The sequence below is a fragment of the Oceanicaulis sp. genome, assembly GCF_965249665.1.
Lineage (GTDB): Bacteria > Pseudomonadota > Alphaproteobacteria > Caulobacterales > Maricaulaceae > Oceanicaulis.
In genome coordinates this window covers 1,367,089-1,480,343 of sequence record NZ_OZ252247.1, presented here as the reverse complement: position 1 = coordinate 1,480,343, position 113,255 = coordinate 1,367,089, and the positions used below count along the sequence as shown (strand labels likewise).

Annotated in this window: 109 protein-coding genes (2 of these 109 only partly in view); 49 read left to right on the top strand and 60 right to left on the bottom strand. The window is 62.9% G+C overall.

Going from position 1 to position 113,255, the window contains the following annotated elements:
• Together mnmD and motA are read right to left on the bottom strand one after the other, a co-directional pair.
• Positions 1–1,376, bottom strand: partial view of a tRNA (5-methylaminomethyl-2-thiouridine)(34)-methyltransferase MnmD gene (gene mnmD, locus ACP154_RS07105; protein WP_421860464.1) — the 5' portion only. It extends 526 nt beyond the left edge of the window; only the first 1,376 of its 1,902 coding nucleotides appear in the window; the start codon lies at positions 1,374–1,376; its stop codon lies off the left edge, out of view.
• A 70-nt stretch (positions 1,377–1,446) separates the two neighbouring features.
• Positions 1,447–2,313 (bottom strand): flagellar motor stator protein MotA, encoded by an 867-nt coding sequence (gene motA / locus ACP154_RS07100; protein WP_107712312.1) that lies wholly within the window; start codon positions 2,311–2,313, stop codon positions 1,447–1,449.
• A 217-nt stretch (positions 2,314–2,530) separates the two neighbouring features.
• On the opposite strand from motA, the gene ACP154_RS07095 reads away from it, so the two are divergent.
• On the top strand, positions 2,531–3,817 hold the full coding sequence (locus ACP154_RS07095; protein ID WP_421860467.1) for an MFS transporter: 1,287 nt from the start codon (positions 2,531–2,533) through the stop codon (positions 3,815–3,817).
• A gap of 3 nt (positions 3,818–3,820) precedes the next feature.
• On the opposite strand, the gene ACP154_RS07090 is transcribed toward ACP154_RS07095, so the two are convergent.
• Positions 3,821–5,029 carry a lytic murein transglycosylase gene (locus ACP154_RS07090; RefSeq protein ID WP_421860470.1) on the bottom strand — a complete coding sequence of 403 codons (1,209 nt, stop codon included), beginning with the start codon at positions 5,027–5,029 and terminating at the stop codon, positions 3,821–3,823.
• Between the two features lie 177 nt (positions 5,030–5,206).
• Here ACP154_RS07090 and ykgO point away from each other — a divergent pair, with 177 nt between their 5' ends.
• The 4 genes from ykgO (at position 5,207) to ACP154_RS07070 (ending at position 7,468) form a co-directional block, all read left to right on the top strand.
• Positions 5,207–5,332, top strand: a complete 126-nt coding sequence (gene ykgO / locus ACP154_RS07085; RefSeq protein ID WP_009801967.1) for a type B 50S ribosomal protein L36 — start codon at positions 5,207–5,209, stop codon at positions 5,330–5,332.
• A 6-nt stretch (positions 5,333–5,338) separates the two neighbouring features.
• The gene (locus ACP154_RS07080) at positions 5,339–5,944 is read left to right on the top strand and encodes an HAD family hydrolase (protein ID WP_421860473.1); all 606 of its coding nucleotides are present in this window, start codon (positions 5,339–5,341) and stop codon (positions 5,942–5,944) included.
• A 68-nt stretch (positions 5,945–6,012) separates the two neighbouring features.
• Positions 6,013–6,591 (top strand): hypothetical protein, encoded by a 579-nt coding sequence (locus tag ACP154_RS07075; RefSeq protein ID WP_421860474.1) that lies wholly within the window; start codon positions 6,013–6,015, stop codon positions 6,589–6,591.
• Between the two features lie 37 nt (positions 6,592–6,628).
• The gene (locus ACP154_RS07070) at positions 6,629–7,468 is read left to right on the top strand and encodes an alpha/beta fold hydrolase (RefSeq protein ID WP_421860477.1); all 840 of its coding nucleotides are present in this window, start codon (positions 6,629–6,631) and stop codon (positions 7,466–7,468) included.
• Between the two features lie 124 nt (positions 7,469–7,592).
• Here ACP154_RS07070 and ACP154_RS07065 read toward each other — a convergent pair whose 3' ends face one another.
• Both ACP154_RS07065 and ACP154_RS07060 read right to left on the bottom strand, forming a co-directional pair.
• The gene (locus tag ACP154_RS07065) at positions 7,593–8,153 is read right to left on the bottom strand and encodes a hypothetical protein (protein ID WP_421860480.1); all 561 of its coding nucleotides are present in this window, start codon (positions 8,151–8,153) and stop codon (positions 7,593–7,595) included.
• Positions 8,153–9,988 (bottom strand): aminopeptidase P family protein, encoded by a 1,836-nt coding sequence (locus ACP154_RS07060; protein WP_421860483.1) that lies wholly within the window; start codon positions 9,986–9,988, stop codon positions 8,153–8,155. The genes ACP154_RS07065 and ACP154_RS07060 overlap by 1 nt, the downstream gene beginning before the upstream one ends.
• On the opposite strand from ACP154_RS07060, the gene ACP154_RS07055 reads away from it, so the two are divergent.
• Complete coding sequence (locus tag ACP154_RS07055) at positions 9,962–10,321, top strand: hypothetical protein (RefSeq protein ID WP_421860486.1); 360 nt, start codon at positions 9,962–9,964, stop codon at positions 10,319–10,321. The two genes, ACP154_RS07060 and ACP154_RS07055, sit on opposite strands and share 27 nt — an antisense overlap.
• Before the next feature lie 80 nt (positions 10,322–10,401).
• On the opposite strand, the gene ACP154_RS07050 is transcribed toward ACP154_RS07055, so the two are convergent.
• Positions 10,402–11,271 carry a 50S ribosomal protein L11 methyltransferase gene (locus tag ACP154_RS07050; RefSeq protein WP_421860489.1) on the bottom strand — a complete coding sequence of 290 codons (870 nt, stop codon included), beginning with the start codon at positions 11,269–11,271 and terminating at the stop codon, positions 10,402–10,404.
• 173 nt (positions 11,272–11,444) lie between these two features.
• Here ACP154_RS07050 and ACP154_RS07045 point away from each other — a divergent pair, with 173 nt between their 5' ends.
• The 3 genes from ACP154_RS07045 to ACP154_RS07035 are packed head-to-tail and all read left to right on the top strand — an operon-like array spanning position 11,445 to position 12,841.
• A complete protein-coding gene (locus ACP154_RS07045) occupies positions 11,445–11,729 on the top strand; it encodes a DUF2312 domain-containing protein (RefSeq protein ID WP_009801976.1) in 285 nt (94 codons plus the stop codon).
• A gap of 8 nt (positions 11,730–11,737) precedes the next feature.
• Positions 11,738–12,370 (top strand): hypothetical protein, encoded by a 633-nt coding sequence (locus ACP154_RS07040; protein WP_421860492.1) that lies wholly within the window; start codon positions 11,738–11,740, stop codon positions 12,368–12,370.
• A 3-nt stretch (positions 12,371–12,373) separates the two neighbouring features.
• A complete protein-coding gene (locus tag ACP154_RS07035; protein WP_421860494.1) occupies positions 12,374–12,841 on the top strand; it encodes an ASCH domain-containing protein in 468 nt (155 codons plus the stop codon).
• Positions 12,842–12,899: 58 nt separating this feature from the next.
• Here ACP154_RS07035 and ACP154_RS07030 read toward each other — a convergent pair whose 3' ends face one another.
• On the bottom strand, positions 12,900–14,396 hold the full coding sequence (locus ACP154_RS07030; RefSeq protein WP_421860497.1) for a sigma 54-interacting transcriptional regulator: 1,497 nt from the start codon (positions 14,394–14,396) through the stop codon (positions 12,900–12,902).
• A 279-nt stretch (positions 14,397–14,675) separates the two neighbouring features.
• On the opposite strand from ACP154_RS07030, the gene ACP154_RS07025 reads away from it, so the two are divergent.
• From ACP154_RS07025 to ACP154_RS06990, 8 genes are all read left to right on the top strand, one after another.
• Positions 14,676–15,611, top strand: coding sequence for an alpha/beta fold hydrolase (locus tag ACP154_RS07025; RefSeq protein WP_421860500.1), 936 nt, complete (start codon positions 14,676–14,678; stop codon positions 15,609–15,611).
• A 79-nt stretch (positions 15,612–15,690) separates the two neighbouring features.
• A complete protein-coding gene (locus ACP154_RS07020; protein ID WP_133724689.1) occupies positions 15,691–15,981 on the top strand; it encodes an aa3-type cytochrome c oxidase subunit IV in 291 nt (96 codons plus the stop codon).
• A gap of 138 nt (positions 15,982–16,119) precedes the next feature.
• The gene (locus ACP154_RS07015) at positions 16,120–17,250 is read left to right on the top strand and encodes a Re/Si-specific NAD(P)(+) transhydrogenase subunit alpha (protein ID WP_421860503.1); all 1,131 of its coding nucleotides are present in this window, start codon (positions 16,120–16,122) and stop codon (positions 17,248–17,250) included.
• 63 nt (positions 17,251–17,313) lie between these two features.
• Complete coding sequence (locus ACP154_RS07010) at positions 17,314–17,646, top strand: NAD(P) transhydrogenase subunit alpha (protein ID WP_421860506.1); 333 nt, start codon at positions 17,314–17,316, stop codon at positions 17,644–17,646.
• Between the two features lie 3 nt (positions 17,647–17,649).
• Positions 17,650–19,056, top strand: coding sequence for an NAD(P)(+) transhydrogenase (Re/Si-specific) subunit beta (locus ACP154_RS07005; RefSeq protein WP_107712297.1), 1,407 nt, complete (start codon positions 17,650–17,652; stop codon positions 19,054–19,056).
• Positions 19,057–19,244: 188 nt separating this feature from the next.
• The gene (locus tag ACP154_RS07000; protein WP_421860508.1) at positions 19,245–20,237 is read left to right on the top strand and encodes an alpha/beta hydrolase; all 993 of its coding nucleotides are present in this window, start codon (positions 19,245–19,247) and stop codon (positions 20,235–20,237) included.
• A 10-nt stretch (positions 20,238–20,247) separates the two neighbouring features.
• Complete coding sequence (locus ACP154_RS06995) at positions 20,248–20,868, top strand: class I SAM-dependent methyltransferase (RefSeq protein WP_421860511.1); 621 nt, start codon at positions 20,248–20,250, stop codon at positions 20,866–20,868.
• A gap of 173 nt (positions 20,869–21,041) precedes the next feature.
• Positions 21,042–21,542, top strand: a complete 501-nt coding sequence (locus ACP154_RS06990; protein ID WP_424993775.1) for a DinB family protein — start codon at positions 21,042–21,044, stop codon at positions 21,540–21,542.
• Here ACP154_RS06990 and ACP154_RS06985 read toward each other — a convergent pair.
• Positions 21,539–21,940 carry a DUF1499 domain-containing protein gene (locus tag ACP154_RS06985; protein WP_421860517.1) on the bottom strand — a complete coding sequence of 134 codons (402 nt, stop codon included), beginning with the start codon at positions 21,938–21,940 and terminating at the stop codon, positions 21,539–21,541. The two genes, ACP154_RS06990 and ACP154_RS06985, sit on opposite strands and share 4 nt — an antisense overlap.
• A 119-nt stretch (positions 21,941–22,059) precedes the next feature.
• Here ACP154_RS06985 and ACP154_RS06980 point away from each other — a divergent pair, with 119 nt between their 5' ends.
• Both ACP154_RS06980 and ACP154_RS06975 read left to right on the top strand, forming a co-directional pair.
• Positions 22,060–23,007 carry an ABC transporter ATP-binding protein gene (locus ACP154_RS06980; protein WP_421860520.1) on the top strand — a complete coding sequence of 316 codons (948 nt, stop codon included), beginning with the start codon at positions 22,060–22,062 and terminating at the stop codon, positions 23,005–23,007.
• A gap of 2 nt (positions 23,008–23,009) precedes the next feature.
• Entirely contained in the window at positions 23,010–24,479 is a 1,470-nt protein-coding gene (locus ACP154_RS06975; protein WP_107712291.1) for an ABC transporter permease, read from the top strand.
• Between the two features lie 120 nt (positions 24,480–24,599).
• Here the strand turns inward: ACP154_RS06975 and rpsU are convergent, their stop codons facing one another.
• A complete protein-coding gene (rpsU, locus tag ACP154_RS06970; RefSeq protein ID WP_107712290.1) occupies positions 24,600–24,866 on the bottom strand; it encodes a 30S ribosomal protein S21 in 267 nt (88 codons plus the stop codon).
• A gap of 184 nt (positions 24,867–25,050) precedes the next feature.
• Between rpsU and ACP154_RS06965 the strand changes: the two genes are divergently transcribed.
• On the top strand, positions 25,051–25,725 hold the full coding sequence (locus ACP154_RS06965; RefSeq protein ID WP_421860523.1) for a COQ9 family protein: 675 nt from the start codon (positions 25,051–25,053) through the stop codon (positions 25,723–25,725).
• A gap of 41 nt (positions 25,726–25,766) precedes the next feature.
• On the opposite strand, the gene ACP154_RS06960 is transcribed toward ACP154_RS06965, so the two are convergent.
• The 3 genes from ACP154_RS06960 to arsH form a co-directional block, all read right to left on the bottom strand.
• On the bottom strand, positions 25,767–26,840 hold the full coding sequence (locus tag ACP154_RS06960) for a 5-(carboxyamino)imidazole ribonucleotide synthase (RefSeq protein ID WP_421860525.1): 1,074 nt from the start codon (positions 26,838–26,840) through the stop codon (positions 25,767–25,769).
• Between the two features lie 2 nt (positions 26,841–26,842).
• The gene (gene purE, locus ACP154_RS06955) at positions 26,843–27,352 is read right to left on the bottom strand and encodes a 5-(carboxyamino)imidazole ribonucleotide mutase (protein ID WP_421860528.1); all 510 of its coding nucleotides are present in this window, start codon (positions 27,350–27,352) and stop codon (positions 26,843–26,845) included.
• Between the two features lie 88 nt (positions 27,353–27,440).
• Positions 27,441–28,166: an arsenical resistance protein ArsH gene (gene arsH, locus ACP154_RS06950; protein ID WP_421860530.1), complete on the bottom strand. Its 726-nt coding sequence runs from the start codon at positions 28,164–28,166 to the stop codon at positions 27,441–27,443.
• A gap of 266 nt (positions 28,167–28,432) precedes the next feature.
• Between arsH and ACP154_RS06945 the strand changes: the two genes are divergently transcribed.
• Entirely contained in the window at positions 28,433–29,164 is a 732-nt protein-coding gene (locus ACP154_RS06945; protein WP_421860533.1) for a GGDEF domain-containing protein, read from the top strand.
• 18 nt (positions 29,165–29,182) lie between these two features.
• Here the strand turns inward: ACP154_RS06945 and ACP154_RS06940 are convergent, their stop codons facing one another.
• The 3 genes from ACP154_RS06940 to ACP154_RS06930 all read right to left on the bottom strand — a co-directional run bounded on the left by ACP154_RS06940 (position 29,183) and on the right by ACP154_RS06930 (position 30,611).
• Entirely contained in the window at positions 29,183–29,392 is a 210-nt protein-coding gene (locus ACP154_RS06940) for a YdcH family protein (protein WP_199235504.1), read from the bottom strand.
• Between the two features lie 122 nt (positions 29,393–29,514).
• The gene (locus ACP154_RS06935) at positions 29,515–30,000 is read right to left on the bottom strand and encodes a TIGR02444 family protein (RefSeq protein WP_421860535.1); all 486 of its coding nucleotides are present in this window, start codon (positions 29,998–30,000) and stop codon (positions 29,515–29,517) included.
• Positions 29,997–30,611, bottom strand: a complete 615-nt coding sequence (locus tag ACP154_RS06930) for a UbiX family flavin prenyltransferase (protein WP_421860538.1) — start codon at positions 30,609–30,611, stop codon at positions 29,997–29,999. Before ACP154_RS06930 ends, ACP154_RS06935 begins: the two co-directional genes overlap by 4 nt.
• A gap of 106 nt (positions 30,612–30,717) precedes the next feature.
• Between ACP154_RS06930 and ACP154_RS06925 the strand changes: the two genes are divergently transcribed.
• The 3 genes from ACP154_RS06925 (at position 30,718) to ACP154_RS06915 (ending at position 32,750) form a co-directional block, all read left to right on the top strand.
• Entirely contained in the window at positions 30,718–30,888 is a 171-nt protein-coding gene (locus ACP154_RS06925) for a DUF465 domain-containing protein (RefSeq protein WP_107712284.1), read from the top strand.
• Between the two features lie 83 nt (positions 30,889–30,971).
• A complete protein-coding gene (locus ACP154_RS06920; RefSeq protein WP_421860541.1) occupies positions 30,972–31,841 on the top strand; it encodes a tetratricopeptide repeat protein in 870 nt (289 codons plus the stop codon).
• Positions 31,842–31,931: 90 nt separating this feature from the next.
• Complete coding sequence (locus ACP154_RS06915) at positions 31,932–32,750, top strand: SDR family oxidoreductase (RefSeq protein WP_107712282.1); 819 nt, start codon at positions 31,932–31,934, stop codon at positions 32,748–32,750.
• Between the two features lie 72 nt (positions 32,751–32,822).
• Here ACP154_RS06915 and ACP154_RS06910 read toward each other — a convergent pair whose 3' ends face one another.
• On the bottom strand, positions 32,823–33,482 hold the full coding sequence (locus tag ACP154_RS06910) for a cell cycle transcriptional regulator TrcR (protein WP_107712281.1): 660 nt from the start codon (positions 33,480–33,482) through the stop codon (positions 32,823–32,825).
• 166 nt (positions 33,483–33,648) lie between these two features.
• On the bottom strand, positions 33,649–34,632 hold the full coding sequence (locus tag ACP154_RS06905; RefSeq protein ID WP_421860544.1) for an NAD(P)H-quinone oxidoreductase: 984 nt from the start codon (positions 34,630–34,632) through the stop codon (positions 33,649–33,651).
• A 66-nt stretch (positions 34,633–34,698) separates the two neighbouring features.
• Between ACP154_RS06905 and ACP154_RS06900 the strand changes: the two genes are divergently transcribed.
• Together ACP154_RS06900 and ACP154_RS06895 are read left to right on the top strand one after the other, a co-directional pair.
• A complete protein-coding gene (locus ACP154_RS06900) occupies positions 34,699–34,899 on the top strand; it encodes a DUF1192 domain-containing protein (RefSeq protein ID WP_107712279.1) in 201 nt (66 codons plus the stop codon).
• Positions 34,900–34,979: 80 nt separating this feature from the next.
• Positions 34,980–35,489 (top strand): DUF1465 family protein, encoded by a 510-nt coding sequence (locus tag ACP154_RS06895; protein ID WP_421860546.1) that lies wholly within the window; start codon positions 34,980–34,982, stop codon positions 35,487–35,489.
• 65 nt (positions 35,490–35,554) lie between these two features.
• On the opposite strand, the gene ACP154_RS06890 is transcribed toward ACP154_RS06895, so the two are convergent.
• The 4 genes from ACP154_RS06890 to ACP154_RS06875 all read right to left on the bottom strand — a co-directional run bounded on the left by ACP154_RS06890 (position 35,555) and on the right by ACP154_RS06875 (position 38,628).
• Positions 35,555–35,782: a hypothetical protein gene (locus ACP154_RS06890; protein WP_424993774.1), complete on the bottom strand. Its 228-nt coding sequence runs from the start codon at positions 35,780–35,782 to the stop codon at positions 35,555–35,557.
• A 398-nt stretch (positions 35,783–36,180) separates the two neighbouring features.
• Positions 36,181–36,402, bottom strand: a complete 222-nt coding sequence (gene rpmE / locus ACP154_RS06885; RefSeq protein WP_107712276.1) for a 50S ribosomal protein L31 — start codon at positions 36,400–36,402, stop codon at positions 36,181–36,183.
• A 193-nt stretch (positions 36,403–36,595) separates the two neighbouring features.
• Positions 36,596–37,612 carry a peptidoglycan -binding protein gene (locus tag ACP154_RS06880; RefSeq protein ID WP_421860551.1) on the bottom strand — a complete coding sequence of 339 codons (1,017 nt, stop codon included), beginning with the start codon at positions 37,610–37,612 and terminating at the stop codon, positions 36,596–36,598.
• A 2-nt stretch (positions 37,613–37,614) separates the two neighbouring features.
• Complete coding sequence (locus tag ACP154_RS06875) at positions 37,615–38,628, bottom strand: hypothetical protein (RefSeq protein ID WP_133724671.1); 1,014 nt, start codon at positions 38,626–38,628, stop codon at positions 37,615–37,617.
• A 222-nt stretch (positions 38,629–38,850) separates the two neighbouring features.
• Between ACP154_RS06875 and ACP154_RS06870 the strand changes: the two genes are divergently transcribed.
• Positions 38,851–39,216: a hypothetical protein gene (locus ACP154_RS06870; protein WP_421860554.1), complete on the top strand. Its 366-nt coding sequence runs from the start codon at positions 38,851–38,853 to the stop codon at positions 39,214–39,216.
• Here ACP154_RS06870 and ACP154_RS06865 read toward each other — a convergent pair.
• From ACP154_RS06865 to gap, 9 genes are all read right to left on the bottom strand, one after another.
• Positions 39,213–39,989 carry an inositol monophosphatase family protein gene (locus ACP154_RS06865; protein ID WP_107712272.1) on the bottom strand — a complete coding sequence of 259 codons (777 nt, stop codon included), beginning with the start codon at positions 39,987–39,989 and terminating at the stop codon, positions 39,213–39,215. The two genes, ACP154_RS06870 and ACP154_RS06865, sit on opposite strands and share 4 nt — an antisense overlap.
• A 24-nt stretch (positions 39,990–40,013) precedes the next feature.
• The gene (efp, locus tag ACP154_RS06860) at positions 40,014–40,580 is read right to left on the bottom strand and encodes an elongation factor P (RefSeq protein ID WP_107713644.1); all 567 of its coding nucleotides are present in this window, start codon (positions 40,578–40,580) and stop codon (positions 40,014–40,016) included.
• Positions 40,581–40,722: 142 nt separating this feature from the next.
• Positions 40,723–41,895 carry a tetratricopeptide repeat protein gene (locus ACP154_RS06855; RefSeq protein WP_421860556.1) on the bottom strand — a complete coding sequence of 391 codons (1,173 nt, stop codon included), beginning with the start codon at positions 41,893–41,895 and terminating at the stop codon, positions 40,723–40,725.
• A complete protein-coding gene (gene thiE / locus ACP154_RS06850) occupies positions 41,865–42,476 on the bottom strand; it encodes a thiamine phosphate synthase (protein WP_421860558.1) in 612 nt (203 codons plus the stop codon). Before thiE ends, ACP154_RS06855 begins: the two co-directional genes overlap by 31 nt.
• A 54-nt stretch (positions 42,477–42,530) precedes the next feature.
• Complete coding sequence (locus ACP154_RS06845) at positions 42,531–42,971, bottom strand: CHAP domain-containing protein (protein ID WP_421860559.1); 441 nt, start codon at positions 42,969–42,971, stop codon at positions 42,531–42,533.
• Positions 42,972–43,028: 57 nt separating this feature from the next.
• Entirely contained in the window at positions 43,029–43,778 is a 750-nt protein-coding gene (locus ACP154_RS06840) for a class I SAM-dependent methyltransferase (protein WP_421860561.1), read from the bottom strand.
• Between the two features lie 69 nt (positions 43,779–43,847).
• Positions 43,848–44,867 (bottom strand): class I fructose-bisphosphate aldolase, encoded by a 1,020-nt coding sequence (locus tag ACP154_RS06835; RefSeq protein WP_107712267.1) that lies wholly within the window; start codon positions 44,865–44,867, stop codon positions 43,848–43,850.
• Positions 44,868–44,952: 85 nt separating this feature from the next.
• Positions 44,953–46,140 (bottom strand): phosphoglycerate kinase, encoded by a 1,188-nt coding sequence (locus tag ACP154_RS06830; RefSeq protein ID WP_421860564.1) that lies wholly within the window; start codon positions 46,138–46,140, stop codon positions 44,953–44,955.
• Between the two features lie 27 nt (positions 46,141–46,167).
• Positions 46,168–47,178, bottom strand: coding sequence for a type I glyceraldehyde-3-phosphate dehydrogenase (gap, locus tag ACP154_RS06825; RefSeq protein ID WP_133724662.1), 1,011 nt, complete (start codon positions 47,176–47,178; stop codon positions 46,168–46,170).
• 205 nt (positions 47,179–47,383) lie between these two features.
• On the opposite strand from gap, the gene ACP154_RS06820 reads away from it, so the two are divergent.
• The gene (locus tag ACP154_RS06820; protein ID WP_133724661.1) at positions 47,384–48,574 is read left to right on the top strand and encodes an NAD-dependent epimerase/dehydratase family protein; all 1,191 of its coding nucleotides are present in this window, start codon (positions 47,384–47,386) and stop codon (positions 48,572–48,574) included.
• Positions 48,575–48,707: 133 nt separating this feature from the next.
• Positions 48,708–49,454, top strand: coding sequence for a phosphoadenylyl-sulfate reductase (locus tag ACP154_RS06815; RefSeq protein ID WP_421860566.1), 747 nt, complete (start codon positions 48,708–48,710; stop codon positions 49,452–49,454).
• Between the two features lie 6 nt (positions 49,455–49,460).
• Here ACP154_RS06815 and argE read toward each other — a convergent pair whose 3' ends face one another.
• From argE to ACP154_RS06785, 6 genes are all read right to left on the bottom strand, one after another.
• The gene (argE, locus tag ACP154_RS06810; protein ID WP_421860569.1) at positions 49,461–50,609 is read right to left on the bottom strand and encodes an acetylornithine deacetylase; all 1,149 of its coding nucleotides are present in this window, start codon (positions 50,607–50,609) and stop codon (positions 49,461–49,463) included.
• Positions 50,610–50,614: 5 nt separating this feature from the next.
• Positions 50,615–51,307, bottom strand: a complete 693-nt coding sequence (locus tag ACP154_RS06805) for an FKBP-type peptidyl-prolyl cis-trans isomerase (protein ID WP_107712259.1) — start codon at positions 51,305–51,307, stop codon at positions 50,615–50,617.
• Between the two features lie 115 nt (positions 51,308–51,422).
• Positions 51,423–53,345 (bottom strand): S9 family peptidase, encoded by a 1,923-nt coding sequence (locus ACP154_RS06800; protein ID WP_421860571.1) that lies wholly within the window; start codon positions 53,343–53,345, stop codon positions 51,423–51,425.
• 95 nt (positions 53,346–53,440) lie between these two features.
• On the bottom strand, positions 53,441–56,383 hold the full coding sequence (locus tag ACP154_RS06795) for a M16 family metallopeptidase (protein ID WP_421860574.1): 2,943 nt from the start codon (positions 56,381–56,383) through the stop codon (positions 53,441–53,443).
• A 110-nt stretch (positions 56,384–56,493) separates the two neighbouring features.
• Positions 56,494–58,323, bottom strand: a complete 1,830-nt coding sequence (locus ACP154_RS06790; protein WP_107712256.1) for a dipeptide ABC transporter ATP-binding protein — start codon at positions 58,321–58,323, stop codon at positions 56,494–56,496.
• 123 nt (positions 58,324–58,446) lie between these two features.
• On the bottom strand, positions 58,447–61,050 hold the full coding sequence (locus tag ACP154_RS06785) for a valine--tRNA ligase (protein ID WP_421860576.1): 2,604 nt from the start codon (positions 61,048–61,050) through the stop codon (positions 58,447–58,449).
• Between the two features lie 157 nt (positions 61,051–61,207).
• On the opposite strand from ACP154_RS06785, the gene ACP154_RS06780 reads away from it, so the two are divergent.
• A complete protein-coding gene (locus ACP154_RS06780) occupies positions 61,208–61,975 on the top strand; it encodes an enoyl-CoA hydratase/isomerase family protein (RefSeq protein ID WP_421860579.1) in 768 nt (255 codons plus the stop codon).
• A gap of 463 nt (positions 61,976–62,438) precedes the next feature.
• Here ACP154_RS06780 and ACP154_RS06775 read toward each other — a convergent pair whose 3' ends face one another.
• Positions 62,439–63,638 (bottom strand): methionine gamma-lyase, encoded by a 1,200-nt coding sequence (locus tag ACP154_RS06775; protein WP_421860581.1) that lies wholly within the window; start codon positions 63,636–63,638, stop codon positions 62,439–62,441.
• Between the two features lie 114 nt (positions 63,639–63,752).
• On the opposite strand from ACP154_RS06775, the gene ACP154_RS06770 reads away from it, so the two are divergent.
• Positions 63,753–64,208 carry an Lrp/AsnC family transcriptional regulator gene (locus ACP154_RS06770; protein WP_421860583.1) on the top strand — a complete coding sequence of 152 codons (456 nt, stop codon included), beginning with the start codon at positions 63,753–63,755 and terminating at the stop codon, positions 64,206–64,208.
• A gap of 4 nt (positions 64,209–64,212) precedes the next feature.
• On the opposite strand, the gene ACP154_RS06765 is transcribed toward ACP154_RS06770, so the two are convergent.
• Entirely contained in the window at positions 64,213–64,830 is a 618-nt protein-coding gene (locus ACP154_RS06765; RefSeq protein ID WP_421860586.1) for a class I SAM-dependent DNA methyltransferase, read from the bottom strand.
• Positions 64,831–65,069: 239 nt separating this feature from the next.
• Between ACP154_RS06765 and ACP154_RS06760 the strand changes: the two genes are divergently transcribed.
• A complete protein-coding gene (locus ACP154_RS06760; RefSeq protein ID WP_424993773.1) occupies positions 65,070–66,878 on the top strand; it encodes an ABC-F family ATP-binding cassette domain-containing protein in 1,809 nt (602 codons plus the stop codon).
• Positions 66,879–67,148: 270 nt separating this feature from the next.
• On the opposite strand, the gene ACP154_RS06755 is transcribed toward ACP154_RS06760, so the two are convergent.
• From ACP154_RS06755 to ACP154_RS06735, 5 genes are all read right to left on the bottom strand, one after another.
• Positions 67,149–68,228: a DUF2855 family protein gene (locus tag ACP154_RS06755; protein WP_421860591.1), complete on the bottom strand. Its 1,080-nt coding sequence runs from the start codon at positions 68,226–68,228 to the stop codon at positions 67,149–67,151.
• A gap of 57 nt (positions 68,229–68,285) precedes the next feature.
• Positions 68,286–69,041, bottom strand: coding sequence for a polyphosphate kinase 2 (ppk2, locus tag ACP154_RS06750; RefSeq protein ID WP_421860594.1), 756 nt, complete (start codon positions 69,039–69,041; stop codon positions 68,286–68,288).
• Between the two features lie 37 nt (positions 69,042–69,078).
• On the bottom strand, positions 69,079–70,602 hold the full coding sequence (locus ACP154_RS06745; protein ID WP_421860597.1) for a flavin-containing monooxygenase: 1,524 nt from the start codon (positions 70,600–70,602) through the stop codon (positions 69,079–69,081).
• 80 nt (positions 70,603–70,682) lie between these two features.
• The gene (locus ACP154_RS06740; RefSeq protein ID WP_421860599.1) at positions 70,683–72,356 is read right to left on the bottom strand and encodes a carboxylesterase/lipase family protein; all 1,674 of its coding nucleotides are present in this window, start codon (positions 72,354–72,356) and stop codon (positions 70,683–70,685) included.
• Positions 72,357–72,482: 126 nt separating this feature from the next.
• On the bottom strand, positions 72,483–74,591 hold the full coding sequence (locus ACP154_RS06735) for a TonB-dependent receptor domain-containing protein (RefSeq protein WP_421860601.1): 2,109 nt from the start codon (positions 74,589–74,591) through the stop codon (positions 72,483–72,485).
• A gap of 166 nt (positions 74,592–74,757) precedes the next feature.
• Between ACP154_RS06735 and ACP154_RS06730 the strand changes: the two genes are divergently transcribed.
• Complete coding sequence (locus ACP154_RS06730) at positions 74,758–75,792, top strand: DUF6607 family protein (protein ID WP_421860603.1); 1,035 nt, start codon at positions 74,758–74,760, stop codon at positions 75,790–75,792.
• Between the two features lie 153 nt (positions 75,793–75,945).
• Here ACP154_RS06730 and leuS read toward each other — a convergent pair whose 3' ends face one another.
• The 6 genes from leuS to ACP154_RS06700 form a co-directional block, all read right to left on the bottom strand.
• A complete protein-coding gene (gene leuS, locus ACP154_RS06725) occupies positions 75,946–78,636 on the bottom strand; it encodes a leucine--tRNA ligase (protein ID WP_421860606.1) in 2,691 nt (896 codons plus the stop codon).
• A gap of 20 nt (positions 78,637–78,656) precedes the next feature.
• Complete coding sequence (gene ileS / locus ACP154_RS06720) at positions 78,657–81,827, bottom strand: isoleucine--tRNA ligase (RefSeq protein WP_421860610.1); 3,171 nt, start codon at positions 81,825–81,827, stop codon at positions 78,657–78,659.
• Positions 81,828–81,984: 157 nt separating this feature from the next.
• Positions 81,985–83,130, bottom strand: a complete 1,146-nt coding sequence (locus ACP154_RS06715) for a trans-sulfuration enzyme family protein (protein WP_421860612.1) — start codon at positions 83,128–83,130, stop codon at positions 81,985–81,987.
• Positions 83,123–84,070, bottom strand: coding sequence for an alpha/beta fold hydrolase (locus ACP154_RS06710; protein WP_424993772.1), 948 nt, complete (start codon positions 84,068–84,070; stop codon positions 83,123–83,125). Before ACP154_RS06710 ends, ACP154_RS06715 begins: the two co-directional genes overlap by 8 nt.
• On the bottom strand, positions 84,067–85,047 hold the full coding sequence (locus ACP154_RS06705) for a homoserine dehydrogenase (protein ID WP_421860618.1): 981 nt from the start codon (positions 85,045–85,047) through the stop codon (positions 84,067–84,069). The genes ACP154_RS06710 and ACP154_RS06705 overlap by 4 nt, the downstream gene beginning before the upstream one ends.
• Positions 85,048–85,265: 218 nt before the next feature.
• Positions 85,266–85,985, bottom strand: a complete 720-nt coding sequence (locus ACP154_RS06700; protein WP_421860620.1) for a sulfite exporter TauE/SafE family protein — start codon at positions 85,983–85,985, stop codon at positions 85,266–85,268.
• A 372-nt stretch (positions 85,986–86,357) separates the two neighbouring features.
• Between ACP154_RS06700 and ccoN the strand changes: the two genes are divergently transcribed.
• The 8 genes from ccoN (at position 86,358) to ccoS (ending at position 94,230) form a co-directional block, all read left to right on the top strand.
• Complete coding sequence (gene ccoN / locus ACP154_RS06695; protein WP_421861385.1) at positions 86,358–87,839, top strand: cytochrome-c oxidase, cbb3-type subunit I; 1,482 nt, start codon at positions 86,358–86,360, stop codon at positions 87,837–87,839.
• Positions 87,840–87,849: 10 nt separating this feature from the next.
• Positions 87,850–88,608 carry a cytochrome-c oxidase, cbb3-type subunit II gene (ccoO, locus tag ACP154_RS06690; RefSeq protein ID WP_107712238.1) on the top strand — a complete coding sequence of 253 codons (759 nt, stop codon included), beginning with the start codon at positions 87,850–87,852 and terminating at the stop codon, positions 88,606–88,608.
• A 6-nt stretch (positions 88,609–88,614) separates the two neighbouring features.
• Entirely contained in the window at positions 88,615–88,803 is a 189-nt protein-coding gene (locus tag ACP154_RS06685; protein WP_107712237.1) for a cbb3-type cytochrome c oxidase subunit 3, read from the top strand.
• On the top strand, positions 88,796–89,764 hold the full coding sequence (gene ccoP / locus ACP154_RS06680) for a cytochrome-c oxidase, cbb3-type subunit III (protein WP_421860624.1): 969 nt from the start codon (positions 88,796–88,798) through the stop codon (positions 89,762–89,764). Before ACP154_RS06685 ends, ccoP begins: the two co-directional genes overlap by 8 nt.
• A gap of 107 nt (positions 89,765–89,871) precedes the next feature.
• Complete coding sequence (ccoG, locus tag ACP154_RS06675) at positions 89,872–91,365, top strand: cytochrome c oxidase accessory protein CcoG (RefSeq protein WP_133724635.1); 1,494 nt, start codon at positions 89,872–89,874, stop codon at positions 91,363–91,365.
• Positions 91,362–91,856 (top strand): FixH family protein, encoded by a 495-nt coding sequence (locus tag ACP154_RS06670; RefSeq protein WP_107712234.1) that lies wholly within the window; start codon positions 91,362–91,364, stop codon positions 91,854–91,856. Before ccoG ends, ACP154_RS06670 begins: the two co-directional genes overlap by 4 nt.
• The gene (locus tag ACP154_RS06665) at positions 91,844–94,066 is read left to right on the top strand and encodes a heavy metal translocating P-type ATPase (protein ID WP_421860627.1); all 2,223 of its coding nucleotides are present in this window, start codon (positions 91,844–91,846) and stop codon (positions 94,064–94,066) included. Before ACP154_RS06670 ends, ACP154_RS06665 begins: the two co-directional genes overlap by 13 nt.
• Positions 94,063–94,230 (top strand): cbb3-type cytochrome oxidase assembly protein CcoS, encoded by a 168-nt coding sequence (gene ccoS, locus ACP154_RS06660; protein ID WP_107712232.1) that lies wholly within the window; start codon positions 94,063–94,065, stop codon positions 94,228–94,230. The genes ACP154_RS06665 and ccoS overlap by 4 nt, the downstream gene beginning before the upstream one ends.
• 130 nt (positions 94,231–94,360) lie before the next feature.
• On the opposite strand, the gene ACP154_RS06655 is transcribed toward ccoS, so the two are convergent.
• Positions 94,361–95,158 (bottom strand): DUF2189 domain-containing protein, encoded by a 798-nt coding sequence (locus ACP154_RS06655; RefSeq protein WP_421860630.1) that lies wholly within the window; start codon positions 95,156–95,158, stop codon positions 94,361–94,363.
• Positions 95,159–95,349: 191 nt separating this feature from the next.
• Between ACP154_RS06655 and ACP154_RS06650 the strand changes: the two genes are divergently transcribed.
• Positions 95,350–96,183, top strand: coding sequence for an SDR family NAD(P)-dependent oxidoreductase (locus ACP154_RS06650; RefSeq protein WP_421860632.1), 834 nt, complete (start codon positions 95,350–95,352; stop codon positions 96,181–96,183).
• A gap of 12 nt (positions 96,184–96,195) precedes the next feature.
• Here the strand turns inward: ACP154_RS06650 and leuB are convergent, their stop codons facing one another.
• The 9 genes from leuB to ACP154_RS06605 form a co-directional block, all read right to left on the bottom strand.
• On the bottom strand, positions 96,196–97,260 hold the full coding sequence (gene leuB, locus ACP154_RS06645; protein WP_421860635.1) for a 3-isopropylmalate dehydrogenase: 1,065 nt from the start codon (positions 97,258–97,260) through the stop codon (positions 96,196–96,198).
• Complete coding sequence (leuD, locus tag ACP154_RS06640) at positions 97,257–97,835, bottom strand: 3-isopropylmalate dehydratase small subunit (RefSeq protein ID WP_421860639.1); 579 nt, start codon at positions 97,833–97,835, stop codon at positions 97,257–97,259. Before leuD ends, leuB begins: the two co-directional genes overlap by 4 nt.
• Positions 97,825–99,264 carry a 3-isopropylmalate dehydratase large subunit gene (leuC, locus tag ACP154_RS06635; protein WP_421860641.1) on the bottom strand — a complete coding sequence of 480 codons (1,440 nt, stop codon included), beginning with the start codon at positions 99,262–99,264 and terminating at the stop codon, positions 97,825–97,827. The genes leuD and leuC overlap by 11 nt, the downstream gene beginning before the upstream one ends.
• Positions 99,242–100,210, bottom strand: a complete 969-nt coding sequence (locus tag ACP154_RS06630; protein WP_421860643.1) for a branched-chain amino acid transaminase — start codon at positions 100,208–100,210, stop codon at positions 99,242–99,244. The genes leuC and ACP154_RS06630 overlap by 23 nt, the downstream gene beginning before the upstream one ends.
• Before the next feature lie 14 nt (positions 100,211–100,224).
• A complete protein-coding gene (locus tag ACP154_RS06625; RefSeq protein WP_421860645.1) occupies positions 100,225–101,805 on the bottom strand; it encodes a 2-isopropylmalate synthase in 1,581 nt (526 codons plus the stop codon).
• Entirely contained in the window at positions 101,802–102,068 is a 267-nt protein-coding gene (locus ACP154_RS06620; protein WP_421860647.1) for an ACT domain-containing protein, read from the bottom strand. Before ACP154_RS06620 ends, ACP154_RS06625 begins: the two co-directional genes overlap by 4 nt.
• 3 nt (positions 102,069–102,071) lie before the next feature.
• Positions 102,072–103,766 (bottom strand): acetolactate synthase 2 catalytic subunit, encoded by a 1,695-nt coding sequence (gene ilvG / locus ACP154_RS06615; protein ID WP_421860650.1) that lies wholly within the window; start codon positions 103,764–103,766, stop codon positions 102,072–102,074.
• A gap of 22 nt (positions 103,767–103,788) precedes the next feature.
• On the bottom strand, positions 103,789–104,802 hold the full coding sequence (gene ilvC, locus ACP154_RS06610) for a ketol-acid reductoisomerase (protein WP_107712222.1): 1,014 nt from the start codon (positions 104,800–104,802) through the stop codon (positions 103,789–103,791).
• Between the two features lie 123 nt (positions 104,803–104,925).
• On the bottom strand, positions 104,926–105,054 hold the full coding sequence (locus ACP154_RS06605) for a hypothetical protein (protein WP_421860653.1): 129 nt from the start codon (positions 105,052–105,054) through the stop codon (positions 104,926–104,928).
• 329 nt (positions 105,055–105,383) lie between these two features.
• Here ACP154_RS06605 and ACP154_RS06600 point away from each other — a divergent pair, with 329 nt between their 5' ends.
• The 5 genes from ACP154_RS06600 (at position 105,384) to ilvD (ending at position 111,398) form a co-directional block, all read left to right on the top strand.
• Positions 105,384–105,536: a hypothetical protein gene (locus ACP154_RS06600; RefSeq protein WP_421860657.1), complete on the top strand. Its 153-nt coding sequence runs from the start codon at positions 105,384–105,386 to the stop codon at positions 105,534–105,536.
• 118 nt (positions 105,537–105,654) lie between these two features.
• Entirely contained in the window at positions 105,655–107,439 is a 1,785-nt protein-coding gene (locus ACP154_RS06595; RefSeq protein WP_421860660.1) for a homoserine dehydrogenase, read from the top strand.
• Positions 107,440–107,460: 21 nt separating this feature from the next.
• Positions 107,461–108,414, top strand: a complete 954-nt coding sequence (locus ACP154_RS06590; RefSeq protein ID WP_421860662.1) for a homoserine kinase — start codon at positions 107,461–107,463, stop codon at positions 108,412–108,414.
• Positions 108,405–109,706, top strand: coding sequence for a threonine synthase (gene thrC / locus ACP154_RS06585; protein ID WP_421860664.1), 1,302 nt, complete (start codon positions 108,405–108,407; stop codon positions 109,704–109,706). Before ACP154_RS06590 ends, thrC begins: the two co-directional genes overlap by 10 nt.
• A 6-nt stretch (positions 109,707–109,712) precedes the next feature.
• The gene (ilvD, locus tag ACP154_RS06580; protein WP_421860666.1) at positions 109,713–111,398 is read left to right on the top strand and encodes a dihydroxy-acid dehydratase; all 1,686 of its coding nucleotides are present in this window, start codon (positions 109,713–109,715) and stop codon (positions 111,396–111,398) included.
• 5 nt (positions 111,399–111,403) lie between these two features.
• Here the strand turns inward: ilvD and ACP154_RS06575 are convergent, their stop codons facing one another.
• Positions 111,404–111,982, bottom strand: coding sequence for a WHG domain-containing protein (locus tag ACP154_RS06575; RefSeq protein WP_107712218.1), 579 nt, complete (start codon positions 111,980–111,982; stop codon positions 111,404–111,406).
• 282 nt (positions 111,983–112,264) lie between these two features.
• Here ACP154_RS06575 and ACP154_RS06570 point away from each other — a divergent pair, with 282 nt between their 5' ends.
• Positions 112,265–112,750 carry a YHS domain-containing (seleno)protein gene (locus tag ACP154_RS06570; protein WP_107712217.1) on the top strand — a complete coding sequence of 162 codons (486 nt, stop codon included), beginning with the start codon at positions 112,265–112,267 and terminating at the stop codon, positions 112,748–112,750.
• Between the two features lie 164 nt (positions 112,751–112,914).
• A protein-coding gene (locus ACP154_RS06565; RefSeq protein WP_421860669.1) for a zinc-dependent metalloprotease crosses the window boundary here: on the top strand, positions 112,915–113,255 show its 5' portion. It continues 2,149 nt past the right edge of the window; only the first 341 of its 2,490 coding nucleotides appear in the window; its start codon is at positions 112,915–112,917; the stop codon falls past the right edge of the window.

Genomic DNA, 113,255 nt, shown 5'->3' with positions numbered 1-113,255 from the left:
TCCAACCCCAGTCCCATCGCGCTCAACAAGGCGTGTTGATCCCAACCGCCCGCCAGAATGACGCCGCTATAGGGGCCGAACGCCTGACCGCTTTCACTCTGCAAACGCCAACCGCCCGCCACAGGTTCAAGTCCGGTGATCCGCTGATCGTGTATCTCGGCATCCCTCGCCAGCGCCGGAACCAGACTCTCAGGCCGGATCTGACCGGCGCCGTCCATCCACAGCGCCCCCGTCCGCCCCCCAAGTCCGCACCGCGCTTGGGCGGCGTCGGCATCCAGGAATGAAAAGTCGTCATCCAGCGCCTCCGCCAGCTGGGCCAGACGCGCCGCGCCGGCCTCGTCCTTGGCCAGTCGCGCCACGCCTGTTGCTTCAAAGCCTTCAAACGCTCCAAACATGACGCGCGCATAGTCAAAAGCGGCCAGAAGGGCGCGGTTATGGGGCCGGTCAGACAGCTCCAGACGCGGCGTCAGAAGGCCGCGTGGCGCGCCCGATGCGCCAGACGCCCAGCCGCCTTTCGCGAACACGTCCACTGAGCGCCCTCGCAACCCGAACGCCCTGACCAGGCTCGCGGCCGCCACGCCGCCGCCAATGATGGCGATCGGGCCAGGGATGGGCGCGGGATCGGGAAACGGCGTCGGCGCAATCGCGGGATGGTCCCCTGTGAAGATCGCTTCCAAGCGTTCGCGCTTGCGACCGAAGCCCGGTTTTTTCTCAACGCTGAACCCTGCCGCCGCCAACCCGCGGCGCACCGCGCCCGCCACGGTGAAGGTGACCGCGGGCGCATCTTTCGCGCTCAACCGCGCCAGCTCTGAGAACAGATTTTCGGACCACATGTCCGGGTTCTTGGCGGGCGCAAATCCGTCCAGAAACCAGGCGTCCGCTTCAAACGCCATGTTCGGCAAGGCCGTCTCAGCCAGATCATGAAACACGGTCAGCATGACGCGTCCGTTTTCAAAGACCCGCCGGTGGGCGCCTTTGTGCGGACTGGGCCAGACTTGGGTGAGCTGATTACTCAAGGTTTGCAATTCGGGGAAAGCCGAGAGCGCCCGCTCGGCGTCGGACTGGCGCAGGGGGAAGCCTTCAACGCTGATGAAGTGAAGTCGCGCGCGCGCTGGCGCGGTCTTCACAAACAGATCCCAGAGCGCCAGAAAATTGAGGCCGGTGCCAAACCCGAGCTCCGCCACGACCGTCGGTCGGTCAGCCCGGAACCGCTCAGGAAACCCCGCCGCTTGCAAGAAGACCGAGCGGGTTTCCGCCAGCCCGTCTTCAGCGGAGAAATAGACATCGCCCGCATCCACAGCCACCGGGCCGGTTTCGGCCCAGTTGAGCGCGGCATGGGGGCGCTTGAGCGGATAAGGATCGTTCGCTTCAGTCATGACAACGCCCGCCATGGCCAAAGACCAGGGCGGGCGCAAGGGGAAATGTCTCTATGCACGCCTTGAGGCGTTAGATCGTCGGTGCGTTAGAGCTCGCCTCTTCAAGCTCTGCAAAGCTCGGCTGGAAGCTGCTCGGCACATTCCCGCGCCCGATCTCAACGGAGATCTGGGCTGCGTTGCCGTGCAGGTGCGCCACCAGCACCGCCTGAATGATCTTGTAGAACGCGCCCTCTTCTTCATAAATCTCGTTGAGGCGCGCCGCGAAGGGACCGACCAGGCCATAGGCCAGGAACACGCCCAGGAAGGTGCCCACCAGGGCCGAGCCGATTTTGGCGCCCAGCACGGTCGGCGGCGAGTCGATCGCGCCCATGGTCTTGATGATGCCCAGCACCGCCGCCACGATCCCCAGCGCCGGCAGGCCGTCAGCCATGGTTTGCAGCGCATGGGCCGGCGTCGCGGCCTCGTGGTGATGCTTCTCGAGCTGTTTTTCCATCGCGTCTTCAACCTGGTGCGGGTCTTCCAGGTTCATCGTCATCATCCGCAGCGTGTCGCAGATGAAATCGATGGCGAAATGGTCTTTCATGATTTTCGGATAGGCGGAGAAGATCGAGCTGTCGTGCGGGTTCTCGATATGAGATTCCAGCGCGATCACGCCTTTTGTCTTCATGGTCTTGGTCAGCTGAAACAGCAGCGTCAGCAGGTCCATATAGTCCTGCTTGCCCCATTTGGGCCCAGAAATCAGCTTGGCGAAGTCGCCGCCCGTCTTCGTCACTGTTCCGAATGAATTGCCGATCAGGAAGGCGCCGACCGCCGCGCCGCCGATCATCATCAACTCGAACGGCAGCGCCTTGATGATGATGTCGAAGCTGCCGCCCGCAAGCGTAAAGCCGCCAAACACCATGCCGAACACGACAACAATGCCGATAATCTGAAACATACCCACCACCCGTTCTAGGTTCGTTGAGGACCCGGCGGCTCCTGCCGCTCTGTCGCCTTCAACGTCCGATTTCGGGACGGTTATACGCGCTGATGCTTAAAGCTCGGTTTGCGTGCTGTTAGGAGCTGGGAAAGACTCTTCTCCTGAACCCACGCATAACGGCCCTGCTTGCATGGTGATGGACCTTGTGAGGGGGCAGGCGTATGTCTGTAGCCACATGACCCCTTTCTATGATCCCGCCAATCCCTCGAGTGAGCAGACGCGCAGGCGCGCCTTTCGGCTGTTGTTTTTATGCCTGATCGCGACCTCCATCGGCAATTCCATGCTGTTCGCCATCCTGCCGCCGCTGGCGCGGGACCTTCAGGTGGACGAGGTATTCGTCGGCGCGATCTACACGGTGTCCGCACTTCTTTTTCTGATCATGAGCCCGGTCTGGGGCGCCTTGTCGGACCGCCACGGTCGACGCCCGCTGATTGTGTTTGGATTATCCGCCTTCGCCAGCTCCTGCCTCGTCTTTGCCGGGGGCGCCTGGGCGGGTCAGGTGGGGCTGTTGCCGCCCATGGCGGCGATCATCGCCATGGCCATGGCGCGCTCGATCTTCGGCGGGCTGGGATCGGCGACGAACCCGGCGGCGCAAGCCTATGTGGCCGACCGCACCGATCCCTCCCAGCGCACCCGCGCCTTGGCGAGCCTGACGGCGGCGTTTGGCCTGGGGACCGTGATCGGGCCGGCGCTGGCGGGCTTTTTCTCCCACCGCATCGGCATTTCCACCTTCATGGTGCTGGTGGCGATCATGGTGGGGATTGCGGCGGTGTGTGTGCGCCTGTTCCTGCCGGAACAAACCCCGCCCAAGAAAAAAGGGCGTCCGATCAATCCGCTGGTCCAGTTCAAATTCGCAGCTGACCCGCGCCTGACCGCCTTCATGATCTATGGCTGCGCCATGTGGATGGCTCAGGCGGCGAGCCTGCAATCGCTGAGCTTTTACATCATGGACCGGCTGGATATGGACGCGGCGGGCGGGCTGCAGCTGGGCTCCATTGCTCTGACGGCAGGCGCGGCGGGGCTGATTTTCGCCCAGCTGGTGGTGATCCCGCTGCTGAACACCAGCCCGCGCGTTCTGATGGCGATCGGCGCGGTGATGGTGGTCTTGGGCAATGTCACCATGGTCTTTGCGCCCGATTATCTGGTCATCGTGATCGGCTATGTGTTCAACAGTTTCGGCTTCGGCCTCGCCCGCTCAGGCTTCACCGCCGGGGCTTCGTTGGCAGTCGAGCCTGAAGAACAGGGGCGCGCGGCGGGGCTGACCACCGCGACGGCGGGCGTGGGCTTCATGATCGCCCCGATCACCGGACTGTGGCTTTATCAAAGCGTCGCGCCGGCCGCCCCGTTCGAGCTGAATGCCGCGCTGGCCGTGGTCGGCTTCGCGCTGGCGCTGCTGCATCCCAGGGTGCGCGCGGCGACGGCGGCGCTGACCCCGACAGTCGAGGACACGCCGCCCGCCTAGAGTTTAGCGCGCCCGCGCCATGACCGCTTCATAGGCCAGCTGACCAGCATAACCGTCCGGCGTCATGCCGTTGGCGGCCTGAAAGGATTTCAGCGCCCGGCGGCTGTTCGCTCCGAAAATGCCGTCCACCCCGCGTGTGTCATGGCCAAGATCGGTTAATGTCTGCTGCAATTGGCGTGACTGGGTGCGGTTGATCGGCGGATTGTCTTCCGGCCAGCCGTCCGGCAGCGCGTCCAGCCCTGCCAGGCGCTTGGCCAGATACCCGACCCCCAGCGCATAAGCGGTGGAATTATTGTAGCGCATCAGGGCGTCAAAGTTTGAAAACGCCATAAAGGCCGGACCTTGCGCGCCTGACGGCAGCACGATGCGGGCGGGACGATACAAATCATCCGGACTCCATTCGCCCTGAACCGGCCGCACGCCCTCCATCGCCCAAGCAGAAACCGCGCGGCGGTCGCGCTCCTCCCAGCTGGCGAAATCAAACGCGTCGGGCAGCGTCACTTCCATCACCACCGGCGCATCGGTTTCCCATCCTGCGCGAGCCAGGAGGTTCGCCGCCGAGCCCAAGGCGTCCGCTTCGGTCGTCCAGATGTCGCGATGGCCGTCGCCATGCATGTCCACGGCGCGCTCCAGATAGGTGGTGGGGATGAACTGGGTCTGGCCCATGGCTCCGGCCCAACTGCCCAGGAGCTGGTCACGCTCTGCATAGCCGCGTTCGAGCATGTCCGAGACCGCCAGCAGCTGATTTTCGGCGAACTGGCGGCGACGGCCCTCCCAGGCGAGGGTCGCCAGCGAACGCACGATGTCGAAATCCCCCATGATGACGCCATAGGCGCTTTCCAGCCCCCAGATGGCGGTGAGAATGTCTGCATCGACGCCGAACTGCGCCTCAACCTGATCAAGCGCTTCGCGATGGCGCGCCTGGGCGCTCAGCCCGTTCTGCGTGCGCGCGTCGGACGCGGCGCCGTTGAGATAGACCCAGACCGGACGCACAAATTCAGGCTGGGAGCGGTCGCGGTCAATGATGCGCGAATCAGGCTCTAGCCCGTCCATCATGATCGCGATTGTGGAAGGCTCTGCGCCATGCTCGGCCAGGCGCTGACGAAAGCCGTCCGCCCAGTCCTCAAAGCTCATCTCTTGCGCGCCAGCGGCTGCGGTGATGAAAAGCGCCAGGGCCAGACCCAGGCCCTTGAACAGTGTGCTTCGCGTCATGATGATCCTGACATTATGCTTTCGCCCCTCGCCGAAGCTGTATGATAGCGCTGCTCGCACACACATGCGAGGCGCCAGAAGCGTTGACTCTGCTCTAAGCTTTGCGTAAATCCCGCCCTCCTGATTTTTCCGGGGGCCGTTTGCGTCCTCACTCGCAATTAAGCTAGGGCGACGACCATGAAAGTGCGCAGCTCCCTGAAGTCCTTGAAGAACCGCCACCGCGACTGCCAGGTCGTGCGTCGCCGCGGCAAGGTCTATGTGATCAACAAAACCGACCCGCGTTTCAAAGCCCGCGCCGGCTAGACAGCCGTGTCGCGCGCGGTTCTCTGGGACCTGGGTCATACCCTGGTCGACTGGGACCCGCGCCGGGTCTACAGAACGCTTATGCCTGACGACGCCGCCGTGGAGCAATTCCTCGGCGGTGTTTGTACGATGGCCTGGCACACCGAGCATGATCGCGGCGTGCCCATGGCGGACAACCGCAAGCCTTTGATCGAGGCGCATCCCGACAAGGCTGATCTGATCACGGCCTGGGAGACGCGCTGGCCGGACATGTTTGACGGCTGGATCACGGGCATGGAAGCGGTGGTCGACCGCCTGAACGCCCTGGGCGTGGCGCAATACGCCCTGACCAATCTGCCCGCTGAAAAATGGTCTCATATCCAAGAGACCTATCCCAAGATCGCCAATTTTGACGCTGTGGTGGTCTCGGGCGCCGAGAAGATGGTCAAACCCGATCCCCGTCTTTACCAGCTGACGATCAAGCGCATCCGCCATGCGCCTGAAGACGTGCTGTTCATTGATGACCGCGAGGACAATGTCCGCGCCGGGATCGAAGCCGGCTTCAAGGGTCATGTCTTCAAGGGCGCAGACGGCGCTGTCACAGCGCTCAAAGATCACGGCTTCGCGATCTAAGCGCTTGGCGTGGACTTTCTTTGCAGCCTGAGCTTGCTCGCACACTCAGCACGCTTATCCTCATCCCCATGTTGATCACCCTCTTCCTCACCCTCGCCCTGAGCGCGCCGCCCTTGGAGCTGGACCTCGCCGCCAGCGCTTCGGTCGAGCGACCGCATCAAAGCCTGCAGGAACGCCTGTCCGAGCGCCTGGACGCGCTCATGACAGCCGAGACTGAAGAGGCGGCGGCGGAGCTCGCCAGCGAAGTGCGCTCGCTGTGGCGGCAACAGGCCGGCCCGACCGCTGACCTTCTGTTGCAACGCGGGGCCGAGGCGCGAGCGATCGGCGACTTCAATACCGCCTGGCGCAGCTATGACCATTTGCGCACGCTGGAACCTGACTATGCGGAAGGCTGGGTTGTCTCCGCTGAACTCGCGATCGAAGAGACAGACTGGACTTTCGCGCTCGAGGCGCTGAACCAGGCCGTGACGCTGGATGCGCAGCGCTATGACGCCTGGGCGCTTCTGGGCCGGGCGCTGGAGCAAGCGCAGGCGCGTGAAGCGGCGATGGAAGCCTATCGCGAAGCCTTGAGCCTTTACCCGCTGCATCCCGCTGCTGGCCCCGCCCTGGCCCGGCTGGAGCGTGAGCTGGCCGGGCGCGCGCTCTAGCCGCTTAGATGCAAACCGACCGAATGAGGATAGCTTCATGACTGGCGGTTTCATCGACTTGGGCGGCGTCAAACTTCACCATCACATCACCGGACCTGAAAACGCTCCTGCGGTGCTGGTGCTCCACGGCGCGTCGACCTCCTATCTTGAGCCCTTCATGGCGCTGTCGACGGCTCTGGAAGCCTATCGCGTGATCTGGCTGGACCGACCCGGCCTGGGTTGGAGCGAGCGGCCGCCAGGCCCCTGGTCGCCAGGTCGCGAAGCGGAGCTGATCGAGCATTTCCTGACCGCGATCGGCGTGCCGCGGGTGACGGTTCTGGGTCATTCCTGGGGCGCCGCCATCGCCCTGCGCTTGTTGATGGATTTTCCCCAACGCACAGGCGGCGGCGTTCTGGTCAGCCCGGCGGCGCGCGCCTGGGTGGGCGAAGCGGCGGGCTATAACAAGATGACGGGCTGGCCGGTGATCGGCGCGTTGATCAGCCATGTGATCGCCCCTTTGCTCGGCCCCGGCCAATTGCCCAAGGGCGTCAAAAGCGCGTTTCATCCCGAGCCTGTCCCAACGGGCTATATCGAGACCGCCCGGCTCGACCGGCTATTTGCGCCCTCTGTCTGGAAAGCGAATGCGGCGGATATGGCGCGCGTCAACACGCATCTCGCCGAGCAGGAAACCCGCTATGGCGAGATCACCCAGCCGGTGATCCTGCTCGCCGGCCCCAAGGATACGGTGGTGCGCACCAGCCGTCACGCCGAGCCGGTCGCCAAGACCCTGCCCCGCGGTGAATTACGGCTGCTGCCGAAAGCGGGTCACAATCTGCACCATGCTTACTCTCACGAGGTCACGCAGGCGGTCACAGACGTGGTCGCGCGCAAACGCTGAAGCGCCCGCAGCGTCAGCGAGGATCGACGGAGCAAAAACGTACCCAAAGGGTTCGCAAGGCCAAAGGCCGCCCGCAGCGTAGCGAGGACCGACCGAGCGGAGGCGAGGGAGAACTGGAGAAAAGTCAGTCCCCCACCCGGCGATACACGCCGTCAATGCGCAGCTGCCCGTCTTGCGCCCTGTAGAGCGCTCGCATCAGCGTTACGAGCTGATCAAGATCGTGGATCGGGCAATAGCCTTCGACGTCCAGCACCACGCTGGCGCTTTCTAAAACAGCCTCGGACACATCACTGCATGAAGGTTGGTGGTAGCTCACCAGCGCCCCGTCTTCATAGATAAAGGCGAGGCCATAGCCGACGCCGTCCTCACGCGGGGACTGGACGATATAGACATCGTCAAACAGCGCATGGAAGCGCGCATTCTGATGGGGAAAGTTCTCGGCGTCCGAAACATAGCGCCGCTGCGTCAGACGGACCGCCCCCGTCCAGGTGGGCCGGTCCCATTCACGGCCGTCGGGATGGGTGGGCGTGTGAGCGTAAACGCCTTCGGCCACGGGCCGGTCCGCCCCCCAATAGCCCACGAGCTCGGTCTCGCTGGCGAAACACGCCGACAGAACCAAAGCAAAAGCGAGCCCGGCGCTGACGCGCAGGCTCGCTTTCACAAAACGTCGCGCGTGTGCGCGCATCAGGGCGTCGCGCCCAGAATGGGCTCGCACGCCTTGGCGAGCCAGGATGCAGCCTCCCCGTCCAGAAGCGGCAAGACCTTCTTGCGCACATCGGCGTGATAGGCGTCCAGCCACACAAGCTCGTCCTTGCTCAAGAGCGAGGTGTCCACCAGCGCACGGTGCATGGGCGCCAGGGTCAGGGTTTCAAACCCGAGCATGGAGCGATTGCCGCCCGGAACCGGCTCGGCCGGCGTGACGACCTGCAGGTTCTCGATGCGGATGCCGTAATCGCCAACCTGATAATACCCCGGCTCGTTGGAGACGATCATGCCCGCTTCAAGCGCAATGGCGTTGGGCGCCTTCGAGATTCGCTGCGGGCCTTCATGAACGCCCAGATAGCTGCCCACGCCATGGCCGGTGCCATGATCGTAATCAAGCCCGGCGTTCCACAGCGGCTGACGCGCCAGCGCGTCCAGCGCATGACCGGACGTGCCTTCAGGAAAGCGAATCTGCGACAGGGCGATATGCCCCTTCAGGACCAGCGTGAAATGACGGCGCATCTGCGCGGTCGGCTCGCCGATCGGAACCGTGCGCGTGATGTCTGTGGTGCCGTCAGGATATTGCCCGCCGGAATCCACCAGGAAGAGCGAGCCCTTCTCCAGCGTCCGGTTGGAGTCCGTGTTCACCCGGTAGTGCGGGAAGGCCCCGTTCGGACCCGCGGCGGAAATCGTCTCAAAGGAGATGTCTTTCAGCTGCGGCGACATGTGCCGGAATTCCTCCAGCTTCATCGCCGCGCGGATCTCGTCCATCTCGCCGGACTGGGCTTCGGTGTCGAGCCAGTGCAGGAAACGGGCGATGGCCGCGCCGTCGCGGATATGCGCCTGTCGGCTGCCTTCGACCTCGACCGGGTTCTTGCACGCTTTCGGCAAAGCGACCGGATCAGACTTGCGCTGAACCTTGGCGTTGGCGCCTTCAAGCTGCTGCACCACCCAAACCGAGGCCGTGGCGGGATCAACGCGCACGGTCTTGCCAGACAACGCTTTCAGACCGTCTGCAAATTCGGTCTCGGGCCGTATCGCCACTTCATTGCCCAGATGGCTGCGGGTGGCGTCGGTCAGCTTGGCCTCGTTGATGAACAAGGTCGCCTGCCCGGACGGCTCGATAATCGCCGAGGAGAGGGGCAGCGGCGTGCAGGCCACATCGCCGCCGCGCACATTGAACAGCCAGGCGATGGAGGCGGGATCGGTGATCACGGCGGCGTCCGCGCCGTCGTCTTTCACATCTTCGCCAATCCGCTTGCGCTTGTCGCCATGGGCTTCGCCGGCGACCTCGAGCGGCTGGGGATGCACGCTCGCGAGCGGCGCGGCGGGACGATCCTCCCAAGCCTGATCAATCGGGTTGGTTTCAACCGCGACCAGTTTGGCGCCGGTTTTGTCGGCAGCGTCCTGCAGCTTGGTCAGCGCGTCCGGCGAATGCAGGCGCGGATCATAACCGATGATCTGACCCGGTTTGGCCGTCTTGCGGATCCAGCCCGCCAGGCCGGTCTTGACCAGGTCCTCATAGTCAAAAAGGCTCTGATCGACCTGGGATTTGACCTGCTCGGTATAACGGCCGTCCACAAAGACCGCCGCCACATCGCCGAGCACCGCCGCAGCACCGGCGGAGCCGGTGAACCCGGTCGCCCAGGCGAGGCGTTCTGCATTGGCGGGCAAGTACTCGTTATTGTACTCGTCCTCATGGGGGATCAGGAACCCGTCCAGGCCGGCTTGTGCCAGGCTGGCGCGGAGCTTGGGAAGGTTTTCGCGCCCGTAATGAGGCCCGCCCTTCACGTGAAATTGCTGGATCTGATGGGTCATGGAGCAAAGCTAGGCCTGCGCCCGCGCCTTATCAATCTCATCCATGCGACAGTGCGCAGCGAAATCATCCGCCATGCATTTGCGCAGGTCAGGCCTGCACAAATGGCAGTGGCGCAGAAGACCTTACAAGCTCATATCTCCGTTACGAAATTTCAGTTCGCAACGGAGCTCCGCATGTTTCATCATGACGCCCATCTTCGCCTGAGCGCTTGCGATGGCCTGCGCTCTGTTCGCCGCGCGGAAACCGCCGGCGTGCGCGCTCGCCCGCGCAATACGGACGCCAATTCGCTGTTTGAGAAGATCGGCCTCGGCGGCCGCGCTCGCAAACTTTAAGCCGGTCCCCTCACCGGCTTCATAAAAAGCGCGCCAGGCCTCACAGCTGGCGCGCTTTTTTCGTTTCAGGCCTGCGCGAACTAACCGGCGTAGACCAGGGTCACCCAGCCATCCAGGATCGCCTTGTCGATCCGCTTGAGCCCCAAGGCGTCATAGGCGGCCTCAACCTTGTCGGACTGTTCTTCGAGCAAGCCCGACAGGATCACCCGCCCCCCCTGTTCAAGACGGCTGACAAGGCCCGGCGCCAGGGTGATCAGCGGACCGGCCAGGATGTTCGCGAAGATCAGATCAAATGATCGCGTTTCCAGAACCGGATGATGAAAGCCGTCCGCCACGACCGCTTCGATCCGGGATTTAACGCCGTTCTTGGCGGTGTTCTCCACCGTTTCGATCACCGATTCCTCGTCGATATCGGTGGCGAGGAGTTCACAGTCGGGCCAGATCTTCGCAGCGGCGATGGCGAGCAGACCTGTGCCGGTCCCGAGGTCCAGCACGGATTTGGGTCGAAAGCCCGAGCGGTCGATCCTGTCGAGCGCTTCCAGGCAGCCCTTGGTGGTGCCGTGATGCCCGGTGCCGAAAGCGGGCCCGGCTTCGATCCACAAACCGATCTGACCCTCGGCGAGATCGCCTGACGTATGCTCGCCATAGACCAGGAAGCGGCCGGCCTCGACGCTGGGCAGGCCTTCAAGCGACAGGGCGATCCAGTCTTCATCGGGCAGCGGCGCGAACAGGATTTCCACATCCTCATGATCGAGACCGATGCCTCTGACAAACGCGTCCGCATCGGGCTGATGGTCAAACAGAATGTCGATGCGGCCGGCCTCGGGCGAGCCGTCCTCGAACACCGACCAGCTGACGGGCAAGGGCTCCAGCTCCTCATCCAGACGCGTGTTCGCCGCGCGAATGATCGGCATGGGTCCGCGGCCTTCAAGGCGCCAGAGCGTGGTCATGTCAGTCTCCTGTTGTCATGCTGGCAAGGGCTCTAATCGCTTCCGGGCCGGAAGGAAAGCATGCAGCGCGTCTGCATGATCTGCGCTTTGGGCGTCACGACCGGCTTGCCCCGCCCCGCCCCCCTCGCCTATCGAAGAGGGTGAGATCATAAATCCCCCGCCAGGAGACCCTCATGGCCGACTTTGCCGCTTCCACGCCTGAAAAAGACGAATCCGACGCCATCGGCGCCGCCGCCCGCGACCAGCTCCGCGCCCTGGTGGCCCGCATCGAGCGCCTTGAAGAAGACAAGGCCGGCGTCGCGGCCGACATCAAAGAAGTCTACGCCGAGGCCAAATCCATGGGCTATGACACCAAGGTGCTGCGCAAGGTGATCTCCCTGCGCAAACAGGACGCCCATGAGCGCCAGGAAATGGAAGCGCTGCTGGAGCTGTATCTGGGCGCTGTCGGCGAACACTAGGACCGATCATGGCGCGTGAGGTTGAGGATAAATCGACCCGCAAGGCCCTGGCCCGCATTCGTCGGGCCAAGGCGGCTGTGGAGCGCGCCATCGCCAAGGCGGAAGCTGACAATCCAGACGCCGCTGACGCCGCCCGGATCGAGCTGACGGACTGGGAAGACGAGTTCATGGCTTCGGTGGAGGAGCGTCTGAACACATTCGGGTCCGCCTATGCCGATCCCTCGCTGGGATCTGAGGGCGAAGCGCTCTCCCGGCTCCAGCTCGCCAAACTCAAGGAAATTGAAAAGAAAGCCCAGGGCAAGGCGCCCAAGGGATTTTCACGGGGCGGCGGGTCGAGTTTCAAAAACAAGGGCTCGGGCTTCAAGCGCAAAGGCCCTGAACGCCGCTCGCGCGACCGTGACATCAACGAAGACGTCATCGCTCCGGTCGAGGACACAGCGCCTGACCCGGTGGACGAGCTGCGCAAAACCGGTCTTGTGCGAAAGGGCTTCACCCCGGAAGTCGTGGAGACCCCGCCAAAATCAGAGGATCTGCCGCCAGATCCGGCGGACACGCTTGAAACCGGCACGCCTGAGGCGCAGTCCTCGCCCCAGCCGCCCCGCCACGGCGGCTTTCGGGTGATTGAAGGCGGCAAGGATTAAACCATGACCCTTCACCTGACCGCTGAACAGGCTGCACTCTGGGCGCAGTTTCAAGACGAGACCGGACGCCAGGGCCCGCTACGCGGCGTGGACGCCTTTGGCGACAGCCCGGAGATGATGGATGAGCTGCTCGCTCTGGTGCTGAGCCGCACCAAACAAGCCACCGCCAGCCTGGCGCTTTGGTTCGAGGATGACCCGCTAGGACTGCCCAAACCCGGCGATTTGTGGCTGATCACAGACGGGCGCGGCGCCCCGGCCTGCGTCACACGCACGACGCGCGTCGACGTCATGCCCATCCACCAAGTGGACGCGCAATTCGCCTGGGATGAAGGCGAGGGTGATCGGTCCTATGCGTACTGGATTACAGAACACCGCAAATTCTGGCAGCGCGAAGCCGCGCGTGAGGGCTTTGAATTTTCCGACGATCTCGACGTGGTTTGCGAACGCTTCGAGCTGGTCTGGGCCCCATAAGAAAACCCCGACGAGCAGAGCGCTCGCCGGGGTTAAAGGTCAAGACTGCATGCGGGGATCAGCCCGCTTCGCGGAAATTATCCACGTCGAGATCATATTCGCGCACCTTGCGATACAGCGTGGAACGGCCCACGCCCAGACGCCGGGCGACCTCGGCCATGCGGCCCGAATAGGTCTCTATGGCAAACGCGATCAGATCGCGTTCAATGCTTTCCAGCGACCGCAGATGTCCGCCTTCATCCATGATGTCCACCGGGAGATGCTCGTCCTCAGACGCATGGGCGGCAGCGCCTTCAAACGTGTCGGCCGGCAAGCTTGGCGCAGCGGCCGGTACGGCCTGGACTGTCGCGGGCGGCGCGGCGGGCGCGTCGCGCAAGGTCGGCGCGAGACCGGAGATCTGCGGGAAGTCCTCTTCGGTCAGATAATCGGTGTCTGACAGAACCACGGCCCGGAACACCGCGTTTTCCAGCTGGCGCACATTGCCTTTCCAGTGATGGCTGGACAGCATGTGCATGGTCTCCGCCGTGGCGTCGAGCACGGACTTGCCTTCCTGGGCGTTGAAGCGCGCAATGAAATGGCGCACCAGAGCCGGAATGTCTTCGGTCCGCTCTTTCAGCGACGGCACTTCGATCGGGAACACGTTCAACCGGTAAAACAGGTCTTCGCGGAAGGCGCCGGTCTTCACCTGTTCGGCGAGATCGCGGTTGGTCGCCGACACAATGCGCACATCCACCTTCACCGGGCGCTTGGAGCCCACCGGGTCCACCTCGCCTTCCTGAAGGGCGCGCAGCAGCTTCACCTGCATGTCGAGCGGCAATTCGCCGATTTCATCAAGGAACAGCGTGCCGCCATCGGCTTCCTGGAATTTCCCCAAATGCTTGGCCACAGCGCCCGTGAACGAGCCTTTTTCATGACCAAAGAGGGTGGATTCCACGAGGTTTTCAGGGATCGCGCCGCAATTGACCGCCACAAAGGGACGGCCCGCCCGGTCTGAGCCCGCCGCAATGGCGCGCGCCACCAGCTCCTTGCCCACGCCGCTTTCCCCGGTGACGAGGATCGGAATGTTGGACTTGGCCGCACGTTCGCCCAGCCGCACCACCTGGCGCATGGACGGGGCGCCGGCGATCATGTCGTTAAAGCCCAGCGCGCCGGAGGTTTTCTTTTTCAGACGACTGACTTCGCCGGACAAATCCTTGACCTTCAGGGCGTTTCGGATCGACACCGCGATGCGTTCAGGACTTGCGGGCTTCACAAAGAAGTCCACAGCCCCCGCCCGCATGGCTTTCACCACGGTTTCAATACCGCCATGGGCGGTAAGGACGATGACGGGCAGATCAGGATTGCGCGCCTTGATCGCTTCCAGCGTCTCAATGCCGTCCATGCCGGGCATGACCATGTCGAGCATGACCACATCCACCCCGCCGCGCTTGACGCGCTCAAGGCCAGCCTCCCCATCTTCGGCGGTCTCCGCCAGATGCCCCTGTTTTTCCAGAACCGCCTGCATCAGGCGGCGCTGAGTCGGATCGTCATCGACAATCAGTACGGTCTTGGCCATCACACCCACGCCTTTTCGGTCGCTTATTTATCGGGGCGGTTCTTGTGCGGGCCGACCGAGGTTTTCCCCGTGTCGGCCCAAACCGCCCTCCCACCTGTTGTGTGACCCTTTATGGGACACCCGGCGTAAAGATGAGGTGTAGAGCCGACTCAGAAATTGTTAGGGTAAATAGAGGGTTAGTCTGTTCTTAAACCCTTGCTCAGACTCTGACGTTTGACGGGTTGGCCCTGCGCGGTCTACCCCTGAAGCTCCTAAGTATAAGAGTCCCAAGGTCCGATCATGACCAAAGCTGACCGCTTACCCCCGCCCCTCGCCCCGTTTGACGGCCAGCCTGTGACCGCGCCGGGCTGGTTCACATCCGCGCTGGAAACCCAAGTTGAAACCGGCATGGCGGACCGCGACGGCGTCTCCCTCGCCTGGAAAGCCTGGGGCGAACGCGGCAAGCCCGGCGTGCTGCTGGTGCATGGCGGCACCGCCCATAAGGGCTGGTGGGACGCCATGGGGCCGTTTCTGGCGAAAGAGAGCGGCGGACGCCGCGTCGTCGCCGCAGATCTGTCAGGCATGGGCGAAAGCGGTTGGCGCGACGTCTACACCATGGAGGACCACGCCAAAGACATGCTGGTTGCAGCTAAGGCCGGCGGCGCTTTCGAGGCCGGAAAGCCGATCATGATCGGGCATTCCTTTGGCGGTTTCGTCACGCTTCAGGCCGCAACACAGCTGGGCGATCAGCTGGAGGCGGCGATCATTCTCGACAGCCCCATCCGCAAACCTGAAAAACAACGCGAAGGCAGCCCGCCGCGGCGCGGCGGCCGGGTTTATTCGGATCTGACTGCCGCGCTGGCGCGTTTCCGGCTGCTGCCCGAGCAGGATTGCGACAATCTTTGGATCATCGACCATATCGCCCGCGGCAGTCTGAAAGCGGTCGATGAGGGCTATACATGGCTGTTTGATCCCGATCTCTGGGCGAAGCTCACCTATCAGCGTCGCGATCCGGAAGCGGCTGCGGCCAATCTCAAATGCCCGCTGGCGTTTATCCGCGGCGAAAACTCCGTGCTGATGGGGGCGGAGACCTGGGACTACATGCAAGCGACTTTCGCCCGATCGCCCTTTGTCAGCATACCGAACACCCAGCACCATCTGATCCTGGACGCCCCGCTGGCGGTGACCGCAGCGCTCGACGCACTGATCGAAGGATGGGCGCGCAGACCCGCCTAGCCGCTTGGGTGTCTTGGCGAGAGCCGAGGAGCGTGATACATGCGCGATGACAGGACTACTTTTTCAGATGAGGATGATCATGGCTGAAGAATACACCCGTGGAGAGATGGATATCTCCGAGCATAAAGCCTCCTTTGACGGCTTTATCAGCGTGTCGGTGTATTCCACCCTGGTTTTGACCGTCACCCTGCTGTGCGTGATCCTTGTCTTTGGCGCCCATTTTCACTGGCTGACCGCCATGTTCGTCTCCGCCATCGTCGGCGGTCTGGGCGGTGTGTTCCTGAAACAAGGCGCTGGCTATTGGGCGACCCTGGTGGTGCTCGCGATCATCGGCTTTATTACGGGCGGCCTCGTCTCGCTTCTGAACTAGACACGGCCTCATTCTCACAAGCGCTTCACTGCGTGTTGATGAGATTTTGTCCGTACAAGACAAATTAACCCCTTTCCGGACTTAGACGTTTGTCGCAGACTGCGCATAACGTTAACGACCGGACGACGGGGTCTTTGCATGCATATCGCCGTACTCGCCGAAACCCGGGATGGGGAATCCCGGGTCGCCGCCACGCCTGACAGCGTCAAAGCGCTGATCAAGGCCGGAGCCGAGGTCACGGTTCAGAAAGGGGCTGGCGAGCGCGCCGCCTATACCGACGCTGCTTATGAAGCCGCCGGCGCGACACTCGCCACCCGCGCCGCCGCGGTGAAGGGCGCAGACGCGCTGTTTTGCGTGCGTCGCCCGGATGACGAGACCCTCAAGCGCCTCAAGAACGGCGCGCTGGTCATCGGCCTTCTGGAACCGCATGGCGCGACCGATTTCGCCCAAGCCTGCGCTGACGCCAAGGTCAACGCCCTGGCCATGGAATACACCCCGCGAATCACTCGCGCGCAATCCATGGACGCGCTGTCGAGCCAATCCAACCTCTCAGGCTATCGCGCCGTCATCGAGGCGGCCGAGCTTTATGGCCGCGCCTTTCCCATGATGATGACGGCGGCCGGCACCATCGCCCCGGCCAAGGCGTTCGTCATGGGCGCGGGCGTTGCCGGGCTTCAGGCCATCGCCACCGCGCGGCGTCTGGGCGCTGTGGTGTCAGCGACCGATGTGCGTCCCGCCGCCAAGGAACAGGTGGCCTCGCTGGGCGCAAAATTCATCGCCGTCGAGGATGATGAGTTCAAGGAAGCGGAAACCGCTGGCGGCTACGCCAAGGAAATGAGCGACGCTTACAAGGCCAAGCAGGCCGAGCTCGTCGCCAGCCACATCGCCAAGCAGGACATAGTCATCACCACGGCCCTCATTCCGGGCCGCCCGGCGCCGCGCCTGATCACAAAGGCGATGGTCGAGGCCATGCGCCCGGGCTCGGTGATCATCGACATCGCGGCGGGCGCTGGCGGCAATTGCGAGCTGAGCGAACCTGATAAAGTGGCCGAGCATAACGGCGTGAAGATCGCCGGCTTCACCAATCTGCCCGCACGCCTGGCGGCGGATTCAAGCCAGCTTCTGGCCAAGAACCTCGTCAATCTCTTCCCGCTTCTGGTGGGCGACGATGGCGGCTTCGCCCCTCATTGGGAGGATGAAGTCATTATCGGCATGGCGCTGACCAAGGACGGCGCAATCATCCATCCCAGCCTGAGCGGCAGCGCCTGATGGATACGCTCGCCCCCCGCCTCGCCCCTCATTCCCTGACCGCCCTCGCATACGGAGCCTGATATGGAAGCCGTTGATCCGATTGTCTTTCGCCTGGCGATTTTCATCCTCGCCGTTTTCGTGGGTTATTATGTCGTCTGGTCGGTGACCCCGGCCCTGCACACGCCTTTGATGAGCGTGACCAACGCCATCTCCTCGGTGATCATTGTCGGCGCGCTGATCGCAGCGGGCGCCACGGCCATGGATCAGGCCGGCCAGTTCTCCAAAGGCGTTGGCGTGCTCGCCGTGATCCTCGCCAGCATCAATATCTTCGGCGGCTTTCTGGTCACACAGCGCATGCTCGCCATGTACAAGAAAAAAGAAAAGCCGGCGGTCAAACCGAAGGCGGAGGGCTAAGACATGTCAGCCAATCTCGCCGCACTTCTCTACATGGCTTCGGGCATTCTGTTCATCCTGGCCCTGCGGGGCCTGTCGAGCCCGGAAACCGCCCGTCAGGGCAATTATCTGGGCATGGCCGGCATGGCGATCGCCATCGGCACCAGCCTGTTCTACGTCCAGCTCGACGGGCTGGGCCTCCTTCTGATCCTGGGCGCAGTCGCCATTGGCGGCGGCATCGGCGCGGTGATCGCCCGCCGCATCCCCATGACGGACATGCCCCAGCTGGTGGCGGGGTTTCACTCGCTGGTGGGACTGTGCGCCGTGCTCGTGGCGGCCGCCGCGCTCTATGAGCCCGAGGCGTTTAACATCGCCACCGCCACCGGCAAGCTCAAGGGCCTGTCCCTCGTGGAGCTGTCGCTGGGCGTCGGCATTGGCGCCATCACCTTCTCAGGCTCGGTCATCGCGTTCATGAAGCTTCAGGGCCTGATGAGCGGCGCGCCCATCGTCTTCAAGGGCCAGCACTGGCTCAATCTCGCCCTCGGCATCGCCATCGCCGTGTTCATCACCTTCCTGACCGCATCGGGCGGGGACGCCAAGATCGCGTTCTGGATCATCACCGTGCTGGCGCTGGTGCTGGGCGTCTTGCTGATCATCCCGATCGGCGGCGCGGACATGCCGGTGGTGGTCTCCATGCTCAACTCCTATTCGGGTTGGGCGGCGGCGGCGCTCGGCTTCACGCTGGAGAACACCGCCCTTCTGATCACCGGCGCGCTGGTGGGCAGCTCGGGCGCGATCCTGTCCTACATCATGTGCAAGGGCATGAACCGCTCCTTCATCTCGGTGATCCTCGGGGGCTTCGGGGCCGACGCGACGGCCGCTGCTGCGGCGTCCGATGTGGACCGCTCGGTCAAGCAAGGCTCGGCGGATGACGCGGCCTTCATCATGAAAAACGCCGGCAAGGTCATCATCGTGCCCGGTTACGGCATGGCCGTGGCCCAGGCCCAGCATGCGCTGAAGGAAATGGCGGACACGCTCAAGGAAGAAGGCGTGGATGTCTCCTACGCCATCCACCCGGTGGCGGGCCGTATGCCGGGGCATATGAACGTGCTGCTGGCGGAAGCCCAGGTGCCCTATGACGAGGTGTTCGAGCTTGAGGACATCAACTCGGAATTTGCGACCGCTGACGTGGCTTTCGTGATCGGGGCCAATGACGTCACCAACCCCGCCGCCGAGGATGATCCCTCAAGCCCGATCTACGGCATGCCGGTGCTGCAGGTTTGGAAGGCGAAAACCGTGTTTTTCGTCAAACGCTCGCTGGCGTCGGGCTATGCCGGCATCGAGAACCCGCTGTTTTACCGTGACAACACCATGATGTTGCTGGGCGACGCCAAAAAGATGAGCGAAAGCATCGTCAAGGCGCTCGACTAAAGCCATTACCTGTCTCGGCTCAAACGCCCCGCCCGGACTTCCGCGGCGGGGCGTTTTGCGTCCGGCGCAGGTGCGGCATCCGCGCCGCACGGACCTGATTTCCCCGCGGCTCTGTCGCTTGAGGCTGGACTCTGCCCCCTCCCTCCGCCTTTCTAAGGCAAACGCCAAGGGGGACAGGCGTGACGGGGATGGACGCCGCTTTACAGGGGCTAGCCCAAGCCTGTGGCAGGGCCTGGGAAGTCTGGACGCTTGCGCCGGACTGGCTGCGCTATGGCGCGCTGGTTCTTCTCTCTGTGTATGTCCTGTGGCTGATCCTGTTCGTCGCCCAGCGCCGCATGCTTTATTTCACCGACCCGACGCGCATCCACCCGTCAGACTGCGGGCTGGAACGCACGCGCGAGACCGAGCTGGACACGCCTGACCGTCAAAAGCTGGTGATCTGGCGCGCCGAGGCCGAGCATAACGCCCTGCCCCATATTCTTTACCTGCACGGTAATCGCCGGGCGCTGTGGCGGCGCGCGCGGTTCTTTCGTCTGTTCATCGCATCGGGCTGGGGGCTGAGCGCGCTCGCCCATCGCGGCTTTAACGGCTCTACGGGGCGCCCCAGCGAACCGGCGAACGTGGCGGACGCCATCCACGCCTTTGACGCGTTGGTGGCCGAGGGGATCGAGCCGGGCCGGATCGTGGTTTATGGCGAGAGCCTGGGCTCGGGCACCGCAGTGCAGCTGGCCGCCGCACGGCCCGTGGGCGGGCTGATCCTTCATGCGCCCTATGACAGCTTTCGTGAATTTGTCCGCTCACGCACGGTCTGGCTTTTGCCGCGCGCCCTCTTTCGCGAACGCTATGATTCCATCCGCCAGATCGGCCGGGTGACCTCGCCCCTGCTGTGGATTCACGGCGATCAGGACCGGATCATCCCGCAAGGGCGTGGACGGCGTCTCTATGATGCGGCCGTGTCGACCAAATATGCAGCGCTTGTGAAAGGGGCGAACCATTTCGGCATCTACACCCAGGCCGTCTTCAACCAGCATATCCGCTTCTTCGCCGAGAGCTGCGCCTGTCTGGGCGGGCCGTCTTCCGCCGCCCCGGAAATGAGCGTCATTGACACGGTCCTGCCGCGTGAGGATGCGAGACCCGAGCTGACGAAAGGCCGCGTTTCCACGCTTTCGAAAGCGCGCTAGCCTTCCTCTCATGTCTTTTTATGAAACCCACATCCTGCCCCATCTGATCGGCTGCGCCTGCGGTGCGCCGCAGATCATGAAACAACGCTCGCTTCTGGTCCCGAAGGCTGAGGGGCGCGTACTGGAGGTCGGCTTCGGCGCCGGTCCGAATCTGGAGTTTTATGATCCGGGCAAGGTCAGCCGCGTCTTCGCGCTGGAACCCTCGATCGGCATGCGCCGCAAGGCCGCCGCAGCCATCGCGGCCTGCCCGGTCGAGGTCGAGCTGATTGATCTGCCGGGCGAAGAGATTCCGCTTGATGATGACAGCGTGGATACCGTGGTGCTCACCTATACCGCTTGCACCATCCCCGATGTGGACGCGGCCCTGGCGCAGATGCGGCGGGTTCTGAAGCCGGGCGGGCGCTTGTTATTCTCCGAGCACGGCCTCGCGCCCGATCCCGGCGTGCAGCGCTGGCAAAAGATCATCGAACCGGTGTGGAAGCCCATTGGCGGCGGTTGTCATCTGACCCGGCGCCCGGATGCGCTGATTGAAGCGGCGGGGTTCTCCATCACGGACATGAGGGCGGACTATCTGCCGAAAAGCCCGAAATTCGCCAGCTTCAACTATGCCGGCGAGGCTGTGGCGGCCTGATCGCGCGTGTCCATGCGCCGATGGTTCGTCTTTACAGGGCGATGATCCATCAATAACAAAGTGCTAGGTCAGAGGCCTGAAAGCGCTCTGGCCCCAAGTGGAGCAGCCTGCTTACACTTAGGCTCCCTGGCCGCATCCTGATGGGCCGTCTGCAGAAGTGACGTCATAGAGCAATGCTTTACAGCCACCCCTCCCGCATGGCGGCGTACAATACCTGGGCGAACGCACGGCTTTATGACGCGGCCACGGCGCTCAATGATTTTGAGCGCAAACGGGATGTGAAAGCCTATTTCACCAGCCTGCACGGCACGCTCAATCATATGCTCACAGCGGACCGGATCTGGCTCAAACGCCTCACTGGCGAAGGCGACGCGCCCGACCGGCTGGACGCCGTTCTGTTTGACCAGTTTTCAGAGCTGCGCGAGGCGCGCGAGGTCGAGGACAAGCGGCTGATGGATTATGCGTCCGAAGTGCGCGCTGATCAGCTGGGGGATACGCTGGACTACGTCAATACGCGCGGCGAAGCCAAAGCCTTGCCGCTGGGCGTGGTGTTGACCCATCTGTTTAATCACCAGACCCATCATCGCGGACAGGCGACCCATATTCTGCGGCAGCTGGGCGTGGCCGAGCCGCCCTCGCTCGATCTGTTGTATTTCGCCCTGCCGACCGCCTAGGCCAGCGCGGCCTTAAGGCTTTCAAGCCAGGCTCTGATGCGTTTGCGGTTCACGCCCATATCGGAATAGCCGATCACGGCGCGGGAATAGATCGCGAGCGCGGCGCCGCCTTGCGCCTCGAACGCCTGAACCGTGATGTAATCGGGGAAACGAAAGAGTTTCGAGCGCTGCACCAGCTCGATCTGTCCCGCTTCTTCGCGCACCAGGGTGACGCGCGGCGCAGCCAGAGCGACGGCTTTGAACGCATCCAGCACCGCCTCTGGCGTTTGCTCAAAGACCGGACTGTCCTGGTCTGGCGAGGCGACCGCTTCGAACTCCGACGGCAGCACCAGCCAGCGCCGGGGCCTCGTATCCGGGACCAGAGTCGCAAAATCCAACGGGAAAACTCGGTCTGCCATGGTTCACTCCATCCTGCGCGACACCATCGCGTACGATTCACTTGCCGTATTCATAGCTGGATTACCCCTGCGCATCATCCTAAACCTTGAGGAAATGTGTTTCGGGAGCATCCAATCTGATGACTGAATACGCCCTGGAGGTGGACGGCCTGAGCAAGACCTTCGCCGGCAAGCCCGCCGTGCGCAATGTGTCATTCAAGGCCCGCAAAGGCGACATCACCGGCTTTCTGGGTCCGAACGGAGCCGGCAAGACCACCACGCTGCGCATGTCGCTGGGCGTGATTACGCCCGATCAAGGCAAGGTGACGCTATTTGGCGGCGCCCCCAACACGATGAGCATGGACCGGGTGGGCTTTTTGCCCGAAGAGCGCGGCGTCTATCGCAAGATGACCGCCGAAGCCGTGATCGTGTTCTTCGCACGCCTGAAAGGCCTGTCCGCCGGCGAGGCCCGCCACCGGGCGCTGGTCTATCTGGAACGCTTTGGCCTCAAGGACGCGGCGGCAAAGAAGATCAAGGAACTCTCCAAGGGCATGGCCCAGAAGATCCAGATCATCTCCGCGATCATCCACGAGCCCGATTTCATCATTCTCGACGAGCCGTTCTCGGGCCTCGACCCAGTGAACCAGGCCATGCTCGAACAGGTCATCCGTGAGCAGGCCGAAGCCGGGCGCACCGTTCTGTTCTCCACCCATGTGATGGAGCACGCCGAACGCCTGTGTGACCGGATCATTCTGATGGCGCGCGGAGAGAAGGTGTTCGATGGCCGGGTGGACGAAGCCCTCGCCCGGGTGCCGCGGCAGGTGACCCTGGGCGCTGCTGCGGGGTCTGATCTCGCCTCAGTCATCGCTGATCTGGGTGAGGTGGAGACGCTTGAGAGCGATCCCGACGGCGCCATCAACCTGCACCTGACGCTCAAGACCGGCGTGGACGCGCAGGACGTGCTGCGCGCCTGCGTGCAGGCGGGTGTGCCGCTGACCCGGTTCGAGCCCCGCCGCCCCCATCTTCACGACGCCTTCGTCGCCCTGGTGGGCGAGGATGCGGTCGAAACCGTCAGCGAAGAGGCCTGATCATGCGCGCTGCTTACCTGATCGCCCGCCGCGAATACCTGTCTTATGTCGCCACCTGGGGCTTCTGGCTGTCGCTCTTGGCGGTGCCGATCTTCGCCGCCATTGGCGGGCTGACCCCGGCCCTGATCCAGTCATCCCAACCGGTGCGCTATTTCACCGTCATCGACGAAACAGGCCAGGGGCTCGACCGTCTGATCGAACAGACCCGGTTTGAAGAACAACGTGAGCGCGTGCGCAGCGCCATCGAGATGATGGCCCGCGGCATGGGCGGCGATGACGCGGCGGCCCAGGCCCTGGCCATTTTCGACGAAGACCCGGACGGGGTCAGCCGGGCCGAGGACGCCTTGCAGTCAGTGGGGCTGTCAGACGCCGCCAGCGCGCTGGACGCAGGCCGCACCAAGGCCGTGCAGGTCGACCCGCCAGCGCAAACGCTTGAGGCGCTGCGCGCCTATGTGTCCGGCGATGAGACCGTGGACACGCCTGAAGGGCCGAAATCCCTGTTCGCGGCCTTCTTTATCCGCCCTCATCCCGAGCAAGGGCTGGAGCTGGTGTATCTGTCGGCCAACCTGACCAACAATGATCTTCGCACCGATGTGCGCAACATTTTGCGCGCCAATATGCGCGAGGAGGCCCTGGTCAGCGAAGGGCTCGACCCGGACGAAATCAACGCCATCCTCGATATCCGGCCTCTGGTCACCAGCCTGGATGTCAGCAGCGATGCGGGCGTGGAAGAAGAAGTGACCTTTGCCGATCGCGCGCCGTTCTTTGTGGCGCTCGGCCTCGCCTTCATCTTGTGGATGGCGGTGTTCTCGGTCGCCAACATGCTGCTCACCTCCATGATCGAGGAGAAGGGCGGCAAGATCATCGAGCTGCTGCTCTCCACCGCACGACTTGAAGACATCCTTCTGGGCAAGCTTCTGGGCGTGGCGGGGGTGTCTGTGACGCTGTTCGCCGTCTGGGGCGGGGTGGGCGTCGGTTTGAGCACGCTCGGAGGCTCGGCCCTCGCCTCGATCGACCCTGACCTTCTGGAGCTTCTGACGTCCGTGTTTGATCCGGGCCTGTTGCTAGCGGGTCTGTTCTTCTTCACCTGCGGCTATCTGATGTATGGCGCGATCTTTCTGGCCATGGGCTCGCTGTGCGACACGCTGCAGGACGCCCAGACGCTCATGGGGCCGGTGATCTGGATCCTGATGCTGCCCATGCTGATCATCGTGTTTTCGATCAATGCGCTTGATTCCATGGTGATCCAGATCGGCTCCTGGGTGCCCTTGTGGACGCCGTTTGTGATGATGGCGCGCCTGCCCACCGATCCGCCCTTCTGGGAGCTCGCAGCGGCGTGCGCGCTGATGGTGGCGACCACGGTCCTGGTGTTGTGGGGCGCCGCAGCGGTGTTCCGTCAGGGCGCGCTTGGCCACGCCAATGCGGACTCCGTGCGCAAGCTCCTGAAGATGGGCGGCAAGAAAAAAGCCTGAGCGGAAACGCTCAGGCTGTACCCTGCCTCTCATACAGGCTCAGATACAGCAAAACCCCGTACGCGAAACGTACGGGGTTTTTCGTGTCTGCTTTGGAGCGGTTAAGCCCGGCGCAGCGTCCTAGCGGCGAGCACCGCCGCCACGCTTGGGCAGCAGGCCCTCACGTTGGGCGCGCTTGCGAGCCAGCTTGCGGGCGCGACGGATCGCTTCCGCTTTTTGGCGCGCTTTTTTCTCAGACGGCTTTTCGTAATGGTTGCGGCGCTTCATCTCGCGGAAAGTACCTTCCCGCTGCATCTTCTTTTTCAACGCTTTGAGCGCTTGCTCAACGTTGTTATCGCGCACGACGATCTGAACGATGGTAGTCTCTCCCTTCGAATAGGTGCTCAAAGCCCGCTCCGGACTTTGAAAGGTATAGCTCACGCGAACACAAAGAGCCGCGTGGCTCCACCGTCCGCGCCGGATCGCTTCCAACAGAGGCGGGCGATATACCGGGTCTGAAAGCCCCTGTCCAGCACAGAGCGCGGCGAAACGCCCCGTGACGACAGGCTTCGAGCGCACTAGATATACCATCATGACCGCAAAAGCACAAAACTCCGCCCCCTCCCGCGCCCAGGCCGCCCGCGAAGCCCTGGTGGACGCCGCCTTGCCGAACGCCGCCTTTGACGGCTGGAGCGAGGCCACGCTCGCCCAGGCCGCCAGGGACGCCGGTTTGAGCGAAGGCGAGGTGCAACTCTATTGCCCCGCAGGGATTCTCGACGTGATCGAGACCTGGACGCGGCGCTGTGACGCCCGGGCGCGCGCCGAGATCGAAGCCAATCCCGCCAATCGCATTCGCGACAAGGTCAGTCAGGGTGTGCTTGTGCGGTTGGCCCAGTATGAGGGTGAGGAAGAAGCCGCCGCTCGGGCGCGCGCGCGCCTGCTGCTGCCTGACGGACTGGATCGCGGCGCGCGGCTGGTCTGGGCGACCTCGCACATGATCTGGAGCGCCATTGGCGATACCAGCACGGACGGAAACTTCTATTCCAAACGGGCGATTCTCTCAGGCGTCTACGCCTCGACCTTCGCCATCTGGCTGGAAGACGACAGCGAGGACCGCACCAAGACGGCCGACTTCCTCGACCGCCGCATCGACAATGTCATGCAGTTCGAGAAGGTGAAGGGTCAGGTCAGAAAGCTGACCAAGAATTTGCCGGACTTCACCGCGATGATGGGTGATCTGCGTTACGGGATGCGGCGGGCGAAGTAAGACATAACTGCTCTTGCCCTGCGATCGCCGGGACAGAGGCGTTAGAGCGGCCCCAGCACGTTCACATGGCCCATTTTGCGGCCCTCGCGGGTTTCGCGCTTGCCATAGAGATGCAGCACCGCCTTGCGGTTGACGAGCCAGTCTTCCCATCCGTCCGCGTCATGACCGATCAGATTGATCATCTGCGCAGACGAATGCGGCGCCGTCTCGCCCAGCGGCCAGCCCGCGACAGCGCGAATATGCTGTTCAAACTGGCAGACATGACAGGCGTCCTGGGTCCAGTGACCGGTATTGTGCACGCGCGGCGCGATCTCGTTGACCAGAAGCGTTCCGTCTTTGAGCGCGAACAGCTCCATCCCCATCACGCCCACATATTCGAGCGCCTCGAGCACGCTGGCGGCCATGGCGACAGCCTGGCGCGACACGTCCTCGCTGATAGCAGCGGGGGCGAAACTTTCGCGCAAAATGCCGTCTGAATGCCGGTTTTCCGACAGCGGGTAAGCCGCGACCGCTCCATCGAGCCCGCGGGCGGCGATGATGGACAGCTCCATCGTGAAATCTGCAAAGGCTTCCAGAATAGCGGGCTGGCCGTTCATGGCGGCGAACGCCTCTTCCGCGTCCGACATCTGGCGGATCACGGCCTGACCCTTGCCGTCATAGCCAAAGCGACGGGTTTTCAGAATGGCCGGCAGGCCCAGCTCTGAAATCGCCGCGTGTAGCGCCTCAAGGCTGTCCACAGCGCGAAACGCCACGGTCTTGGCCCCATGCGCATTCAGGAAGGTTTTTTCCGTCAGTCGGTCCTGAGCGACGTCCAGCGCCATCGCCCCCGGACGCAGGGGCGCATGCTCGGCGGCCGCCGCTGCGGTGGCGGCGGGCACGTTCTCAAATTCATAAGTGACGGCGTCGACGCTGGCGGCGAAGCGCGCCACAGCGTCCAGATCGTCATAGGCGGCGGTGATCGTCTCCACGGCGACCCGGCTTGCCGGGCAGTCAGGTTCTGGATCAAAGATCACCACATCAAGACCCAGCCGCGCCGCAGACAGCGCCAGCATGCGGCCCAGCTGGCCGCCGCCCAGAATGCCGATCCGGGCGCAAGGCGCGAGCGCGTCAGTCATGGTCAGTCCTCGACGGTTTCGGCCACCGACTCTGTCAGCGACGCCCGGTAGGCTTTCAGACGCTCCATAAGCGCCGCATCAGACAGACCTACGATAGAGGCGGCCATGATGGCGGCGTTCTTGGCGCCCGCCTCACCGATGGCCAGCGTCCCCACCGGCACGCCGCCAGGCATTTGCACAATCGACAGAAGCGAGTCGAGGCCGGACAGGGCGCGCGATTGCACCGGCACGCCCAGCACCGGCAAATGCGTCATCGACGCCACCATGCCCGGCAGATGCGCGGCGCCGCCCGCGCCCGCGATGATCACTTTCACGCCGCGATCGGCTGCAGACTTGGAAAACTCCACCAGACGGTCCGGCGTCCGGTGCGCCGAGACCACTTTGGTCTCATACGACGCGCCCAGCTGATCCAGAAGCTCGGCGCCGGCCTTCATGGTCGGCCAGTCCGAACGCGAACCCATGATGATAGAGATGGGAGCAGCCTGTGCGCCGCTCGAATTGCTTTCGCTCATAATAGCCTTGCCTGACAGGCGATTGGAAAGCACGTCAACTTAACTGTGGCGCGCTTTCGGTCAAGCAAAACCCAAGACTGCACTGTATTCAGAGCGCGGCCTGGTTCACGCGCGCCATCAATTCCTGAGCGGTTTCCTTGCGCTCGGAGTATCTGTCGACGAGATAGTCCGCGGTTTCGCGGGTCAGCCAGGTGAACTTCACCAGCTCCTCCATGACATCCACGATCCGGTCATACAGGGCTGAGGGTTTCATCCGGCCCGCCTCGTCAAACTCCAGGAACGCCTTGGGGATCGAGGACTGGTTGGGGATGGTGATCATCCGCATCCACCGGCCCAGAACCCGCATCTGGTTGAGGGTGTTAAAGCTCTGCGATCCGCCTGACACCTGCATCAACGCCAGCGTTTTACCCTGGGTCGGACGCACGGCCCCCAGCGATAGCGGAATCCAGTCAATCTGCGCCTTCATCACCGCTGTCATTGCGCCATGGCGCTCCGGGCTGCACCAGACCATGCCCTCAGACCAGGTCACGAGGTCTCGCAGCTCCGCCACTTTGGGATGGTCCGCCCCGGCGTCGTCGGGCAAGGGCAAACCGTGCGCATGAAAAATACGGGTTTCGGCGCCGAACAGCGCGAGCAGTCGCCCCGCCTCCTCGACCGCCAGCCGGCTGAAAGAGCGCGCCCGAAGCGAGCCATACATCAGCAAGATGCGCGGCTTGTGGGTGACACGCCCGCGCGGCGCCAGAAGATCCGTCTTGATCGGCGCGACGCACTCACGCGCCAGATTGGGCAAATCCCCCGTTTGGACATCAGACACGCACGCTCTCCGCTTTCACTGGCTCAAACACTTCAGGAGAGCCTGAAATAAATGAACCGTCTGAAAACTTCAAGATATTCTGAAATGAGGCGATCTGTCGTGCAAACAGCCCGTGTCTCGGTCGGGTGCAATGACCTTGGGTTGAGGCGCCCCGACAGCTGATCCCGGCCCGATTGAAACTCTGTTCGCCCATTCAGGAATGAACGGTTTTTTTACCACACGCGCCGAGGCTTAGGCTGAACGACCCGTACTATGGAGCCCGCGACATGCGAATACGATCCGGCGGTCCGCTCGCTGGCGCCGGCCCTGTGGGTCGCCGCGAGGAGACCCGGCGCAGCGAGGCTGCGCCGCGGGGGACGAGCGCGCCGAGTGACAGCGCCTCCATCATGGGCGTGCCGGAAGCCGAGCTGACGCCCAATGTCCAGCGCGCCCTCTTGTCCCTGATGGGCGAAGTCGACCAGCTCCGGCGTGAGACCGAAGCCCTGCGCGGGCGCATGCGCGAACTGGAAAGCCTGGCGGATCGGGACGCTTTTCTGCCAGTCCTGAACCGACGCGCTTTTTTGCGTGAAGTTTCAAAGGCTCTGTCGCTGGCGGAGCGCCATGACGCGCCCTCCAGCCTGATCTATCTCGATCTCAACGGCTTCAAACAGATCAATGATCAGCATGGTCACGCCGCAGGCGACGCTGCGCTGGAACAGGTCGCCACCCTGATCACCGATCATGTGCGTGAAACCGATGCCGTCGGACGGCTGGGCGGCGACGAATTCGGCATCGTGTTGACCTTGACGCCCGAAAGCGCCGCCAAGGAGAAGGCGCGCGATCTCTCAAAAGCGATTTCGGACAGCGCCATCACCCATAAAGGGCAAAAACTGACCTTGGGCGCAGCCTGGGGCGTGCAACCGCTCTCATCCGGCATTGCCGTGGAAGACGCCATCGCGGCGGCGGATGCGGCCATGTATGCGCACAAGCAGGCCGCCAAGGATCGCGCCGTCAGCTAAAGCGCCAGCAAGGCGCGTCTAGGCGATGATGTCGGGATTGAGAATATCCTCCAGACGATAGATTTCGTCTTTCAGATACAGCTTGCGACGCTTGAGGCGGACCAGTTTGAGCTGATCGGTGACGCCGCATTCCGCCAGCGCCGAGACTTCTTCGTCCAGTGTCCGGTGCTCAAGCTGTAAATCCTCAAGCTGGCGCTTGAGCGCGGTTTCGTCCAACTCGCCATCCATTGTCCAGACCGACCCTTTCAATCAGACGCAAGCCGGTCATATCCGGCTGAGTAGATTATCGAAAAGACCTCGGGCGCAAAAAGCGTCTCGCTTGCGCTCTCTTCATTTCGAGGACGCCTATATTACACGTTTTTGCTCGTCTCGAAAATGTTTTCCACAAAGGCCGTCGCAGTTTGGCCCGGCGCGCCGCAGCGGGCGGCATAGTCGTCCAGCCGCCGCAGGACCAGAGTCCGGCGATCCTCCTCACGATTTTCAGGACAGGCCTGAGCCAGCGATTCAAGCGCATACTGTTCCAGCTTTTCCGCCTCGAGCTCGACCGCCAGAACCTTTTGGCGCAAGGCGAGCGCTGCCTCCGTCTCGACGCCCTGAAACGGTTGCTTGAGGTGGTCGCGCGAGGTGCGCAGCGGCTTGACCACGCGCGCGCTCCACAGCGCAGACAGCTCCACGGCCTGGCCCAGGGCCGGTCCGGGATCGCGCTCGTTCATTACTGTCCAGACAATCCACAATCCCACATTCACGTCCAGGCCCGCCGCCTGAAGCGCCAGGCAGGCGGGTTTGACGCCGTCCTTGCCATAGAGTTTGACGGAGAAGCTCCAGAATGCGCTCATTCAGCCCCTGATCCCATCTTCGCTTGCGGGCGACGCCCCTGCTCCAGATCCTCGCCCCAGCGCTTGGTGCCGTCCCAGTCGAGCCCGAACAGATCAAGCGCGCGCCCCACTGATTGGTTGACGATGTCATCGACGCTCTTGGGATGCGCATAAAACGCGGGCAGCGGCGGCATGATGACCGCCCCCATTTCCGCCAGCTGGGTCATCGTGCGCAAATGTCCCAAATGGAACGGGGTTTCACGCACCATCAGCACCAGAAGGCGGCGCTCCTTGAGCACCACGTCAGCGGCGCGGGTCAGCAGTGAAGACGTCACGCCCGTGGCGATTTCGCTCATGGTGCGCACAGAACACGGCGCAATAAGCATGCCACGGGTCTTGAACGACCCCGAGGCGATGGGCGCGCCCACATCGGCCTGTTTGTAGAGCATGTCAGCGCTGTCGCGCAGCACGCTGGGCTTTTCACCCATCTCATAGGACAGGGTCATCTCGGCCGCCTTGGAGGCCACCACATGACTTTCCACACCCAAGGTTTTCAGCGCTTCAAGCGCACGCATGGCGTAAACCACGCCAGATGCGCCGGAAATCCCGACCACAAGCCGATCTGGGGTCATATCCGTCACTGCTGATTAACTCCGATAAAATGTCGCAACCGATTTTGAATTGTCATCTGGCGCTATCAGATGGTTCAATGTGAGTCCTAGAGCAAGGGAGGCATATATGGCCACTGACGCGCGTATTCGTGAACTGGACGCCCGCCACGACAAACTCGATCATCAGATTGTCGAGCAGATGAAAAGTCCCTCCACCGACACCCTCGCGGTCGCAACCCTTAAAAAACAAAAGCTTAAACTTAAAGAAGAGATAGAAGCGCTCAAACGACGACAATAATCAGACATCCTGCTAGCCTGACCGGAAAGGGCGGACCCCGCGTCCGCCCTTTTCTTTTTCTCTGCTGACACCCGGGTTTGGTCGTGCCTCATCTTCTCCGCCTGCTGACGATTTCTGCAATGCTGGGACTGTTCGCCCAAACCGCTGACGCCCAAAGCGCGCGTCAGCAGCTCTGCCCGGACGGGTACGCTGCGCTCTCCGAGAATGAAGCGGACGCGGCCATCACCGCCTTCCAGGCCTGTCTCGCCGAGCAGTTTTACGACTGGCCGCAAGAGGCCGAACTGCGCACCCGGCTCGGCGCCGCCTATCTCGCCTCCGGACGCTCAGAAGAGGCGCTGATAGCCTATAACCAGATTTTCGCCCTGGTGGAGGCGAATGACGGCGATGTGGACAACCCGCTGATCCGCCGCAATCGCGCCGCCGCCTATTTGCAGCTCGACCGGCCGGAAGACGCATTGCCGGATCTTGAAATCGCCCTGTCGCGCATTCCCGAGGACGGCTTCACCGCTGTGCTGGCGGGCGCCGCCTATCTCGATCTCGACCGCGCCGCAGAAGCTGTCGCCGCCTTTGACGCCGCCGTGCGCGCCGAACCCTCCTATGCGTCCGCCTGGATCGGCCGGTCGGCCGCCTTCGTCGAGCTCGGCATGAGCACGCTGGCGATCGAGGATGCGCGTGAGGCGGTAAGCCTGCAGCCTGAAGATCCGGGCGCGCTGAACGCGCTGTGCTGGGCTCTGGTCCGGGCCGAACGGGCCGCCGATGCTCTGACCACCTGCCGCACCGCGTCCGCAGCCGCGCCGGACGAAGGCTCGATCACTCATTCGCTCGCCGCAGCGCTGGAACAGATTGGCGAGGTTGAAGAGGCGCACGCTCTGTACGCCCGCGCCTATGCGCAATCGCCCGACGACCCTGAAATCACCCAGGATTATGAGCGCGTCTTCGGCGCCACGCCCTAAAGCCTTCAACACAAAGGCTGACTGAGCGGTTTACAGGGCTCTCGCGCATCTGTTTGATCGCCGTCGATTTATTGGAAATGGAGCATCCCCATGGCGGTCTCTGATCGTGTGGCCATCATCACTGGCGGCGCCAAAGGCATCGGCGCAGCCTGCGCCCGGCGCTTTGTCGAAGAGGGCCTGCGGGTCGTGGTCGCCGACATTGATGACGAGGCCGGGGAAGCCCTGGTTGAAACCCTCAACGCCGGCAAGGAACGCGCGCTGTTTGTCAGCTGCGACGTCTCTGACAAACTCGCGGTCGCCAATCTGATGGCGGAGACCCGGTCTGCTTTTGACCGTGTGGACATCCTGGTCAACAACGCCGCCACCCTGGTCAAGGGTGATGTGATGGATCTGTCAGCGGACGATTTTGACGCTGTCATGAAGGTCAATGTGCGGGGCGCTTTCCTGGTGGCCAAGGCCGCCTCCAAGCAAATGGTCGAGCAGATCGAGGAGGAGCAGGCGCGCGCAGAGGATTGCCGCAAACGCTACGCCATCATCAATATGAGCTCGGTGAACGCCGTGGTCTCCCTGCCCGATCAGCTCGCCTATACGATGAGCAAGGGCGCGCTCAACCAGATGACCAAATCCATGGCCCTGGCGCTGGCGCCGTGGGGCGTGCGGGTGAACGCCATCGGGCCGGGCTCGATCAACACCGACATTCTCAAAGCTGTGGCTGATGACCGTGAAGCGATGAAACGCATCCTGTCGCGCACGCCGCTCAACCGCCTGGGCGATCCGGACGAAATCGCGGGCGTCGCCTGGTTCCTCGCCAGCAAGGACGCCAGCTATGTCACCGGCGAATGCATCTACGCTGATGGCGGCCGGCTGGCGCTCAACTACACCATGCGGCCTGAAGATTACGAAGACTGAGCGCGTTGGCGACGCCCAGAAAAAAGCCCGGCTTTCAGAGCCGGGCTTTTTCATGCGATCGCTGTTGAAGGCTTATTCGCCTTCCCCCTTGGGCTTGCCGAAGAGCTCATCCAGAGTGGTCGGCGCGTTCGAGGAATCGCTCTCTTGCTCGTCTGCGGGCTTGAGGGTGTCGTTCTCGATGACCACCTGACCATCTTCTTCCATCTGCTTGCGACGGGCGGACGCTTTGGAGACCTGCGCATCCAGGTCGATCTGGGTGCACAGCCCCAGCGTCACCGGGTCGGTCGGCTTGATATTGGGCGAATTCCAGTGCGTGCGCTCACGCACCGCTTCGATGGTGGTCTTGGTGGTGCCGATCAGCTTGGAGATTTGCGGATCGGTCAGCTCGGGGTGATTGCGCACCAGCCAGGCGATGGCGTCCGGACGGTTCTGCCGACGCGACAGCGGGGTGTAGCGCGGGCCTTTCTTGCGTTCCTGGAACTCGGCGTATTTCGGCTTTGACGCGCTCATGCGGTAGGCCGGATCCTTTTCCGCCTTGGTCAGCTCTTCACGGTCCAGCTGACCTGACGCGACCGGATCCGCGCCGCGCACGCCAGCGGCCACGTCGCCATCGGCGATGCCCTTGACCTCAAGATGGTGCAGGCCGGTGAAGTCGGCGATCTGTTCAAAGCTCAGCGCGGTATTGTCCACCAGCCAAACCGCCGTCGCCTTGGGCATGAGAATCTCGGCCATGTCAGTCCTCGTACACGTAACAAAAGAAAACCCGGCGCGGACCGCCGGGTTGTCGCCGTCGACCGCCCCTCATCACGCCGTTCACGATAGAAGAGGGAAAGTGTGTTTCTCCTTATAGCGTGCTTGTCGCGCGCTGGAAACACCCCTGACACGCCGCCGTCAGGCGCTAGGGAGCCAGCATGATCTTTCCCGCATGCCCGCCTGCATCCATACGCGCATGGGCTTTGGAGACCTCATCAAGCGCAAAGGTGGAATCAATGACCGGGCGCACCTTGCCCGCCTCGACCCAGGGCCAGACATGGGTCTGAACCGCCTGAGCAATCGCAGCTTTCTCCGCATCGGGGCGAGCGCGCAAGGTTGAGCCGGTCAGGGTCTGGCGCTTGAGCATCAGCCCCATCAAATCCAGTTCGACCCGACTGCCTTTCAGGAAGGCGATCATCACCAGACGCCCTTTCCGGTTCAGGCAGGTGAGATTTTTCTGCACATAATCCCCGCCGACCATGTCCAAAATCACATCCGCGCCGCCCTCCGCGCTGATCGCGGCGGACCAATCCTCGGCGTGATAGTCAAATGCGCGGTCCGCACCGAGATCGCGACACAACTGCGCCCGCTCCGCGCCGCCCGCCGTGGCGATCACATAAGCCCCGTGCGCCTTGGCCATCTGGATCGCCGTCGTACCGATGCCGCTGGCGCCGCCATGCACCAGAAACCGCTCACCGGGTTTCAGCGCACCCGCGTCAAACACATTGGTCCAGACGGTGAAGACGGTTTCCGGCAGCCCCCCGGCTTCCGTCAGCGCAATTCCCTCAGGCGCAGGCAAGACGCTTCCGGCCTTGGCGCGCGTCACATCGGCATAGCCGCCGCCAGACACCAGCGCGACGACCGGATCGCCGATGGCGAGCCCTGTCACGCCCTCGCCCAGCGCCCGGACTGTACCGGAGACTTCAAGCCCCAGCCCTTCCGGCGCGCCCTCAGGCGCAGGGTAAAACCCCATGCGTTCAAACACGTCGGGGCGGTTTACGCCGGCGGTGACCACATCAATCAGCACCTCGCCCGGCGCTGGCGGGGCCAGAGTGACGGTTTTCACGACCAGCTTCTCTGGCCCGCCCGGTTCTGGGGCGACGACGATGCGCGAGGAATTCTCAACCATGAGCGGGACTCCGAAGGGTTAATGCACTAATGTCAGCCGCCTTGTCTGCAAGAGAGGAGAGCGCTGATGTTTCAAGATGAACCGCTGACCTCCCGCACCGAGGCGATCACCCCGGGCGAGGATTTGAGCGATCTGGGTGTCGAACAGCTGACCGAGCGGCTCGAAACCTTACGTCAAGAAATGGCCCGGACAGAAAGCGCGATCAAGGACAAGAAGGCCGGCCTGTCGGCTGCGGAGGCCTTTTTCAGACCGCCTGGCGCCTCATGATGCGCGTCTGGCCTCAGCCTTGCTTAAGAGTTCTTATACAGTCTTGAGATGATGCGTAACGAGACAGCACGGATAATGATATGACCCCGGTCACGCCTCACGCCAACACAGCAGCCCGAGTTTCCGATTTTGCGGATTCTGAAATGTTCCGTCGCCTGTTTCGGGACGGCATGGATCTCGTGGAGGAAACCGCCAGCTATCTGGACGGGCCGGGCCGTGACGACGCCAAGCGCCTGGGCCGATCGGGCGCGCTGGCCTATGCGTCTGAATCCATGGGGCTGACCACTCAGCTGATGCAATGCGCCTCCTGGTTGCTAACCCAGCGCGCCGTGGCAGAAGGCGATATGAACCCCGATGAAGCCGCCGAAGAGCGCTATCGCCTGTCGCCGAACAAGTTCAGCCCGCCCAGCTGGCCGGCCGGGGATGATCCCTGCCCGCCGCGTTTGGGCGATCTGGCCCTGCGCGCGCGTGAATTGCATGAACGCCTGATGCGGCTTGACGATTCCCTGTTTGAAGCCGAGCAGAAACTGGCGGACAATCCGGTCGCCAGCCAGCTCTCCCAGCTCAGCGCCGCTTTCGGTGACACCTGAAGTCCGCCGAGAAGGATCGTTAAAACCCTCTCTCGTGCAGTGTGGCGCGGGTTCTACAGGACCAGCTACTGGCCGCCAAATCCTGAGGGCGGTCGCGGCAGAGGGACAAAATCCTGACCGTGATTGCGCCGATCCAGCATGTGTTCGGTTTCGCGCTCTTCCGCTTCAAGTTCCGCCCGTGTCCGACAGACCTGCTCTGCAAGCCGCGAGCCGGTAGCGCTCTCATAACGGCATATGACTTCTTCACCGTCTTCATTCACGGCGACGAAGCCTTCTCCGTAGATCATTGCCATGTGCTCTTCACTGGCGCATGCCGTGAGCAAGAGCCCGGATATACCAAAGATTACAAGTGCTCTGATCATTACAACCCTCCTTACACCAGAAGAGTATACACACATCCAATTTTCACGACACGCAGAAACGCCCACTTCGCCCTGAGACGTTGAGCGAGGATTACGCAGCGAGACTTTCAGGGTTTTTCGCATGCGTTCGCCAGCAAATGAGACCCAGCTTCCGGTGATGAGGCGGCGCACAGAAAAACGGCCGCTCCCGGGAGCGGCCGTTTTGTTCAACACCCACAAAGGCGTATCGAGCAGGCGAGAAAAACGCCCGCAGCCGAGGGGAGATTGCGGGCGTTCCTCGAAAGACTTCAACGGAGCCAAGCTCTGCCCGATCGAGGGGGGATAGGGCCTTAGACGCCGAAGCCTTTGAACTTGTCTTTGAACTTGGACACGCGACCCGCACGGTCCAGCAGGGTCTGGTTGCCACCAGTCCAGGCCGGGTGCGTGGACGGATCAATGTCCAGTTGCAACACTGCGCCTTCTTTACCATAGGTAGAACGAGTCTTAAAGCGCGATCCGTTCGGGAGCACCACTTCGATGAAGTGATAGTCGGGGTGAATGTCCTGTTTCATCGTGCCGCTCCGGCCCTCTTTACGCTTGAAGGCGGCCGTTAGAGCCGCCCACAAGTGGAAATCTGCATGAATTGAGGCGCGGTGTATACACCCCGAAATCGACTGTTTCAAGCGCCCTGAGTCAGATCGCGCAAATACAAGGACTTACCGAAAACTTAATCGCCGTTGAGCTGCATTTATGGTTCACAAACCCCTAACGCGAGGTCAGCTTCAGCTCGATGCGGCGGTTGCGGGCATAGGCTTCCTGGGTGCGTCCTTCCGCGATCGGATAATGCTGCCCGAACCCCGCCGCCAGCAGGCGACGCGGCGGCACGCCCTGGCTTTCGAAATAGGAAATAACCGACAAGGAGCGCGCCGTGGACAGCTCCCAATTGGACTCAAAGGGCGCATTGGGGCCGAGCGGCACCCGGTCGGTGTGCCCGTCCACCCTGAGCACCCAGTCAAGATCATCCGGGATCTCGTCGGTCAGCTGAATAATCGCGCCAGCGATCGGGGCCAGGGACTGGCGGCCTTCCGCGCTCAGCTCAGCCGAGCCGGACGCGAACAGCACGTCGGTTTCAAACACAAAGCGGTCGCCCACCACGCGAACGCCGGACCGGTCGCCCAGCACCTCGATCAGGCGCCCGAAGAATTCCGAGCGATAGCGTGCGAGCCGCGCCACTTCGCTGGCGAGCGCCGCATTGAGACGTCGTCCCAGATTGACCACTTCGGCTTCCAGCTCCGCCTCACGCGCTTCAGAGGCGTTCAGCGCCTCGTTGAGACGCGCAAGCTCGTCGCGCAGGGCCGCCATCTGGTTATTGAGCAGTGCGACCGTGGCCTGCGCCTCTTCAGTCAGCGCTTCTTCTTCCGCGAGGCTGGCGCGCGCTGCGGCGAGGCCCTCCTGCAAGCCCGCAATTTGCGAGCTGAGCCCGGCATTGGTTTCTCGCAGCGCGCCGTTTTCCTGATTGAGCACGCTGACGCGCAAGCTCAATTGCTGGTTCTCGCTCTGCGCCAGGTTGAGCTCTTCAGCCAGCGTGGCGAGACGGCTGTTGAGGTCGGCCAGTTGCTCATCGCGCCCGGTCAGCGCCTGGGACAGAGCAAACTGCCCCGCCGTGAACACCGCCAGCAGAAAGACGATGACCAGCAGCAAGGTTGCAAGCGCATCGACGAATCCCGGCCAGTAATCGCCGGACTCGCTCTGGCTGGACTGAAGATGCCGGGGCAGAGACATGGCTACTCGTTCCGGTCCTGGCCGCGTTCGCGGTTCAGACGCGCCTGCGCCTCCAGGGCGCGCACCAGCACCTTGATCTCATCGCGCAGCAGGCGCGCGCTCTCACGCTGGCTCTCCGCCGCGTCGTCCGCAAAGCGGGTCATAATGGTTTCCAGCTGGCGGGTATGGCGCTCCAGCGTGTGGGTCAGCCGGTCCAGCGCATCCGCGCTCTGCTCCAGCAGAGCGCCCACATAAGCGCCTGAGCCGCCCGCCTCGTCAGGGCTGGCGCCTTGCGGGCCGGCGTTTGACAGGCGCGAGATCGAGGACAGCCATTCCTCGACCTCATTATAAAACCGGTTCTGCGCCCGGCTCGCCTGTAGCTCCAGAAACCCGATGATCAAAGACCCCGCCAGACCGAACAGCGAAGAGGCGAAGGCCGTGCCCATGCCGGCGATCGGCTCTTCAATGGCGCTCATCAGCGCCATGGCGTCGGTCTCGCCCGCGCCCGATGACGTCGCAGAGACAGCGCGCACCGCATCGCCCACATCCGACACCACCAGCAACAGGCCGTAAAAGGTGCCCAGCAGGCCCAGAAAGATCAGAAGCCGTCCGAAATAGCGGGTGAAGGCGCCGCTTTCCGCCATTCGCGCCGCGACAGAATCCAACACCACACGCGCAGACGCCGCCGACAGGCGCGAGCGGCCGTCCGCAGCATCGGTGACAAGCGCCGCCATAGGCGCGATCAGCGCGGGCGGGCTGGGCAGTTGGTCGGGATGATCCGCCTCGTTCAGACGCACCAGCCAGCGCGCGCTCGGACCAATGGCGAGCGCTTGCTGGAAGGTATACAGGATGCCGATAAACAGTACGCCGAGGATCAAGCCGTTGATCGCCGGATTGGCTTCGAACGCCAGGATCAGGGGCTGGTGCAGCGCGGCGGCCAGCGCCAGCACGACGGCGAGAAACACCACCATCCAGAGAATGTAGTTTCCCGGTCCGGTGAAACGGGCCTTACGGCGCGGTCCTTTCGGATCAGCCATGCGATGCGGCTCCCTCATCTGACGCGTCAGCTTTCCTGCAGGCTTGGCCTACGCCGCCATCAAACGCAAGGGTCTTGGCGGGAATGAGGCAAGGGTGGGGCTAGGTGAAGATCCTGAGCCATTCTCTTGTACGGGCCGCAATCGCCAGTTTCATCTTGCCTGAAACTTTAACCTGGATTAACCATACACACAGACTTGTTGCGCTGCAGCACAGGATCCGCCATGCCGCTCAGACTGAAGCGTTGGAGTTATCGGATCAACCGGCACGACATCGTCCTGGAGTGCGGCTACACGCTCTGGGGATGGGCGCAGGCGCGCCTGAGCGTGGATGGTGAAACACTCGCCCAGAAACAGGGCTGCCGTTTCTGGCCGCTCACTCTGGACGCTCGTATCGATGACGCGCCCTCTGTCATGCCGCTGAGGGCCGTTGTCACGCCCGGCGTTCTCAGCGTGCATTCCGAGCTATGGGCTTATGGCGTTCCGGCAGCTTCGCCGGACCGGGCCATGAAAGGCTGGCTGGACAGTCCGCGCGGCGCCTGGCCAGAAAGCCGTCGCGCCGCGCAGAGTGTTCACAAGAAACAAGCCTAGCTGGCGACCTTGGCGAGCATTTCGCGCAATTCCTTGATCACCATCTCGTTGCCGGCGGCGATATGGCCGGTTTCCAGCACATCCGTGCCGGGATCGATCGCGCCGGCATAGCCGCCCGCTTCCCGCACCAGCACAAGACCGGCGGCGATGTCCCAGGACTTCAGATTGCGCTCCCAGAAGCCGTCAAACCGGCCCGCCGCCGTCCAAGCGAGATCGAGCGAGGCCGCGCCATAGCGGCGCACGCCGGCGGTCATCGGCATGATCTGGTGCAATTCCTTCAGGAACTGGGCGTGTCCCTTCTTGCCAAAGAAGGGCATGCCGGTAGCGATCACACAATCATGCAGATCCCGGCGCTCGGCCACCCGCAAGCGGCGGTCGTTCATGAATGCGCCACGGCCCTTCTCGGCGTGAAACAGCTCGTCGGTGGCGGGGTTATAGACCACGCCTGCGATCAGCTCGCCTTCGCGCTCCAGCGCCACGGAAATGGCGAAATGGGGCTGGGCGTGCATGAAGTTCAACGTGCCGTCCAGCGGATCAATGATCCAGCGATGGGATTTGTCAGTGCCTTCGACGACGCCGCGCTCTTCCATGACAAAGCCATAGCCGGGCCGCGCCTTGGACAGGATGTCAAACAGGATCTCTTCAGATTTCATGTCGGCCTGGGTGACGAAATCCGCCGGGCCTTTCTTGGACACCTGAAGGTGTTCGACTTCGCCAAAGTCACGCGCCAGACGGCGGCCCGCCTTGCGGACCGCATCGGTCATGACTTGCATCAGTGCAGAAACTTGAGCCAAGACTTACTCCGCCCGACGGACATAGGAGCCGTCTTCCGTGGCCACGACAATCCGCTCGCCCACACCCACGAAGGGCGGCACGGCGGTGCGGACATTCCCGGTGAGAATGGCGGGCTTAAACGAGTTCGCCGCCGTCTGGCCTTTGACCACCGGCTCGGTCTCGATCACCTCAAGCTCCACATGCTTGGGCAGTTCGATGCCGATGGGCTTCTCTTCATAGATTTCCAGAACCACCATCATGCCGTCGGTCAGATACGCCGCGCGCTCTTCACCGACAAAATCGATGGGCAGGCTGGTCTGCTCGTAGTTTTCAGTATCCATGAACACCAGCATCTCACCCTCAGGGTAGAGGAACTGGTGGTCTTTTTGCTCAAGGCGCACCTTCTCAACCTTGTCCGCCGAGCGGAAGCGTTCGTTGAGCTTGCGACCATCGAGCAGGTTTTTCAGTTCGACCTGGGCGAACGCGCCGCCCTTGCCCGGTTTCACGTGATCTGCTTTCACCGCCACCCACAGGGTGTCCTGGTGCTTGATCACGTTGCCAGGCTTGATTTCATTGCCGTTGATTTTCATCGGAAGGTCCGTTTCTGGAACAGGCGCGCCGCACAAACCTTCAGCGCCGCCCATAAATTCAGCCGCGCTCGTTTAACAGGGCCGCCCAGTACGGGCAAGCTGCACGTCTGAGCCTGGCTTCAGCTGCGCCCTGCTGACACGGTTAAAACGGGCTTGATTGCACCGCCGCTTCGACCCGAACACGCTCTTGCACCGCTTCGGGCAGCGCCGTCTCCAGCGAGGCTTCCAGCCGGTCCCGGTCAAAATCCTCCGGCGTGCGGCCGCCTCGCGGCGCGGCGGCGCGCAGCACCCAGTAATACGCGCGCTCAAGGTTTTGCGGCGCGCCATTGCCGCTCGCCAGGGCATAGGCGAGCAGGAATTGGCTGTCGGGATCATTGGCGTCCGCACCCTGACGGGCCCAGTCCACGGCGCCGGCCGGGTTGGGCGCTTGATCCGCCACGCCCTGAAACAGCAAGAGCGCATGCTGGCCCATGGCGGCGGGCAGACCGTATTCGGCGGCCATGCGGATCATCCGTGCGCCGCCTGGCTCATCCATGTCGCCGCCCTCGCCCTGCATCATCATCAGCCCCGCAATGAGGGCCGCGCTGGGGTCGCCTGCTTCGCCGGCGCGCACATACCAGGTCCGCGCCGCGCTGAGGTCATGCGGGCCGTGGTCCCAATCCGCGAGCGCATAGGCATAGTCGCCATACGCTTCCGGACGTCCACTCTGAGCCGCGAGCTGCAGCCAGTTCAGCGCGTCTTCCGCAGCGCCGGGATCGCCACGCTCCATCAGATAGAGGCCGTATTCATGGGCGCCGCGCGCATCGCCAGCTTCAGCGGCCTGGGCGAGATACTCGCGCGACTGCCAGACCTGAAGTCCGCCGCGTTCTTCTTCCGCCAGTCTCGACAGAATGATCAGCGCGTCCGGTTCGCCCAAGTCCGCCGCCCGGCGGAACCAGCGCACGGCGTCTTCATCGCTCGCGTCAGCGGCCAGGCCATGCAGCAGGATATGACCCGCCAGGGTGGCGCCGCGGGCTTCGCCGCCCGCCGCCGCCCGCTGGGCGTGGATCAGGGCGCCTTGATAATCTCCGACCAGATAGGCCGCAGACGCGCTCGCCATGGCGGAATTGGTCAGCGAGCGGCCCTCGACGGCGTCGCCACTGGCGTCACGGGAGAAGTCTTCCGCCAGCCCTTCAGGCAGGGGCGGCAAAGCCGCATCAGCCGCGGGCGGCCCCTGGACCTCCTGCGCGGTCGGGACGGTCGGCGCGTCCTGCTGAGCCCAGGCCGAGCCGCCCAGGCACAGGATCAATCCAAGAGTTGAGACAAGCCCGCGCATGCGGCCTCCGGTCCATCGGGATGCGACCAGACCCCGCCGCATACTGCAATATAATCAGCCCCGGCTGCGATCACCTCGGAGGCGGTCTCCAAGGTTATTCCCCCGATCGCGACACAGGGCAGTTCGAACAATTCGGTCCACCAGACCAGTATGTCCAGATCAGCGCGCGTCTTGGGCGATTTCGTGGCGGTGTCGAAAAAAGCGCCAAATGCGACGTAATCCGCGCCCTGCTCCCCGGCCGTCATCGCCAGATGGCGGCTGTCATGACAGGTGACGCCCACAATGGCTTTAGGGCCCAGGGCGGCGCGCGCGTCGCGGATCGAGCCATCCTCCTGGCCGATATGGACGCCATCGCAGCCCAGCTTCGCCGCCAGCGCCGGATTGTCGTTCAGGATGACGGAGACGCCGCGCTGATGTGCAATCTCGATCAGTTTCGGCGCTAGCGTCTCGATTTCAGCGTCTGAATGCTCTTTCAGGCGCAGCTGCAAGGCGGAGACGCCTCCCGCATCCAGCGTGCGCGCCAGAACGTCCGTAAAGTCAGCGTCAATTTTGGGCGGGGTCAGAAGATAAAGCTCGGCCATGCCCTTCTCCTAACCCGGCGCCGCCTGAAAAGGAACAATCTGTATCGGTCGCGCTCAGGGCGGCCTCTGATAGCGGACGCCCGCAATCGTGCAGCCCAGATCCCAGACCCGGCCCCGCCCCTTGGCGCGCACCACGCCATGGCGCTGGCTGCGCGCCTCGATCGTGCCGCCCTGCCCGTCGCTGATCGCCACATGGCCGGCGCCATAATGATGCGGACGGCGCACCAGGATCGCGCCGGGCGTGTCAAAGGCGGTTTCGACGGTCAGAGCGTGGGCGGGTTTTTCAGCATGGGTGATCCAGGCGCCCGAAAAGGGATGCCCCGCCGCTGTGAGCCCCGCCTTGATCCCATAGGCCTGATAGACGCACCAGCTGACAAAGTCGGCGCAATCCCAGGGCCCGGCATAGTCTTTGTTGTCCATCTCCGCCACGGCGCCCAATCGATAGGCTTCGCCGATATGCGCGCTCGCGATACGGACAAGATCGTTTCCGGTCATCTGACACCCCTTTGATAAAACGGGTCTCAGTATCGCGGCGCCGGATCGGGGGGCGGATTAGCGCTTCGGCGGCGTGTGGACGAAACCGGCGCGCACCGTGATCGGCCACCGCACCCGGATCTCGGCTTCGCCCCAGGCCTCGCGCGCTTGATCGAGATAACCGTCCACCAGAGCATCCTCGCCCGCCGCCCGCGCGCCGCGCAGGGCCGACCAGCTTTCGAGATAGGCCGCCATCTCGTCGAACCGCCAGTCATGAACGACCGCGCCGCCCTCCACCGCAATCTCGTCGAAGGGAAAATCAAACCGCGCATAGGCGGTCTCAACGTCTTCACGCTCAGGCCGCCACCACGGATCAAGCGCATGATAAAGCTGGCCGATCGGCTTCATCGCTTCGGTGTCAGCCTCGGCGTTGTTGTAGGTGATCAGCGCCAGCACCGCCCCCGGTGCTGCGATCCTGCGCACCTCGGCGTAAAACCGTGGACGGTCAAACCAATGCGCCGCCTGCGCCGCTGTGATCAGGTTCGCGCTGCCGCTGGCGACCGGCAGGGCCTCAGCCGGGGCTTTGGCGTAGCTGACCTTGGGGTGAGGGCGCGCATGGGCGAGCTGACTGTCGCTGGGATCAAAGGCCCGCACCTCTTTAAAATACTCCGCCAACATAACGGATAACTGTCCCGTCCCGCAGCCCACATCCACCGCCAGCTTGTGGGTACTGACCAGCCCTTCCAGCGTAAAGGCGAGCTTGGGCGGATAGATCGGACGACCGGCGGCGTAGCGGGCGCCGCCTTGTTCAAACGGATTGGCTGTCATGGTGTGAGCCTGAAACGAAAACGCCCCGGCCGCAAGGACCGGGGCGCAAAACGCAGCGTCTGACGAGGCTTAGCCTTCGCTTTCCAGACCTTCATTCCACTCGCCCAGTGCGGCGAGGCCATTCATACGGGCGCGGTGGTTGAAGGCTTTCTGCCCAGCGTCCACGTCAGAGCCGTTCCAGGCTTTCAGCGGGGCGGCCTGCAGCGCGCGACCATAAGAGAAGGTCAGCGGCCAGGGCATGTCAAAGCCTTCATTGAGCAGGTTGAGGTGCGCGGTGGCGTCCAGATCGGACTGGCCGCCCGACAGGAAGGCGATGCCCGGCACCGCCGCCGGAACCGTGTTCAGAAGGCATTGCGCCGTCATCTCGGCGACTTCCTCACGGCTGGCCTGGTCGGCGCATTTCTTGCCCGCGATGACCATGTTCGGCTTCAGAACCGTGCCTTCCAGGATCACGCCCTGATCAAACAGCTCGGCATACAGACGCTTGAGGGTGAACTCGGTCACTTCATAGCAGCGCTCGATGGAGTGATCGCCATCCATCAGAACCTCTGGCTCGACGATGGGGACAATATTGGCTTCCTGGCACAGGGCCGCGTAACGGGCGAGCGCGTGGACATTCACATCCACGGCGTACTGGGAGGGAATGTCCTCGCCATTCACATCGATGACCGCGCGCCATTTGGCGAACCGCGCGCCCAGATCATGATACTCGGCCAGACGCTCGCGCAGACCGTCAAGGCCTTCGGTGATGGTCTCGCCTTCAGCGCCCGCGAGCGCCTTGGCGCCCGCATCGACCTTGATGCCAGGGATTGCGCCGGCGTCTTCGATCAGTTTGACCAGCGGCGTGCCGTCGGCGGCTTTCTGGCGCAGGGTTTCGTCAAACAGGATCACACCCGAGACGTGATCGGTCATGGCGGGGGTCGTACGGAACAGCATTTCGCGCCAGTTGCGGCGATTGTCCTCGGTGTTTTCAAGGCCGATGCCGTCAAACCGCTTGCCGATGGTGCGCGTAGATTCGTCGGCGGCCAGCAGGCCCTTGCCCGGCGCCGTCATGCGGATCGCGATTTCGTTGAGCTGATCGATGTCCATGACCGTCGTCCCCCGTAAGATGATATGTGGCGAGCATCGCCGTATTGAGTGTGTGTTTCGCCCCGAGCGGGCGAAGGGTCAAGCCTTAGTCCCGCAGCGCTTCCACGCCTGGCAGAGCCTTGCCTTCCAGCCATTCCAGAAACGCGCCGCCGGCCGTGGAGACAAAGGTGAAGTCATCTGAGACGCCGGCCTGATTGAGCGCAGCGACCGTGTCGCCCCCGCCCGCCACAGCCGTCAGGCCATGGTCCTTGCAGCGCGTCGCGGCATAGCGCGCCGCCTCCACGGTGGCGGTGTCAAAGGGGGGCGTCTCGAATGCGCCCAAAGGCCCGTTCCACACCAGGGTGCGCGAGGCGGCGATGGCGTCGGCAAGTTGGTCCACCGTCTCCGGGCCGCAATCAAGGATCATCTCGGTCGCGGCCACATCCTCGACGCTCGCCACACGGCGCTCGGCATGGGGTTTGAACTCCTTGGCCACCACCACATCACTGGGCAGCATCAGCATGCATTGCGCCTGCCCGGCGGCTTCGTCGATGGCCTTGGCGGTGTCGATCAGATCGGCCTCGTAAAGGCTCGCGCCCACATCATGCCCGCGCGCGGCCAGGAAAGTGTTCGCCATGGCGCCGCCCACAAACAGCCGATCGACCTTTTTGACGAGGTTTTTGAGCAGCGCAATCTTGGTGGAGACCTTCGCCCCGCCCACCACCGCCAGCACCGGACGGTTGGGATTGTCGAGCGCCGCGGACACATGGTCGATCTCGCGCTGAAGCGCCAGACCGGCGTAGGCCGGCAAGAGCTTGGCCACGCCTTCGGTGGAGGCGTGCGCCCGGTGGGCCGCGGAGAACGCGTCGTTCACATAGATGTCCGCCAGTTCCGCCAGCTGGGCGGCGAACGCCGGATCGTTGCGCTCTTCGCCCTCATGAAAACGGGTGTTCTCCAGCAAGAGCACGTCGCCCGCCTTCATAAAGGAGATCGCGCCCTTGGGATCGTCACCGACGCAATCTGAGACGAACTTCACCGGATGGCCTAGCAGGTCCGCCAGCGGCGTCGCAATCGGCGCCAAGTTCATCTTGGGATCGCGCTGACCCTTGGGGCGGCCGAAATGCCCCATCAGGATCACTTTCGCGCCCGCCTCGCGCAGGAAGGCGATGGTCGGCAGCGCCGCGCGCAAGCGGGTGTCGTCACTGACGCTCCCGCCTTGCATGGGCACGTTGAAGTCCACGCGGACCAGAACACGTTTGCCGGCGATATCGGCGTCTTCGATGCGGCGGATCATAGGAGCGTCCCTTCAGGGTGCGTCAGCTTAGAGAAAGCGGCCCATGGCCTTGGCGGTGTCGAGCATGCGGCACGCAAAGCCCCACTCATTGTCATACCAGGTCATGACGCGCACCAGGCGCTCGTCGATCACATTGATCTTGTCGAGCGCAACGACCGACGAGCGGCTGTCATGGTTATAGTCAATCGACACCAGCGGCGCCGTGTCATAGCCCAGAACGCCTTTCATCGGGCCGTCCGCAGCCGCCTTGATCGCCGCCGACAACTCTTCAACCGATGTGGCTTTGCCCGGCGTAAACACCAGATCGATCAGCGACACGTTCGGGGTCGGCACACGAACGGCGGAACCGTCGAGCTTGCCCGCCAGTTCAGGCAGCACGAGGCCGACCGCTTTCGCGGCGCCGGTGGAGGTCGGGATCATCGACATCGCGGCGGCGCGCGCACGATGCAGATCCTTGTGGTTACGGTCGAGGGTGGGCTGATCGCCCGTATAGGCGTGGATGGTGGTCATGTGACCGCGCTCGATCCCGACCGCGTCGTTGAGCACTTTCGCCACCGGCGCCAGGCCGTTGGTGGTGCACGAGGCGTTGGAGACGACGATATCCTCGGCGGTCAGCTGATCATGGTTCACACCGTAAACGATGGTCTTGTCGGCATTCTTGGCCGGGGCTGAGCACAGCACGCGTTTGGCACCCGCCTCGATATGGGCCATGGCCTTGGCCTTGTCATTGAACTGGCCGGTGCATTCCATCACCAGATCAATGCCCATATCCGCCCAGGGCAGTTTGGACGGATCGCGCTCATTGACCTTGGTGATCTTGCCGAACCCCAGATCCATCCAGTCTTCGCCCGTGGTCAGATCGCCGCGATAGCGGCCATGCACGCTGTCAAACGCGAACAGATGGGCGATGGCTTCAGCGGTGCCCGAATTGTTGATGGCCACAACCTCGATCTCGCCAGCCTGCTGGTGCTCCACCAGAGCCCGCAGAGCCAGACGGCCGATCCGGCCAAATCCGTTGATCGCCACACGCAGCGCCATGATCCGCTCCTTTTAGTCGGTTTGAGCCGGGCGCAGCCAAGCGCCTGCGGCCTTGAGATATCGCGCGCGGTTTAGACGGTTCCCGACTGTCCGTCCATACGCGAGGCGCCGGGACCGCGTCCCGCCCTTGCATCAGAGCCCATGAACTGCAAGAAACCTCGTCAAAATTCTGACAGGGTCAGGACAGTCTTTTTTGGGGATTGAGATGAAAGTACTCGTGCTCGGCGGTGATGGTTTCTGCGGCTGGCCGTCTGCGCTGCATCTGTCTGCGCGTGGCCATGACGTTGTAATCGTGGACAATCTGTCTCGCCGGAAAATCGATATCGAGCTGGAAGTCGACTCTCTGACCCCGATCCGCCCCATGGGCGAGCGTCTGGCGGCCTGGAAAGAGGTGTCCGGCAAGGAGATTCGCTTCAAGGATCTCACCATCGGCAAGGACTATCAGGAACTGGTCGACCTGATCCTGGAAGAGAAGCCTGACAGCATCATTCACTTCGCCGAACAGCGTGCTGCGCCCTACTCGATGAAGTCCGCGCGCCACAAGCGCTACACCGTCGACAATAACCTCAACGCCACCAATGACGTGCTGGCCGCCATCGTGGATACCGGCCTGGACATCCATCTGGTCCACCTCGGCACCATGGGCGTGTACGGCTACGGCACGGCGGGCATGAAAATTCCCGAAGGCTATCTGAAGGTCAAAGTGGAGACCCGCGAAGGCCTGAAGGATCAAGAGATCCTGTATCCGGCCAATCCAGGCTCGATCTACCACATGACCAAGACCCAGGATCAGTTGTTCTTCCACTTCTACAACAAGAACGACAAGGTGAAGATCACCGACCTGCACCAGGGCATCGTCTGGGGCACCCAGACCGAAGAGACCAAAAAAGACGAGCGCCTGATCAACCGGTTCGATTATGACGGCGATTACGGCACCGTGCTGAACCGCTTCTTGATGCAGGCCGCCATCGATTTCCCGATGACCGTGCATGGCACCGGCGGCCAGACCCGCGCCTTCATCCACATCCAGGACACGGTGCGCTGCATCCAGCTGGCGGTCGAGAACCCGCCCGAACATGGCGAGCGCACCCGCATCATGAACCAGATGACCGAGACCCACCGGGTTCGCGAACTGGCCGAGATGATCGCCAAAATCTCCAAGACCGAGATCGCCTATCTGCCCAATCCGCGCAATGAAGCCGATGAAAACGAGCTTCACGTGGAGAACGACACTTTCCTGTCCATGGGATTGAAGCCGATCACCCTGGCTGAAGGCCTGATGGAGGAAGTCACCGACATCGCGAAGAAATATTCCGACCGCTGTGACCGCTCCAAAGTCAAATCGGTGTCTTACTGGAACAAGGATCGTGAAGCCGCCCAGTCTGAAAACGGCTGAGCGCTCTGATCCGAGCCAGACGACCCAAGGCCGGAGCATCGTCTCCGGCCTTTTTTCTCAGCCCCGCGCACCCCGCCCCTTGAAGCGGACGCTCTGACCGCTCACCCTTTCCAGAGGCGAGCACAGGTGACCCATGTCGGCGTTGAAATCTGAATACAGGCTGGCGCTGGAAGCGGGCGCGCAAGCGCTCGACGCGGCGCTGGATGGTCTTGACGCCGCGGGCGCGGTGCGCCGTGTGCTGGCGGGCATTTATCCCGGTGAATCCTGCGTCGTGTCGTCCTTTGGCGCGGAGAGTGCAGTGATCTTGCACCTCGTCGCCCAGGCCAAGCCCGATACGCCCGTCCTGTTCATGGACACCGGCCAACTCTTTGACGAGACGCTCGCCTATCGCAACGCCCTGTCCGAGCGTCTGGGTCTGACCGATGTGCGGACACTGTCGCCCAATGAAGACCACATCAAGGCTGATGACCCCGACGGCACGCTGCACAAGACCAATCCGGATCTGTGTTGTCATATCCGCAAGACCTTGCCGCTGATCAGCGCACTGCGGCCTTACAAGGTCTGGATTTCAGGGCGCAAACGCCATCATGGCGGGGACCGCGCCGCCCTGCCGCGGGTCGAGATTCAGGATGGCAAGCTCAAGCTCAACCCGCTCTTTGACTGGTCCCGCGACGAGATCAACGCCTATTTCAAAGCGCATGACCTGCCGCCGCATCCCATGGTGGCGGACGGCTATCCCTCAATCGGCTGCCTGCCCTGCACCACGCAGGTTTCAGACCCCGCCGACGATCCGCGCGCGGGCCGCTGGGCGGGTCAGGACAAGACCGAGTGCGGCATTCATATCGCTGAAGACGGCACAATCACCCGCACGGGCGGCTAGCCCTGCCTAAGCGCACAAGCGCTGTTCGAGCTTTTTCAAAAACGCCATGCAGGCGTCCAGCTCGCTGATCGCGACGAACTCATCAGCCTGGTGGGCTTGCTCAATTGAGCCCGGCCCGCAGATCACGGTGGAAAAGCCCGCGTCCTGAAACTGCCCGCCCTCGGTGCCGTAAGCGACCACGCGTGGGCTGTTATCGCCGGTCAGTGCGCGGGCGAGGGTTTCCGCCTCTCCCATCTCTTCAGGGCGCAGCGGCGGAACATCCGACAACACCTTGATCGTGATCTTCGCGTCCGGCGCTGTCTTGCGCATCTCCGCTTCCAGCGCGCGCGCCTGCTCAGCCAGACGCCGGCCTAGGCCCGGCCCGTCATCCCAGGGCGCCGGGCGCATCAGGGATTCAAACCAGGCGTGACGCGCCAGAATATTGATCGCAGTGCCGCCGCCCATCTGGCCAATCGTCATCGTGCCATAGGGCGGGTTGAACGGGCTGTCGGACGGGGCTTTGGATTTAAGGGCGTCAGCTTCCTCAACGATCCAGTTCATCAGGCGCACGGCGTTGGTCGCTGCGCAGGCGCCGTCCTCGACAAGGCTCGAATGCGCCTCCTTGCCAAATACGTCCACCCGCACCGAATACAGGCCCTTATGGCCGGTCACCACCGCCATCTCGGTGGGCTCGCCCACAATCACGCAAGACGGACGCGGCCTATGCCCCGCCATCTGAGCGATCATGTCCGGCGCCCCCAGGCAACCGACTTCCTCGTCATAGGAGAACGCAAAGTGGACCGGGCGTTTCAGCCCAGCCTTGGCGAAACTGGGCGCCTGGGCCAGGGCGCAAGCGATAAAGCCCTTCATGTCACACGATCCGCGCCCATAAAGCTTGCCGCCGCGTTCGGTCAGCGTGAACGGATCAGAACTCCAGTCCTGACCGTCCACCGGCACCACATCGGTATGCCCCGACAACACGACGCCGCCATCCACATCCGGCCCCAGGACCGCATGCAGATTGGCCTTCTCGCCATCGGGGCTGGCGATGCGATGGCACACCGCGCCCAACTCGCTGAGATACGCCTCCACCCGGTCAATCAGGGCCAGGTTGGAGTTGCGAGACGTGGTGTCAAACGACACCAGCTCGGCCAGCCAGTCGGTCGCGGTGCGCATCCGCTTTACTGCTCGTCGATCGGACGGTTCGGCAGGCTGATCAGCTCCATGCGGAAGATCAGTGTCGCGTTCGGGCCGATCGGACCGCCGGGCGTGCCGGTGGGGCCGTAGGCGAGATTAGAGGGGATAAAGAGGGTCCATTCCTCGCCCACATGCATCAGCGGCAGCGCTTCCACCCAGCCTGCGATCAGGCGATTGGAGGGGAAGGTGGCGGACTGGCCGCGCGCATAGGAGCTGTCAAACACCGTGCCGTCGATCAGCGTGCCTTCATAGTGAACTTCCACCATCTCGCCGCGCGGATCCGGCGACACGCCGTCCCGGGCGCGGTTTATGCGGAACTGAAGGCCCGACGGCAGGGTGAAGACGCACGGATTGACGGCGTTCTGCTCGAGGAAGGCGGCGCCCAGTTCGGCGTTGTAATCGGCCAGCGCCTGATCCTCAGCGCGGTCAGGGGCGGTGAATTCCGGATCCTCACCTTCGACGCGGCACTGGCGCGCCTCGGCGACGATGGTCTCTTCCTCAGACATTTCAGCGGAGCCCGCCATGGCTTCCAGAATGTCATTGACCTGAGCTTCGCTCTCGCTCAGCGCCTCTTCGCCGCTCGCATCAGCGGCGGGCTCTTCGGCGGACGGCGCGCCACAGGCGGCAAGGCCCAGGCTGACGAGCGCGGCGGTGGTCAAAAGCGCAATACGGTTCATGGTGAACTCCCCTAAGTCCTCACGCGCCGAGGGGCGCAGAGTGTCAGGCCTGGCCTGAACGCGAACGGCGCGAGCTTATCAGGCCCGCGCCGCGCGTCGAGGGGGGTGTATGGCTTCAGTCGAGCTCTAACACATCAGTGAAGAACAGGGTTTCCGCCGCCCGCTGGAAATCCCGGTTGGATTTCTTGCGGAAGCCATGGCCTTCGTCCATCGCCAGCAAGTACCACGGGTCTCCGCCGGCCTCGCGCACCGCGCTCAGGATCTGCTCGGCCTCGGACGCCGGAACGCGCGGATCATTGGCGCCCTGGATGATGAAGAGCGGCGCCGTGATGCGATCCGCCTGATTGGCGGGGCTGATCTCCTGCAAGAAGGCGTACATTTCAGGATCGCGTTCATCACCGTATTCAGCCCGGCGCAGATCGCGGCGGTAGCCATTGGTGTTCTCCAGGAAGGTCACAAAGTTGGAAATCCCGACAATGTTGACCCCGCCCGCCAAGCGATCAGAATAGTGCACCAGGCTGGCGAGCACCATGTAACCGCCATAGGATCCGCCATAAACCAGCACCCGGTCGCTATCGAGTTCGGGCTGTTCTGCGACCCAGTCCAGCAGCGCCCCGATATCGCGCACGGAATCCTCACGCTTCATGCCGTTGTCCAGAGCGACATATTCATTGCCGTAACCGGCCGAGCCCCGCACATTCGGAGCAATCACGGACACGCCCAGCTCATTGACCCAGTACTGGATCGTGGAGCTGAAACCGGGCCGCTCCTGGCTTTCCGGACCGCCATGAATGTCGATGATCACCGGACGCGGACCCTCACCGGGCGCCGCATAATAAAAGGCCGGGACCTCGAGACCGTCAAAGCTGGTGAACTCGATCAACTCAGGCGTGACGAAGGAGTCCGTGTCCAGGCCGCCCACTTCAGACTGGGTCCAGCGGGTCAGTTCGCCGGTCTCAAGCGTGTAGGTCCAGGCGTCGCCGGGCGATTGCGCGCTGACATGGGAGAAGCCCAGACGGGCGTCATCCGCGTCAAACTGCAGCCCGCCGATCAAGCCCAGCGGCAGATCCGGGGTCGGCAACGTTTCACCGCTGACCGGGTTGATGATGTGCAGCTCGGAATTGCCGCCATTATTGAGCACATAGGCCAGCGTTTCCCCGTCAGTGGAGAGGTCCATGCCGCTGACATCCCAGCCATGGTCGGGCGTGACCTGTCGCATGGCGTTATCGGCCAGATTGATCTCCACAACCCGGCGGAATTCGCCGCCCTCGTCCGTGACAACATACAGGCTGTCGCCATCAGGCGTGAAAACCGCGCCGCCATAGGCCACATCGGCGTCCGGATTGACCTCGGTCAAGTCGCCCGAAGCCACGTCCAGCACATAGAGGTCTGCATGGGTGATCGAATAATAGCGCAGGATCAGCAGCTGCTCGCCATCGGCGGACCAGTCCACCGGGATCATCAGGCCTTCGCCCTCAAGCGCGACGCGCAAGGACGCCGGGTCGGACGGGTCTGCAATCAGGATGTCGGAATCCGGATCGCCATCCACTTGCCGATACCAGGCGATCTGGGCGCCGTCGTCAGACCAGTTGAGCCCGCCATTGCGCGTCTCGGCTTCGGTGAAGCGAGTGTATTGCGCGGTTTCAGGGTCAAACAGATAGCCCTGGAAGAACTCGTCGCCGCCAATATCCTTGGTGAAGACGAACTGGCTACCGCCCGGGCGCACATTGGCGCCGCCGGTTCGCTCGGAGAAGAACGTGACCTGCCGGCGCATGCCCATGGGCTCCGCCACATGGTGGATCTGGCTGGTCTCGCCGAACCGGGTGGTGATGTAAACGCCGCCATCAGGCGCGAAATCTGAAAACCCGGCAGAGCGCGTATTGGCGTATTGCTGGAGACGCTCTTGCACCGATGCAGGAATATCGGGGATGTTCTCCATGACCAGATTGCCCTGGGTCACACGCCCGTCTTGCTGAGCCGCGCTCAGACCGGCCGTACACAACGCCATGAGACAGGCGCTCGCGATCAGATGTTTCATCATACTCTCCCCATCAAACTCGTGCAGGATGATCAGTCTGCGCTGATATCATCCCCGAGTGAACTATGTCCGGAACCACAGACCCGGACACTGCATCAGTCTTCGGTGTCTTCAGACATCCCCTGCGGAAGAATGGTGACCCGATAAGCCTCTGAAGGCTTGAGCGAGTCCGCGGCCAGCGCCACCAGCTCATCCACCGTCACGGCGCGATAATCATCTTGCACCGAACGGATATGGTCGAGAATTTCGGGACGCATCTGCGACCGCGCCAGGGCGTTCACCCAGAACGGATTGCGCTCGAGATTCTCTTCCAGGCTTTCAAGGATCGGCTGACGTGCGCGCTGCAGCTCATCCTCGGTGATGTCGCCGCCGGCCATGGCCAGAGAGATCTCGTCGGCGATGGCGTACATGCGATCAATCTCGGACACATTCACGTCCAGACCGACCCAGAAGAAGCCATAGCCTTCCGAAACGCGCGATTGCTGGCTGGAGACGATGGCGGAATAGGTCGCCCCTTCCTGCTCCCGGAACCGGTCGATCGCCTTGAGGTTATAGACAGCGCGCATGAGGTCATAGGCCCGGCGCTGGCGCGGATCGATACCGTCCGTGGTCGGGTAATACACGTTCGCCATGCCTTGATAGTCCTGACCGTTGAAGGTCACGATCTCGGGCTGGTCCGTCGCTTCCGGGAAGCGGATTTGCGCATTCTCCTCATAAGCGGGCCAGCTGGCGTCACGATCATCAAGGGCGCCGAAGGTTCGAGCCACCACGTCGATGGCGCGCTCGGTGGTTACGTCGCCGGTGATGGTGATCTCGATCGGCGCGCTGTTCAACGCCGGCTCCAGCATGGTGCGGGCATGCTCCATGGTGAAGGCGCTGACTTCCTCAGCCGTCGGGAACCCCCAGCGCGGATCGCCGCTGCGCAGCATGCGCCCCACCCGATTTACCGCCACCTGAACCGCTTGCGCATTCTGGCCCCGGCGGATTTCCTCAGCAATGGCGCGGAACTGGCTGAGCCCGTCCTCACGCCAGCCCGGAGCGGTCATGAACGCTGCGAGCACCTGCATCTGAAGCTCAAAATCGGTGGGCGTCGTCGCGTTGGCGAAGGAGAAGGTGTCAGCCCCCACATTCAGACCATAGCCCACCGAGCGGCCAGCCAGCAGGCGTTGCAGCTCGTCGCGATCATGGGCTTCCAGCCCGCCGCCGCCAAACACGGCGCCCAGAATGGTGCCCGCCGCCGGGCTGGGCTGCGGGGTGAGATCCCCCGCACCGAAATCCACACGGACGCGGATCACATTGTCTTCAAAATCCGTGGTTTTGACGTTCAGACGCACGCCGTTGTCAAACACGATCTGGTCAACGCCCAGATCCTCGACCCGATCTGTGCGGATCACCTCGCCCGCGGGGCCGAACTCGGTGTAGGCGAACTCCACAGAGCCGGCGTCTTCAACCGGTTCCACAGGTTCGGCGGACGCAGCGAGCCAGGCTTCGCGCACGGCTGCTTCACCGTCCGCCAGATCCTGATTGACGGCCACCATCACCATGGGCGGCGACGCTTTCCAGATGGTGTTAAAGGCGTCTTCCACAGCCTCCAGCGTGATGCGGTCTTCCTGCGCTTCAAAGCGCGCCAGCGCATCCTGGGGGGAGGAAAACACCTGGCCTTCAATCCAGCTTGACCACAGGCCGTCCGCCAGATCGCCGCTTTCGCGCGTATCCGCCTGATCCACGGCGTTACGCAGGCTGGTGCGCACATTGGCCAGCTGCTCGTCGAGCTCGGCCTGCGTGAAGCCATACTCCTGCGCGCGACGCAGCTCCTGTTCCAGAACCGCCACGCCTTCGCGCCAGCGCGTCGGGCTTGAGACGGCGAACAGGCCCGCCTTGTTCACAAGACCAAATTCATTGCCATACGAGAGGCTGGCCTGCACCAGGGGCGAGGCGCCGCGATTGATCTCGCTCTGCAGCCGGCGTTGAACGATGGCCCCGCCCAAACGGCGCAACAAATCCTCAAAGCGGGCGGCCTTGGTGTCAAAGGCGGCGGAGCCGGGCTCCATCACATCCACCGTAATCAGGGTGAACACGTCCGGATCGTAGAAAAAGCCAAAGGCGGGGTCTTGCGGATCGTCGACCGTGCCGATGTCAGGGTCCGGCGCCGCCGGATTCGGTTGCTCCCAGTTGGCGAAACTCTCAACGGACTCCACGTCCAGCCCAGCCAGCTCAATGGCGAAACCGTTACGGATTTTGTCTTCCACCAGGTCCGCATCCACGTCCCCGACGACGACCAGCATGCCGCGTTCAGGCGTGTAAAAGTCGCGGTAATAGGCTTCCAGCCGTTCCGCCGGCGCGGTCTCGATCACCTCCACCGTGCCGATGGCGTCACGCTCGGTGATGATCGTGTCGGGATACAAGAAGGTGTAATAGGCGTTGAAAAAGCGGCGGATCGGCGTGTTGCGGAAGCGCTCTTCGCCCAGAATGACGCCGCGCTCGCGATCAATCGCATCGCTGTCGAACACCATTTCCGACGCGGTCTCCCGCAACAGGAACAGGCCCACATTCAGCATGTCTTCGGAATTGCTGGGCAGGTCCAGCTGATAGCCCACCACTTCGCGGCCCGTGAAGGCGTTGGTGTCAGGTCCGAACGCCAGGCCATAACGCTCAAGAAGGGGCACCATCTCGCCTTCGGGCACATGAGTGGTGCCGTTGAAGGCCATGTGTTCGATGAAGTGCGCCAGACCGCGCTGGTCTTCCTCTTCAGCCAGCGAGCCTACATCAAACACCAGACGCAGTGCCGCCGTGCCGGTCGGGGTGTCGTTTTCCAGAATGGCGTAGCGCAATCCGTTCTCAAGCACGCCATAGCGCACATCAGACTGCGCAGCGATGTCGCTGGCTTCATGCGGAAAGCTCGCTGCTTCAAAAGCGGCGGCAAGTTTCGCGTGATCTTCTGCGCGCTCCGGCGCCCCGCGATCCGAGCAAGCCCACAACGCCATAGCGGCGATTGGGGTCAGACACCAGGCGAGACCGCGTGAGTGGAGCTTTACCATGATCAGGAACCTCAGATTCGGGCATATGCCAATTAGGGCGAAAATAAGGACAGCGCGATCACTGGCAAATGAATTCCCGTTAAACGCTGGGATTCATCTCATACAGCGACTTATTTGATCGGATCGTGCTCGGCCACCCAATGGCCCGGCGTCACTTCGATCAGCTGCGGGCGGTATTGTTCAGCATCCGGATCATCAATCAGCTTGGACTTCATGAATCGCAGCTGGGCGCGGCTGTCGAGCGGGCTGGGGAGATCCCCCGTCAACTCCAGACGTTCGCGGTTCTTCTCGATTTCCGGATCGGGGATCGGCACCGCGCTGATCAGGGCCTGGGTGTAAGGGTGACGGGCGTCGGTATAAATCGACTCACGGTCCGCCAGTTCAACAATGCGGCCCAGATACAGCACCATCACCCGGTGAGACACCTCGCGCACGACCGAGAGGTCATGGGAAATGAACAGCATGGACAGCCCGAAATCCTTCTGAAGCCCGATCAGCAGCTCGATGATCTGCGCCTGAATGGACACGTCGAGCGCAGACACCGCCTCGTCGCAGATCACCAGCTTGGGCTTGAGGATCATGGCGCGGGCGATCCCGACGCGTTGGTTCTGGCCGCCGGACAATTCATGCGGATAGCGATTGATCATGTTGGGATCGAGGCCGACCCGCTCCATCATCGCTTTCACCTCGACCTCACGCTCCTTGGACGACATGCCCTTGCGGAACGTCAGCATGGGTTCGGCAATGGAGGCGCCAATGCTCATGCGCGGGTTCAGCGACGCCAGCGGGTCCTGGAAGACGATCTGCAGGTCTTCGCGCGCATCGCGCAGCTCTTTGGGTTTGAGCGACAAGAGGTCCTTGCCGATCCAGCTCACCGAGCCTGCGCTGGACGGCACCAGGCGTAGAACAGCGCGCGCCAGGGTGGACTTGCCGCACCCGGACTCACCCACAATGCCCAGGGTTTCGCCCTCTTTCAGCTCAAAGCTGACCCCGTCGACGGCTTTCAAGGGCTTGGTCTTCGGGAACAGACCGCCCCCGACAACGACCGGGAAATGCACTTTGACGTCATCAGCCACCAACAGCGCCTTGTCATCGCCAATGGCTTCATGCGGCGGCAAGGCTTCATGGCCGGGTTTGTCGGGCTGGTCGATGCGCGGCATCGCGTCCAGCAGCATCTGGGTGTAGGCGTGCGAGGGAGCGTTGAAGATGTCATAGACATCGCCGCCTTCCACATACTCGCCGTGCTTCATGACCTGAACCCTGTCTGCCATGCGCGCCACGACGCCCATGTCATGGGTGATCAGCGCGATCGCAGCGCCGGTCTCCGCCTTCAGCTCATCCATAATGTCCAGAACCTGGGCCTGAACGGTGACGTCGAGCGCGGTCGTCGGCTCATCCGCGATCAAAAGATCCGGCTCACACAGCATCGCCATGGCGATCATCACGCGCTGGCGCATGCCGCCCGACAGCTCGTGGGGAAATTGCTTGAGACGTCGCGCGGCTTCGGGAATACGCACCCGCTCAAGCCAGTCGAGGCAGCGCTTGGTGGCGGCGTCGCCACGCAGATCCGTGTGGATCTTCAGCACCTCCTCAAGCTGGGCGCCCACCCGCATGTGCGGGGTCAGCGAGGTCAGCGGGTCCTGGAAAATCATCGTCATGGATTTGCCGCGCACCGCATTGAGCTTGGAGGGCGGCAGGTTCAGGATGTCCTGACCCGCGTATTTGATCGAGCCTTCCGCTTTGCCGTTGGAGGCCAGAAGCCCCATGGCCGCCAGGAAGGTCTGGCTCTTGCCTGACCCGGATTCGCCCACAACGGCGAGACATTCGCCTCGCGAGATTTCCAGATTAATTCCGCGTACGGCGTGCACGACGCCATCGGGCGTATCAAAACGCACATTAAGGTCGGATACCTGAAAGATCGGCGCAGCTTTGGCAGTCAAGACACGGGCTCCAGAGGCAGAGACTTCTATCGAAAGTCCTGCACAATAGCTGCTGCGCGTCTCAACGCCAGCGCGCTCGGCGCCGCTCAAACCAGCGGCGCCGCGCCCTGATCCGGCGAAGGGTCAGTCCTGCGCCTTTTTCTCCTCGATGATCAGGTCCATGGAGACGGTGAAGCGCTCATCCGGCGACGGGACCGAGGCGACGCCCGCCGGCGCAGTTTCCGCCCGAACGATTTCACCTGCGCTGGTGACGGCCATCAGGTCTTGAGCCGTCTCGCCGATCAGCGCGGCGACCGAGCCGGCGCCCTGCCCTGAAATCGTCAGCGTGTTCGCCGCGGTCTTCATCGACACCTGCGCTTCAGACTTCACCTTGCGGGCGGCCGCGAGGATCTGGACGAACGCTTCGCCTTCCGCGGCGAACACACCTGACGGCGCCTGATCATCCGCTTTGGGCCACATGCCGCGCGCGTGAACCGTGGAGGGCGCGCCCTCGCGGTCCCCGATCAGAACCTCATAGAGCGCGTCAGTGACATAAGGGATGAACGGCGCGAACAGGCGGATCAGGGCGTCGGTCGCATGCCAGAGCGTATGCACCGCCGAGATTTCCTCGGCATTGGGCTCGCCTTCAAACCGGGTGCGTCGTTTGACGATTTCCAGATAATTGTCGCAATAGGTGCGCCAGAAAAAGTCCTCGATGTCACGCTGCGCGGCCGCGTACTCGTAGTTCTCGAACGCCTGAGTGGCCTTGGCGATGGTCTGGGACAACTCGCCCAAAAGCCATTGATCGAGCGGATGGCTGATCTGTCCGCTCTCAATATCCGCTTTCGGCGTCGTCGGCTTCAAGGCGCCCGCGGCGTCAGCGGCCTCAAGGCTCATTGCGGCGAGCTTGGAAGCGTTCCACAGCTTGGTGACCAGACGCTTGCCCTGTTTGAGGGTGTTAGGAGACATCGCCGTGTCTTGGCCGAGGCGCGAGGTGCCGGTCCAGTAGCGCACCGGGTCCGAGCCATATTCGTCGAGCAATTTGATCGGATCGATCACATTGCCCTTGGATTTCGACATTTTCGAGCCGTCGCTCGCCAGGCACCACCCCGAGATGGCGATGTTGGACCACGGGACCTTGTTCTCGTGATGGAGCGCCTTGACGATGGTGTAGAACGCCCAGGTGCGGATAATCTCGTGCGCTTGCGGACGCAGCGCCATCGGGAACTGACGCCGGTGCGCCTCGATATCGAGCGCATAGTCTTCATTGATCGAACGGGTGTTGAGCTGCGGACTGACCGACGAGGTCGCCCAGGTGTCCATCACATCGCGCTCGCCCTCGACCTCGTGGGCCTCATAGCCCTCTGGCAGGTCGGTCGTGGGATCCACCGGCAGCTGGTCTTTGGACGGGATCAGGATCTTGCCTTCCTCGCCCGGACGCTTGGAATACCAGACGGGAAGCGGCACGCCGAAATGGCGCTGGCGCGAGATCGACCAATCCCATTTCAGCCCGTCCACCCACGACTCAAAGCGCTGGCGCATATACTCGGGACGCCAGGTGATCTCGCGGCCCTTCTCAAGGATCTGTGCCTTGAAATCGAGCGTGCGGATAAACCATTGCGGGGTGACGATAATCTCAAGCGGCGCGCCGGAGCGTTCGGCGATCGGGATCACCTGGTGGGTGGCTTCCTGCTTGATCACCAGATCTTTTTCGATCAGCCGCTCAAGGATGGCCTCCTTGGCTTTGGCGGCCTTCAGCCCCGCCAGCGCCGCCATGGTCTCTTTCGCGCTTTCAAGATCCAGGCACGGCCAGTCTTCGGTGCCGAGCGGCAGCGCATCAATCATCTTGCCGGCCTGATCGATGACCAGCCTCAGCGGCAGCTTGTGGGTGCGGTACCACTGGATGTCGGTGACATCGCCGAACGTACAGCACATCACGATGCCGGTGCCCTTTTCAGGGTCCACCGTGTCTTCGGCGAAGATCTCGACCGGCACGTTATAGAGCGGGCTGATGGCGCGCTTGCCGATCAGCTCCGCTGCACGCGGGTGATCCGGATGGATCATCAGGCCGCCGCACGCGCCGATCAGTTCAGGGCGCGTGGTGGCGATGATCGCCGGCTCGAGCCCGCCGCCTTCGATCTCGAACGGGATATAGTTGAGCTTGCCTTCGCGCTCGGTCTCTTCCACCTCGGCCTGCGCAATCGCGGTGCGGTCCGCCGGGTCCCACAGGGTCGGCTCCAGACGGCGCTCTAGAAGGCCTTTATGGAACAGATCCAGGAAGGACATCTGGCTGACGGTGCGGCTCTCGTCAGAAATGGTCTGGTATTCGCGGCTCCAGTCCACAGAGAGCGCCAGACGCGAGAACAGGTCGCGGAATTGCTGCTCGTAAGGCGGGATCACCTCCTTGCACAGCGCCACGAAATCCTCACGCGACATGGTCCCGCCGCGCACTTTCTTCACCTTTTCCACCAGACGCTCGGTGGGCAGGCCGTTATCATCCCAGCCGATCGGATAAAGCACATTGCGGCCGCTCATCCGCATATAGCGCGCCATGATGTCGGTCTGGGTATAGGAATAGACATGGCCCACATGCAGCGCGCCCGACACGGTCGGCGGCGGCGTGTCGATCACATAATCACTGTCCGCCGGCGCGCTCGGATCCCAGACAAAGGCGTCGTCCTCGGCCCAGCGGGCGCGCAGGGCGGCTTCAGAGGCTTTGGCGTCATACTTGTTGGGAAACGGTTTCATGTGCGGACCGATATGTCTGATGAGAAAGCGGAAGGGAGGCTGGTCTTAGACGATTTTTTGCTGACGCAAAAGACGAGCACAGCTAGCGTGGCGCCACAACCAATCAGGCTTGCTGCGGTCGCCCTTGTGAATGCATGGGCGACGCAAAGAGGCGCAGATGACTTACGATTTTATCCAGACCCTTCGCGACGGCGCCGTGCTGACCATCCGTATGAACCGGCCTGATGCGATGAATGCGCTGATCCCGCCCATGCTCGAAGAGCTGATCGACGCTTTTCACCGCGCTGAACACGCCAACGGCCCATCCGTCATCATCGTTGAAGGCGCAGGCCGTGCGTTCAGCGCCGGGGTGGATCTGAAAGTGCTCTCCAGCGCGCAACCCAAGGCGGGCCGGGTCGGGTCTGTGTTTGACGAACCCGCCAGCCGGGTGATGCAGGCGGTGCGCGCCAGCTCCAAACCCGTGATCGCCAAAGTCCATGGCGCCTGCTTCACCGGGGCGCTGGAATTCGCCCTGCATTGTGATTTCATCCACACGACGCATGACACAAAATTCGGCGACACCCACGCCAAATTCGCCATTCGCCCCACTTGGGGAATGAGCCAGACCCTGGTGGATGCGGTGGGGCTGCGCCGCGCCAAGGAAATCTCCTACTCCGCGCGCACGTTCAGCGGGGCGGACGCCGCCGCCTGGGGCCTCGCCAACGCCAGTCATGACAGCCAGGACGCGCTGGACGACGCCGTCGCCTCACTGGCCAAGGACATAGCGTCAAACGATCCCGCGACCGTCGCCGCCTACAAGACACTGCACGCCATCGCGGAAACCCATGACGTGCCGGCCGGCATCGCGGCGGAAGGCGCCAAGGACTTTCCCGACATCACCGACACGCTCAATCGGATTGGCGGCTTTCTGCGGGTGGTGAAGTAGGGGGCTCGTCCCGTTAAGCTTGGCTTGTCCCGCAGCATCCAATTCCCCTCTTTCCCGGCGCAGGCCGGGATCCAGAGCCGAAAGTGCAGCGCTAGATGATCTCTGGGTCCCCGCCTTCGCGGGGAAAGAGAGTGAGGGGTAAGGGGCAATCAGAAACACACGTCATTCAACGGTTTATCCGGTGAATCCATGCCGTGACCTGTGATCTAACCAACCGGCATAGGTCCCCCGGACCAGCCGGGGGATGACATGTTTGAGGCGATAGCAATCGTCATCCTGACGAAAGTCAGGACCCAGGGGATCACCGAGCGCCAATGGGTCCCGGATCAGGTCCGGGATGACGATTTCGAGGGATGATACTGAATTCCCACAGCGACAACCCGGGACCTCCCTCTGCGAAAAGCGCCTTATCCTGATGGAGGCCCCGGCTCGGCGCTGCGCTGGGCCGGGGTTTCACCCCACCCTAAACCATCAGCGCCTGTTCCAGATCGGCGAGAATGTCGTCGGCGTCCTCCAGCCCGACCGACAAACGGACCAGCCCGTCTGAAATGCCGTGCAGCGCGCGCTCTTCAGGGCTGTAGGCTGAATGGGTCATGGAGGCCGGATGCTGGATCAGGGTTTCCGCATCGCCCAGGCTGACCGCGCGCAGCGCCAGTCTCATGGCGTTCATCATCTTGACGCCGGCCTCATAGCCGCCCTCAAGCTCGAACGCGATCATGCCGCCGAAATGGCGCATCTGGGCCTTGGCGAGCGCGTATTGAGGGCCGTCTTCCAGCCCCGGATAGGCCACGGTCCGCACCTGGGGGTGCGCATTGAGCCAGCGCGCCACGGCCAGACCGGTCTGACTATGGCGTTCCATGCGCAGGGACAGGGTTTTCAACCCGCGCAGGATCAGCATGGCGTTGAACGGCGACAAGGCCGCGCCCGTCATGTCTTTCAGGCCATAAAGCCGCACCCGCTCCATGACGTCCTGAGCACCCACTGCGATCCCGGCCACCAGATCGCCATGACCGCCGAGATACTTGGTGGCGGAATGGACCACCACATCGGCGCCCAGCTCAATCGGCCGGGTGATCAACGGCGTGGCGTAGGTGTTGTCGACCACGGTCAGCACGTCATGAGCGCGCGCGACCGCTGACACTGCGGCGATGTCCACCAAGGTCATGGTGGGGTTGGCGGGGGTCTCGAAATAGACAACGCGGGTCTTGTCGCTGAACGCGGCGATCACCGCATCGATATCGCTCATATCCACATGGCGCACCGTGATTCCGAACCGGGCCAGCCCATGGTTCAGAAACGAAAAGGTGCAGCCATACAAAGCCTTGTCGGCAAGGATTTCATCGCCCGGCTCCAGAAGGCTCCAGAGCACGGACGTGATCGCGCCCATGCCCGAACCAAAGCTGACGCCCGCCGCCGCGCCTTCGAGATCGGCGATGCGGCGCTCGAGAAGGTCGAGCGTCGGGTTGGAGATCCGAGTGTAGAAATGGGCGGGTTGCTCGCCGGAAAACGCCGCGCCGGCTTCCTCCACCGTGTCAAAGGCGAAGGTTGAAGACAGATGCAGCGGCGGGACCAGCGCGCCCCCTTCCTGGGCCGGCTCATACCCCGCATGAATGGCGCGGGTGGAAAAACCGGGTTGGCGAATGATTGGCGCTGATCCGTCCACGATGGTGTCCTCCCTGATTGACACCGTGGCAGACTACAGGGCAAGGACAAGCAGAGGCTTGCCATTTCAGCCTCAAACTGTGTTCAAATTGGCAGATTATGCTAACATGCGCCCATGGACAGCACAGATCGACGTCTTCTCACAGCGCTCCAGCAAGATGGACGCATCAGCAATCAGGCCTTGGCTGACCAGATCGGCCTGTCGCCCTCGCCCTGCTTGAGGCGCGTGCGGGGGTTGGAGGAATGCGGGCTGATCATCGGCTATGCGGCGCTTCTGGACCGCGCCAAGGCGGGCCTTCCGATCACCGCTTTCCTGCGGATCAAGCTGGCGAACCATGCCCCCGCCACAGTCAGCGGCTTTGAGAAGGCGATCTTGCGGCTCGATGAGGTGCTGGAATGCCACCTCACCTCGGGAGCGGAAGATTATCTGCTTCAAGTCGTGGTCGACAGCCAGGCCGGGTATGAGCGTTTCATGCGCGAGCGGCTGCATCCGGTGCCCGGCATCGCCGCGATTGAAACCAGCTTCGCCTTCGGCACGGTCAAGCGGACAACGGCGCTGCCGCTGGACTGAGCCCTCAGACAGGCTCCAGCACCACAAGCCGGCATTTGTGGACGTGATAGTCCGCCTCATCCGCCTCGCGGATCTTCACCTTGCCGGATGCTTCCAGCGCCTTGAGATGGGTCGGGTATTGATCTTCGTCCCAGACATCCTCATGCACGGTCGCGACAATGCTGCCGCCCGGACGCGTGATGCGCACCAGCTCGTCAAAGCCTTTCGGCCCCACATGGGCGTGGGTGAACGCGCCCACGCAAATGATCGCGTCATAGGCGTTGTCAGGATAGTCGAGCGTTTCGGTCATGTCCGCCTCGCGCAGGTCTTCATAGACCTCCTTGCGACGGGCCAGGCTCAGCATGTCGGGGGACAGGTCCATGCCGTCTATGTGGACATAGCCGCGCTTGCTCAGCTCAAGACCGGCGAGCCCGGTCCCGCAGCCGGCGTCCAGAATCCGGATGGCGGTGTCGGGATGGAGCGCACGGAGTTTGTCGCTGGCCACGGCCGGCGCCACATAGCCCATGCCGTCCACCGTATCTTTGTCATAGTTCTCCGCCCAATCCTTATAAGCATCTCGACACTCTTCAGGATCGCCACTCAAGTTGTAAATCCGGTCAAGAATCTCATTTTCAGATTTCACGGGTCTTTCTCCAGCAGCTTTGAAGTCCATTACTTATACCCGGAACCGAAGCCGGAATCCAATTCATGCGCTTAACCACTATGTCTAAATCGATTTTTCAAAATCCAGAATTTTTATATGAATTTTTCTTTTCAGATTGCACCGTGTATTCGAACAACTTGACGGGCGCGCATATGAAACGGGGCGCATCCTGATCTGGGAGGGTGACAGCGTCCCGGCCCTCCGCTAACGGCTAGGGCATGTCCGCACCGCTCCTGACCCTCACCGACACCCGCCTCACTTTCGGGGCCACGCCCCTGCTCACCGGCGCCGATCTGATCGTGCGCGAGAATGAGCGCATCGGCCTTGTGGGCCGGAACGGCTCGGGCAAATCCTCGTTCCTGAAAATCGCGGCCGGGATCATAGAGGCGGATAGCGGCGAGCGCTTCGTGCATCCCGGCTCCACCCTGCGCTATCTGCCGCAAGAGCCTGACCTCACAGGTTATGACAGCGTCATCGCCTATATCCGCGATGGTCTGGCGCCCGGGGACGACGCCTATCGCGCAGACTATCTGGCCGAGCATCTGGGTCTGGATCCCGAAGCGGATCCGGCGAACCTGTCAGGTGGCGAAGCGCGCCGGGCCGCGCTGGCGCGGACGCTGGCGCCCCAGCCCGACATCCTGCTTCTGGACGAGCCGACCAACCATCTTGATCTGCCTGCGATTGAATGGCTCGAAGGCGAGCTGAACGCCCATCGCGGCGCGCTGGTTCTGATCAGCCATGACCGGCGCTTTCTGGAGAACCTGACCCGCCAGACCCTTTGGATTGATCGCGGGACAACCCGGCGGCTCGATCGCGGCTTTGCGCACTTTGAAAGCTGGCGCGACGAGGTGTTTGAGGCCGAAGAGCTGGAGCGTCACAAGCTGGAACGCCAGATCGCCCGCGAGGAAGACTGGATGCGCTATGGCGTCACCGCCCGCCGCAAACGCAATGTGCGCCGGGTCGGCGAGCTGCAAGCCATGAAGTCCGATCTTAAGAATTGGCGCGGCCCGCAAGGCGCCGCCAGCCTGTCGGTCAGCGAGGCGGACCGCTCTGGCAAGCTGGTGATCGAGGCCGAGCATATCAGCAAAGCCTATGACGGACGCCCGATCTTCACAGACCTGTCCATCAAGGTCGCCCGCGGCGACCGGATCGCCCTTGTGGGCCCCAATGGCGCGGGCAAGACCACGCTGATCAAGGTGCTGACGGGGCAGATCGACCCTGATGCAGGCACGGTGAAGCTGGGAACCAATCTTGAGATCGCGAGCCTCGACCAGCGCCGCGCAGCGCTAAAACCCGATTGGACCGTCACTGAAGCCATCGCGCCGGGCGGCGGCGAACGCATCGAGGTCGCGGGCAAGACCAAGCATGTCCAAGCCTATATGAAGGATTTCCTGTTCAGCCCTGAACAGGCTCGCACGCCGGTGCACGCCCTGTCTGGCGGTGAACGCGCCCGACTGATGCTGGCGCGAGCCTTGGCGCTGCCGTCCAATCTTCTGGTGCTGGATGAGCCGACCAATGATCTTGATCTTGAGACGCTCGATCTTCTGGAAGAGCTGATCGGGGACTATAACGGCACCGCGCTTTTGGTCAGTCACGATCGCGATTTCATCGACCGCACCGCCACCCTGACCATCGCTTGGGAATCTGATGGCGTCTGGCAGGTCTATGCCGGCGGCTATTCCGACATGATCGACCAGCGCGGCGAAGGCGTGAAAGCGCGCAAAGCCGAAGAGAAAGCCGCCCGCGCCAGCAAGGCGAAGACCGACAAACCCAAACCCAAATCCAGCGGCAAGCTGAGCTTCAAGGACAAGCACGCGCTTGAAACCCTGCCCGGCGAAATCGAACAGATCGAAACGAAACTGGCCCAGCTCGAAACCGAGCTGGCGGACGCAACCTTGTTCATGAAAAACCCCGAGCGCTTCAACGCCGCCACAAAAGAACACGCCAGTCTCACCGACGACAAAGCCGCCAAGGAAGAGCGCTGGCTGGAGCTGGAAATGCTCCGCGAAGAGATCGAGGACGGCTGAGACCGCGCGAAACTCGCAAAGCGCGCCCGCGGCGTCATACACATGCCACATCTCTTCCCCCGCGCAGGCGGGGGCCCAGAGCCGGATGCGCTGCCATCCGGTCTGACCAGCAACCATCGCGACGCCTGTGAGCGTCCCTCTCCCATCTCTGAGGGGAGAGGACAGGTGAGGGGTGAGCGGATATTGATTTCTCAAGCGCTCTGCAAGCTGAAGCGCACCCCCTCACCCAACCTCTCCCCCTTGTCTAAGGAGGAGAGGGGAAACCATGACTTACCCCAGCTTGATCGTCATGGCGGCAGCAGCGTCGAAATTGCCCTCGATCAGCGCGTCATAGGCTTTGAGCGCCCCTTCGCCGCCCGCAAGCTCCTGCTCTTCAAACAGACTTTGACCCGCTTTAACAAAGCTCATCCAGGCCGCGCCAAAGCGGCGGGCGAATTCCTCGCCGCCCCAGGCTTTCATCCGGTCGCGCACATGATCGGGCGCAAAGAAGAACACCGGTTTCGGCCCCGGCATGGCGCCGGGCGGCGCCGAGTTCTCCCAATGGGCGCCGCCCACGCGGATATTGCCAATGAGAGCATCTGCGAGCGTCTCATGGATGGCCATGTTCACCTTGGAATCGCCGGCGAAATCCACCACCAGACGACGCGGCTCTGGTTTGAACCCTTTGATCTCGTCATAGGTGCTGACCACATCATAATAGCCAGTGCGCTCGACAAAGCCCTTGTTCCGCGCCGAGGTCAGCGCCTCGATTTTCACGCCTTCGGGAGGGTCAGCATGCAGCAGATGCGCGAGCGCCAGCGCTGTCTTGGAGGAAGCGCTTGTCAGGGTGATCTGGCCTGCGCCCAGACAGTCATGATCACGCAAATGCAGGTCAATCAGAAAGGAAGTGATAAACAGCGGCTGCAGCACCATTTGCGCGGCTTCGCGCTCGGGCGCATAGCCCGGATCGCCTGCGCAGCGCACATAACGGTTATAGGCGCCCGGCAGGTCCGCGCGATGGGGTGAGACTTCCTGAAACGACCCGGGCTTCACGGAATCCACGGTCAGGACGACTTCGTCCGCCGCCGGCCAATAGCCATAGACCCGCTCGCCCACGTCAAGCCCGGACGCTTTGCTCTCCGTCACATCGGCGAAACCCCAGACCGGCAGGCGGCCTGTGCCGTCTTCGGCGGGGAAGAAATCCCAATAGCGCATGGGCGCGCCGAACGCGGCGTAGGTGATATTGTTCGCCGTCAGTGCAAAACGCTTGATCGCCAGCCGCGCCTGCCCGTCGCTCAGCGGCTGCGGCTGGGTTTCCACCAGCTTGGCGTCAGAAATATCAGCTTTATTGATGGCCAGGGCCCAACCCATGACGTCCTCCCCAATTTGCACGGACGGTGATCCGCCTCATCGCCTGTTAGTTAAGCACTAATGTTCCAGAAAGTCTGTGGGTCTGTCACCCTTTGACCAAAGACGCAACACAGCCGGGTCCGCCGGCTTAAGCGCAGAGGGATATTCAATGCCGGGAACGGCGGACAGCAGATCCGTGATGACCGCCAACCGCGCCGCGCGTTTGTCATCGGCCTTCACCACACGCCAGGGCGCAGCGTCGCCTGTGGCGGCCAGCATGGCGTTGCGCGCCTCGGAATACGCGTCGAACATCTCCAGCGCCACAGCGTCGATGGGCGAGATTTTCCAGGTTTTCAGAGGGTCGGTCTTGCGCGCGTCCAACCGCTGCGCCTGTTCGCTGCGGGAGAGGTCGAGATAATATTTGAGCACAATCAGCTCATCATCCACCAGCAAGGTTTCAAACGGGTCCACATCGCGCAGAAAGCGCACATATTCCTGCTCGGAGCAAAACCCCATCACCCGTTCGACCCCGGCGCGGTTATACCAGGACCGGTTGAACAGAACCATTTCGCCCTGTGACGGCAAATGATTGACCCAGCGCTGGAAATACCAGCTCGCCCGATCCCGGTCAGACGGCTTGCCCAAGGCGACCACGCGGGTTTCACGCGGCGATTGATGCTGCACGATGCGCTTGATCACACCATCTTTGCCAGCGGCGTCGCGCCCCTCGAAAATCACCAGGAGCTTGCGGTTATCCGCAATCAGATGACGCTGCAGCGCCACCAGATTGACCTGAAGCTCGTAGAGCCGAGCTTTGTATAAATCCTTGTCCATGGCGCGAGCTTGGCGCGTTTATCGCCATGCGCCAAGCCTACTCCGCCGCCTGGCGGAAGGGCTCCTTGGCGTCAAACACCTGATCACCCGCCGTGCCAAAGCGCACATGGCCGTCCGCCAGCTTGCCAAAGCGGATCGCCAGCATGTCCTGGATATAGTTTTGATAGGTCCGCCAGGGCGTCGACGCCCCCTGACGCGGCAGAGTGGGCAAGGCGCGCTGAACATACCCTGAGGAGAAATCCAGAAGCGGCAAGGTCTCAAGATCGGCCGGCGGAACCGGGACCACATAATCAAGATTGCGCGTCTTCATATGGTTGATCAAACGGCACACACGCTCCGCCGTCAGATCCACTTTCAGCGTCCAGGACGCATTGGTGTAGCCAAAGGCCAAGGCCGCATTGGGCACGCCTGACAGCATCATGCCGCGATAGGTGACATGCTCGGGCGCGTTGAAAGTCTCGCCATCCACGCTGATGTCGATGCCCCCGCCCACCAGCATATCAAGACCGGTGGCGGGAATGATCAGATCCGCTTCCAGCGTTTCACCCGATTTGAGCGCGATGCCGGTCTCTGTGAAGCGCTCGATCTGATCGGTGACGATGTCGGCCGCGCCCGATTTCAGAACATCGAAGAAATCGCCTTCCGGCGCCAGACAGAAACGTTGATCCCAGGGGCGATAGCTGGGTGAGAAATGCTTCTCGACATCAAAGTCTTCGCCCAGCTCATCCTGGATCGCTTTGAGAACGCCCTTTTTCACCCAGTCCGGCCAGCGCCGCGACATCTGGAAGATCAAGATGGCCTGCAGCACATTCTTGATCCGTGTCAGCCCATAGGCGGCTTTCGATGGCAGGATCTTGCGCAGGAAATCCGCTGTCTTGTCCACCGAGGGCCGGGCCGCGACATAGCTTGGCGAGCGCTGCAGCATGGTGACATGGGCCGCCTTCTCCGCCATGGAGGGCACCAGCGTGATCGCCGTCGCGCCCGACCCGATCACCACCACGCGCTTGCCCGAATAGTCATACGCTTCAGGCCAGAGCTGAGGGTGGATGATGTCGCCCTTGAAATCCGCCATGCCGGGAAAGTCCGGCATATAGCCGCGCTCATAGCGGTAATACCCCGAGCACAGCACCATGAATTTCGAGCGAAACCGCTTGATCTCGTTTGAGCCGTCGACCGCGACTTCCAGCGTCCAGCGTGCGTCCTCGGTGCTCCAGTGCGCGCCGACCACCTTATGGCCATACCGGATATGTTGGGAAATGCCCGCCTGTTCCGCCGTGTCCTTGACATAGTTGCGGATGGAGGGGCCGTCGGCGAACACCTTGCCGTCCGTCCAGGGGCGGAAGGCATAGCCAAACGTATACATGTCGCTGTCAGACCGGATGCCCGGATAGCGGAACAAATCCCAGGTGCCGCCCAACGACTCGCGCGATTCAAGGATCAGATAGGACTGGTCCGGGCAGCGATGCTGCAGATGCCACGCTGTTCCGACGCCAGACAGGCCAGCGCCGACAATCAGCACATCAAGTTCCGCCTCGACGGGCGTCGAAAGGGTTGCAGACATTTATTCCTCCCCGGCGGCTTCGCCGCTCATTAGACGGGTAGTGAACACCGTTCACCCCCTGTCTGCAAGGGGTATCGTTCTCAAGCCGCGCAATCGGTCTGCGTCAGGATCTGATCTTCCAGTTCATCCCGCCAATTGCTCAGCGCCTGCGCCGCCCGGCAGATCTGCGCCGCGTTCAGCGCTGGATCAGAGCTGAGATCTGATAACAGCAAAGCCAGGCTGTCTCTCCCGTCCATGAGCTCAGGCGATGGCGCGTCAAAGCGCATCAGCTCGGGGTCAGCGGACCAGCGGGGCCAGTCCGGCCCGCCCGCGGCGCCCGGATCGCCCTCTCGCGCGAACGCCGCCCAATACGCGCCCATGCTGGCCGCCAACGCGTCCCGGCGGTCTTCATTTCTGCGGTTGAAGAGCGCCCGGTCCAACTGTCCGAAGAAGTCAAAATGGTTGAAGACAAACGGAATTTCCATCGCATGGGCCGCGCCGAAAATTGTCGACAAATCCATGGTCAGAAGTCGCCCGCCCTCGTCCCAGTCAAAGCGGTAAGCCCAGATCGCGTCATGGCCTGCGCCCGACATGCGCGCGGCCGCCTGATCGACCGCCAGAATGCGCCAGAGCCGCGACTGGTAATGGCTCAACCGGTCATAATAGGCCCTGTCCCGAATCGAAATCAGCAGACCAAAGCGCCGTCGGGTCAGGTCATCATTGAGCGCATTGAACAGCTTCATTTCATCGCGGTTCGTGCCGGTGATCACGGGCACGGCGTTGAACGTGTCCAAGCTGTCGAACGCACTCGCCAGACCCTCACGCGGCAAGCTCACCCCGTCTGCGATCACGCGCGGCAGCTCAGCGCGCGGGTCGCCCAGATTATAGGCGTCAAAAACGGTCTGCAGCGACAGGGCGCGCAAATCCTGATCGCCACCCGCCGCTCGCATACGATCCGCTGCAGGTATCGCGCTGTTAACGTCGCCAATCCGAGCCTCATCCAGCGGAACACTGTCAAAGAAGCCCGATTGCACGATGGCGCGGTGAAACAGGCCCGACGCCAGTGGTGAGGCCAGCAGCGCCGCAACATTCTGGCCGCCCGCGCTTTCACCAAAGATCGTCACATTCTCCGGATCGCCGCCGAACTGCGCGATCTCTTCATGTATCCAGTTGAGGGCTGCGATCTGGTCCAGCAGCGCAAAATTGGCGCCCTGGCCCTCATCAATGTCGGGATGCGCGAAGAAGCCGAGCGGTCCCAGGCGGTATTGAACCACCACCACGACAACGCCTTGCTCCTGCGCCAACTTTGAGCCGTCATACTGGCTGGCGTAACCCCAGGTGTTTGATCCGCCATGGATCCACATCATCACCGGGAGCCCCGCTGCGCCAGACTCAGCAGACGCAGGCGCATAGACATCAAGTTTCAGACAGTCTTCTGCGCCAAGAAGCGCGCCCACTGGCAGGCCGGTGGTTTCCGTACTCAGACGATTGACGATCTGCGGACAAGGCTCAGGGTGGCTGACCGCCTGGAAGAGGTCGTCACGGGACAGCGCCGGTTGCGGCGCGCGCCAGCGATTGTCGCCGGCTGTCGATTGCGCATAGGGCACGCCCAACCAGGTCGGAGCGCCGTTCTCACTGAAAAATCCGACCACAGGGCCTGAAGAGAGCCGTCTTTGGGTGTCAGGATCCGGCTCTGGCGCGGGCTCGACACTTGTACAGGCAGACATCACGAACACTGCGGACAGAGCCGCCGCCAGTTTCAACCCAAAACGCATGAACACTCTCCCCGACACGTCTTTGCCGGACTGTGTCCCGGCTGGGACCCAGCAGCAAGCCATGAATGAAAAAAGGGCGCGTCCGCGTCCGGACGCGCCCTTCATGGGACAGGCGTCAGGCCCTCTCTACCAGGCGCCCGTCCAGGTCAGGTCAATGCGCACGCTGCGGCCCGCTTCCGAGACGCCCGCAAAGACGCGCTCATAGTCTTCGTCAAAGACGTTATCGACGCCGAGATTGATGCGCAGCGGCTGATCCGCCAGCGGCGTCCAGGCCGTGTACAGATCCAGCACAGCATAGCCGTCACGCGCCTCAGAGGCCTTGTTCGATTTGTCAAAATCAGCCGCAAAGGCCACCCGGCCACCCAGAGTGAGACGCTGAGGTTCGAACGTGTAGCGCGCGTTCACGAACCCCATCACAGGCTGTAGCGCGCCCAGCGGCTCGCCTGTCGCCTTGTCCTCGCCATCCACTTCAAAGACCGAGCCGGACAGCTCGAACGCCCCCACCGAATAGGCCGCCGCGATTTCGAAACCCTCGAGCTCCGCTGCCGCCAGGTTTTCCGAGAAGGTGGTCCCCGCCGAGCAGGGCTGGAAGGGCGGCGCAAAGCAGGTCGGGTTGAACGCGAAATCCACATTGAGATTGATCAGGTCTTCCGCTTCGGTCTGGAACCAGGCGCCCTTGACCTCAAACCGGTCATCGCTCGTGAACAGCCCCTGACGGCTGAAGGCGGCGCCGATTTCGAAAGTTTCGGTTTGCTCGGGCTTGAGGTCCGGATTGGCGATGAAGCTGTTGGTGATGAAGACCGGCGCGCCCAGGATCGGATGCGGCAAGGAGAAGTGGGTGTCGCTGAGATACAGCTCATTCAGGGACGGCGCGCGGAACGCCTCGGCCCAGCTGCCGAACAGGCGCAAATTGTCATTGGGCGCCCAGGTCGCGGCGATGCGCGGAGAGACCGCTTCATCGTCATTGCTGTCGGCCTGGTCTGACTCGCTCTCAAATTGGTCAAAGCGCACGCCGGGCAGAACAATCAGCTCACCCGCCGCGCCCAGATCGAGCGTGCTTTCAAGCTGCGCCCAGACACCGGTGAAGCGTGTGGAGCCGGACGGCACGCCGCCGCGCTGGCCGTTTGGAGTGGCGGAATCCGTCCCCTCCTGCTCGTCCTCATACCATTCCGCCCCGGTAACGAGCGCCATGTCGAGCCCGGCTAAGGCGAACTCGGCGCGGTTCTCCGCCCTGATGCCGGTAGTGGTCAGATCGCGCTCGATGAAGCGGTTGATGCTCTCATCGGTTTCATCCACCGCGCCGATATTGTGATAGAGCGTCGTCTCAAGATTGATCAGCGGGTTAGACGGGGCAAAACTCAGCGTCGCGCGCAGGCTGTCAGAGGACACGTCCTTGTTCATCAGGGGGTTAAAGCTGTTCACGCCCGCCGCGCCCTGACCGTTATTGGGCTCGACGCTGTCATTGCGGAAGCTCAACCAGCCTAATTCCAGCTCAAGGGCGTCGCTGATATCCCACTCGCCGCCCAGAAGGCCGGAGACGATATCATCCTCAACCGTCAGGGCGTCGCCCGAACCCAACTCGATATCGCCGGACTGGCGCAGGCTGAGCGCGGCTACGCCCTCAAAGATTCCAGTTTCGCCGACCAGCGCCACCGAGCCGCGGCTTTCTTCATTGACAGAGCGATAGCCCGCCGAAGCGCGCACGCCAAAGCGTTGACCGTCATCCAGAAGATCGTCGGCTTCGAGGGTTTCAAAGGCGATCACGCCGCCGGCAGCCCCCGATCCATACAAGGAGGAGGCGGAGCCGCGCACGCTTTCCACCCGCCCCAGCAAGGCGGGGTCCAGAAACAAGACGCCGTCATGGGCGCTGTTGAAGTTCTGACGGGCGCCGTCAATCAGCAAGGTGACGTTTTCCCGGCCCAAGCCGCGCAGGCTCAAGGTCTGCCCGGTCCGGCGCGGCCCGCCCGACACTTCCAGCGCAGGAATGTCTTCCAGCAATTCAATCAGGTCGGTGGGGCGGTTCTCGTCCAGGGTCTCCAGCGAGATAGCGCTGGTCAGGCCCGGATAGTCAAAATTGGTCAGCTGGGTGCGCGTGGCGGTGACCACGATCACATCACTGGCTTCAGCGCCGGGCCCGGCGTCAGCTTCGGCCAGAGCCGGCGCCGTCAGCGCCAGAAGTGAGACGCTTGCCGCCAGCCAGCTGCGCCCGTCGGATTTGAAAATCATTGATGTCATGTCTCGCCCCTGATTGCGAACCGTTCTCATTTGCGTGACTGAATGGCGCAGATCATTTGCGATTGCAAGTAAGAATCTTTCGCACTATGCAGATGGCAGATTGGCGATATACGCCCGACCACCATCCGCTCGCCGTCTGCAGCGGCGGCCCAGACAGGGGAAACAGATGACCAAACTCCGCTTCATGACGTTCGCCACCGCCAGCCTGGCCGCGCTATCGCTGAGCGCCTGCGCCAGCACCGCCACACAGCACAGCGCGCCCCTGACTGGCGGGTCGCAGACATACACCCATGGGCAGAGCCACCCCGCCGCTGACAGGGAAGCGGACCGTCAGGCGATCCTCGCCATGGCGGGCGAGTACGAGGTGACGTTCGATTTCACCGAATTCCTGCCCATCACAGACGGCTATGAGCTGGCCGACCCCAAGGTCACGCCCGCACGCGAGGTCGTGTATGTGATCACCGATGAGGGCGACTTCATTTCGCTGCAGCACTTGCTGCTCGTCGGTGATCTCGAAGACCCGTTCGTGGTCAAGCACTGGCGTCAGGACTGGGCCTATGAGCCGTCTCGCTTGATGGCCTATCAAGGCTTCGGCGAGTGGACGATGGACGTTCTGAGCCCGGATCAGTCGCGCGGCGCCTGGTCGCAAACCGTCTACCAGGTCGATGACAGCCCCCGCTATGCCGGCATTGCGCGCTGGGAGCACGCAGACGCGGCCTCCACCTGGGAGCCGGCGCGCAGCTGGCGGCCTTTGCCCCGCCGCGACGCCACCACGCGCGATGATTACGATGTCATCGAGGCCGTGAACCGGCACACAATTCTCGCCTGGGGCTGGACCCACGAGCAGGACAATTCAAAGCTCGTCCTGCGGGATGGCGCCGCGCGCGAACTGGTGCGCGAGCACGGCATCAACACCTATCGCCGCTTTGACCTTGAAGGCGATCACGCCGCACAAACCTATTGGGACAGCACGCAAGACTATTGGGCCGATGTGCGTGCGGTCTGGGACGAGATTTTACAGACCGCCGATCGTTTCACCGCTGTGGACGATGTGGATGGCACACTGCTCTACATGCCGCTCCTCAATGAAGGCCAGGCCGTGCTGGATGGCGAGCAAGATGCGGAGACCGCTTTCAGCCACGCTGCAGAAGTGATGGAAGCGCAAATCCGTGTGGACGGGGCCCCGCTCGAGCTGGAGTAGCTCCGAGTTATAGGGGTCCCCGGGTCAAGCCCGAGGACCGAGAGCGTAAAGCCAAAACCTCTCGGCCTTCGGACTTGATCCGGAGGCCCATACCGTCCCTACAAAAAAGCCCCGGCGGAACCGCCGGGGCTTTCTTCATTGATGATACAGAGGTTATCCCAGCTTGGGCACGTTCACGAGCTTCACCCGGCCCGACTTCTTGTCGCGCACCACGATGACGCGGTTCATGTCAACGCCGTCGATCGGCTTGCCCATCTCGGCGAGGCGCGCCAGAGACGCGTCGCGTACGGTCTGGTCATCCGCATCCGGAGCGAGGGTGATGGTGGCGCGGCGCTTGCCGCCTTCCTGCACCACGACCTCAATCTCCTCAATTGCGGCGTCCAGATCGGCCTCGTTGGCGGTCGGCCATTGGGCGTCAAAAACGGACGGAGTGTGACCGGCCTTCTCCCACAGCTCTTCCGCCATGAAGGGCGCAAACGGCGCGAGCACGGTGATGAACTGATCCAGCACGGCTTTGCTGACCGGCTGGCCTTCCACCGCATTGAGGAATTTCATCAACTCGGCGATGCCGGTGTTGAGACGCAGATTGTCGAGGTCTTCGGTGACCGCGAGCACCAGCTTGGTGAGCGCCAGGCTCACCGGCTTGCTTTCTTCAGAGGCCGGGTTGGCGAGGCCTTCTGTGGCGAACCGCCAGACACGGCGCAGGAATTTCAGCGCGCTTGAAACCTTCTCGGTCTCCCATTCGCGCATCGCTTCCACCGGGCCCATGAACATCATATGGACGCGGAAGGCGTCCGCCCCGAAACGCTCCACAACATCGTCAGGCGTGACGACATTGTGCAGAGATTTCGACATTTTCGCGCCGACCCGCTCGACCACATCGCCAGAGGGTTCGTGCACGAAGGTTCCGTCCTCGCGTTCGACCACTTCATCGACCGGCAGAATGATTCCGCGATCATTCTTGAAGGCGTGGCTCGTGAGAAGGCCCTGGTTCACCAGCTTCTGGAAGGGCTCCTTGGTGGAGACAAGCCCCAGATCAAACAGCACTTTATGCCAGAAGCGCGCATAGAGAAGGTGCAGCGTCGCATGTTCGGCGCCGCCCACATAAAGGTCCACCATGCCCCAGGCTTTTTCGAGCTCGGGATCGACCATGGCCTTGTTATTCTTGGGGTCCTTGAAGCGCAGATAATACCAGCACGAGCCCGCCCATTGCGGCATGGTGTTGGTGTCCCGGCGGCCCTTCATCCCGGTGACGGGATCAGTGACCTCAACCCAGTCCTCGGCGCGGGCCAGGGGGGATTCCCCGTGGCCGGTCGGCTTGTAGGTGTCGATATGCGGCAAGGCCAGCGGCAGCTGGTCCTCAGGCACGGTGGTGCGGGTGCCGTCTTCCCAATGGATGATCGGGATCGGCTCGCCCCAATAGCGCTGACGCGCGAAAATCCAGTCGCGCAGATTATAGCTGATCACCCGCTGGCCGACGCCCTGAGCTTCCAGATGATCAGCGACCGCTTCCCGCGCCTCGCGCCAGCGTACACCGGCCTGATAGAGCCCAGAATCGCCGGGCGCCGCCAGCATGACGCCATCCTCGGTCCAGCAGGCCTGTCCGGCCAGCACAGCCTCGCGCTCAGGCGCATCGGCGCCCGGATCAATCACGGGTGCAATGTCGAGACCATAGGTATTGGCGAACGCGAAATCGCGCTCGTCATGGGCCGGAACGCCCATCACCGCGCCAGTGCCGTAATCAGGCAGCACATAATCAGCGACGAAGATCGGCACGGCGCGGCCCGTCACCGGGTTGATCGCCATGGCGCCCGTCGGCGCGCCGGTCTTCTCGGCGTCCTTGGTGCGATCAAGATCGGATTTGCGCGCGGCCTCGTCGCGGTAGGCGTTCACAGCCGCCTTCTGCTCAGGGCTTGTCAGCTGATCGACCAGCTCATGCTCCGGCGCCACGGCCAGAAAGGTCACCCCGCCCAGCGTATCGACGCGCGTGGTGAAGGTTTCCACCTCAAGGTCAGAGCCTTGCACCTTGAAGCGCAATTGCACGCCTTCAGAGCGGCCGATCCAGTTGCGCTGGGAATCCTTGATGCCTTCCGGCCAGTCGAGCCCTTCAAGATCATTGATCAGACGCTCGGCATAGGCGGTGATGCGCATCTTCACCTGTTTGAGCGGGACACGGATGACCTCATAGCCCTGCTCGGACTTGCCGTCGAAGACCTCTTCATTGGCGAGAATCGTCCCGAGCTCGGCGCACCAGTTCACCGGCGCAGTCTCGTAATACACAAGCCGGCGCGCGTCCTGGTACTCCTGAACCGCCAGCTTGCCCTGCGCTTCGACCTCGGCCGGGATCGGCAGCGCGTCCATGGGACGGGCTTTCTGGGCGTCATGATCGTACCAGGCGTTATAGAGCCGGGAGAAGATGAACTGGGTCCAGTGGTAATAGTCCGGGCTGGAGGTCTGGATCTCGCGATCCCAGTCATACCCCAGGCCCAGAAGGTCCATCTGGCGCTTGTAATTGGCGATATTGGCCTGGGTGGAGACTTCCGGATGCACGCCCGTCTTCATGGCGTAGCGTTCAGCCGGAAGACCAAAGCTGTCCCACCCCATCGGGTGCAGCACTTTGTAGCCCGCCATCCGCTTATAGCGCGCCACAATGTCCGTAGACAGATAACCCACCGGGTGACCCACATGAAGGCCTGCGCCCGACGGATAGGGGAACATGTCGAGCACGTAAAACGTCTTGTCGCCCGGCTTGGGATCCGGCGTTTTCATGGTGCGGTTCTGATGCCAGTACGCGCGCCATTTGGCCTCAAGGGCGTTGAATTCGTATGCGGTCTGTTCGGTCATCAATTATCGTCCCGGACGGCTTAGGCCGCCGCTTTCTCTACACTGATGCGCACCGCATCGCCCTGAATATCGGTCTCGCTGACAAAGCCCGCGCCCGTCTCGGTCGACAGGCTGACAGCAAGGGTTTCATCGCGAATGAAGTCGCCATGCGCCGCAATCGCCGCCGCCACGGCGTCACCACCGGAAACGCCCAGCGCGATACGGTCAGACACGTCTAGCCCCGCCTCCTTGCGCGCAGTCTGAATGGCGCGGATGAGATCGCGCGCCAACCCTTCCCGCGCCTGGTCTTCATCCACAGACGTGTCGAGCACGATGGCGCCCGTGCCTGCGAACGGTTCAGCGTCAGAGCCCTCATCGGTGACCACGCGCATGGTGAACTCTTCAGCGGCCAGGGTCTGGCCCGCCACGCTTGCGGTGCCGTCATCATTGAGAGTGAACTCACCCGAGCGCGACGCCGCCATCACGTCTTTCATGGCCTTGCCCAGGCGCTTGCCGATGCGCGGATCGGGTTTCAGCTCCACCCGGCCATAGGCATCGAGATCGGTGGAGGTGGCCACGGCGCGCACATTCACCTCATCCCGGATCAGATCCGCGAACGGCTCCAGCGCTGCGCTGTCCGCATGCACGATGGTCAGGGTTTTGAGCGGCAGGCGCACACGCAGACGGGAGCGTTCCCGCACGGCCAAAGCCGCCGAACACGCGTCGCGCACCAGATCCATCGAGCGCACCAGCGCGTGGTCAGAGGGGAACTCCTCCGCCTTGGGCCAGAGCGCCAGATGCACCGAGCGGTCGCCCGTCAGCGCCTTGTAGACTTTTTCAGACACGATCGGCAGCAGTGGCGCGAGCACGCGGCAAACCTTCACCAGCACTGTGTAGAGCGTATCAAAGGCGGCGTTCTTGGCCGCCTCGTCTTCCGAGCCCCAGAACCGCGCGCGCGAGCGGCGGATATACCAGTTGGTCAAGGCGTCGAAAAAGGCCGTCGCTTCCTTGCAGGCGCGCGGCACGTCATAGCCCTCAAGCGCCGCCTCGACCGCGCTGGCCAGCTCTCCGGTCTTGGTGAGGATATACCGATCCAGCGGATCATCCGCAGACGTGATGATCTGCGGCTCACGGTCTTCGAGATTGGCGTAGAGCGAGAAGAAGGAATAGGCGTTCAGCAGCGGCGCAATGGCTTCACGCTGGACGCTCGCGATCTCGCGGCCTTCTTTCGGCACCAGAAGGTCGCCCCCGGTCAGCACCGGCGAAGAGATCAGGAACCAGCGCATCACGTCCGAGCCGTACTGGTCAAAGAACTCCATCGGGTCGGGATAATTGCGCAGGCGCTTGGACAGCTTCTGGCGGTTCTCGTCGAGCACCACGCCGTGACAGATCGCGTTCTTGAACGGCGGCCGGTCAAACAGCATCGTCGAGAGCACCATTAGCGTATAGAACCAGCCGCGCGTCTGGGCGACATACTCCACGATGAAGTCCGCCGGGAAGTTCGCCTCGAACCAGTCCTTGTTCTCGAACGGATAATGGACCTGGGAATACGGCATGGAGCCGGAATCAAACCAGACGTCAAACACGTCCTCGACACGGCGCATCGTGGACTTGCCGGTGGGATCATCCGGGTTCGGACGGGTCAGCTCGTCGATATAGGGCCGGTGCAGGTCGGTGACCTTGACGCCGAACTCCGCCTCCAGTTCCTCGATAGAGCCATAGACGTCGACACGCGGATAGTTCGGATCATCCGACACCCAGACCGGGATCGGCGTGCCCCAGAAGCGTGAGCGGGAGATGTTCCAGTCCTGCGCGCCCGCGAGCCAGTTGCCGAAAATGCCGTCCTTGACGTGAGCTGGGGACCAGTTGATCTGCTGGTTGAGCTCCACCATGCGCTCGCGGAAGTCCGACACCTTCAGATACCAGCTATCCACCGCCTTGTAGATCAGCGGTTCGTCCGTGCGCCAACAATGGGGATAGTTGTGGTCATAGGTGTCATGGCGGAAGAGTTTGCCTTCTTCCTTCATGCGCTGGATGATCGGCTTGTTGGCGTCAAACACCAGCAAGCCTTCATAATCCGGCACTTGCGCGGTATAGCGGCCCGCCTGATCGACCGGCACGACGACGGCGATGCCCGCCTTGCGGCAGGCGTTCAAATCGTCCTCGCCAAAGCCCGGCGCCATGTGAACGATGCCGGTGCCGTCCTCATCGACCACAAAGTCTTCCAGAAGGATCTGGTGGGCGTTTTCCCAGCCGACAAAATAGTCAAAGGGAGGGTGGTATTTGAGACCCGCCAGCTCTGACCCCTTCACCGTGCCGACCTGCTCGGCGCCCTCAAGCTGCTTTTTGTATTTCTCCAGTCCGTTCACGGACAGAATGAAGCGCTCCTCGCCCTTCTGCATGATGGCGTAAGTGATGTCTGCGCCTGCCGCACAGGCGAGGTTGGAGGGCAGGGTCCAGGGCGTGGTGGTCCAGATCAGGATCTTCGCGCCCGACAGCTCGCCCTGGCCCTCTTTCAGCTCAAAGCCGATGGTGACGGCGGGGTCGGTGCGGTTGCGGTAGGAATTATCGAGACGGGTCTCAAAGTTCGACAGCGGGGATTCCACGGCCCAGGAATAGGGCACGACGCGGTAATCCTTGTAGACGAGGCCCTTCTCCCAGAGCTGTTTGAACGCCCACAGCGCGCTTTCCATGAAGCTGGTGTCGAGGGTTTTGTAATCGTTCTCGAAATCGACCCAGCGCGCCGAACGGGTGACATAATCTTCCCATTCGCCCGCATATTTCATCACGCCCGCGCGCGCAGCGGCGTTGAACTTGTCGATGCCCATTTCCAGAACGGCCTTGCGCCCGGAAATGCCAAGATCTTTCTCTGCGGACAGCTCAGCGGGCAGGCCGTGCGTGTCCCAACCAAAGCGGCGCTCGACGCGCTTGCCCTTCATGGTCTGAAAACGCGGGATCACGTCTTTGGCGAAACCCGTCAGCAAATGCCCATAGTGCGGCAAGCCATTGGCGAAGGGCGGGCCGTCATAAAACACAAACTGGTCGTCTTCGGGGCGCTCGTCGATGGAGGCCTGAAAGGTGCCGTCCGCTTTCCAGTAAGCGAGAATATCTGAATCGATCTTGGGCAGCTCCGACGGTCCGGGAACCGTAGGGAAACGGCGCTCGGTTGCGCCTTCAGCCTTCTGGGCGTCGCTCTTGGTCGCGTCGGCCATATCAATCCTCGTCTCACATGTTTCTGACGGCTTCCCCACGCCTTCATATCAGCGCGTCTTGCGACAATGCCATTCACGGAGGAAACCCTGCACCAGACAAGTGCAGTCAACATGCGGCGGTACCCCTTGCGCGGCCAAGGGTCAAGGCGCAGGCACGCTAAAGCGCGGCGAGACCCTGTTCGAGGTCCGCCCAAAGGTCGGCCGGCGCTTCAAGACCCACCGACAAACGTACCAGCCCGTCGGAGACGCCCGCCTCTCGCCGCGCTTCAGGCGTCATGGCGGCATGGGTCATGGTCGCTGGGATGGCGCACAGGCTTTCCACCCCGCCCAGAGACTGGGCCAGGATGAACAGCTCAAGCGATTGCACAAACTGGCGCGCAGCCGCTTCACCCCCCTCAAGCTCAAGGCTCATCAACGGGCCGAACCCGTCTTGCTGGGCCTTGGCGATGGCATGACCGGGATGCCTCTCAAGGCCGGGATAATCCACCCGCACCACATTGGGGTGCGCGTCGAGCCTTTTGGCGAGTTCCAGGGCGCTCTCAGACTGGGCTTTCGCCCGCACCGGCAGGGTGCGCAGTCCGCGCATGGCCAGAAAGGCGTCAAACGCCCCGCCCACCGCGCCCGCCGCGTTGGCCCACCAGCCAAGACGCTCCACATGGTCGGGGTCCGCGGCGCAAACCACCCCGCCCACCATGTCGGAATGTCCGTTGATGATCTTGGTGAGCGAGCTGACCACCAGATCGGCGCCCAGCGCGATGGGACGTTGCAGGGCGGGCGACAACACGGTGTTGTCCACCACCGCCAGCGCCCCCGCCGCCTTCGCCCGCACGCAGGCCGTCTGAAGGTCGGTCACACGCAGACGCGGATTGGACGGGGTCTCGAAAAACACCAGATCCGCGCCGTCCCAGAGCGCCCCTTCCAGCGCGGCGTCATCGGTGCAGTCCACATAAACAAGGTCAAATCCACGCTGCTGGCTGCGCGCATCCATCAGGCGCCGCGTGCCGCCATAGCAATCATGGGCGCAGAGGATGCGCGCCCCGTTGGGCAGCAGATTGAGCACCAGATCAATCGCCGCCATTCCCGAACTGGCCACCACCGCGCCGGAGGCCCCTTCCAGCGCTGCAAGGGCGGCGGCCAGTTCCGCCCGACCGGGTTGGCCAGTGCGGGCATAGTCAAACGCGCCGGGCTGGGCGGGATCGGCCCGCCGATAGGCGCTGGACAGCTGTATGGGCGCGACCACAGCGCCATGACCGGGATCACAATTGATCCCGGCGCGCACCGCACGCGTGCGAAATTCAGTCATCCCGCCCCTCCAGAAACGCATTCACGAGAGCCGCCTCTTTCAGGAACCCGTCATGCCCATAAAGGCTGTCGCGAACGATCAGCTGCGCCTCACACCCTGTCAGGGCGTCATGCGTCGCCTGAATTTGAGCCAGCGGCGCCAGCGTGTCTGAGGAAAACGCCAATAAGCGCACCGGGCAGCGTATCTGCGACAGATCGGGGGCGGCGGCCTCCATGGACGCCAAGCGTGACAGGAAACGTTCGGGCGTAACGGTGCGGGCGTATTCAGACCCGCGCGCCGCCAGATAGGCTTCAACCCCGCCCGGCTCGCCGTCCGGACCGAAGCGCTCAGCAAATTCGTCAGCGGTGCGATAGGTGGTCATGGCGAGCCGCCGGGCGATGTCGACACCACGCGCGCCCTGTCCGGCGTCGATGGCGAGTTTGAGGATTTCACGCTGGATCGACCGCAACCCTTGAGTCATCGGATGCACGCCCGCACTGGCGCATAGAAGGTCGAGCCGGGTGACCCGATCGGGCGCCAAGGTCGCCAGCATCAGCCCCACCGTGCCGCCATAGCTGGCGCCGACCAGTGAAAACCGCTCGATCCCGGCGGCGTCCGCCAGCATCAGCACCGCCGCCGCCTGATCCTCAACGCTGGGAAAAGGCTCGGCGGCGTCGTCCAGAAAGTCCATCGACACCAAACGGCGCCGGGTCGGGTCCAGCGCGCCGCCAGGCGCGGCCACGCCCGGCCACCAGCCCGGCCCGTCTTCATCCTCGACCAGTCGGCGATCCGCAGAAATCCCGCCCAGAACAAGGGTGGCGGCCCCATCAGCCGGACCGACCACCCGACCGCGCACATCCGACCATCCCCCGCCATTGGGACGCTCAAAACCGCAGCTATACTCCTGTACACACCAATGAGAGGGTCGACATCGTCCGGTCTCTGACGCTAGCGCCGTCATGAGCGTTGGGCTTTCAGAAGCCGGTTGAGATCGCCGATCAGACTGCCGGCGGTCGGCAGACGCCCCGCGCCCTTGCCCGCCACGATCACTTCTGCGCCGCGTTCAGGCAACAAGACGACCACATTACCCTCCGCCCGCGCCCGCGAGAGCGGATCATTGAGGGGCAGAGCCTCCAGCCGAACCTGCGCGCTGACGCCTGACGCCGTGCGCGACAAACATCCGATCTGGCGGATGCGGCGACCCTCCAGTCGCGCCGCTTCCAGCACATGGGCGGGCAGATCCCGGATCGAGGCTGTGGGAATTGCGGCGGGGTCAAGCACGACGCCCCAAGCTTCCCGGGCGATCAGGACGAGCTTGTTGGCGGCGTCGAGACCATCAAGGTCCGCGCTCGGATCGGCTTCAGCAAAGCCCGCCTCTTGCGCTTCCTTGACGGATGCCGCGAGACTGCGCCCCGAGGCTAGACGGTCGAGCACGAAATTGGACGTGCCGTTCAAGACGCCCCGCACCCGGCCGACTTTGACGCCGCCGGCCAGCAGACGCGCCACAGTTTCCAGAACCGGCGCGCCACCGCCGACGGCCGACGAACACGCAAAGGTCCGACCCGCCGCATAGGTTCTGGCGACCAGATCCGGACGGCGTGCAGCCACATCCTTGTTGGCGGTCACCACATGACAGCCCTTGTTCACCGCGCGCTCAACCAGCGCTTCGGCCTCCGCCCCGCCGGGCAGCGCTTCGATCACCAGCTCTGGCTCAAGCGCGAATATCGCGTCCGCATCAGTGAAGACCGGAAACCCTGAAACGCCTTCGGGACGCGGAGTGCGGGTGAGAATGCCCAATAGCTCAATTCCGTCCGGCAAGCGCTCGATCACGCCGCCGCCCACCACGCCGCAGCCCAGCATGATCGCGCGCATGCGACGCACCGGCGGATGGGTCGGTGAGGACTGTACGGGGCGATCAAGCAGGGCCGGATAGGTCATGATGCTCTCCTAGGGTCTCTTTCGCGCCGGACGAAAAACCGGAGCGGAACAAGCCAGAGAGCGGTGCGTCGAGATGGTCCAAGTCGGACGGGGGGATGTCTGGTTCAAACAATCTCGACGCTTCGCTTTAGCCGCACTTATTCCGCGCCCGCAAGCTGAAGCTCAAATCGGCGCAAATGTGGATATAAGGATATCTTTATATCCGGTCAAGCGCTTTCTTACATGGCATGTCCGCCATGGGACACCAGCGTCCAGACCGCCAAGGCAATCAGCGCACCGCCCGCCACAAGCCGTAGCCAGAGCGCGCGCGCCAGACGACGCAGCGCTTCGGCGCCGAGGCCCAGCGCAAACAGGGCCGGCACGGTGCCCAGTCCAAAGCCCAGCATCACAAGCCCGCCTTGCACGGGCGATCCCGTAAGCCCGGCATAGAAGGTCATCAGATAGATCATGGCGCAGGGCATCAGCCCCCAGACCAGGCCCAGACCGATCGGACCAAAACGGTGCAGATGATGCAGGCGCTTGGTGACCGGGGCGGCGAGCCGCGCACCGAGCCGGCCAACCTCGCCGCCAAAGATCGGGATCTCCATGACCGAGAAGCCTGCCGCGACCAGAACCAGAGCTGACAGATAGCGCGCCACATCATGGAAGGCCGCCGGCGGACGGGAGGCTTGCAGCCCCCAGCCTATGGCGCCTGCAATGACGCCCAACACCAGATACAGGCTGATACGGGCAAGCTGGGCCTGCAGCAGGCGCGACGCCCGCACTCCTGTCCTGGCTTCCCCGCCGCCTGACCCCAGCGCGATAACCGCTGCGACGCCGCCACACATGGCCAGGCAATGGGCGCTGGTGGACAGGCCGGCGATCAGACCCGCCAGGAAATCAATCTCGACACGGCCGCCCAGAAGCGGGCCCACATCCATGCCGGGGTGTGTCAACATGTCGCCTCCTCCAGGCCTTGTCTTACAGCGCGCCGCAAAACCCTTGAAATACTATGGGAAACAAGGTGATCTCGACGCAGCGGACTTTATGGCGGGCCGCGCAGAAAAGGTGCTGAGGCATATTGCCATAGTTTCATCTTCTTCATTTCCCCGCCAAGAGAGTTTCGGACATTGCCTACATCAGGGAGGGGCGAAATGACCGCGCACGCGGACCGACCCAAAACCGGCTTAGACGCCAACGCTATGATTGTCGGCGGCATATTGCTGCTTGGCGCCTTATGGTCGCTGTTCGCAGCCGCCAATGGCGCAGACGCGAATATGAGACTTCACGCCTGGGTGATCGGGGCCAGCTTCGTGCTGGGCCTGTTCGGCATGGTGGGCGTGTACTCAAACGGAGGGGTTGAGCGCGACCCTGCCGAATACAACGAAAACATCGTCAAGTACGGCGTCATCGCCTCCATGTTCTGGGCGATTGTCGGACTTCTGGTCGGCGTGGTCATCGCCTCGCAACTGGCCTGGCCGGCGCTGCTGTCCTGGGACGCCATCCCGGAACTCAATTTCGGGCGTCTGCGTCCGCTGCACACCAGCGCCGTGATCTTCGCCTTCGGGGGCAATGTGCTGATCGCCACGAGTTTCTATGTGGTCCAGCGCACCACCCGCGCCCGCCTTGCCGGCGGCGTCTGGCCCTGGTTTGTGTTCTGGGGCTATCAGATGTTCATCGTGGTCGCGGCAACGGGCTATCTGCTGGGCATCACCCAGTCAAAAGAGTACGCCGAGCCGGAATGGTACGCCGATCTGTGGCTGACCATCGTCTGGGTGGCGTATCTGCTGGTCTTCCTGGGCACGCTGGCCAAGCGTAAAGAGCCGCATATCTATGTAGCGAACTGGTTCTATCTGGCCTTCATCGTGACCATCGCCTTGCTGCACGTGGTCAACAATCTGGCCATGCCGGTCTCCTTCCTGGGCTCGCGCTCCTATTCCGCCTTCTCGGGCGTGCAGGACGCCCTGACCCAGTGGTGGTACGGCCACAACGCCGTGGGCTTCTTCCTGACCGCCGGCTTCCTGGCGATCATGTACTACTTCATTCCCAAGCGGGCTGAGCGGCCGGTCTATTCCTACCGTCTGTCGATCATCCACTTCTGGGCGCTGATCTTCATCTATATCTGGGCCGGTCCCCACCACCTGCACTATACGGCGCTGCCGGAATGGGCGCAGACGCTGGGCATGACCTTCTCGATCATGCTGTGGATGCCGTCCTGGGGCGGGATGATCAACGGCCTGATGACCCTGTCAGGGGCATGGGACAAGCTGCGCACCGATCCGGTGATCCGCATGCTGGTGGTGTCCGTCGCGTTTTACGGCATGTCGACCTTTGAAGGTCCGGTCATGTCGGTGCGGGCCGTGAACTCGCTGTCGCACTATACCGACTGGACGATCGGCCACGTGCATTCAGGCGCTCTGGGCTGGGTGGGCTTCATCTCCTTCGGCGCGATCTACTGCCTGGTTCCCTGGCTGTGGAAGCGCAAGGGCATGTTCTCGCGCGCCCTGATCGAATGGCACTTCTGGATCGCGACCCTGGGCATCCTTCTGTACATCACCTCCATGTGGGTGTCGGGCATCATGCAAGGCCTGATGTGGCGGTCCTATGACTCGCTGGGCTTCCTGGAATACTCGTTTGTCGAGACCGTTGAAGCCATGCATCCGTCTTACATCATTCGCGCCCTGGGCGGGCTGATGTACCTGGCGGGCGCTCTGTTGATGGCGTGGAATGTCTACAAGACCATCAAGGGCGACGTCGCTGATACCGAGGACGCGGTGAACCCGCAGTCCGCCGCTATCCAACCGGCCGAATAGGGAGGCGGATATGGCGAAAAAAGTAAATCCGATCTGGGGCTGGCACAAAAAGGTTCTCGAGCAGAACTCGCTGGTGCTGACCGTGGGCGTGCTGGCTGTCGTCTCCATCGGCGGTCTGGTGGAGATCGCGCCGCTCTTCTATCTCGATGAAACCATCGAGGAAGTGGAGGGCGTGCGTCCCTACTCACCGCTCGCGCTGATGGGCCGTGACATCTACATTCGGGAGGGGTGCTATAACTGCCACTCCCAGATGGTCCGCCCGCTGCGTGACGAGGTGGAGCGCTACGGCCATTACTCGCTGGCGGCCGAAAGCATGTATGACCACCCCTTCCAATGGGGCTCCAAGCGCACCGGGCCGGACCTGGCCCGGCTGGGGAACAAGTATTCTGATGAATGGCACCGCGACCATATGCGCGATCCGCGCTCGGTGGTGCCGGAATCCATCATGCCGCCCTATGCGTTCCTGGAGACCACCGAGCTGGAAACCGGCGTGGTGGAAGGCCGGTTGCGGGCCCTGCGCCGGCTGGGCGTGCCCTACACCGACGAGATGATCGAGAACGCGGAGACCGATCTGGCTGTCCAGCTCGATCCCTACTCGGCCAGCTATGACGCCTTCCTGGCCCGCTATCCCGGCGCGCCGATCCGCGATTTCGACGGCAATCCGGAGATGATCTCCGAGCTCGACGCCCTGATCGCGTATCTGCAGGTGCTCGGCACGATGGTGGACTTCTCCACCTATCAAGCCGACGCCGACGAGAACCTGAGGTAGGCGGGTATGTACGAAACGCTGTCTAGCTTCGCACAAACCTGGGGGTTGATCGGCTTCGTGGCGATTTTCGCCCTGGTGCTGGTCTACGCCCTCTGGCCGAAAAACCAGGATAAATTTGACGACGCCGCGCGCGTGCCGCTGGAAGACGACGATCATCCGGACGCCGCCTCGGACACGGAGGACACTCATGTCTGACGAGCACAAGAAAGATGTCGACGCCTATAGCGGCGTAGACACCACGGGCCATGAATGGGATGGCATCAAGGAATTGGACAACCCGCTGCCGCGCTGGTGGGTGTGGGTGTTTTACGCCTCTATCCTCTGGTCGGTGATCTACTGGATCTTCATGCCCTCCTGGCCGGCTCCTCCGGGCATGGACGGACATTTGCGCGGCGTGCGTGATCACTCGGAACGCGCCAATGTGGCCGTCGCGATCGCCGAGCTGGAAGAAAGCCGGGCCCCCATGTTCACCCGCCTCACCGAGGCGGCGGACACGGGCGGCATCCGCGCCATCGAAGCGGATCCTGATCTGTTGAACTTTGCGCTGGCGGCGGGCTCGTCCGCGTTCGGCGACAACTGCGCCACCTGTCACGGCGCCGGCGGTCAGGGCTTTATCGGCTATCCCAACCTGAATGACGACGTCTGGCTGTGGGGCGGCTCTTTTGAAGACATCCGCCACACCTTGCATGTGGGCATTCGCTGGGAGAACAATCCCGACACCCGCTTCTCGCAAATGCCGGCCTATGGCCGCGACGAGCTTCTGAGCCGCGCGGAAATCTCGGCGGTCACCGATTACGTCATGACCCTGTCTGACATGATCGAACCCACCGAGGCGGGCCAGACCATAGGCGCTGAAATCTACGAGTATCAGTGCTCGGCCTGTCACGGTCCTGACGGCATGGGCGACCGCATGCAGGGCGCGCCCGACCTGACCGACCAGGAATGGCTTTATGGCCGGACGCACGATCAGATCTCCAATACGATCTGGCGGGGTCCCTATGGCGTGATGCCGGCTTGGGACGGGCGTCTGGATGAGGAAGTGATCACGGCGCTGGCCGCCTATGTCTATCTGCTGGGCGGCGGTGAAAGCGATGGGGCTTACACCGAGGCCAATGCGTCAGGCGCCATGGATGCGCTGGACGCGGCAGGCCGCTAGACAGGTCCGACGCGCTTAAAAGTCTGACGATATTGCGCCATCTGGCTACACTGGGGCGAGCCCGGTGGCGCAACCGTCCGAACAACGGCTGAAAGCCGGAAAAGGCTATGAATCTAATCAAGAACCGTCCCGCAGACCGGGAACAAGCCGCAGACGGGGTGGAAGCCCATGATGCGGTCGCGGTCAACGCCGCTCATTCGCGCGAGCTCTACAAGAAACGCGAGCCGATCCACCCCAAGCTGGTGCACGGCAAGTTCCGCTTCAGCAAATGGGTCTTCATGGCCCTGGCGCTGGCTGTATACTACATCACGCCCTTCCTGCGCTGGGATCGCGGACCGGACGCGCCCGATCAGGCGGTGCTGGTGGATTTCGCCAACGCCCGCTTCTACTTCTTCTTCATCGAGATCTGGCCCCAGGAAGTGTATTACATCACGGGCTTGCTGATCCTGTCGGCGCTGGCCCTGTTCCTGGTGACCGCCCTGTTTGGCCGCGTCTGGTGCGGCTATGCCTGCCCGCAAACCGTCTGGACCGATCTGTTCATCGCCGTCGAACGCCTGTTTGAGGGTGACCGCAACAAACGCATCATGCTCGATCGTGCAGCCTGGAGCTTTAACAAGGCCTGGCGGAAGATCGGCAAGCATGCTGTCTGGATTGCGATCGCGGCCGCCACGGGCGGCGCCTGGATTTTGTATTTCCACGACGCCTTCGCAGTGCTGAACAATTTCGTCACCGGCCAGGCCGCGCTGACGAGCTATATCTTCTTCGCGGTGCTGACTTTCACCACCTATGTGCTGGCCGGCACCATGCGCGAACAAGTGTGCACCTATATGTGTCCCTGGCCGCGCATTCAGGGCGCCCTCATCGACAAGGAAGCGCTGAGCGTCACCTACCGGGTGGATCGCGGCGAGCCGCGTGGCCGCCATAAAAAGGGCGAGAGCTGGGAAGGCCGCGGGGATTGCATCGACTGTAAAGCCTGCGTCGCCGCCTGTCCGATGGGCATCGACATTCGCGACGGCGACCAGCTGGAATGCATCAATTGCGCACTGTGCATCGACGCCTGCGACGATATCATGGACAAGATCGGGCGCCCGAGAGGTCTGATCTCCTACGACAGCCAGGACAATGTGGACCGCCGCGCACGCGATGAGAAGCCGCGCTATCGCTTCATCCGCCCGCGCACCGTGCTGTACGCCATTTTGCTGGCGGCGGTGAGCGGCATCATGCTGTTCGGCCTGATGAACCGCTCGGTTCTGGAGCTGAACGCCTCACGCGATCGCAATCCGAACTATGTGCGCCTGTCTGACGGCGCCGTGCGCAATGGGTACACGCTGACGGTTCTGAACAAATCCAGCCAGCCGCGCACCTATGAGCTGACGATTGAAGGCGACCCCGCCATGAGCGTGCGGGTGCTGGGAGCAGATGAGACATCGCGTCAGCTTGAAGTCGGCGCGGACCAGACGCAAGATTTCAGGCTCTATGTCACCTTGCCGCGAGACGCCGTGGACGCCCCCTCTGAACCTCTGACCTTTATCGTCACAGATAATGAGACGGGCGAGCAGGCGCAGACACGTTCCGCTTTCCAGACCGGAGAATCCCGATGACCGACCTTCCCGCGACCGACTCCGACACGGGGTTCCGCCTCAAAGGCTGGCACGTGCTGGCCGGGATGATCATGTTCTTCTCGGTCATCATCGCCGTGAATACTGTTTTCGTCACCATGGCCATGCGCACCTTCCCCGGCGAGGACCAGCGCCGGTCCTATGTGCAGGGGCTGGAGTACAACGCTATCATCGACCAGCGCCGCGCCCAGGCGGAGCTTGGCTGGACGGCGGCGGTCAATCTGGCGCAAGACCGGGTGCTGATCCGCGTCACCGACGTCGAGGACGCGCCGGTCATGGGACTGACGCTCGAAGGCGTTTTGCGCCACCCCGCCAGCACCGATCTTGACCATGCCCTGGTGTTCACCGAAGCCCGCCCGGGCGTCTATTCCGCGGCGGTGGAGGATTTGCCTCTGGGCGGCTGGACGCTACAGGCTCGAGCCGTGGATGCGGACGCCCCGTTCGTGCTGGAGCGCGAGCTGTGGCGTCGCTAGAGTCTGCCCTCAACGCCCCAAGCCAGCCGTTCGGCGACTCGTCGTCCGCATCCGGTGACGAGATCACCGCCTTTGTGCGCCAGACCGAAGACAGCAAGGCCATCGACCTGGCTGTCGAGGGCGCCCATTGTGCGGCCTGCATCGTCAAGATCGAAGACGGGCTGCAAAAGATGGACGGCGTCAAGCGCGCCCGGCTGAACCTCTCGACCGGGCGTCTGGCGGTCAGTTTTACAGGGCCAGACAGCACGGCCGAGGAGATTGTCCACCGGCTTGATTATCTGGGCTATGGCGCCAAGCCCTATCAGCCCGAAACAGCGGATGACCCCCGATCGGACGAAGAAAAGCGCCTGTTGCGCGCCCTGGGCGTCGCGGGCTTCGCCTCGGCCAATGTGATGCTGCTGTCGATCTCGGTCTGGGCGGGCGAAGGCGAGATGAGTCTCGCCACCATCACCTTGATGCACTGGATCTCCGGCCTGATCGCCCTGCCCGCCGTGGCGTATTCGGGCTGGCCCTTCTTCAAAAACGCCCTTGTGGGACTGCGCGCCCGCACGGTGAACATGGATCTGCCGATCTCGCTGGCGGTGCTGCTGGCGTGCGGATTATCCATCTACGAGACAGCGCTTGGGCATGGCGCCGCGTATTTCGACGCCGCTGTCATGCTGCTCTTCTTCCTGCTGATCGGCCGGTTTCTCGATGTTCGCTTGCGCGCCCGCGCCGGCCAGGCCGCGCGCGATCTGGCCGCGCTACAAGCCCGCATCGCGCACCGCATCGAACCAGACGGCGCGATCAAAGCCATCCCAGCCCGCGATGTGCGCCCCGGTGATCTGTTGCGGATTGCACCCGGAGACCGCCTGCCCGTAGATGGCGAGGTGATCGAAGGCCGCGGTGATGTGGACGCAGCGCTCGTCACCGGCGAGACCCAGCCCCAGACACTGGAGCCTGGCGCGCTTGTCTATTCAGGCATGATCAATCTCAACGCGCCGCTGACGGTGAAGGCGCGCGCCGCGCGCGACGATTCCCTGCTGGCGGAGATCTCACGGCTCGTCGAAGCCGGAGAACAAGGCCGGTCACGCTATGTGCGCTATGCCGACAAGGCCGCGCGCGCCTATGTGCCGGGCGTGTTCGCCATGGCGCTGATTACGCTTGCGGGCTGGCTGGCGCTCACCGGCAATGTCCATGACGCGGTGATGAACGCCATCGCCGTCCTCATCATCACCTGCCCGTGCGCGCTGGCGCTGGTGACCCCGGCGGTGCAAGTGGTGGCGTCAGGCCGGCTTTATGGCGAAGGCGTCCTGCTCAAGTCCGGTGACGCCTTGGAGCGGCTGGCCGAAGCGAAATCGGTGGTGTTTGACAAGACCGGCACGCTGACGCTGGGTCGCCCGGCCCTGATCAATGCAGACGAGATTTCGCCGCGCGCCCTCAATCTCGCCGCCCGTCTTGCGCGCGGCTCGCGTCACCCGATCTCGCGCGCTCTGGCGGAGGCGGCAGGCCCCGGCCCGATGGCTGACGATCTTCAGGAAATCGCAGGCGGCGGCCTGACCGGCACGGCGGACGGCGCGGTGATCCAGTTCGGCTCAAGCGCCTGGCTGGGCCTTGAGCCGCAGACGCAAAACGCAGACCCCTCGATGCTGGAAGCCTGGCTACTGGTGGAGGGCGAGGCGCCCGTCCGGTTCTTGTTCTCAGACAGCCTGCGCGCAGACGCGCCAGAGGCTGTGGCGGGCCTCAAGGCTCAGGACATGCCCATTGAGCTGTTGTCCGGCGATCGTGACGCGCCGGTGGCCGCCGCCGCCCGTGCGCTCGGCCTGGATCGGTATCAGGCGGGGCTGAAGCCCCAGGGCAAGATCGACCGCATCCATGCGCTGAAGGAGGCCGGCGAAAACCCGATCATGGTGGGCGACGGCATCAATGACGCCCCGGCCCTCGCCGCCGCGCATGTCTCGGTCTCCATGGGTTCGGCGGCGGATATCTCGCGTTCGGCTGCGGATCTCGTCATACAGGGCGACCGACTGGCGGCCCTGCCGCGAGCGATCGATATCGCGAAAGCCGCGCGGGCGCGGATGATGGAAAACTTCGCGCTCGCCAACATCTATAACGTCATCGCCGTGCCGCTGGCGGTGTTTGGTCTGGTCACGCCGCTTGTGGCCGCCATCGCCATGTCCGCCAGCTCGCTTGTGGTGATGGCCAACGCATTGAGGCTGTGGCGCGCATGACCGCTTTACTCTGGCTGATCCCCGCCGCCCTGGTGCTCGGCGCCATGGGCCTTCTGGCTTTTTTCTGGTCCATGAAGTCTGGCCAGTACGACGATCTCGAAGGCGCCGCAGAGCGTATTCTCATCGATGATGACGGCCCCATCGTGGATGACGAGGAGCGCTAGGCGCCTGATCAGACATACAAAACCCCGGCCAAGCGGAGCGCCGAGCCGGGGTCTTCATCAGGATAAAGCCCTTGATGCGGAATGAGATCCCGGGTCTCGCCGTGCGAGCCCTGGGTCTCATCTTTTGCGATCAGGCCTGGTTTTTCTCCGCCAGTCGCGCTTCCACTTCCTTGGCGCTCGGCGCGGGTCGCGGATTGAAGTCCTTATAGGCGCGCCAGCTGGCGTGAGCGATCAGCGGGAAGGTGATGGCGATGCCAATGCCGAACAAGGCGAGGCCCGCCCCCGTCGCAAAGGCGATGATCCACGCCCAGACCAGCATCACATGGGGCTGCTCTATCACCGCCTTGATCGAGGCGACGACGGCCGTGACCGCGTCCACATCCTGATCCATCATCATGGGGAAGGAGAGCGCGGAGACCGTGAACGCCACCAGCGCCAGCGCTGCGCCAACCAGGGTGCCAATCACCATCAGCATGACGCCCTGAACATCGGTGAACAGGAAAGGCAGGAAGCTGTCGAGGCGGAAATCAGCCTCATGGGTGAAGAGCGCGAACATCATCTGCGCCAACCGCGCCCAGGTCAGGAAGAAGACCAGCATCAGAACGCTGAGCAAAGCGAGTTGAGTGAAACGCCCCTTGGGGATCGACCAGAAATCCCACAGGCCCGGCGTCTTGCCCTGATCACGCATCTGGCTGATCCGGTAAATCCCGATGGCCGAAGCGGGCGCCACCAGCGCAAAACCGCCCATCATCACCGGGATGACCGCGCCCTGGCCCAGAGACCAGAGTCCGACCGTAATCAGAAGACCGATCACGGTGAACACCACGCCGTATCCGATGGACAGGAAGGGGGCGGCGGTCATGTCGTCAATCGCGCCCTTGATCCAGGCCCACGGCGCATCGCGGCGGACTTTTTCCAGCGTAACCATGCGTACTCCTCCCTAATTTAATTGTGTGTATTTCAACTGTGATCGCATTTGATTTCCCTGACAAGTCAGACTCAGCGCCGCACCTCCGGCCCGGCAGAATGGACAGCGGCGATAAACTCTGAAACTCTGCGTCAAAATCCGGAGTGAACAGCGTTCACATTTCATCCGGCAAAAAACCCAAAGGGGAGAGCATGACCCAACCGCTCGATTTCAAAGGCCGCACGGCGGTCATCACCGGCGCCGGCAGCGGCATTGGGGCCGCTCTGGCCGCAGCTTTGGCGGCACGCGGTGCGAACCTGGCGCTCGCCGATATTAATGAAGAGCGCCTGAACACCGTCGCCGACGCTTTGAAAAGCAATGAAATCAAGGTGACCACTCATAAGGTGGATGTGGCCGACAAGGACCAGATCACCACCTTCGCCAAAGCGGTCGAGACCGAGCATGGCGCCGTGAACGCCCTCTTTAACAATGCCGGCGTGGCGTTGGGCGGAACGTTTGATCGGGTCACCGACGATGATTTTGAATGGCTGATGAACATCAATTTTTACGGTGTCGTGCGCATGACCCGCGCCTTCCTGCCCCTGATGAAGCAGGCGGACGCCGCGCAGCTGGTCAATATCTCGTCGATCTTCGGCATCATCGCCCCGGCGGGTCAGACCGCCTATTCCGCCGCGAAGTTCGCCGTCCGTGGTTTCTCGAACGCGTTGATGCACGAGCTGGACGGCACCTCTATCGGAGTGACCACGGTTCATCCCGGCGGGGTCAACACCCAGATCGCGGACGATGCGAAAAAACCCGCCGACATCACCGACGCCGAACTGGCCGCCATGAAGAAGATGGCCAAGGAAGGCCTGGTCATGCCGCCGCCCGAAGCCGCCGAGATCATCTTGCGCGGCGTCGAGCGCCGCCGCCCGCGCGTGCTGGTGGGCCGCGACGCCCACACGATGGCGATCATGGAGCGGGTCTTCCCGATCCGGTATTGGGACTTCATCAAGAAGAAAGTCAGCAAAAGCAACACTGACTGAGAACTCAGCGTCCTATGCGGGCTCCACCACCCTGGCGTGCTCAATACGGCTGAGGACGGAGTCTGCAAAGGCAGATCCGCTCGCCGTCCCGCCCAGATCCGCCGTGCGAGGCTCGTGCACTAGCGCGGCTTCCAGCGCCGCCTCCAAGCGGTCGGCTGCATTGGGCTGGTTCAGGCCGTAACGCAGCAGCATGGCCGCGCTGGCGATGGCGCCGGACGGATTGGCCTTGTCCTGCCCGGCGATATCCGGGGCGCTGCCATGAATGGGTTCAAACAATCCCGGCCCGGATGCGCCCAGGCTGGCCGACCCCAAAAGCCCGATGGAGCCCGCCACGACGGCCGCTTCATCAGAAAGAATATCGCCGAACAGGTTTTCGGTGACGATGACGTCAAAACGCGCCGGCTGGGTCACCAGCGCCATGGCCGCCGCGTCCACATACAGATGGTCTACAGCCACATCGGGATAATCCCCCGACAAATCTTTCACCGTCTTGCGCCAGAGCCGCGAGGTGGCGAGCACATTGGCCTTGTCGACGCTCGTAAGCTTGCCTTTACGGCCTTGCGCTGCCTTGAATCCGATCTCGGCGATACGACTGACTTCTGCGCGTGAATACGAACACCCGTCAAACGCCTCATCATCGCCTTCGCGCTTGTCGCCGAAATACAGCCCGCCCGTCAGCTCACGGACGATCAGGAGGTCCGCGCCTGCAACGCGCTCTTCTTTGAGCGGGGAAAGATGCTCCAGTCCTTTAAAGACCTTGACCGGACGCAAATTCGCAAACAGGCCCAGCGCCTTGCGCAACCCCAGTAATCCCTGCTCAGGGCGTTTGGGCGCATGGTCCCATTTCGGCCCGCCCACAGCCCCGAGGAAGATCGCGTCCGCAGACTGCGCCGCCTTCAGCGTGTCTTGGGGCAAGGGCTCGCCACACGCATCAATCCCCGCCCCGCCAAACGGCGCTTCGGGGAAGGTGAGCGCCAGGCCTTCCAGCTCAGCGATTGCTTGCAAACACGCCTTCGCCGCCGCCGCAACTTCCGGGCCGATGCCGTCACCGGGCAGGATCAAGATGGCTTGGCTCATGCCGCGCGCTCCTGCTCAAAACGTGCGATCGCGTCAGACTGGTTGAGGATGAAGCCTAAAGGGTCCACGCCCTCAATCAGACAGGTGCGCGCGAAGGGATCGAGCTTGAAGCTGGCGGTGATATTGCCCGCCGTGATGGTCTGATTGACCACGTCCACGGTCAGTTCAAGGTCTTCGCGGTCGAGCAAGGCGGCATGGGCCGCCTCGTCAATCTCGCACACCACAAGGCCGTTCTTGAGCGCATTGGACTTGAAGATATCCGCCGCGCGCGAGGTAATCACGGCTTGAACGCCGAAATCACGAAGCGCCCAGGGCGCGTGTTCGCGCGAAGAGCCGCAGCCGAAATTGTCGCCCGCAATCAGAATGCCTTGCTCTTCGCGGTTCACCTGGTTGAGCGGATGCGCCGTCGGGGCGCCGTCCGGGGTGAAGCGCCAGTCATGAAAACACGCCTCGCCCAGCGCCCCGCGCTCGGTGGTGGTCAGAAACCGCGCCGGAATGATCTGGTCGGTGTCGATATTGGCGTCCTTGATCACGAAACTCCGCGAGGTGATGGTGGTGATGGGGTCATTGAGCATGAGACGCCTCCAGGATACGGCGCGGATCGGCGATGGCGCCGGCGATGGCCGAGGCGGCGGCGGTGGCCGGGCTCGCCAGCACGGTGCGCACGCCGCGGCCCTGACGGCCGGCGAAGTTGCGATTGGACGTCGAGACGATGCGCTCGCCCGCCAGCCCGCTATCGCCATTCATGGCGATGCACATGGAACAGCCCGGCTCGCGCCAGTCTGCGCCTGCGGTGCGGAAAATGGCGTCGAGCCCTTCAGCCTCCGCTTGGCGTTTCACGGCTTCGGACCCCGGTACGACCAGCATGCGCACGCCCGGTTTCACATGACGGCCGGCGATGACCGCCGCCGCCTCACGCAGATCCGTCAAACGCGCATTGGTGCACGAGCCGATGAAAACCGCGTCAATCGTCTCGCCCATCAGCGCTTCGCCGGCCTTGAAGCCCATATAATTCAGGGCGTCCGCAGCGGGACCTTCGGGCGCACGGGGCACGGACGCGTCAATCGGCGCGGCCATGTCCGGGCTGTCGCCCCAGGTGACCATGGGCGCAAGTTTCGACCCATCCAGACGCACTTCAGCGTCAAATTGCGCGCCCGGGTCGGATTTGAGCTTCGCCCAGCGCTGCTTCGCCGCCTCAAAGGCCGCGCCCTTGGGGGTGTGTTGACGCCCCTCCAGCCAGGCGAAAGTCGTGGCGTCCGGCGCGATCATCCCGGCCCGCGCGCCCGCTTCAATGGACATGTTGCAGACCGTCATCCGCTCTTCCATCGACAGCGCTTCAATCGCGTCTCCGGCATACTCGATCACATGACCCGACGCGCCGCCCGCGCCCAGCTCGGCGATGATGGCGAGGATCAGATCCTTGCCGCCCACGCCATGGGGCAAACGGCCATCCACTGTCACGCGCATGGTCTTGGGTTTCGATTGCAACAGGGATTGGGTCGCCAGCACATGGCCCACTTCAGTGGTGCCGATGCCGAACGCCAGTGCGCCAAATGCGCCATGGGTCGAGGTATGGCTGTCGCCGCAGACAATGGTCATGCCCGGCTGGGTCAGCCCCAGCTCCGGCCCGATCACATGGACGATGCCCCGGTCCGGGCTGTCCCAGCCTGCCAGGCGGATGCCATGACGACGACAATTATCCTCAAGCGTCTCCACCTGTTTTTTCGCCGCAGCATTGATGTAGATCGGCTTGGAGCCCGGCGTGCGCGGCGTTGTGGGCGTGGAATGGTCCAGCGTGCCGAACACCCGGTCGGGACGACGCACCGTCAGGCCGCGTTGTTCGAGCGCCGTGAAAGCTTGCGGGCTCGTCACTTCGTGAATGAGGTGCAGATCGATATAAACGAGCGCGGGCGCCGCATCGGTTTCAGCCTGGATCTGGTGGGTCTCCCAGACCTTTTCAAACAGGGTTTTGGGGGAGGTGTCAGACGGCGACGGCGTTTTCATGACCAGTCTCCTCAGCGTGAGCGTGAACAGGCTCCAGCCAGCCCCAGTCATCCTGGGTGCGGCCTTCAAACAATCCGAAAAAGCGCTCCATGATGAGACGCGTGATCGGTCCCGCGCCCGCGGCGCGGGTGGTCTTGTCATCGATTGAACGGATGGGAGTGACTTCAGCAGCCGTGCCGGTGAAGAACGCCTCGTCGCACAGATACAGCATCTCGCGCGGCAGGGCCTGCTCAACCACGTCCAGCCCTTCACGTTTGGCCAGACGAATGACGCTGTCGCGGGTGATCCCTTGCAGGATCGAGGAGCTGGCGGGCGGCGTCATCAGCTTGCCGTCCTTGACCAGAAACAGGTTCTCGCCCGCGCCTTCCGACAGGCGCCCATCCACATCGAGCCCGATCCCTTCGGCATAGCCGCGCGATTTGGCTTCACGGCTGATCAGATAGCTCGACAGATAATTGCCGCCGGCCTTGGCCGCCGTCGGCGCCGTATTCGGCGCCATCCGGTTCCAGCTCGACACGCAGACATCCACACCCTTGGTGCGGGCCTCCTCACCCAGATACGCGCCCCAGGGAAAGGCCGCGATATAGGTGTCGATCGGCGTGTCCTTGGCGGGCACGACCCCGATGGATCCATAGCCGACAAAGCTGATCGGTCGCAGATAGGCCGAGCCCAGATTGTTGGCGCGCAGCACCTGTTTGCAGGCTTCGGCCAGCTCGGCCGGGCTATAGGGCAGATCAACGGAATAGATCCGGGCGGAATCCACCAGACGCTTCACATGGTCGGTCAGGCGAAACACCACAGGGCCGGACGGCGTGTCATAGCTGCGGATGCCCTCGAAAAACGAGGTGCCGTAATGCAGGGCGTGCGAGAGGACATGCACCTGAGCGTCCGCCCAAGGAATAAGTGCGCCATTGCGCCAGATATGATCAACTTGTTGGATCGACATGATTTTTCAGTCCTTCAGGCGGCGTGAGCTTTGGCGTTGCGTCGGCGACGCACAGCGCAGGCATTGTTGAGCGCGTCGATATAGGCGGAGACGCAGGCGGGAATGATGTCGCGGGCGCGGGCGCGGCCGGAAAACACCTCGCCCTCCACATTGGCCTTGAGATCGACCAGCACATCCGCGCCCTGCCCGTCTTCACCGGCGTCGTGGGCGTCGGCGGCCACATACTGCATCTCGATGTCTTCGACCCGCGCGGGTGTCTCCATGATCTGACTGACCGCGCGATAGGCCGCGTCCAGAGCGCCCGGCGCGCTGGCGATGTCGGTCACCTGACCCCGGCGGCCATGGTCCATTTCAATCCGGGCCACCGGATGATCCTTGGGCGACAGGGGCGAGCGGATGTCGATCCGTTTCAAAGTCCACAATTCAGCCTCTCCTTGCGTCCCGCTTTCGAGCCGCTCCAGCAACGCAGACAATTGGCCGGAATCCACCAGCCCGATCTCGTCCGCCAACGCCTTGAAGGCGTCGAAGGCGGCTTGCAGGTCTTCCCCTTCCAGGCTCCATCCAAGCTCCTGGGCGCGGGCGGCCAGGGCGTGTTTGCCAGAATGCTTTCCCAGCACGATCTGGTTGGAGCTGAGCCCCACATCTTCAGGTTTCATGATCTCGTAGGTTTCACGGTTTTTCAGAACGCCATGCTGGTGAATGCCGGATTCATGAGCGAAGGCGTTCGCTCCGACGATGGCCTTGTTGCGCGGCGGATGGGTGTTGGTGGCTTTGCTCAGGGCCCGGCTGGCCGCCATGATCTGGCGGCTGTCGACATGTGTGGTCAGGTTAAAGACATCCCGGCGGGTGCGGATCGCCATGACGGCGTCCTCCAGCGCGCAATTGCCCGCCCGCTCGCCAATGCCGTTCACCGTGCACTCGATCTGACGCGCGCCGCCGCGCACCGCCGCCAGCGAATTGGCGACCGCCATGCCCAGATCGTCATGGCAATGCGCAGAGAAGATCACCTCATTCGCCTTAAAGACTTTCTCCGTCAGGTGTTTGAACAGCTGATAGATCTCGTCCGGCGTCGAATAGCCGACCGTGTCGGGAACATTCAGTGTCTTCGCTCCGGCCTCAGCGGCGATGGACAGCGCCTCGACCAGAAAGCCCCGCTCGGTTCGGATCGCGTCTTCGGCGGAAAACTCCACATCGTCAAAATGTGTCCGCGCCAGCTCGACCATATCCTTGATGCGGGTCAGCACCTCGTCCGGCGTCATGTTGAGCTTGAACTCGCGATGCAGTGGGCTGGTCCCCAGAAAGATGTGCAAGCGTTTGTTCGGCGCGTCCTTCAGCGCCCGCGCCGCCGCATCGATATCACCCGGCGTGGTGCGCGCCAGCGAGCAAATGGCCGGGCCTTCAATCTCCTGGCCGATCCGCTCAACCGCTTTGAAATCGCCCGGGCTTGCTGCGGCGAAGCCCGCTTCGATCACGTCTACTTTCAAGGCTTGCAGGGCGCGGGCGACGCTCAGCTTGCCCGTTTCGGACATGGAAAAGCCCGGCGCCTGTTCGCCATCTCTCAACGTGGTGTCAAAAATGGTGATCGACCGGATCATGACACGGCCTCGAACGCCGGCGTCATTGATGCGGTGCGGACGGCGCTGACGCCGTAGATCTTGGCGATTTGCGCACACAGCGTGCCCATGCGCCGACCGGGGTCACGCGGCTGGACGGTCAAATCCATGCGCGCCTCGCCAACGTTCGGCATCTGGGGCAGATCGACGCCGCGGACTTCAAACCCGCGACGCTCGACAAGCCCGATCAGACGCAGGATCGCGCCTTCACTGGGGCGGAATTCGATCTCGATCCGGTCTGTCATGGATCAGGCCTCCATCATGTCAGCATTGGATTTGCCCGGCGGCACCAGCGGCCAGACATTCTCTCGCGGGTCGATGCGCACATGGCACAAGATCGGCCCGTTCGTGCCCAGCAACCGATCAATGGCGGCGGGCGCATCCTCGCGGCGGTCGAGGGTGAAGGCTTCGACCCCGAAAGCGCGCGCCACAGCGGCGAAATCGGGATTGTCAAAGAGATCCACCTCGGAGAAATTTTCGTCGTAAAACAGCTCTTGCCATTGCCGGACCATGCCCAGCTGGGAATTGTCCAGCAGCACGATTTTCAGCGGCAGGCGGTAGCGGCGCAGGGTCGCCAGCTCGTGAATATTCATCATGATCGAGCCATCCCCCGACACGGTGATCACCGTGGCGTCGGGTTCCGCCATCAAAGCGCCGATGCCTGCAGGCAGGCCATAGCCCATCGTGCCCAGTCCCGCGCTCGTCAGATGCGCTTGCGGCCGTGAGAACCGGCAATGCTGCGCCACCCACATCTGGTGCTGGCCCACATCGCAAGTGATAATGGCCTTGTCGCCCGCCCGTTCTGAGATGTCTTTCAATAGCTTGGGCGCATAAATGCCCGATCCCGGCGCGTCATAGCGCATGGCCCAGCGCTCGGCGGCGTCCGCGCAGCGTCGCCGCCAGGGCGCAATGCTCAGAACACCGGGCTCTATCCGGTCCAGCGTTTCGGCCAGGTCACCGGTCAGTCCCACATCCGCATCACGCAGTTTGGAGATTTCAGACGGATCGACGTCAAAATGTACGATCCGGGCGTGAGGCGCGAATGTGTCGAGCTTGCCCGTCGCGCGGTCATCAAACCGGGCGCCGATACAGATCAGCAGATCGCTTTCATTCACCGCCAGATTGGCCGCTTTCGTACCGTGCATGCCCAGCATGCCCAGAAAGCCCGGCGTGTCAGTGGGCAAGGCGCCCAGGCCTTTCAGGGTCGCCACCGCCGGTATATCGGTCCGCGCGAAAAAGCGCCGCAGCGCGTCTTCCGCCTTGGCCAGGGTCACGCCGCCGCCAATGTACAGCAAAGGTCGCTCAGCCTGGGCGATCAGGGCCTCCGCCTGTGCGATTGTTGCTGGCTCTGAAGGCGCGCCTCTGGCGGGCGCCCGAACCGTCTGATCCACCGAGGGGAACGCCGCAGACGCCTGTGTAACGTCTTTTGGCAAGTCAATCAGAACCGGTCCGGGCCGCCCGCGCTTCGCCAGCTCGAAAGCCTCGGCGAAGATCTTTGGGATGTCAGCTGCATCCCGTACCAAAAAGGAGTGTTTGACGATGGGCAGGGTGACGCCGAAAACATCGATCTCCTGAAACGCGTCTGTGCCCATCAGAGGCGTCGCCACCTGGCCAGTGATCGCCACCATGGGCACCGAATCCAGAAACGCATTGGCGATCCCGGTCACCAGATTTGTCGCGCCGGGGCCTGACGTGGCCAAGCACACGCCCACCTCGCCCGATACCCGGGCATAGGCGTCCGCCGCCAGCGCCGCCGCTTGCTCATGACGCACCAGAACATGCTCCAGACCCGAGCCCGGCAAGGCGTCATAAACAGGCATGATCGCCCCGCCGGGATAGCCGAACACCTTGGTGACGCCTTCCGCGCGCAACGCCTCGACGACCAGATGGGCGCCGGTGCGGTGCAGATTGGAGGCGGGCGTGGTTTGAGGCTGGGCGGTCATGGGCGTGCTCCTGCGATCCGCGCTAGGCTTGGCCAGCATTGGCGCCGGGTTGCAGCCAGGCCATGCGGGCGCGCAAACGGGCGCCGGTTTTTTCGATGTCCTGCTCCAGATCGGCGCGCAGCAAGGCGTCGTATTGCGGCTTTCCGGCCTGGTTCTCCACGATCCAGTCACGGGCGAACTTGCCCGTCTGGATGTCGGTCAGCACCTCGCGCATCCGCGCCTTGGTCTCGTCATTGATGACGCGGGGGCCGGAGACCAGATCGCCGTATTTGGCGGTCTCGGAGATGAAATCATGCATGCGCGAAATGCCGCCCTCATACATCAGGTCGACGATCAGCTTGAGCTCGTGCAGGCACTCAAAGTAGGCAATTTCAGGCTGATAGCCGGCATCCACCAGGGTTTGGTACCCGGCCGCGACCAGTTCGGACGCGCCGCCGCACAACACCGCCTGCTCGCCAAACAGATCGGTTTCGGTCTCCTCGGCCAAGGTGGTCTCGATCGCGCCGCCGGCGGTGCCGCCATTGCTCTTGCAATAGGCCAGCGCCTTGTCGCGCGCCTGGCCTGATGCGTCCTGATGGATCGCGAACAGTGAAGGCACGCCGCGACCGATCTCAAACTCCCGGCGCACCAGATCACCCGGACCTTTGGGCGCAACCAGCACCACGTCGATATCCGTGCGTGGACGGATCTGGCCGTAATGGATCGAAAAGCCGTGCGCCACCATCAGCGTATCGCCGGGCGACAGCTGCGCGGCGATATCACACTCATACACGTCTTTATGGCTCATATCGGGGGTGAGGAGCGCCACGAAACTGGCTTTCTTGGCCGCTTCGGCGGGGGTGAACACCTCAAACCCGTCATCCTTGGCCTTGGCCTCGGCCTGACCGCCAGGGCGCGCGCCGACAATCACCTGCTGACCTGAATCGCGCAGGTTCCGGGCATGGGCGCGGCCCTGGCTGCCATAGCCGATAATGGCGATGAAGCCAGGCTTCAAAGCGTCTGAATTGGCGTCGTCGTCGGTGTAGATGCGGGTCATGGGTTTTCAGTCTTTCCGTGGCGTTTGAGGCGGGCTCGGTTTTGGCGTTTGGGATTGAGGCAAAGAAAAACCCCCGCTCCGGTGTGGAGCGGGGGTTTGCTTGGGTCTGGGATTTGATCTCCGTCAGACAGGCGCCGCCGCTCCACCGTGGGTGGTAATAAGGACTACGACGACAACAAGTACGACCGAGCCGGTCAGCGCAGCGATACGCTGGGCGTCCTGGGTCAGGGTCTGGGTCTTGGCGTCGCGCATGGCGCTGTCTCCCGGTTTCATACTGATGCCGCCCGCCCGGTTTGTCGGCGGAAACGGCGCGCAATCAATGTCCGGCGATGCGACTGCTCTCGTCTCGCCAGACTGTGTAAAAACCCTAAGTCGGAAATGCTGCAACGCGCAACACCAAAATGTCCGAACAACTCAGAAAAAATATTTTCTGCATTTAATCAGCTATTTACGGGGCAATTTTTCCAATGCCGGACAAGATTTGTGGTTTTTAAGCCACAGAGCCCCGGTTGACGGCGTGTGGAAAACCCGGCCACGGTACAGCCGATGCTGCGCAAATGCAGCACGTTCAGGAGATGATCATGACCCGCCTCTCGCAGGTCCAGTACGAAGCCGGAATGACCGTGGCGTCCGCCGCGATCCAGTGCACGTGCGTCACCTCCACCGCGCTCACAACCACCACCATTACCACCATTACCACCACCCTGACTCGAGGGCGGGACGGTACGGGCTGAGCGCGACACACGCGAAATATTCAACCCCAGACCAACCCGCTCCCCGAAACCGGCGAGCGGGTTTTTTCTTGCCTCAAACCAGCCGCTCGCGACCCACGACTGAAAAAGGACTGATCCGATGGATCCCCAGCTTAACGCCTCCTCAGCCTCCAAAGGCCTGTGCGTCCTCAAATTCGGCGGCTCCGTGTTGACTTCGGAAGCCGACTACGCCGCAGCCGGCGCAGAAATCTACCGTCATGTCCGGGCGGGGGAGAAAACCATCGTGATCGTCTCGGCGCTCAAAGGGGAGACCGACACCCTGCTGGCCCAGGCCGACGCCAATGGCGGGGACGCCTTCCCCCACATCACCGCGCGACTGGCGCGACTGGGCGAATTCCGGTCCGCCGCGCTCATGGGGCTGGCGCTGTCGCGGCTGGGCCTGCGCGCCAAGGTGCTCGACCCGCACGAAATCGGGCTGATGGCGGAGGGCGATCCCATGGATTCCAATCTCAGCGAGCTCGACAAGGACGCCATGGCCGCCGCGCTTGAGGAGGCTGACGCGGTTGTTCTTCCCGGCTTTACGGCCTGTCATGCAGAGCATGGCGCCGCAACGCTGGGCCGAGGCGGGACGGATCTGACGGCGGTATTTTTCGCTGTGAAAGCAGGCGCAAACCGGGTGCGGCTGATCAAGGATGTGGACGGCGTCTACACCGATGATCCGGCCAAGGACCCGCATGCCCAGCGCTATGACGCGCTTGATTATGATCAGGCGATGGACGCCAGTCGCGGCCTGATCCAACCCAAAGCCATCGAAGCGGCCAAAGCTGCTGATCTGGTTGTGGAAGTCGCCGCCATGGGCGCCAGCGAAGCCACCCGCATCGCCTCGGGCCCTTCCGTCATCGGTCGTCCGCGCCATCGCGGGCCGATGAAAGTGGCCCTTCTGGGGTGCGGTGCGGTGGGCTCGGGCGTGCTCGACCATGTGCTCAGCCATCCTGAGCTTTTCGAGTTGAACCCGGTGCTGGTGCGCAATGCGGGCTCACGCGCGGATGACCGCCGCGCGATCTTCACCTCAGACCCTCATGCCGCGCTCGCGGGTGAGCCCGATCTGGTGGTCGAAATGACGGGCGGCGCTGACGGCCCCGCTGAACTGATGCTGCCGCCTCTGCGCAACGGTCAGCATGTGGTCACCGCCAACAAGGCCGCTGTCGCCAAGCATTACGACGCCCTGCATGACGCCGCCCGGAAAGGCGGATCGCAGCTGAAGTTCTCGGCCTCCGTCGGCGGCGGCGTTGTCGTGCTCGAGCGCTTGTCCGACCTCAAGCAGCATGGCGTGGTCGCGGTGGAAGGCGTGATGAACGGCACCGGCAATTTCATCCTTGACCAGCTTGGTCAGGGCGTCGCCTTTCAGGAGGCGGTCGCCGCCGCCCAGCGCATGGGGTTCGCCGAAGCCGATCCCAGCGCTGATGTGGATGGTCATGACGCAGCGGACAAGCTGTCCATTTTGATCCGCGAAGCGTTCGGCGCGGATTTGCCGCCTGAAAAAATCGCCAAGCAATCGCTGAGCGAGGTCTCCGCCGAGCAGGCCCAAGAGGCGCTCGCCAAGGGCCAGATCTACAAACAGATCGGTCAGTGCAAGCTGGGCGCGGGCGGGGTTGTGGATGCGGAAGTTCAGGTCCGCGCCGTTCCGCAAAACCACCCGCTCGCCGGCGCCCGCAATGAAGAGAACCGGTTTCTGCTCACCCTGGCCAATGGGGAGGTTTGCGCCTTGCAGGGCAAAGGCGCAGGACGCTGGCCGACCGCTGCAGCTGTTTTCGGCGACATGATGGACATCCGACGGGCTTGGGCGTGTGATGGCGCCGCCCATGCGCACGCATCGTCCGTTCGCTCCCCCCTTCGGGCGGACGATGCGTTGCGCAGCGCCTGACGGAAAGGACGCGTATCTCTCATGACTGCATTCGCGCGCGCCAGCGCCCCGGCCAGCATTGGTAATGTCGGGGTTGGATTTGATGTCCTGGGACAAGCGTTCGACGCTGTCCGAGATGAGGTCGTCGCTCACAAAGAGGAGATGCCAGGCGTGCGTCTGGGCCAGGTTTCCGGCCTGATGACGCAGCTGCCCGACACCCCGATGCGCAACACCGCCCTGCGCGCCGCTCAGGCCGTGTTGCGAGCCGTGAACGCGCCCTTCGGCGTGCGTCTGGACGTGATCAAGGGCGTCCCGATCAGCGCCGGCATGGGCGGATCAGCCGCCAGCGCAGTGGCCGCCGCCGCCGCCGTCAACGCCTTGCTGGACAAACCTTTTGCCACGCCGGACTTGCTGGCTTTCGCCCTGGAAGGGGAACGCGCCAGCGCCGATCCGCCCCCCTGGGACAATGTCATGGCCTCGCTTCTGGGCGGACTGGTGATCGCCGCGCAGCTCGATCCCGCCCTGGTCAAACCCATGCCCGTTCCCAAAGGCGTCACCGCCATTCTGTTTCATCCCGACGCCAAGACTGAAACCCAGGCCGCACGGGACGTGCTCAAGCCCGAAACTCCGCTGAACACGGCGGTCGAGCATGCGCGTCGCCTGAGCGCGTTTACGCTGGGCTGCGCTGTGTCCGACCTCGATCTTATTCGCGCAGGGCTTGATGACATTCTGATCGAGCCGCAGCGCGCTTTTCTGTTGCCCGAGATGCGCGACGTCAAAGCCGCCGCCCTCGGGGCGAACGCTCTGGGATGCTCGTTCTCGGGCTCCGGGCCTTCAATCTTCGCCTGGGCGAGCGATGACGACGCCGACGCCGTTGAGCAAGCGATGGCGGATGCTTTCAAAACCGCTGGCCGCGGAACGCGCGTCTATCGTGCGCCGCTAGAGAGCGCCGGCGTGCGTCTTGAATCTGTCGAGGAGCCAGAAGCATGCGCCTGATCTCTACGCGAAACGGCGCCAGCGCCAGCTCCATCTCAGACGCGATCCGTGTGGGGTTGGCGGGCGATGGCGGCCTGTTCATCCCAGATGAGTTTCCTCAAGCACAACTCAGCGGATTAACGGCGCAAACCAGCCTCAAAGAGACGGCCCTGACCCTTTTTGAGCCTTTCTTCAAAGGCGATCAGCTGGAAAGCGCTTTACCTGAACTGGTCGATGAGACCTATGATTTTGACGTGCCCTTGGTGAACCCGCATCCGGGGCGACCGGGCGTGTTCGCGCTGGAGCTGTTTCATGGTCCCACCGGCGCGTTCAAGGATGTCGGCGCGCGCTTTCTGATGCGCTGTCTGGACACGCTGGGCGACCCAAACGCCCCCTTCACCGTGCTTGCCGCCACCTCTGGCGATACCGGCGGTGCGGTGGGCTGCGCCGCGGAGGGCCGCCAAGGCGTGCGCGCGGTGATCCTCTATGCCAAAGGCCGCATATCGGCGTTTCAGGAACGCCAGCTCACTTGCTGGAAGGCTCCTGTGACGGCGCTGGAAGTGGATGGTGATTTCGACGCCTGCCAACGCATGGTCAAGGCCGCCTTCGCGGACCGGGACCTGAGCGCACGCCACAACCTCACCAGCGCCAATTCCATCAATATCGCCCGGCTCTTGCCCCAGGCGGCCTACATGGCCTGGGCCGCGCGGCAAGCCTATGAAAAGAACGGCGTCAAACCCGGCCTGATCATCCCCACGGGCAATCTCGGTCATGGGGTCGCGGCGATCTGGGCCCGCCATATGGGCGCGCCCTGGGGACCGATTGTTCTGGCCACAAACGCCAACAGGACCCTGGCGGACTGGGCGATCTCCGGCCGGTATGAGCCGCGCGCCTCCATCGCCACCCTTGCGAACGCCATGGATGTAGGCGCGCCCAGCAATTTCGAGCGCCTGAACGCGCTACCCGATGACGCGGCGCGCCTCTCGGTAGAGCTGGTGGAGGACCGGGCCATCCGGGCTCGGATCAAGGCCGATTATGAACGCTCGGGCTATGTGTGGTGTCCGCATTCCGCCACCGCCGCCGAGGCCTTGTCGCGCATGCGCGAGTTTGACCTGCATGCGCGCCCCTGGGTGATCGCCGCCACCGCCCACCCTTACAAGTTCGCCGATGTGGTCGAGCCGCTGATCGGTCAAACCCTTGACCCCTCTGAAGCCCTGGCCGAGGTGCTGAACCGCTCCACGCAGTCCGAGCCCTGCGGCGCGGACCTCGACGCTTTACGCCATCATCTGAACGCCCAGAACGAAACGGCCTGATTGGACATGACCGACAAGACCCGCCCCTCGCATACATTGATCAAGGGGCCCGCCCGCGCCCCGGCGCGCGCCATGTTGCGCGCCGCCGGCTATGATGATGAGCGTATGGCCAAGCCCATGATCGCCATCGTCAACACCTGGACCAGCGTCACCCCGTGCAACATGCACCTTCAGGGCCTCGCCGATCATGCGCGCGCCGGTATTGAAGCGGCGGGCGGCACAGCGGTGGATTTCAACACCATCGTTGTGACTGACGGCATCTCCATGGGCACGGAAGGCATGCGCGCCAGCCTGATGAGCCGCGATTGCGTAGCCGATTCCGCCGAGTTGGCGGTGCGCGGCCATTCTCTGGATGCGGTCCTGTTTCTGGTCGGCTGTGACAAGACCCTGCCCGGCGCAGCCATGGCGGCGGCCCGGATGAATTTGCCCAGCGTCGTGCTCTATGGCGGTTCGATCATGCCCGGAAAGCTGCACGACAAAGCGGTGACCATTCAGGATGTGTTCGAAGCTGTCGGCGCCTGCGCCGCGGGCAAGATCAGCGAAGACGAACTGATAGACGTGGAAAAAGCCGCCTGCCCCGGCGCGGGCGCGTGCGGGGGCCAGTTCACCGCCAACACCATGGCGCTGGCGCTGACCGCGCTGGGACTATCGCCCATGGGGCTTAATGACATCCCCGCCGTTCATCCCGACAAACCTGGCGCCGCGCGCAAAGCGGGGGAAGCGATTGTGGACGCGCTGAACGCCAATCGCCGCCCGCGAGATATCATCACGCCGACGAGCCTGAAAAACGCCGCCGCCGCCGTCACCGCAACCGCCGGGTCGACCAATGCGGTTTTGCATTTGCTGGCCATCGCGCGTGAGGCCGGGATCAGCAAAGACCAGTTCGATATCGACGTGTTTGACGCGGTCAGCCGTCAAACCCCTGTGATCGCCGACCTCAAGCCCGGCGGCCGTTATATGGCGCCGGATATGGCGGCCGCGGGCGGCGCGCGCCTGTTGCTGCAACGCTTGCAGGCCGCAAAGCTCATAGAGGATGCGCCCACCGTCACCGGCAAATCCCTGTTTGAAGAAGCCGGGCTCGCCACAGAAACCCCCGGCCAGGACGTGATCCTGTCCACAGACAAGCCGCTCAAATCACGCGGCGGCTTTGGCGTGCTCTATGGCGATCTGGCGCCGGATGGCTGTGTGGCCAAGCTCGCCGGGCATGACCGGTTATTCTTTGAAGGCCCCGCCAAGGTCTATGACTGCGAGGAAGACTGCTTTGCGGCCGTAAACGCGGGCGGGATTGAGAAAGGCGACATCGTCGTCATCCGCAATGAAGGCCCTGCAGGCGGACCGGGCATGCGTGAAATGCTGGCGGTGACCGCCGCCATTCAGGGCGCAGGGCTGGGTGATGATGTCGCCTTGATCACAGATGGCCGCTTTTCGGGCGCGACCTATGGCTTCATGGTGGGCCATGTGGCGCCGGAAGCCGCTCATGGCGGGCCGATCGCCTTTATTGAAACCGGCGATGTCATTGCGATCGACGTCGAAAACCGCCGCATCGACGTGAAAGCCGATCTCAAAGCGCGCATGGCCAAGGGCTTCACCCCGCCTGCACCCAAATACCGCCATGGCGCCTACGCCAAATACGCCAAACTCGTCCATTCCGCTGCGGATGGCGCGGTAACGAGTTTCCCGTTTGACGGATGAAAGGATCAGGACCCCGGGTCGTCCAGCGCCTTGATGTGCACGATCACGGCGCGGACCACCTGGTCCTCCCACGCCTCGTCATCGTGTTTGAGCGTCGCTACATGATGGCGAAGGCTGACAAAACCATGGATCAGCGCCCAGATCTGTAGCGCGGCGTCGCGCGTTTGGGGCGGCGTATGATCGGGCAGGAACTCCGTCGCCACCTTTAACAAGCTCGCAAAGGCGCGCCCCGCCGCCTGACGCGCCGCGTCTGAGGGGGTGAAGTCCGGTGCTTGCTCGCCAAAGATCAGCCGGTAATGGGCTTCATGGGCCTGCACGCTGCGCAGATACTGGCGCACCACGGTCTCAATCGCCGCGTCGCGCTCCATCGCCTTGTCTGGCAGGATGGTTGTGGCTTCGACCTGTTCAAACCCTTCGATATACAGCGCATCCAGAATGCCCTGCTTGCCATCGAAATGACTGTAAATCCCGATGGTCGAGACCCCGGCTTCCCGCGCAATCGCGCGCACGCTCAACGCCTTAGAGCCCGATTGCAAAAACAGCTTTGACGCCGCCTGCATGATCTTTGTTTTCGCATCAGACATTGTTTGAGTCTGGAGGGGCCCTTCTTGCGTCTTTCCCTGATTATAACGCCGTTATGACCAGCTCAACCCTTGTGGGCCGTCTCAAGACCCGTGCGCGCAGGATAGTGTCGCATCCCGCCCTCCAGCTTGCCCCATAGGGGAGTTCCCCGACCGTAAAAGCCATTAGGGGGAATTGCGTCTACAAACCGGGTTCGGATTTGTCTCTTTTACCTGAGCTGACCGAAGGCGCTGCGCCTTCCATTCTGCTCGCTGACCTCCAGCGCGCCCACTCGGAGAGAGACCATGAAAACCCTGATTTCCACCGCTCTGATCGGCATTGCGCTGGTCGCGACCACCGCCCCGATCGCCCTGGCCGAAGACGAAAATAACGTCACGTCCGGTTACACTCTGGCCGGCGCGCCGCTGGGCCTACACGGCTCAGACCCGGTGGCGCTGATCGAGACAGGCATTCGCCTTGATGGCAGCGCCGAGTTCGCGCACGTTCACGAAGGCGTCGCCTATTACTTCAACACGCGCGCCAATCTGCGCACCTTCCGCCGCAATCCAGACCAGTACATTCCGGCCTATGGCGGCTTTTGCACGCTGGGCGTGGCCCTGGGCAAGAAGCTCGACGGCGATCCGCGGTTTTCCGCCGTACGCGACGGTCAGCTCTATGTCTTCGTGAACGAGGAAATCCTGCGCAACTTCCTCAATGACGAAGCGGGCACGCTGGCGCGCGCAGAAACCAACTGGACCGAGATCGAGCACACCGCAGCGTCCGAGCTTTAAGGGCGTCCCCTTCCCTTGCAGCGTAAGGGTCTCCCCCTGCCCTTACCGGACACGAACGGGCGGTCGCAACGCGGCCGCCCGTTTGCTGTCCGCCCCTGTTCAAATCCGTCCGGTCTGACTAGCTTTCCCTCATGAGCGCGAAACGCGCCAAGGGGAGACTGACCATGTTGCGAGTGATCACCGGCGCTATCGCGCTGTGCCTGTTCATGTCTGGCGCACAAGCGTTGGCGCAGGACGAAGCGAGCTTTACCGAAACCGTCGAAGGACTGAGCCGTCAGGACGGGCTGATCACGCTCTATCCCGACCCCGCCCAGGGCCGGGTGCTCGCCGCGCTCTCCCCGTCTGACGACGGTGTGCTGGGGCGGATGATTTACACAGCGCGCCTGACCTCGGGGCTGGGATCAAACCCGGTGGGGCTTGACCGGGGCCTGGGGACCGACACCTGGATCCTGCGCTTCACCCGGGTGGGTGATGCGGTCTTCGCCGAGTTTGAGAACACCCGCTA

Bases quoted from the DNA above. Each gene is read 5' to 3' on its own strand.
- ACP154_RS06735 (WP_421860601.1), bottom strand. From the start codon at position 74,591: ATGACATCAATGATTTTCAAATCCGACGGGCGCAGCTGGCTGGCGGCA.
- ACP154_RS07045 (WP_009801976.1), top strand. From the start codon at position 11,445: ATGGCCGACTTTGCCGCTTCCACGCCTGAAAAAGACGAATCCGACGCC.
- ACP154_RS06990 (WP_424993775.1), top strand. From the start codon at position 21,042: ATGCTTTACAGCCACCCCTCCCGCATGGCGGCGTACAATACCTGGGCG.
- ACP154_RS06795 (WP_421860574.1), bottom strand. From the start codon at position 56,383: ATGGTAAAGCTCCACTCACGCGGTCTCGCCTGGTGTCTGACCCCAATC.
- ACP154_RS06705 (WP_421860618.1), bottom strand. From the start codon at position 85,047: ATGACCTATCCGGCCCTGCTTGATCGCCCCGTACAGTCCTCACCGACC.
- ilvC (WP_107712222.1), bottom strand. From the start codon at position 104,802: ATGACCCGCATCTACACCGACGACGACGCCAATTCAGACGCTTTGAAG.
- ACP154_RS06595 (WP_421860660.1), top strand. From the start codon at position 105,655: ATGGATCCCCAGCTTAACGCCTCCTCAGCCTCCAAAGGCCTGTGCGTC.
- ACP154_RS06630 (WP_421860643.1), bottom strand. From the start codon at position 100,210: ATGTCGATCCAACAAGTTGATCATATCTGGCGCAATGGCGCACTTATT.
- ACP154_RS06800 (WP_421860571.1), bottom strand. From the start codon at position 53,345: ATGAAACATCTGATCGCGAGCGCCTGTCTCATGGCGTTGTGTACGGCC.
- ccoS (WP_107712232.1), top strand. From the start codon at position 94,063: ATGACCGCTTTACTCTGGCTGATCCCCGCCGCCCTGGTGCTCGGCGCC.
- ACP154_RS06715 (WP_421860612.1), bottom strand. From the start codon at position 83,130: ATGACTGAATTTCGCACGCGTGCGGTGCGCGCCGGGATCAATTGTGAT.
- ACP154_RS06570 (WP_107712217.1), top strand. From the start codon at position 112,265: ATGAAAACCCTGATTTCCACCGCTCTGATCGGCATTGCGCTGGTCGCG.
- ACP154_RS06770 (WP_421860583.1), top strand. From the start codon at position 63,753: ATGGACAGCACAGATCGACGTCTTCTCACAGCGCTCCAGCAAGATGGA.
- thrC (WP_421860664.1), top strand. From the start codon at position 108,405: ATGCGCCTGATCTCTACGCGAAACGGCGCCAGCGCCAGCTCCATCTCA.
- ACP154_RS07050 (WP_421860489.1), bottom strand. From the start codon at position 11,271: ATGACCACGCTCTGGCGCCTTGAAGGCCGCGGACCCATGCCGATCATT.
- ccoG (WP_133724635.1), top strand. From the start codon at position 89,872: ATGAATCTAATCAAGAACCGTCCCGCAGACCGGGAACAAGCCGCAGAC.
- ACP154_RS06605 (WP_421860653.1), bottom strand. From the start codon at position 105,054: ATGCGCGACGCCAAGACCCAGACCCTGACCCAGGACGCCCAGCGTATC.
- ACP154_RS07000 (WP_421860508.1), top strand. From the start codon at position 19,245: ATGGACGCCGCTTTACAGGGGCTAGCCCAAGCCTGTGGCAGGGCCTGG.
- ACP154_RS07065 (WP_421860480.1), bottom strand. From the start codon at position 8,153: ATGCGCGCACACGCGCGACGTTTTGTGAAAGCGAGCCTGCGCGTCAGC.
- ACP154_RS06935 (WP_421860535.1), bottom strand. From the start codon at position 30,000: ATGAGCGCATTCTGGAGCTTCTCCGTCAAACTCTATGGCAAGGACGGC.
- motA (WP_107712312.1), bottom strand. From the start codon at position 2,313: ATGTTTCAGATTATCGGCATTGTTGTCGTGTTCGGCATGGTGTTTGGC.
- purE (WP_421860528.1), bottom strand. From the start codon at position 27,352: ATGAGCGAAAGCAATTCGAGCGGCGCACAGGCTGCTCCCATCTCTATC.
- ACP154_RS06685 (WP_107712237.1), top strand. From the start codon at position 88,615: ATGTACGAAACGCTGTCTAGCTTCGCACAAACCTGGGGGTTGATCGGC.
- ACP154_RS06740 (WP_421860599.1), bottom strand. From the start codon at position 72,356: ATGCGTTTTGGGTTGAAACTGGCGGCGGCTCTGTCCGCAGTGTTCGTG.
- ACP154_RS06930 (WP_421860538.1), bottom strand. From the start codon at position 30,611: ATGACCCCAGATCGGCTTGTGGTCGGGATTTCCGGCGCATCTGGCGTG.
- ACP154_RS06835 (WP_107712267.1), bottom strand. From the start codon at position 44,867: ATGGACATCGATCAGCTCAACGAAATCGCGATCCGCATGACGGCGCCG.
- ACP154_RS07090 (WP_421860470.1), bottom strand. From the start codon at position 5,029: ATGACGCGAAGCACACTGTTCAAGGGCCTGGGTCTGGCCCTGGCGCTT.
- rpmE (WP_107712276.1), bottom strand. From the start codon at position 36,402: ATGAAACAGGACATTCACCCCGACTATCACTTCATCGAAGTGGTGCTC.
- efp (WP_107713644.1), bottom strand. From the start codon at position 40,580: ATGAAAATCAACGGCAATGAAATCAAGCCTGGCAACGTGATCAAGCAC.
- ACP154_RS06625 (WP_421860645.1), bottom strand. From the start codon at position 101,805: ATGATCCGGTCGATCACCATTTTTGACACCACGTTGAGAGATGGCGAA.
- ACP154_RS06985 (WP_421860517.1), bottom strand. From the start codon at position 21,940: ATGGCAGACCGAGTTTTCCCGTTGGATTTTGCGACTCTGGTCCCGGAT.
- ACP154_RS07025 (WP_421860500.1), top strand. From the start codon at position 14,676: ATGACCAAAGCTGACCGCTTACCCCCGCCCCTCGCCCCGTTTGACGGC.
- ACP154_RS06880 (WP_421860551.1), bottom strand. From the start codon at position 37,612: ATGTCTCTGCCCCGGCATCTTCAGTCCAGCCAGAGCGAGTCCGGCGAT.
- ileS (WP_421860610.1), bottom strand. From the start codon at position 81,827: ATGGCCGACGCGACCAAGAGCGACGCCCAGAAGGCTGAAGGCGCAACC.
- ACP154_RS06870 (WP_421860554.1), top strand. From the start codon at position 38,851: ATGCCGCTCAGACTGAAGCGTTGGAGTTATCGGATCAACCGGCACGAC.
- ACP154_RS06755 (WP_421860591.1), bottom strand. From the start codon at position 68,228: ATGGGTTGGGCCCTGGCCATCAATAAAGCTGATATTTCTGACGCCAAG.
- ccoN (WP_421861385.1), top strand. From the start codon at position 86,358: ATGGTGGGCGTGTACTCAAACGGAGGGGTTGAGCGCGACCCTGCCGAA.
- ACP154_RS06925 (WP_107712284.1), top strand. From the start codon at position 30,718: ATGGCCACTGACGCGCGTATTCGTGAACTGGACGCCCGCCACGACAAA.
- ACP154_RS06840 (WP_421860561.1), bottom strand. From the start codon at position 43,778: ATGACAGCCAATCCGTTTGAACAAGGCGGCGCCCGCTACGCCGCCGGT.
- ACP154_RS07020 (WP_133724689.1), top strand. From the start codon at position 15,691: ATGGCTGAAGAATACACCCGTGGAGAGATGGATATCTCCGAGCATAAA.
- ilvG (WP_421860650.1), bottom strand. From the start codon at position 103,766: ATGACCGCCCAGCCTCAAACCACGCCCGCCTCCAATCTGCACCGCACC.
- leuC (WP_421860641.1), bottom strand. From the start codon at position 99,264: ATGAAAACGCCGTCGCCGTCTGACACCTCCCCCAAAACCCTGTTTGAA.
- ACP154_RS07005 (WP_107712297.1), top strand. From the start codon at position 17,650: ATGTCAGCCAATCTCGCCGCACTTCTCTACATGGCTTCGGGCATTCTG.
- ACP154_RS06900 (WP_107712279.1), top strand. From the start codon at position 34,699: ATGTTTCAAGATGAACCGCTGACCTCCCGCACCGAGGCGATCACCCCG.
- ACP154_RS06910 (WP_107712281.1), bottom strand. From the start codon at position 33,482: ATGGCCGAGATTCTCATGCCCAAGGCGACGGCGGTTTGGCTGGTGGAC.
- ACP154_RS07030 (WP_421860497.1), bottom strand. From the start codon at position 14,396: ATGGCCAAGACCGTACTGATTGTCGATGACGATCCGACTCAGCGCCGC.
- ACP154_RS06980 (WP_421860520.1), top strand. From the start codon at position 22,060: ATGACTGAATACGCCCTGGAGGTGGACGGCCTGAGCAAGACCTTCGCC.
- ACP154_RS07095 (WP_421860467.1), top strand. From the start codon at position 2,531: ATGACCCCTTTCTATGATCCCGCCAATCCCTCGAGTGAGCAGACGCGC.
- ACP154_RS07060 (WP_421860483.1), bottom strand. From the start codon at position 9,988: ATGACCCATCAGATCCAGCAATTTCACGTGAAGGGCGGGCCTCATTAC.
- ACP154_RS06975 (WP_107712291.1), top strand. From the start codon at position 23,010: ATGCGCGCTGCTTACCTGATCGCCCGCCGCGAATACCTGTCTTATGTC.
- ACP154_RS06830 (WP_421860564.1), bottom strand. From the start codon at position 46,140: ATGATCCGCCGCATCGAAGACGCCGATATCGCCGGCAAACGTGTTCTG.
- ACP154_RS06710 (WP_424993772.1), bottom strand. From the start codon at position 84,070: ATGACGGCGCTAGCGTCAGAGACCGGACGATGTCGACCCTCTCATTGG.
- gap (WP_133724662.1), bottom strand. From the start codon at position 47,178: ATGGCGCTGCGTGTGGCGATCAACGGATTTGGCCGGATCGGCCGTCTG.
- ccoO (WP_107712238.1), top strand. From the start codon at position 87,850: ATGGCGAAAAAAGTAAATCCGATCTGGGGCTGGCACAAAAAGGTTCTC.
- ACP154_RS07070 (WP_421860477.1), top strand. From the start codon at position 6,629: ATGACTGGCGGTTTCATCGACTTGGGCGGCGTCAAACTTCACCATCAC.
- ACP154_RS06620 (WP_421860647.1), bottom strand. From the start codon at position 102,068: ATGACAGACCGGATCGAGATCGAATTCCGCCCCAGTGAAGGCGCGATC.
- ACP154_RS06590 (WP_421860662.1), top strand. From the start codon at position 107,461: ATGACTGCATTCGCGCGCGCCAGCGCCCCGGCCAGCATTGGTAATGTC.
- ACP154_RS07010 (WP_421860506.1), top strand. From the start codon at position 17,314: ATGGAAGCCGTTGATCCGATTGTCTTTCGCCTGGCGATTTTCATCCTC.
- ACP154_RS06895 (WP_421860546.1), top strand. From the start codon at position 34,980: ATGACCCCGGTCACGCCTCACGCCAACACAGCAGCCCGAGTTTCCGAT.
- leuD (WP_421860639.1), bottom strand. From the start codon at position 97,835: ATGCTCAATGACCCCATCACCACCATCACCTCGCGGAGTTTCGTGATC.
- ACP154_RS06655 (WP_421860630.1), bottom strand. From the start codon at position 95,158: ATGGTTACGCTGGAAAAAGTCCGCCGCGATGCGCCGTGGGCCTGGATC.
- ACP154_RS06575 (WP_107712218.1), bottom strand. From the start codon at position 111,982: ATGTCTGATGCGAAAACAAAGATCATGCAGGCGGCGTCAAAGCTGTTT.
- thiE (WP_421860558.1), bottom strand. From the start codon at position 42,476: ATGGCCGAGCTTTATCTTCTGACCCCGCCCAAAATTGACGCTGACTTT.
- leuS (WP_421860606.1), bottom strand. From the start codon at position 78,636: ATGACCGAACAGACCGCATACGAATTCAACGCCCTTGAGGCCAAATGG.
- ACP154_RS06815 (WP_421860566.1), top strand. From the start codon at position 48,708: ATGTCGGCGTTGAAATCTGAATACAGGCTGGCGCTGGAAGCGGGCGCG.
- ACP154_RS06785 (WP_421860576.1), bottom strand. From the start codon at position 61,050: ATGAAACCGTTTCCCAACAAGTATGACGCCAAAGCCTCTGAAGCCGCC.
- ACP154_RS06670 (WP_107712234.1), top strand. From the start codon at position 91,362: ATGACCGACCTTCCCGCGACCGACTCCGACACGGGGTTCCGCCTCAAA.
- ACP154_RS06945 (WP_421860533.1), top strand. From the start codon at position 28,433: ATGCGAATACGATCCGGCGGTCCGCTCGCTGGCGCCGGCCCTGTGGGT.
- ACP154_RS06650 (WP_421860632.1), top strand. From the start codon at position 95,350: ATGACCCAACCGCTCGATTTCAAAGGCCGCACGGCGGTCATCACCGGC.
- ACP154_RS06965 (WP_421860523.1), top strand. From the start codon at position 25,051: ATGACCGCAAAAGCACAAAACTCCGCCCCCTCCCGCGCCCAGGCCGCC.
- ACP154_RS07015 (WP_421860503.1), top strand. From the start codon at position 16,120: ATGCATATCGCCGTACTCGCCGAAACCCGGGATGGGGAATCCCGGGTC.
- ACP154_RS06820 (WP_133724661.1), top strand. From the start codon at position 47,384: ATGAAAGTACTCGTGCTCGGCGGTGATGGTTTCTGCGGCTGGCCGTCT.
- ACP154_RS06730 (WP_421860603.1), top strand. From the start codon at position 74,758: ATGACCAAACTCCGCTTCATGACGTTCGCCACCGCCAGCCTGGCCGCG.
- ykgO (WP_009801967.1), top strand. From the start codon at position 5,207: ATGAAAGTGCGCAGCTCCCTGAAGTCCTTGAAGAACCGCCACCGCGAC.
- ACP154_RS06780 (WP_421860579.1), top strand. From the start codon at position 61,208: ATGACTTACGATTTTATCCAGACCCTTCGCGACGGCGCCGTGCTGACC.
- ccoP (WP_421860624.1), top strand. From the start codon at position 88,796: ATGTCTGACGAGCACAAGAAAGATGTCGACGCCTATAGCGGCGTAGAC.
- ACP154_RS06905 (WP_421860544.1), bottom strand. From the start codon at position 34,632: ATGGTTGAGAATTCCTCGCGCATCGTCGTCGCCCCAGAACCGGGCGGG.
- ACP154_RS06940 (WP_199235504.1), bottom strand. From the start codon at position 29,392: ATGGATGGCGAGTTGGACGAAACCGCGCTCAAGCGCCAGCTTGAGGAT.
- ACP154_RS07075 (WP_421860474.1), top strand. From the start codon at position 6,013: ATGTTGATCACCCTCTTCCTCACCCTCGCCCTGAGCGCGCCGCCCTTG.
- ACP154_RS06995 (WP_421860511.1), top strand. From the start codon at position 20,248: ATGTCTTTTTATGAAACCCACATCCTGCCCCATCTGATCGGCTGCGCC.
- ACP154_RS06700 (WP_421860620.1), bottom strand. From the start codon at position 85,985: ATGTTGACACACCCCGGCATGGATGTGGGCCCGCTTCTGGGCGGCCGT.
- ACP154_RS06600 (WP_421860657.1), top strand. From the start codon at position 105,384: ATGACCCGCCTCTCGCAGGTCCAGTACGAAGCCGGAATGACCGTGGCG.
- ACP154_RS06890 (WP_424993774.1), bottom strand. From the start codon at position 35,782: ATGGCAATGATCTACGGAGAAGGCTTCGTCGCCGTGAATGAAGACGGT.
- ACP154_RS06875 (WP_133724671.1), bottom strand. From the start codon at position 38,628: ATGGCTGATCCGAAAGGACCGCGCCGTAAGGCCCGTTTCACCGGACCG.
- ilvD (WP_421860666.1), top strand. From the start codon at position 109,713: ATGACCGACAAGACCCGCCCCTCGCATACATTGATCAAGGGGCCCGCC.
- ACP154_RS06865 (WP_107712272.1), bottom strand. From the start codon at position 39,989: ATGCAAGTCATGACCGATGCGGTCCGCAAGGCGGGCCGCCGTCTGGCG.
- leuB (WP_421860635.1), bottom strand. From the start codon at position 97,260: ATGAGCCAAGCCATCTTGATCCTGCCCGGTGACGGCATCGGCCCGGAA.
- ACP154_RS06915 (WP_107712282.1), top strand. From the start codon at position 31,932: ATGGCGGTCTCTGATCGTGTGGCCATCATCACTGGCGGCGCCAAAGGC.
- ACP154_RS06760 (WP_424993773.1), top strand. From the start codon at position 65,070: ATGTCCGCACCGCTCCTGACCCTCACCGACACCCGCCTCACTTTCGGG.
- ACP154_RS06960 (WP_421860525.1), bottom strand. From the start codon at position 26,840: ATGACTGACGCGCTCGCGCCTTGCGCCCGGATCGGCATTCTGGGCGGC.
- ACP154_RS06855 (WP_421860556.1), bottom strand. From the start codon at position 41,895: ATGCGCGGGCTTGTCTCAACTCTTGGATTGATCCTGTGCCTGGGCGGC.
- ACP154_RS06845 (WP_421860559.1), bottom strand. From the start codon at position 42,971: ATGACCGGAAACGATCTTGTCCGTATCGCGAGCGCGCATATCGGCGAA.
- ACP154_RS07040 (WP_421860492.1), top strand. From the start codon at position 11,738: ATGGCGCGTGAGGTTGAGGATAAATCGACCCGCAAGGCCCTGGCCCGC.
- ACP154_RS07035 (WP_421860494.1), top strand. From the start codon at position 12,374: ATGACCCTTCACCTGACCGCTGAACAGGCTGCACTCTGGGCGCAGTTT.
- ACP154_RS06745 (WP_421860597.1), bottom strand. From the start codon at position 70,602: ATGTCTGCAACCCTTTCGACGCCCGTCGAGGCGGAACTTGATGTGCTG.
- ACP154_RS06805 (WP_107712259.1), bottom strand. From the start codon at position 51,307: ATGAACCGTATTGCGCTTTTGACCACCGCCGCGCTCGTCAGCCTGGGC.
- argE (WP_421860569.1), bottom strand. From the start codon at position 50,609: ATGCGCACCGCGACCGACTGGCTGGCCGAGCTGGTGTCGTTTGACACC.
- ppk2 (WP_421860594.1), bottom strand. From the start codon at position 69,041: ATGGACAAGGATTTATACAAAGCTCGGCTCTACGAGCTTCAGGTCAAT.